Annotated in this window: 105 protein-coding genes, 1 tRNA gene and 1 pseudogene (2 of these 107 cut by a window edge); 49 read left to right on the top strand and 58 right to left on the bottom strand. The window is 57.6% G+C overall.

Going from position 1 to position 113,030, the window contains the following annotated elements; translation table 11 throughout:
* Nucleotides 1-110, bottom strand: the 5' portion of a protein-coding gene (locus QLG03_RS08640; protein ID WP_032454383.1) for a DUF3237 domain-containing protein. It extends 358 nt beyond the left edge of the window; 110 of the gene's 468 nt are visible here — the first part of the coding sequence; the start codon lies at nt 108-110; its stop codon lies off the left edge, out of view.
* A 165-nt stretch (nt 111-275) separates the two neighbouring features.
* A tRNA-Sec gene (locus QLG03_RS08635) sits at nt 276-370 on the bottom strand.
* A gap of 288 nt (nt 371-658) precedes the next feature.
* Between QLG03_RS08635 and QLG03_RS08630 the strand changes: the two genes are divergently transcribed.
* Nucleotides 659-853, top strand: coding sequence for a hypothetical protein (locus QLG03_RS08630; protein ID WP_101989326.1), 195 nt, complete (start codon nt 659-661; stop codon nt 851-853).
* Between the two features lie 31 nt (nt 854-884).
* The gene (locus QLG03_RS08625) at nt 885-1,607 is read left to right on the top strand and encodes an SIS domain-containing protein (protein WP_032454378.1); all 723 of its coding nucleotides are present in this window, start codon (nt 885-887) and stop codon (nt 1,605-1,607) included.
* A gap of 108 nt (nt 1,608-1,715) precedes the next feature.
* Here QLG03_RS08625 and QLG03_RS08620 read toward each other — a convergent pair whose 3' ends face one another.
* From QLG03_RS08620 to QLG03_RS08605, 4 genes are all read right to left on the bottom strand, one after another.
* A complete protein-coding gene (locus tag QLG03_RS08620) occupies nt 1,716-3,095 on the bottom strand; it encodes a 6-phospho-beta-glucosidase (protein ID WP_023291387.1) in 1,380 nt (459 codons plus the stop codon).
* A gap of 12 nt (nt 3,096-3,107) precedes the next feature.
* Entirely contained in the window at nt 3,108-4,667 is a 1,560-nt protein-coding gene (locus QLG03_RS08615; protein ID WP_023291386.1) for a PTS transporter subunit EIIC, read from the bottom strand.
* 247 nt (nt 4,668-4,914) lie between these two features.
* Nucleotides 4,915-6,630: an AsmA family protein gene (locus QLG03_RS08610; protein WP_072413806.1), complete on the bottom strand. Its 1,716-nt coding sequence runs from the start codon at nt 6,628-6,630 to the stop codon at nt 4,915-4,917.
* Between the two features lie 151 nt (nt 6,631-6,781).
* Nucleotides 6,782-8,173, bottom strand: coding sequence for a uracil-xanthine permease family protein (locus tag QLG03_RS08605; RefSeq protein ID WP_004150226.1), 1,392 nt, complete (start codon nt 8,171-8,173; stop codon nt 6,782-6,784).
* A gap of 283 nt (nt 8,174-8,456) precedes the next feature.
* Between QLG03_RS08605 and gltS the strand changes: the two genes are divergently transcribed.
* Nucleotides 8,457-9,659: a sodium/glutamate symporter gene (gene gltS, locus QLG03_RS08600; RefSeq protein WP_032454381.1), complete on the top strand. Its 1,203-nt coding sequence runs from the start codon at nt 8,457-8,459 to the stop codon at nt 9,657-9,659.
* A 220-nt stretch (nt 9,660-9,879) separates the two neighbouring features.
* Here gltS and glpK read toward each other — a convergent pair whose 3' ends face one another.
* A complete protein-coding gene (gene glpK / locus QLG03_RS08595) occupies nt 9,880-11,391 on the bottom strand; it encodes a glycerol kinase GlpK (RefSeq protein ID WP_004873089.1) in 1,512 nt (503 codons plus the stop codon).
* A 21-nt stretch (nt 11,392-11,412) separates the two neighbouring features.
* Nucleotides 11,413-12,264: an MIP/aquaporin family protein gene (locus QLG03_RS08590; protein ID WP_012967047.1), complete on the bottom strand. Its 852-nt coding sequence runs from the start codon at nt 12,262-12,264 to the stop codon at nt 11,413-11,415.
* A 442-nt stretch (nt 12,265-12,706) separates the two neighbouring features.
* Here QLG03_RS08590 and zapB point away from each other — a divergent pair, with 442 nt between their 5' ends.
* The 4 genes from zapB (at nt 12,707) to QLG03_RS08570 (ending at nt 16,639) form a co-directional block, all read left to right on the top strand.
* Entirely contained in the window at nt 12,707-12,952 is a 246-nt protein-coding gene (zapB, locus tag QLG03_RS08585; RefSeq protein WP_086075620.1) for a septal ring assembly protein ZapB, read from the top strand.
* A 152-nt stretch (nt 12,953-13,104) separates the two neighbouring features.
* Nucleotides 13,105-14,094 carry a sulfate ABC transporter substrate-binding protein gene (locus QLG03_RS08580; RefSeq protein ID WP_023291381.1) on the top strand — a complete coding sequence of 330 codons (990 nt, stop codon included), beginning with the start codon at nt 13,105-13,107 and terminating at the stop codon, nt 14,092-14,094.
* A 405-nt stretch (nt 14,095-14,499) separates the two neighbouring features.
* Nucleotides 14,500-15,270 carry a CDP-diacylglycerol diphosphatase gene (locus tag QLG03_RS08575; RefSeq protein WP_072199002.1) on the top strand — a complete coding sequence of 257 codons (771 nt, stop codon included), beginning with the start codon at nt 14,500-14,502 and terminating at the stop codon, nt 15,268-15,270.
* Between the two features lie 64 nt (nt 15,271-15,334).
* A complete protein-coding gene (locus QLG03_RS08570) occupies nt 15,335-16,639 on the top strand; it encodes an SLC13 family permease (protein WP_255989327.1) in 1,305 nt (434 codons plus the stop codon).
* Between the two features lie 91 nt (nt 16,640-16,730).
* On the opposite strand, the gene tpiA is transcribed toward QLG03_RS08570, so the two are convergent.
* Nucleotides 16,731-17,498, bottom strand: coding sequence for a triose-phosphate isomerase (tpiA, locus tag QLG03_RS08565; RefSeq protein ID WP_002922909.1), 768 nt, complete (start codon nt 17,496-17,498; stop codon nt 16,731-16,733).
* A gap of 109 nt (nt 17,499-17,607) precedes the next feature.
* Nucleotides 17,608-18,207 carry a YiiQ family protein gene (locus tag QLG03_RS08560; protein WP_023291378.1) on the bottom strand — a complete coding sequence of 200 codons (600 nt, stop codon included), beginning with the start codon at nt 18,205-18,207 and terminating at the stop codon, nt 17,608-17,610.
* Nucleotides 18,208-18,319: 112 nt separating this feature from the next.
* Here QLG03_RS08560 and QLG03_RS08555 point away from each other — a divergent pair, with 112 nt between their 5' ends.
* Nucleotides 18,320-18,748, top strand: a complete 429-nt coding sequence (locus QLG03_RS08555) for a DUF805 domain-containing protein (protein ID WP_004173894.1) — start codon at nt 18,320-18,322, stop codon at nt 18,746-18,748.
* On the opposite strand, the gene fpr is transcribed toward QLG03_RS08555, so the two are convergent.
* From fpr to gmk, 7 genes are all read right to left on the bottom strand, one after another.
* Nucleotides 18,749-19,495 (bottom strand): ferredoxin--NADP(+) reductase, encoded by a 747-nt coding sequence (gene fpr, locus QLG03_RS08550; RefSeq protein ID WP_023291377.1) that lies wholly within the window; start codon nt 19,493-19,495, stop codon nt 18,749-18,751.
* A gap of 150 nt (nt 19,496-19,645) precedes the next feature.
* Nucleotides 19,646-20,656 (bottom strand): class II fructose-bisphosphatase, encoded by a 1,011-nt coding sequence (glpX, locus tag QLG03_RS08545; RefSeq protein ID WP_023291376.1) that lies wholly within the window; start codon nt 20,654-20,656, stop codon nt 19,646-19,648.
* Nucleotides 20,657-20,704: 48 nt separating this feature from the next.
* Entirely contained in the window at nt 20,705-22,786 is a 2,082-nt protein-coding gene (gene recG, locus QLG03_RS08540; protein ID WP_023291375.1) for an ATP-dependent DNA helicase RecG, read from the bottom strand.
* Between the two features lie 5 nt (nt 22,787-22,791).
* Complete coding sequence (gene trmH, locus QLG03_RS08535; RefSeq protein WP_017900060.1) at nt 22,792-23,481, bottom strand: tRNA (guanosine(18)-2'-O)-methyltransferase TrmH; 690 nt, start codon at nt 23,479-23,481, stop codon at nt 22,792-22,794.
* A 163-nt stretch (nt 23,482-23,644) separates the two neighbouring features.
* Entirely contained in the window at nt 23,645-25,765 is a 2,121-nt protein-coding gene (gene spoT, locus QLG03_RS08530; RefSeq protein ID WP_004205080.1) for a bifunctional GTP diphosphokinase/guanosine-3',5'-bis pyrophosphate 3'-pyrophosphohydrolase, read from the bottom strand.
* An 18-nt stretch (nt 25,766-25,783) separates the two neighbouring features.
* The gene (gene rpoZ / locus QLG03_RS08525; RefSeq protein WP_000135058.1) at nt 25,784-26,059 is read right to left on the bottom strand and encodes a DNA-directed RNA polymerase subunit omega; all 276 of its coding nucleotides are present in this window, start codon (nt 26,057-26,059) and stop codon (nt 25,784-25,786) included.
* Between the two features lie 54 nt (nt 26,060-26,113).
* Complete coding sequence (gmk, locus tag QLG03_RS08520; RefSeq protein WP_002922664.1) at nt 26,114-26,737, bottom strand: guanylate kinase; 624 nt, start codon at nt 26,735-26,737, stop codon at nt 26,114-26,116.
* A gap of 258 nt (nt 26,738-26,995) precedes the next feature.
* On the opposite strand from gmk, the gene ligB reads away from it, so the two are divergent.
* The gene (gene ligB / locus QLG03_RS08515) at nt 26,996-28,675 is read left to right on the top strand and encodes an NAD-dependent DNA ligase LigB (RefSeq protein ID WP_255989324.1); all 1,680 of its coding nucleotides are present in this window, start codon (nt 26,996-26,998) and stop codon (nt 28,673-28,675) included.
* A gap of 5 nt (nt 28,676-28,680) precedes the next feature.
* Here ligB and QLG03_RS08510 read toward each other — a convergent pair whose 3' ends face one another.
* On the bottom strand, nt 28,681-29,298 hold the full coding sequence (locus QLG03_RS08510; RefSeq protein WP_002922654.1) for a trimeric intracellular cation channel family protein: 618 nt from the start codon (nt 29,296-29,298) through the stop codon (nt 28,681-28,683).
* A 275-nt stretch (nt 29,299-29,573) separates the two neighbouring features.
* On the opposite strand from QLG03_RS08510, the pseudogene QLG03_RS08505 reads away from it, so the two are divergent.
* Nucleotides 29,574-30,820: pseudogene (locus tag QLG03_RS08505) on the top strand (chloride channel protein).
* Between the two features lie 58 nt (nt 30,821-30,878).
* On the opposite strand, the gene QLG03_RS08500 reads toward QLG03_RS08505, so the two are convergent.
* Nucleotides 30,879-31,742, bottom strand: coding sequence for a YicC/YloC family endoribonuclease (locus QLG03_RS08500; protein WP_002922636.1), 864 nt, complete (start codon nt 31,740-31,742; stop codon nt 30,879-30,881).
* A 623-nt stretch (nt 31,743-32,365) separates the two neighbouring features.
* Here QLG03_RS08500 and QLG03_RS08495 point away from each other — a divergent pair.
* The 6 genes from QLG03_RS08495 (at nt 32,366) to pyrE (ending at nt 38,677) form a co-directional block, all read left to right on the top strand.
* A complete protein-coding gene (locus tag QLG03_RS08495; protein ID WP_110237994.1) occupies nt 32,366-34,066 on the top strand; it encodes a lysophospholipid acyltransferase family protein in 1,701 nt (566 codons plus the stop codon).
* A gap of 89 nt (nt 34,067-34,155) precedes the next feature.
* Nucleotides 34,156-35,121: an HlyD family efflux transporter periplasmic adaptor subunit gene (locus QLG03_RS08490; protein ID WP_274578640.1), complete on the top strand. Its 966-nt coding sequence runs from the start codon at nt 34,156-34,158 to the stop codon at nt 35,119-35,121.
* Complete coding sequence (locus tag QLG03_RS08485) at nt 35,114-36,031, top strand: ABC transporter ATP-binding protein (RefSeq protein ID WP_255989323.1); 918 nt, start codon at nt 35,114-35,116, stop codon at nt 36,029-36,031. The genes QLG03_RS08490 and QLG03_RS08485 overlap by 8 nt, the downstream gene beginning before the upstream one ends.
* Nucleotides 36,018-37,157 (top strand): ABC transporter permease, encoded by a 1,140-nt coding sequence (locus QLG03_RS08480; protein ID WP_338019596.1) that lies wholly within the window; start codon nt 36,018-36,020, stop codon nt 37,155-37,157. The genes QLG03_RS08485 and QLG03_RS08480 overlap by 14 nt, the downstream gene beginning before the upstream one ends.
* Before the next feature lie 96 nt (nt 37,158-37,253).
* The gene (gene rph, locus QLG03_RS08475; RefSeq protein ID WP_023319338.1) at nt 37,254-37,970 is read left to right on the top strand and encodes a ribonuclease PH; all 717 of its coding nucleotides are present in this window, start codon (nt 37,254-37,256) and stop codon (nt 37,968-37,970) included.
* 65 nt (nt 37,971-38,035) lie between these two features.
* A complete protein-coding gene (gene pyrE / locus QLG03_RS08470; protein ID WP_060589880.1) occupies nt 38,036-38,677 on the top strand; it encodes an orotate phosphoribosyltransferase in 642 nt (213 codons plus the stop codon).
* Between the two features lie 45 nt (nt 38,678-38,722).
* Here the strand turns inward: pyrE and slmA are convergent, their stop codons facing one another.
* The 3 genes from slmA to coaBC form a co-directional block, all read right to left on the bottom strand.
* Nucleotides 38,723-39,319 carry a nucleoid occlusion factor SlmA gene (gene slmA / locus QLG03_RS08465; RefSeq protein ID WP_004205072.1) on the bottom strand — a complete coding sequence of 199 codons (597 nt, stop codon included), beginning with the start codon at nt 39,317-39,319 and terminating at the stop codon, nt 38,723-38,725.
* 124 nt (nt 39,320-39,443) lie between these two features.
* Nucleotides 39,444-39,902 (bottom strand): dUTP diphosphatase, encoded by a 459-nt coding sequence (gene dut / locus QLG03_RS08460; protein ID WP_004145270.1) that lies wholly within the window; start codon nt 39,900-39,902, stop codon nt 39,444-39,446.
* Nucleotides 39,880-41,094 (bottom strand): bifunctional phosphopantothenoylcysteine decarboxylase/phosphopantothenate--cysteine ligase CoaBC, encoded by a 1,215-nt coding sequence (coaBC, locus tag QLG03_RS08455; RefSeq protein ID WP_004205070.1) that lies wholly within the window; start codon nt 41,092-41,094, stop codon nt 39,880-39,882. The genes dut and coaBC overlap by 23 nt, the downstream gene beginning before the upstream one ends.
* A gap of 172 nt (nt 41,095-41,266) precedes the next feature.
* Here coaBC and radC point away from each other — a divergent pair, with 172 nt between their 5' ends.
* From radC to mutM, 4 genes are all read left to right on the top strand, one after another.
* A complete protein-coding gene (gene radC, locus QLG03_RS08450; protein WP_017900054.1) occupies nt 41,267-41,932 on the top strand; it encodes a DNA repair protein RadC in 666 nt (221 codons plus the stop codon).
* A gap of 216 nt (nt 41,933-42,148) precedes the next feature.
* Nucleotides 42,149-42,385, top strand: a complete 237-nt coding sequence (gene rpmB, locus QLG03_RS08445) for a 50S ribosomal protein L28 (RefSeq protein ID WP_000091955.1) — start codon at nt 42,149-42,151, stop codon at nt 42,383-42,385.
* Nucleotides 42,386-42,405: 20 nt separating this feature from the next.
* Nucleotides 42,406-42,573: a 50S ribosomal protein L33 gene (gene rpmG, locus QLG03_RS08440; protein ID WP_002922510.1), complete on the top strand. Its 168-nt coding sequence runs from the start codon at nt 42,406-42,408 to the stop codon at nt 42,571-42,573.
* A 135-nt stretch (nt 42,574-42,708) separates the two neighbouring features.
* Entirely contained in the window at nt 42,709-43,518 is an 810-nt protein-coding gene (mutM, locus tag QLG03_RS08435) for a bifunctional DNA-formamidopyrimidine glycosylase/DNA-(apurinic or apyrimidinic site) lyase (protein ID WP_023291367.1), read from the top strand.
* 123 nt (nt 43,519-43,641) lie between these two features.
* Here the strand turns inward: mutM and coaD are convergent, their stop codons facing one another.
* The 7 genes from coaD to rfaQ form a co-directional block, all read right to left on the bottom strand.
* On the bottom strand, nt 43,642-44,121 hold the full coding sequence (gene coaD, locus QLG03_RS08430) for a pantetheine-phosphate adenylyltransferase (RefSeq protein ID WP_004205067.1): 480 nt from the start codon (nt 44,119-44,121) through the stop codon (nt 43,642-43,644).
* Nucleotides 44,118-44,894 (bottom strand): glycosyltransferase family 2 protein, encoded by a 777-nt coding sequence (locus QLG03_RS08425; protein ID WP_023291366.1) that lies wholly within the window; start codon nt 44,892-44,894, stop codon nt 44,118-44,120. The genes coaD and QLG03_RS08425 overlap by 4 nt, the downstream gene beginning before the upstream one ends.
* Nucleotides 44,894-46,168, bottom strand: a complete 1,275-nt coding sequence (gene waaA / locus QLG03_RS08420; RefSeq protein WP_004205065.1) for a lipid IV(A) 3-deoxy-D-manno-octulosonic acid transferase — start codon at nt 46,166-46,168, stop codon at nt 44,894-44,896. Before waaA ends, QLG03_RS08425 begins: the two co-directional genes overlap by 1 nt.
* A gap of 91 nt (nt 46,169-46,259) precedes the next feature.
* A complete protein-coding gene (locus tag QLG03_RS08415) occupies nt 46,260-47,249 on the bottom strand; it encodes a glycosyltransferase (RefSeq protein ID WP_023291365.1) in 990 nt (329 codons plus the stop codon).
* A gap of 29 nt (nt 47,250-47,278) precedes the next feature.
* A complete protein-coding gene (locus QLG03_RS08410) occupies nt 47,279-48,373 on the bottom strand; it encodes a glycosyltransferase (RefSeq protein WP_124073614.1) in 1,095 nt (364 codons plus the stop codon).
* Nucleotides 48,374-48,375: 2 nt separating this feature from the next.
* Nucleotides 48,376-49,503: a glycosyltransferase family 4 protein gene (locus QLG03_RS08405; RefSeq protein ID WP_101996000.1), complete on the bottom strand. Its 1,128-nt coding sequence runs from the start codon at nt 49,501-49,503 to the stop codon at nt 48,376-48,378.
* Entirely contained in the window at nt 49,500-50,576 is a 1,077-nt protein-coding gene (gene rfaQ, locus QLG03_RS08400) for a putative lipopolysaccharide heptosyltransferase III (protein ID WP_050533484.1), read from the bottom strand. The genes QLG03_RS08405 and rfaQ overlap by 4 nt, the downstream gene beginning before the upstream one ends.
* A gap of 111 nt (nt 50,577-50,687) precedes the next feature.
* Between rfaQ and QLG03_RS08395 the strand changes: the two genes are divergently transcribed.
* The gene (locus QLG03_RS08395; protein ID WP_023291361.1) at nt 50,688-51,650 is read left to right on the top strand and encodes a polysaccharide deacetylase family protein; all 963 of its coding nucleotides are present in this window, start codon (nt 50,688-50,690) and stop codon (nt 51,648-51,650) included.
* An 18-nt stretch (nt 51,651-51,668) separates the two neighbouring features.
* Nucleotides 51,669-52,748: a glycosyltransferase family 9 protein gene (locus QLG03_RS08390; RefSeq protein ID WP_032454363.1), complete on the top strand. Its 1,080-nt coding sequence runs from the start codon at nt 51,669-51,671 to the stop codon at nt 52,746-52,748.
* A 44-nt stretch (nt 52,749-52,792) separates the two neighbouring features.
* Here the strand turns inward: QLG03_RS08390 and QLG03_RS08385 are convergent, their stop codons facing one another.
* Genes QLG03_RS08385 through rfaD form a run of 5 tightly spaced genes read right to left on the bottom strand, consistent with a single transcriptional unit; the run spans nt 52,793 to nt 57,822 of the window.
* Nucleotides 52,793-53,962, bottom strand: coding sequence for an O-antigen ligase family protein (locus QLG03_RS08385; RefSeq protein ID WP_032429018.1), 1,170 nt, complete (start codon nt 53,960-53,962; stop codon nt 52,793-52,795).
* Nucleotides 53,940-54,848 (bottom strand): sugar glycosyltransferase, encoded by a 909-nt coding sequence (locus QLG03_RS08380; protein WP_087824950.1) that lies wholly within the window; start codon nt 54,846-54,848, stop codon nt 53,940-53,942. Before QLG03_RS08380 ends, QLG03_RS08385 begins: the two co-directional genes overlap by 23 nt.
* Nucleotides 54,848-55,819 (bottom strand): lipopolysaccharide heptosyltransferase RfaC, encoded by a 972-nt coding sequence (gene rfaC / locus QLG03_RS08375; RefSeq protein ID WP_110237997.1) that lies wholly within the window; start codon nt 55,817-55,819, stop codon nt 54,848-54,850. Before rfaC ends, QLG03_RS08380 begins: the two co-directional genes overlap by 1 nt.
* A 3-nt stretch (nt 55,820-55,822) precedes the next feature.
* The gene (gene rfaF / locus QLG03_RS08370) at nt 55,823-56,881 is read right to left on the bottom strand and encodes an ADP-heptose--LPS heptosyltransferase RfaF (RefSeq protein WP_044525043.1); all 1,059 of its coding nucleotides are present in this window, start codon (nt 56,879-56,881) and stop codon (nt 55,823-55,825) included.
* 8 nt (nt 56,882-56,889) lie between these two features.
* Nucleotides 56,890-57,822, bottom strand: coding sequence for an ADP-glyceromanno-heptose 6-epimerase (gene rfaD, locus QLG03_RS08365; RefSeq protein WP_023291355.1), 933 nt, complete (start codon nt 57,820-57,822; stop codon nt 56,890-56,892).
* A gap of 213 nt (nt 57,823-58,035) precedes the next feature.
* On the opposite strand from rfaD, the gene kbl reads away from it, so the two are divergent.
* The 3 genes from kbl to QLG03_RS08350 all read left to right on the top strand — a co-directional run bounded on the left by kbl (nt 58,036) and on the right by QLG03_RS08350 (nt 61,225).
* Entirely contained in the window at nt 58,036-59,229 is a 1,194-nt protein-coding gene (gene kbl / locus QLG03_RS08360; RefSeq protein ID WP_017900044.1) for a glycine C-acetyltransferase, read from the top strand.
* Between the two features lie 12 nt (nt 59,230-59,241).
* Nucleotides 59,242-60,267, top strand: coding sequence for an L-threonine 3-dehydrogenase (gene tdh / locus QLG03_RS08355; protein ID WP_004205051.1), 1,026 nt, complete (start codon nt 59,242-59,244; stop codon nt 60,265-60,267).
* A gap of 169 nt (nt 60,268-60,436) precedes the next feature.
* Nucleotides 60,437-61,225 carry a glycosyltransferase family 2 protein gene (locus tag QLG03_RS08350; RefSeq protein WP_023291354.1) on the top strand — a complete coding sequence of 263 codons (789 nt, stop codon included), beginning with the start codon at nt 60,437-60,439 and terminating at the stop codon, nt 61,223-61,225.
* A gap of 5 nt (nt 61,226-61,230) precedes the next feature.
* Here the strand turns inward: QLG03_RS08350 and QLG03_RS08345 are convergent, their stop codons facing one another.
* The 3 genes from QLG03_RS08345 to gpmM are packed head-to-tail and all read right to left on the bottom strand — an operon-like array spanning nt 61,231 to nt 65,016.
* On the bottom strand, nt 61,231-62,187 hold the full coding sequence (locus QLG03_RS08345) for a divergent polysaccharide deacetylase family protein (RefSeq protein ID WP_282473617.1): 957 nt from the start codon (nt 62,185-62,187) through the stop codon (nt 61,231-61,233).
* 3 nt (nt 62,188-62,190) lie between these two features.
* Complete coding sequence (gene envC, locus QLG03_RS08340) at nt 62,191-63,462, bottom strand: murein hydrolase activator EnvC (protein WP_023291352.1); 1,272 nt, start codon at nt 63,460-63,462, stop codon at nt 62,191-62,193.
* Nucleotides 63,463-63,471: 9 nt separating this feature from the next.
* Nucleotides 63,472-65,016: a 2,3-bisphosphoglycerate-independent phosphoglycerate mutase gene (gene gpmM / locus QLG03_RS08335; RefSeq protein ID WP_023291351.1), complete on the bottom strand. Its 1,545-nt coding sequence runs from the start codon at nt 65,014-65,016 to the stop codon at nt 63,472-63,474.
* 245 nt (nt 65,017-65,261) lie between these two features.
* Here gpmM and QLG03_RS08330 point away from each other — a divergent pair, with 245 nt between their 5' ends.
* The 5 genes from QLG03_RS08330 (at nt 65,262) to cysE (ending at nt 68,491) form a co-directional block, all read left to right on the top strand.
* A complete protein-coding gene (locus QLG03_RS08330) occupies nt 65,262-65,693 on the top strand; it encodes a rhodanese-like domain-containing protein (RefSeq protein WP_023291350.1) in 432 nt (143 codons plus the stop codon).
* Between the two features lie 104 nt (nt 65,694-65,797).
* Nucleotides 65,798-66,049 (top strand): glutaredoxin 3, encoded by a 252-nt coding sequence (gene grxC, locus QLG03_RS08325; RefSeq protein WP_002922429.1) that lies wholly within the window; start codon nt 65,798-65,800, stop codon nt 66,047-66,049.
* A 60-nt stretch (nt 66,050-66,109) separates the two neighbouring features.
* Complete coding sequence (secB, locus tag QLG03_RS08320; RefSeq protein ID WP_002922428.1) at nt 66,110-66,577, top strand: protein-export chaperone SecB; 468 nt, start codon at nt 66,110-66,112, stop codon at nt 66,575-66,577.
* Nucleotides 66,577-67,596, top strand: a complete 1,020-nt coding sequence (gene gpsA, locus QLG03_RS08315) for an NAD(P)H-dependent glycerol-3-phosphate dehydrogenase (RefSeq protein WP_004205045.1) — start codon at nt 66,577-66,579, stop codon at nt 67,594-67,596. Before secB ends, gpsA begins: the two co-directional genes overlap by 1 nt.
* 73 nt (nt 67,597-67,669) lie before the next feature.
* Nucleotides 67,670-68,491, top strand: coding sequence for a serine O-acetyltransferase (cysE, locus tag QLG03_RS08310; RefSeq protein WP_002922426.1), 822 nt, complete (start codon nt 67,670-67,672; stop codon nt 68,489-68,491).
* 102 nt (nt 68,492-68,593) lie between these two features.
* Here cysE and trmL read toward each other — a convergent pair whose 3' ends face one another.
* The 5 genes from trmL to QLG03_RS08285 form a co-directional block, all read right to left on the bottom strand.
* Nucleotides 68,594-69,067 carry a tRNA (uridine(34)/cytosine(34)/5-carboxymethylaminomethyluridine(34)-2'-O)-methyltransferase TrmL gene (trmL, locus tag QLG03_RS08305; RefSeq protein WP_023291348.1) on the bottom strand — a complete coding sequence of 158 codons (474 nt, stop codon included), beginning with the start codon at nt 69,065-69,067 and terminating at the stop codon, nt 68,594-68,596.
* A 104-nt stretch (nt 69,068-69,171) separates the two neighbouring features.
* Nucleotides 69,172-70,356, bottom strand: a complete 1,185-nt coding sequence (gene lldD, locus QLG03_RS08300; protein ID WP_004205042.1) for an FMN-dependent L-lactate dehydrogenase LldD — start codon at nt 70,354-70,356, stop codon at nt 69,172-69,174.
* A complete protein-coding gene (gene lldR, locus QLG03_RS08295; RefSeq protein ID WP_117136600.1) occupies nt 70,356-71,129 on the bottom strand; it encodes a transcriptional regulator LldR in 774 nt (257 codons plus the stop codon). The genes lldD and lldR overlap by 1 nt, the downstream gene beginning before the upstream one ends.
* Complete coding sequence (gene lldP / locus QLG03_RS08290; RefSeq protein WP_023291347.1) at nt 71,126-72,781, bottom strand: L-lactate permease; 1,656 nt, start codon at nt 72,779-72,781, stop codon at nt 71,126-71,128. Before lldP ends, lldR begins: the two co-directional genes overlap by 4 nt.
* A gap of 280 nt (nt 72,782-73,061) precedes the next feature.
* The gene (locus QLG03_RS08285; protein WP_002922410.1) at nt 73,062-73,424 is read right to left on the bottom strand and encodes a YibL family ribosome-associated protein; all 363 of its coding nucleotides are present in this window, start codon (nt 73,422-73,424) and stop codon (nt 73,062-73,064) included.
* Nucleotides 73,425-73,696: 272 nt separating this feature from the next.
* Between QLG03_RS08285 and QLG03_RS08280 the strand changes: the two genes are divergently transcribed.
* Nucleotides 73,697-73,921, top strand: coding sequence for a hypothetical protein (locus QLG03_RS08280; protein WP_002922402.1), 225 nt, complete (start codon nt 73,697-73,699; stop codon nt 73,919-73,921).
* Here QLG03_RS08280 and mtlR read toward each other — a convergent pair.
* From mtlR to mtlA, 3 genes are all read right to left on the bottom strand, one after another.
* On the bottom strand, nt 73,910-74,506 hold the full coding sequence (gene mtlR, locus QLG03_RS08275) for a mannitol operon repressor MtlR (RefSeq protein ID WP_002922401.1): 597 nt from the start codon (nt 74,504-74,506) through the stop codon (nt 73,910-73,912). The two genes, QLG03_RS08280 and mtlR, sit on opposite strands and share 12 nt — an antisense overlap.
* Complete coding sequence (gene mtlD, locus QLG03_RS08270) at nt 74,506-75,654, bottom strand: mannitol-1-phosphate 5-dehydrogenase (RefSeq protein ID WP_023291346.1); 1,149 nt, start codon at nt 75,652-75,654, stop codon at nt 74,506-74,508. The genes mtlR and mtlD overlap by 1 nt, the downstream gene beginning before the upstream one ends.
* Before the next feature lie 100 nt (nt 75,655-75,754).
* A complete protein-coding gene (mtlA, locus tag QLG03_RS08265) occupies nt 75,755-77,662 on the bottom strand; it encodes a PTS mannitol transporter subunit IICBA (protein WP_023291345.1) in 1,908 nt (635 codons plus the stop codon).
* A 538-nt stretch (nt 77,663-78,200) separates the two neighbouring features.
* Between mtlA and QLG03_RS08260 the strand changes: the two genes are divergently transcribed.
* From QLG03_RS08260 to selB, 5 genes are all read left to right on the top strand, one after another.
* The gene (locus QLG03_RS08260) at nt 78,201-78,569 is read left to right on the top strand and encodes a DUF3302 domain-containing protein (protein WP_023291344.1); all 369 of its coding nucleotides are present in this window, start codon (nt 78,201-78,203) and stop codon (nt 78,567-78,569) included.
* Nucleotides 78,570-78,572: 3 nt separating this feature from the next.
* On the top strand, nt 78,573-79,709 hold the full coding sequence (locus QLG03_RS08255; protein ID WP_023291343.1) for an HlyD family secretion protein: 1,137 nt from the start codon (nt 78,573-78,575) through the stop codon (nt 79,707-79,709).
* Between the two features lie 92 nt (nt 79,710-79,801).
* Nucleotides 79,802-80,410, top strand: a complete 609-nt coding sequence (locus tag QLG03_RS08250) for a glutathione S-transferase (protein WP_044525035.1) — start codon at nt 79,802-79,804, stop codon at nt 80,408-80,410.
* A gap of 105 nt (nt 80,411-80,515) precedes the next feature.
* Nucleotides 80,516-81,904, top strand: a complete 1,389-nt coding sequence (gene selA, locus QLG03_RS08245; RefSeq protein WP_023291342.1) for an L-seryl-tRNA(Sec) selenium transferase — start codon at nt 80,516-80,518, stop codon at nt 81,902-81,904.
* On the top strand, nt 81,901-83,742 hold the full coding sequence (selB, locus tag QLG03_RS08240) for a selenocysteine-specific translation elongation factor (protein WP_135719390.1): 1,842 nt from the start codon (nt 81,901-81,903) through the stop codon (nt 83,740-83,742). Before selA ends, selB begins: the two co-directional genes overlap by 4 nt.
* A 74-nt stretch (nt 83,743-83,816) precedes the next feature.
* Here the strand turns inward: selB and QLG03_RS08235 are convergent, their stop codons facing one another.
* Both QLG03_RS08235 and QLG03_RS08230 read right to left on the bottom strand, forming a co-directional pair.
* Nucleotides 83,817-85,766 (bottom strand): glycoside hydrolase family 127 protein, encoded by a 1,950-nt coding sequence (locus QLG03_RS08235; protein WP_101862255.1) that lies wholly within the window; start codon nt 85,764-85,766, stop codon nt 83,817-83,819.
* 9 nt (nt 85,767-85,775) lie between these two features.
* On the bottom strand, nt 85,776-87,176 hold the full coding sequence (locus QLG03_RS08230) for an MFS transporter (RefSeq protein WP_032454349.1): 1,401 nt from the start codon (nt 87,174-87,176) through the stop codon (nt 85,776-85,778).
* A 251-nt stretch (nt 87,177-87,427) separates the two neighbouring features.
* Here QLG03_RS08230 and QLG03_RS08225 point away from each other — a divergent pair, with 251 nt between their 5' ends.
* Nucleotides 87,428-88,243: a helix-turn-helix domain-containing protein gene (locus QLG03_RS08225; RefSeq protein ID WP_044525031.1), complete on the top strand. Its 816-nt coding sequence runs from the start codon at nt 87,428-87,430 to the stop codon at nt 88,241-88,243.
* Between the two features lie 110 nt (nt 88,244-88,353).
* Nucleotides 88,354-88,839, top strand: coding sequence for a 4Fe-4S dicluster domain-containing protein (locus QLG03_RS08220; RefSeq protein ID WP_282473616.1), 486 nt, complete (start codon nt 88,354-88,356; stop codon nt 88,837-88,839).
* Nucleotides 88,840-88,881: 42 nt separating this feature from the next.
* Here QLG03_RS08220 and avtA read toward each other — a convergent pair whose 3' ends face one another.
* The gene (gene avtA / locus QLG03_RS08215; protein ID WP_023291339.1) at nt 88,882-90,138 is read right to left on the bottom strand and encodes a valine--pyruvate transaminase; all 1,257 of its coding nucleotides are present in this window, start codon (nt 90,136-90,138) and stop codon (nt 88,882-88,884) included.
* A 167-nt stretch (nt 90,139-90,305) separates the two neighbouring features.
* On the bottom strand, nt 90,306-92,339 hold the full coding sequence (locus tag QLG03_RS08210) for an alpha-amylase (RefSeq protein ID WP_072422188.1): 2,034 nt from the start codon (nt 92,337-92,339) through the stop codon (nt 90,306-90,308).
* A gap of 313 nt (nt 92,340-92,652) precedes the next feature.
* Here QLG03_RS08210 and QLG03_RS08205 point away from each other — a divergent pair, with 313 nt between their 5' ends.
* Nucleotides 92,653-93,471, top strand: coding sequence for a protein bax (locus QLG03_RS08205; RefSeq protein ID WP_060589859.1), 819 nt, complete (start codon nt 92,653-92,655; stop codon nt 93,469-93,471).
* A gap of 61 nt (nt 93,472-93,532) precedes the next feature.
* On the opposite strand, the gene xylR is transcribed toward QLG03_RS08205, so the two are convergent.
* From xylR to xylF, 4 genes are all read right to left on the bottom strand, one after another.
* Nucleotides 93,533-94,711: a D-xylose utilization transcriptional activator XylR gene (gene xylR, locus QLG03_RS08200; RefSeq protein ID WP_023291336.1), complete on the bottom strand. Its 1,179-nt coding sequence runs from the start codon at nt 94,709-94,711 to the stop codon at nt 93,533-93,535.
* Nucleotides 94,712-94,944: 233 nt separating this feature from the next.
* On the bottom strand, nt 94,945-96,126 hold the full coding sequence (xylH, locus tag QLG03_RS08195) for a xylose ABC transporter permease XylH (RefSeq protein ID WP_017900029.1): 1,182 nt from the start codon (nt 96,124-96,126) through the stop codon (nt 94,945-94,947).
* Nucleotides 96,104-97,645, bottom strand: coding sequence for a xylose ABC transporter ATP-binding protein (locus QLG03_RS08190; RefSeq protein ID WP_255989296.1), 1,542 nt, complete (start codon nt 97,643-97,645; stop codon nt 96,104-96,106). The genes xylH and QLG03_RS08190 overlap by 23 nt, the downstream gene beginning before the upstream one ends.
* 64 nt (nt 97,646-97,709) lie before the next feature.
* Nucleotides 97,710-98,705 (bottom strand): D-xylose ABC transporter substrate-binding protein, encoded by a 996-nt coding sequence (gene xylF, locus QLG03_RS08185; protein ID WP_255989294.1) that lies wholly within the window; start codon nt 98,703-98,705, stop codon nt 97,710-97,712.
* A 496-nt stretch (nt 98,706-99,201) separates the two neighbouring features.
* Between xylF and xylA the strand changes: the two genes are divergently transcribed.
* The 4 genes from xylA to yiaA all read left to right on the top strand — a co-directional run bounded on the left by xylA (nt 99,202) and on the right by yiaA (nt 103,088).
* A complete protein-coding gene (xylA, locus tag QLG03_RS08180) occupies nt 99,202-100,524 on the top strand; it encodes a xylose isomerase (RefSeq protein WP_023291332.1) in 1,323 nt (440 codons plus the stop codon).
* Between the two features lie 92 nt (nt 100,525-100,616).
* On the top strand, nt 100,617-102,071 hold the full coding sequence (gene xylB, locus QLG03_RS08175) for a xylulokinase (protein ID WP_064158055.1): 1,455 nt from the start codon (nt 100,617-100,619) through the stop codon (nt 102,069-102,071).
* A gap of 168 nt (nt 102,072-102,239) precedes the next feature.
* Nucleotides 102,240-102,611, top strand: coding sequence for an inner membrane protein YiaB (gene yiaB / locus QLG03_RS08170; protein WP_032454341.1), 372 nt, complete (start codon nt 102,240-102,242; stop codon nt 102,609-102,611).
* 33 nt (nt 102,612-102,644) lie between these two features.
* Nucleotides 102,645-103,088, top strand: coding sequence for an inner membrane protein YiaA (gene yiaA, locus QLG03_RS08165; protein ID WP_032454340.1), 444 nt, complete (start codon nt 102,645-102,647; stop codon nt 103,086-103,088).
* Nucleotides 103,089-103,115: 27 nt separating this feature from the next.
* Here yiaA and QLG03_RS08160 read toward each other — a convergent pair whose 3' ends face one another.
* Nucleotides 103,116-104,111, bottom strand: coding sequence for an acyltransferase (locus QLG03_RS08160; RefSeq protein WP_023291328.1), 996 nt, complete (start codon nt 104,109-104,111; stop codon nt 103,116-103,118).
* A gap of 179 nt (nt 104,112-104,290) precedes the next feature.
* Here QLG03_RS08160 and QLG03_RS08155 point away from each other — a divergent pair, with 179 nt between their 5' ends.
* From QLG03_RS08155 to QLG03_RS08135, 5 genes are all read left to right on the top strand, one after another.
* Complete coding sequence (locus QLG03_RS08155) at nt 104,291-104,590, top strand: YsaB family lipoprotein (protein WP_072096573.1); 300 nt, start codon at nt 104,291-104,293, stop codon at nt 104,588-104,590.
* A 127-nt stretch (nt 104,591-104,717) separates the two neighbouring features.
* Complete coding sequence (gene glyQ, locus QLG03_RS08150) at nt 104,718-105,629, top strand: glycine--tRNA ligase subunit alpha (RefSeq protein ID WP_023291326.1); 912 nt, start codon at nt 104,718-104,720, stop codon at nt 105,627-105,629.
* 9 nt (nt 105,630-105,638) lie between these two features.
* The gene (glyS, locus tag QLG03_RS08145) at nt 105,639-107,708 is read left to right on the top strand and encodes a glycine--tRNA ligase subunit beta (RefSeq protein ID WP_023291325.1); all 2,070 of its coding nucleotides are present in this window, start codon (nt 105,639-105,641) and stop codon (nt 107,706-107,708) included.
* A gap of 341 nt (nt 107,709-108,049) precedes the next feature.
* Nucleotides 108,050-108,187: a Hok/Gef family protein gene (locus QLG03_RS08140; protein ID WP_255989355.1), complete on the top strand. Its 138-nt coding sequence runs from the start codon at nt 108,050-108,052 to the stop codon at nt 108,185-108,187.
* 301 nt (nt 108,188-108,488) lie between these two features.
* Entirely contained in the window at nt 108,489-110,108 is a 1,620-nt protein-coding gene (locus tag QLG03_RS08135) for an ATP-binding cassette domain-containing protein (protein WP_255989288.1), read from the top strand.
* A 98-nt stretch (nt 110,109-110,206) separates the two neighbouring features.
* On the opposite strand, the gene cspA is transcribed toward QLG03_RS08135, so the two are convergent.
* From cspA to QLG03_RS08115, 4 genes are all read right to left on the bottom strand, one after another.
* Entirely contained in the window at nt 110,207-110,419 is a 213-nt protein-coding gene (gene cspA, locus QLG03_RS08130; RefSeq protein WP_000014594.1) for an RNA chaperone/antiterminator CspA, read from the bottom strand.
* Nucleotides 110,420-110,671: 252 nt separating this feature from the next.
* Nucleotides 110,672-110,962: an HTH-type transcriptional regulator gene (locus tag QLG03_RS08125; protein ID WP_004205010.1), complete on the bottom strand. Its 291-nt coding sequence runs from the start codon at nt 110,960-110,962 to the stop codon at nt 110,672-110,674.
* Between the two features lie 244 nt (nt 110,963-111,206).
* Nucleotides 111,207-112,562: an MFS transporter gene (locus QLG03_RS08120; RefSeq protein WP_023291321.1), complete on the bottom strand. Its 1,356-nt coding sequence runs from the start codon at nt 112,560-112,562 to the stop codon at nt 111,207-111,209.
* Nucleotides 112,555-112,842: a hypothetical protein gene (locus QLG03_RS08115; RefSeq protein WP_255989286.1), complete on the bottom strand. Its 288-nt coding sequence runs from the start codon at nt 112,840-112,842 to the stop codon at nt 112,555-112,557. Before QLG03_RS08115 ends, QLG03_RS08120 begins: the two co-directional genes overlap by 8 nt.
* 160 nt (nt 112,843-113,002) lie before the next feature.
* Here QLG03_RS08115 and QLG03_RS08110 point away from each other — a divergent pair, with 160 nt between their 5' ends.
* A protein-coding gene (locus QLG03_RS08110; protein WP_002921929.1) for a DUF3053 domain-containing protein crosses the window boundary here: on the top strand, nt 113,003-113,030 show its 5' end (the start). It continues 683 nt past the right edge of the window; the window shows 28 of its 711 coding nt (coding positions 1-28); the start codon lies at nt 113,003-113,005; its stop codon lies off the right edge, out of view.

Below are 113,030 nucleotides of genomic sequence, written 5' to 3'. Positions count from 1 at the left end.
CCGAGAATCGGGATCAGCTGGCGCTTGCCGGTCTGCGGACTGCGGGAGACTATCACCGGTTTATCAACCTGGATGGTAATGGAAAAACAGTGTCTCAGTTCGGGGGTCATCATGGCTCTCCTGTTTCGGTTGGCAACGACACGCGGCCTTTGCGTCAGTGTAACGGGTTTGCAGGAGACAAAATAACGCAGGGTTTGAATGAAAATGATTGGCTGAGATGATGGGTTTTGCGACTCAGTTTGGTTGGGCGTGGCTGTGGGCGAGCAGAGGCAAACTGGCGGAAGATCACAGGAGTTGAACCTGCCCGGGACCGCTGGCGGCCCCAACTGGATTTGAAGTCCAGCCACCTCACCGGAGATGACGATCTTCCGCGCCTCGATTGCTACATGGAGGCGGGGCGCATTATAGCTACTTTCAGCCGTTTACCACATACCTGAACGCACTTTTTTACTGTTAAAACTGGACTTTGCAGAACAGTCTGAGACAAATCCGTTCAAAATCCAAGAGTTACACTTTTTCATACTCTTTTCAGGCTAACGCGATCGCAAAATACATGAAACATATTCTGATAATGACCTAATTCATCTTCCTGCGGCAAAGGCTGATAAAAAATGTAACCGGTACCCATCTGTGGTGCCGCCAAGGGAATTGTGCCCATATGAAAGATCCTGTTTTGTCCGTCAAAGAGAAAATTGGCTACGGCATCATGGGCGACGGCGCCACCCTCCCCATTATTCTCGCCTTGTTCACCCTCGTTCCGGCGGAGAGGGTTTTTTTATTCCATTTTTGTACAAAAAGTAACATTCATTTCAGTCTGGTGACTCAGGCCGCAGACGCTATTCCTGAACGGTGATAGCGTATGCTGCCGCTGAGAGGAGCCCGCCATGGACTTAGAAAATATCTTTCGTGACGTGAAGCTAAGCAAAACGGAAATGACCGTGCTGCGCTTTATCCAGAACGACCCGGAGCTGTGTATCCGCCAGGGGATCCGCGCCGTGGCGGAGCAGTGCTACAGTAACCCCTCCTCGCTGGTGCGGTTGGCGAAAAAGCTTAAGTTCAGCGGCTGGCTGGAGCTGGTCTATTTCATCAAGTTCAATATCACCATGCCGAAGCTCGATGTCACCAACGATATCGACTATATGAGCATTCAGCCGGCGGAGGCGCTGACGCCGCTGCTGGCAAGCCTCGCGCAGCAGCGCGTCCTGATCCACGGCAGCGGCTTTTCGCAGCTGATTGCCCAGTATATTTATAACAAGTTTCTCGTCACTGGGGTGAATGCCAGCCTGGCGCTGTGGCCGGATTACGAAATCCTTGAGCAGAAAAACGCCGCTCGCTTCGACTCCATCTGGATCATTTCTAAATCCGGGCGCAGCAGCTCGGCGCTCAACTGGGTGAAGGCCCTGGAGGGGAAGGAGATCAACCTGGTCTGCTTTACCGGTGATTATCAGAGCCCGCTGGCGCAGGCTGCGGATACGGCGTTTATCATTCACGATCCGCAGAAGTTCGACGATGATATTTACTGGAGCAACCCGTTTTTCGGCTACTGCATCCTAGGCTTTGAGCGGCTACTGAAGATGTGGTTTACCCGCGCACCTGGCAATAGGTAGCTCCGCTAAGCGCAGTGCCGCCGGGCAATATATCAGGCGCCGCGCCGCCATGTTGCCGGGTGGCGGCTGCGCCTTACCCGGCCTACGCCTCCAGGTCCGGTCAGTGATTTACCGCCAGGCGGCGAACTGCTTATCGTCGAGATAAGCTTCGACCAGGGTTTTCGCCAGCGACCAGGAACCGATCAGCGGGTGCGCCATCAGCGCCCGCACCGCCAGCGACTTATCCTGCTGCAGGATCGCCGCTACCGCCAGCCGCTCATACTCTTTCACGCAGGAAATCATGTTCTTCTGCGCCGTCGGCACCTTCGTCGGCGTGACCGGCTTGAGGCCCTCCCGGCTCAGGTCGCAGCTGATCTCAATCACGTCGTCAGGGCGCAAAAAGTCGAGCGTGCCATTATTCTGGATCGACACCACGATCCGCTTGGTGGTGGTGCTGTTCACCGCTTCCAGAATATCCAGCGCCACCCCGGCATAGCCGCCGGTGTCCGGCTCTTCGATAAACTGCCGCAGCGTCAGCGGCTCGCGGGTATGAAATTTCTCCTGCCGGGATTCGTTCTGCATATAGCTGTTTTCCCGGCGCAGGTAGTGCTGCATCCAGATATTGAAGGCGGCTTCCGGCTGCGTACTGGCATCCACGGTGCGCAGCGCCTGGCGCATCTCCTGATTGATACGGGCGATCTGCTCCCCGCGCGTTTCGCCTGCCCCCTGAATCGCCTTCAGCGCCTCGTCGCGATAGTAGTAATAATAGAGATATTCGTTGAGTAACTGGTTATCGCACAGCCGCACCAGCTCGGGTGAGAAGTACTGCATCGCGGTCTTCTGGTACAGCGCCGGGCTGGCGATCAGCCGCTCGGTCACCGCTTCCCCGCGCACGGTGAAGTGGGTAAACCAGGAGAAATGGTTCAGCCCATAGCATTCCACGCTCAGGTCGCGCTCCTCACAGCCGAGGATCGCCGGCAGTTCACGAATCAGCTCGGAAGGCGCATCGCAGATCCCATAGACCCGACGCTTAAAGCCGGACTTGACGATCGCTTCCGTCACCAGGCCTGACGGGTTGGTAAAGTTAAACAGAATGGCGTCTTCGGCGGCATGGGCTTCGATCAGCCGGCAATAGTCGAGGATCGCCGGGATCGAGCGCATGGCCATCGCGAAGCCGCCGGCGCCGGTGGTCTCCTGGCCGAGGGTGTTATGTTGCAGCGCAATGCGCTCGTCGCGAATGCGGCTTTCATCGCCGCCGACCCGCAGGGTGGTAATAATATAATTGGCGTTTTGCAGCGCCGCGACCGGGTCGGTGGTGGTCGTGAAATGAATATCCGGGCGAATGGTCGTAAATACATAGCGGGCAATTTCGCCGAATATCGCCAGATTATCCGCAGAGTTATCGAGAAAAACCACCTCCGTTAAACCAATGCGGTGAGCATTATAGGCCAGAGATTTCGCTAAAAATGCAGAGCGAACGCCGCCCCCGCCTAATACGGTTAATTTCATACAAACTCCTCATTAATTTTCTGCTAACCAGTTATCAACCCGGGAACGTACCTGTCCCACTTTTACGCCATAAATAACCTGAACTTCATTACGATTGCGCACCACGCCGTTGGCACCGGTATTTTTTAATTGCGCGTCATCAACTTGCGCCATATCGCGCACGGCTACGCGCAGACGTGTAAAACAATTATCGACGGAGAGAATATTCTCCTTGCCCCCGAGGCCGCGGATAATGTCATCGGTAATCGACTGCGGCTGCGCGACTTTCTGGCGGTACTCCGCTTTGCTGTAGAGCTTCACGTTCTCGTCATCTTCCCGGCCCGGCGTTTTCAGATTCAGCTTCACCACCAGGGTGCGGAAAATCACGTAGTAGACGGCGAACTGGCCGATCCCGATAAGGACATATCCCGGCCAGCGCGTTAAGGAGACCGGCAGCGGCAGGTTATAGATCAGAAATTCGATCAGGCCCGATGCGCCCCAGGGGCGTACGGTGAAGAGGTCGCAAATGGCCTGCGAGGCGGCGGTTAACGTCGCATGGATCACCCACAGCAGCGGCGAGACAAACAAAAAGGTGAACTCAATCGGCTCGGTGATGCCGGTCAGCATGGAGGTGATAATCGCCGGCAGCAGAATCGCCTTAGCCATTACTTTTTTCTCCGGCTTCGCGGTGTGGTAGAACGCCAGCGAGGCGCCGGCGAGGCCGAAGATGGTGGTCATCCCTTGCTGTGAGAAGCGTAGGGCCTCATTCATCACCGGGGTCAGATCCGGGTGGCGCATATAGGCGAGGAAAATGGCCTGGGTACCCGAGACCACCTGGCCGTCCACGTTCAGGGTGCCGCCAATCTGGGTGAGCTGGAAGGGGGACCAGACAAAATGGTGCAGGCCGGTCGGGATAAGAAATTTTTCAAAGAAACCATAGACGAAGACCCCGGCGACCCCGGCATTTTTCATAAAGCCGGTGAGGGCGGAGATGCCGTGGGTCATAAACGGCCAAATCCAGGTAAAGGCGATGGCGTAGAAGATAACCACCGGCGTCATCGCCACCAGCGTCAGCTTGGCGCCGCCGTACATCGACAGCGCGCCGGGCAGGTCAATGGTAGAGACTTTATTGTGCACCCACGCGATGGTGCAGCCGAGAATAATGCCAAGGAAAACGCCCATATCCACCACCACAAAGCCCAGCAGCTGGGTTTGCCCGGTGCCATAATATTCACCGTTAATTTTTTCGGCGAGTCCGTGAGTGTGTTCCAGCCAGGAGTGGTTGGCGCCAAGAAACATAATGAAGCACATCACCGCAACCAGCGCGACTTCGGTTTTTTTATCTTTTGCCAGACCATAGCTAATGCCGACGCAAAATAATAAGCCGAGGTTGCCAAATAAAGGCCAAAAGGTGTCGCCGAGCATCTGCCCAAGCTGGTGCAGGAAACTGGTTTCAGCAATTAATGTCGGATTAGTTAATACTGAACTGAGGGCCAGAATTAAGCCAATGACCGGCAAGAACAATACGGCGCCGATCATGGCCCGGGAGAATTTTTGCATATTCTCCAGAATACGCTGACGTATTTCAGGCATGATTGATCCTTTTATATTTTTGTAGGGACAGGGAGCGGTTTTTTATCGACTTCCAGTATTTTGGTTATAGCAACTCTGATATTTGAAGGGAACCAGTAGCGGTAAATAGGCACAGATAGCCGCTTATTGCACACAGGTTTCAGAATGCCTGCAAACCCTCTCCCTGACAGGGAGAGGGCGTAGCCAGAGCGGCGTTTTTGCTGAGAAGCCTTCCCTCTCCCGTGGGGGAGAGGATGATGGGATATCGCTATGGCGTGACGGGAGCGGGCGCTGGCGCGGCGGGGGCGGTATTGACCTCGCCGTTGCGCATCGTTTGCGCCACCTGCTGTTTCTCCATGTTCACGGCGCTAAGCTGTGCGTTGACCGTCGGCTTGAGCGGGGCATCGGCCTGCACGCTGCCGCTGGCGGTCAGCTGGAGATTGCCATCCCCGCTGATGGGGAGCGAAGGCCAGCCCCAGGCCTGCAGAATATTCAGCGGCACGCCGCGGCCGTTCAAGCTCAGATTGACCTGGCGCTGCGGCAGCTGGGATACCGCGGCGGTGGCCTGCAGGATACCGCGCTCGGTGAACGCGCTGAGCTCAGTGATATTGAGCGTCGACGCCGTGGCGCTCAGCTTGAGTGAAGGGCGGCGCACGTCAATTCGGTTAAAAGTCGCCGCCGCGGCGTTCAGCGTCGCACTACCGTTCCACACCCCCCAGCTGCCGTTTTTCACCAGCTGAAGCTCGCCGCCATAGCCATCGAGAGCGGTAATTTGCCATGGGAAGGCAGGGTCCACATCGATGATCAGGTTGCGGCTGGCGCTGAATTTTTTCAGCGTCAGGCTTTGCAGCCAGGCCGGCAGCGGCGTCATCCACAGCGGCTTCCAGTTCGCCGGCAGCGTGTACTCCAGCCCGGCGAAGGCGGTGTCGTCGAGCACCAGCGCGTTACCGGCGCGCAGCCAGTTGCCGGAGGTTCGCACCATGCCGCCCTCCCAGCGCGAGGAGAACTGGCGCAGGGCAATACCCTGGGGTGAAAATTCGGCATTCACGATCGGGTCGAAAAAGTGCAGCGAGCCGTAGATAAATTCGCTGGCATTCATCGACAGCGTGCCGTCCTGGCTCTGCCAGTCGCCGTGACTGAGCGTCAGGTTGCGCAGGTTCAGGTCGAGGTCGGTTACCGCCCAGTCCGGCCCCTGCAGGCGGGCGTCGGTGATATCCAGGCGGCCAATCTGCAGAGAGGGGACCGTGGTTAACGGCGCGAAAAAGTCGGCCAGCGAGGCGGCGCTCTGCAGTCGGATCTCATTTAGCTGAAGGTTATCCACCAGCCAGCTGCCGTCGGCGCTGCGTTTCGCATTGCCGGTTAAGGTGCCGCGGGCGACATCGGCGCCGAGGGTGGAGAGGGTGACCTCGCCCTGATCAATTTTGCCCTGAATCAGGACGTTGCTGGCTTCGACGCCGTTGAGCGTCATTGAACCCGCGCTCATCTGGATCTGCGCCGTTTTCCCCAGCACATTGCCTGCCTCCGGCGCCCATGGGCTGACGCCGCCGGTGACGCGCTGCGCGCTGAGCGCCCAGCCGGTTTCCGGACTATTGAAAGCCATATTGCGCAACATCAGCCGGTCGGCAGCGAACGGCAGGTCGGCTGAGTGGGGGGACAGATTCAGGGTGCCGTCGTTAAGGACAATCTCATCCGCATGCAGCGGGTCGCTAAACTGGCGGGTGCTGAAACCAATATCGACCGTTTTCGCCACCAGGGTTGCCGGCTTGCCTTCCCGGCCAAAGGTGACGTTTTGCAACTGCACATGCAGAGGGGAGGAGAAATCATGATCCATCGCATCGAAGGAGACCTGCCAGCCGGTACCATTGCTGAGCCAGGCGCTGGCCTGGCGGGCGCCCCAGTGGGTTTGCAGCAGGAACCACGCGCCAACCATGACGAGCAGCAGAGCGACTAGCAGCCAGAGAATCAGCTTTCCAAGAAATTTCATGGTCTTCCATTCTGTGAGATGCACATAACCGTGTTATGCCCGATTTAGGCGCACTTCTCAAGGCAGGCGTGGTTTATTTCCGTGACGGAGCAGGCGGTGGAGGACAACAGGGGTGCGTCCCGGCCGATGGCACGACCGGGGGCGCGTTAAATCAGGCTTTTTCTGGCGGGAAAATTAAATTCAGAACAATCGCCGTGATACCGCCGGCGGCGATGCCGGAGGAGAGCAGATTCTTCAGCCAGTCCGGCGCGAACTGCAGGATCAACGGCTGTTGCGATACGCCGAGGCCCACCGCCAGCGACAGGGCGATAATCAGGATCGCCCGGCGATTCAGCGGCTCGCGGGAGACGATGCGCACGCCGGACGCGGCGATGGTGCCGAACATCACCAGCGTGGCGCCGCCGAGCACCGGCTCAGGGATATGCTGTACGAAACCGCTCACCGCCGGGAACAGCCCGAGGACGATCAGCATCAGCGCTACCACAAAGCCGACGTAGCGGCTGGCGACACCGGTCAGCTGGATCACGCCGTTGTTCTGGCCGAAGCAGGAGTTCGGGAAGGTGTTGAAGACCGCGGAAACAAAGGAATTGAGGCCGTTAGCCAACACGCCGCCTTTCAGGCGTTTCATATACAGCGGACCGGAGACCGGCTGCTCGGAGACATCGGAGGTGGCGGTGATATCGCCGATGGTTTCCAGGGAGGTGATCATAAACACCAGCATCAGCGGCAGCAGCAGGCTCCAGTCGATGCCGAGGCCATAGTACAGCGGCGTCGGAACAGTGATGAGGCTGCTGTTGGTCGGGGCGGTGTTGGCCGGCAGCATATCGAGGAACCACGCCGCCAGATAGCCCGCCGCCATGGCAATCACCAGCGAAGCGATGCGCAAATAGGGATTACGCTGGCGGTTGAGAATGATGATCAGCGCCAGCACGATGCCCGCCAGCAGCAGGTTCTTCGGCGCGCCGAAGGTGTGGTCGGCCATCGCCGCGTAGCCGCCGCCGATGGAGGTCAATCCGACCTGAATCAGCGACAGGCCGATAATCATCACCACCACGCCGGAGACCAGCGGGGTAATGATGCGGCGCGCCAGATGCAGGACGCGGGAGAGAACCATTTCCGTGCAGCTGGCCAGCATCAGGGTGCCGAACAGGGCGGCCATCATTGTCGGGACGTCGGCGCCGCCGGTTTTCAGCGCGGTGCCGCCCATGATGAGCGGGGCGACAAAGTTGAAGCTGGTGCCCTGGATGGAGAGCAGTCCGGAACCGACCGGGCCCCAGGCTTTGATCTGAATAATGGAGGCCACGCCCGAGGCGAACAGCGACATGCTGATGATATGTTGAGTATCTTGCGCCGGGAGACCGAGAGCCTGGCAGATTAACAGCGCCGGGGTGATCACCGCGACAAACATCGCCAGCAGGTGCTGGAAGGCGGCGAACAGGGTTTGCGGTAGCGGTGGGCGATCTTCGAGGCGGTAGATTAATTCGCTGGCTGGTTTATGCGCAACCGGTTGCGCATTTTCTGACTCTGCGGTGTTAACGGACATCACAAGCAATCCCAAGGTGGCAAAGCGGGAATTTTATCGGACTGTAGACCAAAAGCAAACGTTTGCCAGCGTTTGCCCATAAAAATTTATGCCGTGAATATGCGCAACGAGATAATTAACATTTTGTATGCTAAATCGCATCATTCAGGATACAAAATATGTTTTTCTGTCATTTTTTCCGTCGTTCTGCGTAAAATCCCCCTCTGACTCCTCATGATGAGAAGCTAAAGACACCAGGAATATCGTCGCGTGTGAATGGATCATGCGCCATAAGGAGCTTTTTATGTTTCATCTCGATACCTTATCGACGCTCGTTGCCGCAACGCTTGTGCTGTTACTCGGCAGAAAACTCGTCCAAACCGTTCCCCTCCTCAAGCAATACACCATTCCTGAACCTGTTGCCGGCGGTCTGCTGGTGGCGCTGGCGCTGCTGGTGCTGAAAAAAAGTATGGATATCGAAATTGATTTCGATATGAGCCTCAAAGATCCGCTGATGCTGGCGTTCTTCGCCACCATCGGGCTTAACGCCAACCTCGCCAGCCTGCGGGCGGGCGGCAAGGTGCTGGGTACCTTTCTGATTGTGGTGGTTGGTCTGCTGCTGCTGCAGAACGCCCTCGGTATCGGTATGGCGAAGCTGCTGGGGCTGGATCCGCTGATGGGTCTGCTGGCCGGCACTATCACCCTTTCCGGCGGCCACGGCACCGGCGCGGCGTGGAGCAAGCTGTTCATTGAGCGCTATGGTTTTGCCAATGCCACGGAGGTGGCGATGGCCTGCGCGACCTTCGGCCTGGTGCTCGGCGGTCTGATCGGCGGCCCGGTGGCGCGTTACCTGGTGAAGCACTCTTCCTCTCCTGACGGGACGCCGGACGATCAGGTGGCGCCGACCGCCTTTGAAAAGCCGGACGTGGGGCGTGTCATCACGTCGCTGGTGCTGATCGAGAGTATCGCCCTGATCGCCATCTGTCTGACGCTGGGCAAGGTGGTTGCGCAACTGCTGGCGGGCAGCGTCTTTGAGCTGCCGACCTTCGTCTGCGTGCTGTTTATCGGCGTGATCCTTAGCAACAGCCTGGCGCTGGCGGGGTTGTATCGGGTGTTCGATCGCGCGGTGTCGGTGCTGGGCAACGTCAGCCTGTCGCTGTTCCTCGCCATGGCGCTGATGAGCCTCAAACTGTGGGAGTTGGCCTCCCTGGCGCTGCCGATGATTATTATCCTGGCGGTCCAGGCGTTGGCGATGGCGCTGTATGCGGTGTTCGTCACCTACCGGATGATGGGCAAAAACTACGATGCCGCGGTGCTGGCGGCGGGCCACTGTGGGTTTGGTCTGGGGGCAACGCCGACGGCGATTGCCAATATGCAGGCGATTACCGACCGTTTTGGCCCGTCGCACATGGCCTTCCTGGTGGTGCCGATGGTGGGGGCGTTCTTTATCGATATCGTCAACGCGCTGGTGATTAAGCTGTTTCTGCTGCTGCCGGTGTTTGGCTGATAAAAACCCGGAGGCGGTGCGCTACCTGATTATGCGGTCTGCGGGCTGTGTAGCCCGGGTAAGGCGTTTACGCCGCAACCCGGGGATACCCCGGGATTTATGCGTTGGCGCGGCTTCTCCCCGGCTCGCGCTGCGCTTAGCCGGGCTACGGGGTGTGCGGCCTGCTGGTTGTATCCCGGCCAAGGCGTTTACGCCGCCAGCCGGGAATACCTCAACAATCTTACGCTTCGTCGTGCTCTTCCCACGCCAGGGCGCGTTTCACCGCTTTCTTCCAGCCGCTGTAGCGATAGTTGCGCTCGGTGGTTTCAATGCCCGGGCGGAATTCGCGCTCAATCACCGCTTTCTCCTGCAGCTCATCAAGGTTCTGCCAGAAGCCGACCGCCAGCCCGGCCAGATAGGCGGCGCCCAGGGCTGTGACTTCGCGCACTTCCGGACGCTCCACACGGGTGCCGAGGATATCGGACTGGAACTGCATCAGGAAGTTGTTGGCCACCGCGCCGCCGTCCACGCGCAGGGCATGCAGACGGATACCGGAGTCAGCCTGCATTGCTTCCAGCACGTCGCGGGTCTGATAGGCGATGGACTCCAGCGTCGCACGGATAATGTGGTTCGAGTTCACGCCGCGGGTGAGGCCGAAAATCGCGCCGCGGGCATACGGGTCCCAGTAGGGCGCGCCAAGACCGGTGAACGCGGGCACGACATACACGCCGTTGGTGTCCTTCACTTTGGTGGCGAAGTACTCGGAGTCGAACGCATCGCTGATGAGCTTCATCTCGTCGCGCAGCCACTGAATGGAGGCGCCAGCCATAAACACCGCCCCTTCCAGAGCGTAGTTCACCTCGCCGCGCGGACCGCAGGCGATGGTGGTCAGCAAACCGTGAGTGGAGGTCACCGCTTTTTCGCCGGTGTTCATCAGCATAAAGCAGCCGGTGCCATAGGTATTTTTCGCCATCCCTTCCTTGACGCACAGCTGGCCGAACAGGGCCGCCTGCTGGTCACCGGCGATCCCGGCGATAGGAATACGGGTCCCGCCTTTACCACCGATGTTGGTCTGGCCGTACACTTCAGACGACTTGCGCACTTCCGGCAGCATGGCGCGCGGAATATCCAGCGCGTCGAGCATCTTGTCGTCCCAGTCCAGGTCGTGGATGTTGAACAGCATGGTGCGCGAGGCGTTGGTGTAGTCGGTGACGTGCACGCGACCCTGGGTCATCTTCCAGATAAGCCAGGTGTCCACGGTGCCAAACAGCAGCTCACCGCGCTTCGCACGCTCACGGGAACCTTCGACATGGTCGAGGATCCATTTCACCTTGGTGCCGGAGAAGTAGGGGTCCACCACCAGGCCAGTAGCCTTGCGGATATACTCCTCCATCCCGTCACGCTTGAGCTGCTCGCAGATCTCTGCGGTGCGGCGGCACTGCCAGACGATGGCGTTATAGATCGGTTTGCCGGTCTCACGCTCCCACACCACCACGGTCTCACGCTGGTTGGTGATACCGATGGCCGCGATCTGATCGGAGTTGATATCCGCTTTGGCCAGCGCTTCGACCAGCGTCGAGCTTTGGGACGCCCAGATTTCCATCGGGTCGTGTTCGACCCAGCCTGGCTTAGGATAAATTTGTTCGAATTCTCGCTGGGAGACGCTGACGATATTGGCATCATGATCCATCACAACGGCCCGGGAGCTGGTAGTGCCCTGGTCAAGCGCAACGATATATTTTTTGTCGGTCATAGTCGGTGTCCCGTAGTCAGATTACAGCGAAGCTTTATGTTGAGTGGTGGAAGAGGAGGGGCTCTGTTGCTCTTCGTCCACGCAGGTGTCGCAAGGCAGGTGGCGGCCAATCAGCTTACGATAGCTGAACGCGCCCAGCGCCGCGCCGACCACCGGTGCGCACAGCGGCACCAGGAAATAAGGTATATCTTTGCCGCCGGTGAAGGCGACATCACCCCAGCCGGCCAGCCAGGCGAAGGCTTTCGGGCCGATATCACGCGCCGGGTTCATGGCGAAGCCGGTCAGCGGGCCCATGGAGGCGCCAATCACCGCGATGAGCAGGCCGATCAGCAGCGGCGCCAGCGGACCGCGCGGCACGCCGTTGCCATCGTCGGTCAGCGCCAGGATGACGCCCATCAGGATAGCGGTAATCACCATCTCTACCGCGAAGGCCTGCACAAAATTGATATGCGGGTTCGGGTAAGTGGAGAAGATGCCAGCCAGATCAAGGCTCTCCACGCTGCCGCGTACCATATGGTGGGTGGTTTCATAATCGAGGAAAAGATTGTAATAAAGCCCGTAAACTAATGCCGCAGCGCAAAAGGCGCCAGCGAATTGCGAAATAATAAAAGGAACCACTTTGCGGCCATCGAAGCAGGCGAACAGCCAGAGCGCGATGGTCACCGCAGGGTTAAGGTGCGCACCGGATACCCCGGCGGTCAGGTAGATCGCCATGGCGACGCCCAGACCCCAGATGATGCTGATTTCCCATTGTCCGAAGCTGGCTCCCGCGACCTTGAGCGCAGCCACGCACCCAACGCCGAAAAAGATCAACAACCCGGTACCGAGGAACTCTGCGATGCACTGGCCTTTTAAGGTTGATGTTTGGCTCATAATCGAATCCTGAAGCGTGGTGATGATTATTGTATGTAGGGTGGTCACAGACGACCATATTGCCATGTAGGCATAGTGTTAATTTATCGTTAACGAACAAAAACGAGAAATATCGAACTTCAAATGTGTGTACCACGTCAAGAAAATGAGCGTTTTCGCGCCATTCGCGCGCATTGAGCGCGCTGCCGGAGCGTTTCACCTCGCATTTTGTTAACCATAAAATTAACAATGGCTCATGAAGTACGAGCGAACTGCGCTGAAAGTACCAGGTAAAGACTGAAAAGTGTTGCAAACCGCAATCTGCGCGGCTTGCCGCTGGACAGGGGAGGCGGGGATTCATACAATCGACGATAACACCGCTATGTGCGCTAATTTTCGTTAAGGCGGGACCGCGTATACGAAACACCAGTTTCTATCAACGCCTTGCAAGTTCAGGAGAGGTATGACGATGTCATTAGAAGTGTTTGAGAAATTAGAATCTAAGGTTCAGCAGGCGATTGATACCATCACTCTGTTGCAGATGGAAATCGAAGAGCTGAAAGAAAAGAACAACACCCTGGCGCAGGAAGTTCAGAGCGCACAGCATGGTCGTGAAGAGCTGGAGCGCGAAAACAGCCAGCTGAAAGAGCAGCAGCAGGGCTGGCAGGAGCGTCTGCAGGCGCTGCTGGGCCGCATGGAAGAAGTCTAATCGCTTCGCGCCCTCTCCCGCCAGGGAGGGGGTGATCCTTATCACTCCCTTTATTCTCGCAAGTTATAGCCAATCTTTTTTTATTCTTTAATCATTGAATCGCTTTCTGGCACGCTTAGCCCATCACAACACGACATAAAGAGAGCGGTGCGATGAATAAGTGGGGCGTAGGGTTAACTCTGTTGCTGGCATCCGCCAGCGTTCTGGCAAAAGACATTCAGCTATTAAACGTATCTTATGATCCAACGCGCGAGCTGTACGAACAGTACAACAAAGCGTTCAGCGCGCACTGGAAGCAGGAGACCGGCGACAACGTGGTGATCCGCCAGTCGCACGGCGGCTCCGGCAAGCAGGCGACCTCGGTGATTAACGGTATTGAAGCGGATGTGGTTACGCTGGCGCTGGCCTACGACGTCGACGCGATCGCCGAGCGCGGCCGTATCGATAAAAACTGGCTGAAGCGCCTGCCGGATAACTCCGCGCCCTATACTTCCACCATCGTGTTCCTCGTCCGTAAGGGCAACCCGAAACAGATCCATGACTGGAACGACCTGATCAAACCGGGCGTGTCGGTCATTACCCCGAACCCGAAAAGCTCCGGCGGCGCTCGCTGGAACTACCTGGCGGCCTGGGGCTATGCCCTGCATCAGAACCATGGCGACCAGGCGAAAGCCCAGGAGTTCGTCAAGGCGCTGTATAAAAACGTGGAAGTGCTGGACTCCGGCGCGCGCGGTTCGACCAATACCTTCGTAGAACGCGGGATCGGCGATGTGCTGATCGCCTGGGAAAACGAAGCGCTGCTGGCGACCAACGAACTGGGCAAAGACAAGTTTGAAATCGTGACTCCGAGTGAGTCGATTCTGGCTGAGCCGACCGTTTCGGTGGTCGATAAAGTCGTGGATAAGAAAGGCACCCGCCAGGTGGCGGAAGCGTACCTGAAGTATCTCTACTCGCCGGAAGGCCAGGAGATTGCGGCGAAGAACTTCTACCGTCCGCGCGATCCGAACGTGGCGAAGAAATATGCTAATGAATTCCCGAAACTGAAGCTGTTCACCATCGATCAGGAGTTCGGCGGCTGGACGAAAGCGCAGAAAGCGCACTTCTCCAACGGCGGCACCTTCGACCAGATTAGCCAGCGTTAATCCTCTTGTCCCTGCTTGCGCTACGCTTAGCAGGGCTACAGTTTTGCGCCGTACGTAGCCCGGGTAAGGCGCCAGCCGCCACCCGGGAATCCCTGCTTGCGCTACGCTTAGCAGGGCTACAGTTTTGTGCGGTGCGTAGCCCGGGTAAGGCGTCAGCCGCCACCCGGGAATCCCTGCTTGCGCTACGCTTAGCAGGGCTACAGTTCTGCGCGGTGCGTAGCCCGGGTAAGGCGCCAGCCGCTACCCGGGAATCCCTGCTTGCGCTACGCTTAGCAGGGCTACAGTTTTGCGCCGTACGTAGCCCGGGTACGGCGTCAGCCGCCATCCGGAAAAGCGCCCCGCCCGTCATCTGTTTTCATTTAGTCATCAAATTACGTTACTCTTCCGCTTCAGGCTTAACAGGGAATGAAAATGAGAAGAGTAAGATACTTTTTGCTGGCGCTGCTGGTGGCGATCCTCGCGGCGCTGGCCGGCGGCTACTACTGGCTGCACTCTGGCAACCCGGACGCGTTGCGCAAGATTGTTCTGCAGCAGTGCGTTCCCCATCAGCAACAGCAGCAAAACCCGTCGCCGTGCGCCGAAGTGAACCTCAAGGGCGGCTATGTGCTGTTTAAAGACCGTAACGGCCCGCTGCAGTATTTGCTGATGCCGACCTACCGCATTAACGGCACCGAAAGCCCGCTGCTGTTGGATCCGCTGACGCCCAACTTCTTCTGGCAGGCCTGGCAGGGGCGTGAAATCATGAGCCAGCGCCACGGCGCGCCGGTTCCGGATAACGCGGTATCGCTGGCAATCAACTCGCGCAGCGGACGCACGCAAAACCATTTCCATATTCATATCTCTTGCCTGCGCCCCGATGTGCGCGCGCAGTTAGATAAGGATGCGGCGGCGATCAGCAGCCGCTGGCTGCCGCTACCGGGTGGGCTTGAGGGCCATGAATACCTGGCGCGCCGGGTGACGGAGGCGGAGCTGGCCCAGCGCAGCCCATTCCTGATGCTGGCGGAAGAGGTGCCGGAGGCGCGTCAGCATATGGGACGCTTCGCGCTGGCGATGGCCCAGCAGAGCGACGGCTCGCTGGTGCTGCTGGCGACGGAGCGTAACCTGCTCTCCCTGAACCGGGCCTCGGCGGAAGAGATACAGGATCATCGCTGCGCCATCCTTAACGCAAACCACTAGTTCTGGCGTTTACCTGTCTTACCTGTCGTCGTATTCTTGCTGAAAAAAACGACAGGAGACAGGCATGTCGCTCTGGCTTACCCACCCGCTGTTCCTCCCTTCACTGATTGTCGGCGTCACCATTGTGCTCTGGGCGACGTCGCTGCTGTCGGAGTTTATCACCGCGCTGCTGTTTTTCGCTGCGGCGATGATGGCGAAAATCGCCCCGCCGGAGGTGATCTTTGGCGGCTTTGCCTCCTCGGCCTTCTGGCTGGTGTTCAGCGGCTTTGTGCTCGGCATCGCGATCCGTAAAACCGGGCTGGCGGACCGGGCGGCGCAGGCGTTGTCTGCGCGGCTAACCGACTCCTGGCCGCGGATGGTCGCCAGCGTGGTACTCCTCAGCTATGCCCTGGCGTTCGTGATGCCTTCCAACATGGGGCGCATCGCGCTGCTGATGCCGATCGTGGCGGCGATGGCCCGCCGGGCGGCCATTGCCGACGGTAGCCGCGGCTGGTTCGGCCTGGCGCTGGCGGTGGGATTCGGCACCTTTCAGCTGTCGGCGACCATTCTGCCCGCCAACGTGCCGAATCTGGTGATGAGCGGCGCGGCGGAAGGCTCGTACGGTATCCACCTGAATTATGTCCCCTATTTACTGCTGCATACGCCGGTGCTTGGCTGGCTGAAAGGGGCGGCGCTGGTGGCGCTAATCTGCTGGCTGTTTCCTGGTAAGCCGCATCCGCCGCGCGACCTGGCGCCGCTGCCGGCGATGAGCCGCGACGAGAAGCGTCTGGCGTGGCTGCTGGCGGTGGTCCTCACGCTGTGGGTGACCGAGAGCTGGCACGGCGTCGGCCCGGCGTGGACCGGCCTGGCGGCGGCGGTGGTAACGCTGCTGCCGCGGGTGGGCTTTATCAGCGGCGAGGAGTTTGCCAGCGGCGTGAATATGCGCACCTGCATCTACGTCGCCGGGATTCTGGGGCTGGCGATCACCGTCACCCAAACCGGGATTGGCGGCGTGGTGGGCAATGCGCTGCTGGAAGTGATGCCCCTGGATAAAGACAATCCTTTCACCAGCTTTCTCGCTCTGACCGGGATAACCAGCGCGCTGAACTTTATTATGACCGCCAACGGCGTGCCGGCGCTCTACACCACCTTTGCCCAGAGCTTTGCCGACGCCACCGGCTTCCCGTTGCTGAGCGTAATTATGATTCAGGTGCTGGGCTATTCCACGCCGCTGCTGCCGTATCAAGCGTCGCCGATCGTGGTCGCGATGGGGTTAGGCAAGGTCCCGGCGAGGGCGGGGATGCTGCTGTGTCTGGCGCTGGCGGCGGTGAGCTATTTGATTTTGCTGCCGCTGGACTACGCCTGGTATCAGCTGTTGGGGAAACTGTAGCGGCAAAAAAAGCCCGGCTTGCGCTGTGCGAAGCCGGGCTTCAGAGATTTATCAGTCATCCCGGTCGCGTGTCGCCGCCGGGAAAAGCGGATTAGGCTTTTTTCGCCGCTTCTGCAGCTTTCACGATCACCGCGAAAGCGTCTGCTTTCAGGGAAGCGCCGCCAACCAGCGCGCCGTCGATGTCCGGCTGGGTGAACAGCTCTGCTGCGTTGCCAGCGTTAACGGAACCGCCGTACTGGATGATCACTTGCTCAGCGATTTTGGCGTCAGCTTTAGCAATGTGGTCACGGATGAATTTGTGCACCGCCTGAGCCTGAGCCGGGGTCGCGGATTTGCCGGTACCGATAGCCCATACGGGTTCGTAAGCGATAACCACGCCTTCGAAAGCGGCAGCGCCCTGCGTTTTCAGTACCGCGTCGATCTGACGCGCGCAAACTTCTTCCGTTTTGCCCGCTTCGTTTTCCGCTTCGGTTTCACCGATGCACAGTACCGGAGTCAGACCCTGCTCTTTCAGCACGGCGAATTTCTTCGCGATCAGCTCGTCGGATTCTTTGTGGTAGGTACGACGCTCGGAGTGGCCGATGATGATGTACTGCGCGCCGATATCTTTCAGCATTTCGGCGGAGGTTTCACCGGTGAAAGCGCCGGACAGGTTCACGTCAACGTTCTGCGCGCCCAGGTGGATGTGGCTGCCTTCTGCCGCACGCTTAGCCAGGTCCAGATACATTTCCGGCGGGGCGATGGCAACTGCACAGCCGCTTACGCCAGCCAGCTCGGTACGCAGGTTCGCAACCAGTTCGTTTACCATGTGGCGGCTGCCGTTCAGTTTCCAGTTACCCATCACTAAAGGATGTCGCATTTTAATTCTCCACGCTACTTAAGCGAATTAAGGAATATAGCCGCCCCAGAGGGCAGCATGGTCTGTGAAACAGTATAGAGACTCGTCACTGGAAAGGCTTTGCTTTTTGTCATTTATTGTTACCTTCCAGCGTTTCAGATAGCGCCAGCTTAATCGGTTCAATAGCGAAGGTCAGACCTTTTTCGCCATGATCTGCCACCACATAGCGCACGGCGCCCTCGGTGTCGGCGAAGTAGCGTTTGCCTTTGCCGGCGGTCAGGAGTTTCTGCAGTTTTTGCTGGCTCTGCGCCGGGCTAAGGGTGGGCACGAAGGCGCGGATCATGGCGCTCATATACTCCAGCGCTTTGGCCTTCGCCGCTTTTTGCTCCGGCCCCTGGATCGGTAGCCAGGTGATCTGCATGGATTTGATCTTCAGCGTGCCGCGCTCCAGCGCGGTGGAGGCATAGAGATTTTCGTTTATCTTGCTGGCGGCGCGGGTCAGGTTAGCCCGATCGCGGCTGGTTGATATGGAACGGAATTCATTCAGAGGCAGCTTCGGGTTATCGGCGTTAAATTTTTCCCGGAACTGGCTGATCGACAGGTCAAAGCTCGGCGCGCCGGCGAGCAGGTAGGGGGCAGCGGTCGTCGATTCGCTTTCTGCGGACAACGCGTGCGGGCCGACGGCAAGGCCCATCAGCCCACTGAAACACAAGATTGTCCACTTCTTCATGCCCGTCGTTCCTTTTTTTGCCTGCTGACGATTAAATCGGGAAGCGCGGCGCTTGTCAAAAAGTCACGACGCCAGGGTAAACTACGCAGACGATGATGATAAGGAAAAACGCATGACCCTACAGCAGTGGTTATTCTCAATTAAAGGGCGCATTGGCCGCCGCGATTTCTGGATCTGGATTGCCATCTGGCTGGTGACCATGAGCGCTCTGTTCACCCTGGCAGGCAGCAATCTGCTTAATCTGCAGACGGCAGCGTTTATTATCGTCTGCCTGCTGTGGCCGACGGCGGCGGTGGTGGTGAAGCGACTGCACGATCGCGGCAAATCCGGACTGTGGGCGCTGCTGATGATTTTGGCGTGGATGCTGCTGGCGGGGAACTGGGCGATGCTGCCGCAGGTCTGGCAGTGGGGCGTCGGGCGCTTTGTGCCGACGCTGATTATCGTCATGATGCTGATCGACCTGGGGGCGTTTGTCGGCACCCAGGGCGAGAATAAGTTCGGCAAGGAGACCCAGGACGTGCGCTGGAAAGCGGACGCCTGATTACCAGTAATGCTCCGCCGTCATGTGGCCCGGCCGGCGACGCAGATGTTTGGTCATCTGCCGGGTCTCTTTTAACAGCTGTTGGGTATCGCGCACCATCTGCGGGTTGCCGCACAGCATCACATGGCTGGTGTCGTTGGTCATCGGCAGGCCGACCGCCTCCTCCAGCGCCCCGGTTTCAATCAGGAACGGCACCCGGCCGGTCAGCGAGCCTGCCACGGTTTCGCGACTGACCACCGTCTGGATGCGTAATTTGCCGGCGTAGCGCTGCTCAAGCTCGCGCATCAGCGGCAGATAGCTCAGGTCCGCGGCGTAGCGCACGGCATGGACCAGCACCAGATGGTTAAAGCGCTCAAGATCTTTGCCTTCCTGGAGAATCGACAGGTAAGGCCCAAGCGCGGTGCCGGTCGCCAGCATCCACAGGGTATCGCAATTCGGTACTTCCTCGAGGACAAAGAAGCCAGCCGCTTCGCTCACCACCTGGACCTCATCGCCCGGCTTCAGCGCCGCCAGACGCGGGCTCAGTTTGCCTTCCGGGACGGTGACCAGATAGAACTCGAGATCGGGATTGCCGGGAGCGTTGACGTAGGAGTAGGCGCGCTGCACGCGTTCGCCGTCGATTTCCAGCCCGAGCTTGGTAAATTGCCCGGCGGTAAACGGCTGAACCGGCGCCCGCACGTATAAACTGAACAAGGCGTCCGTCCAGTACTCCACTTTTGTCACTTTGCCGCTAACCCAGTCCGCCATCGTCTTCTCCTGTTGCCAAGCGATGCTTTATCTTCGGCCCAGACGGGCAAGATTTCCACCCCACAGGCGCAAGAAAGCTCTATTGATCAAATATAAACGAAGAACAGGACAACCGCCCGCGGACGGTTGCCTGGAGGAGAGAAAGCGGTATTACAGGATGTGCTGCTGGACGTCCGGATCTTTACGGTCGAGGTAATGAATCGACTGGATCCGACGGATGGTGCGCGACTTGCCGCGGATCAGCAGCGTCTCGGTGGTGGCCATATTGCCCTTACGGGTGATGCCGTCCAGCAGATCGCCTTTGGTGATGCCGGTGGCGGAGAAGACGACGTTATCGCTGCGCGCCATTTCATCAAGGCGCAGCACTTTACCCGCTTCGATGCCCATGGTTTTGCAGCGCGCCAGCTCGTTTTCACCGATGCGACGATTCTCTTCGCTGTCGCCCTTCACGTGGTGACGAGCCAGCAGGCGGCCCTGCATATCGCCGTCGAGCGCGCGGATCACCGCGGCGGAAACCACCCCTTCCGGCGCGCCGCCGATGCCGTACAGCACGTCGACTTCGCTATCCGGCATGCAGGTGAGAATGGAGGCCGCGACGTCGCCATCGGGAATGGCGAACACGCGCACGCCCAGCTGCTGCAGCTGAGCAATCACCGCGTCGTGGCGCGGTTTCGCCAGCACGGTGACGGTCAGCTCGCCCAGCGGCTTGTTCAGCGCGCGGGCGATATTGCGCAGGTTCTCTTCCAGCGGCAGACTGAGGTCGATAGCGCCTTTAGCGCCCGGGCCGACAATCAGCTTTTCCATATACATATCCGGCGCGTTGAGGAAGCAGCCTTTATCGCCGACCGCCATCACCGCCAGGGCGTTAGCCTGGCCCATCGCCGTCATCCGGGTGCCTTCGATGGGATCGACGGCGATATCCACCGCATCGCCCTTGCCAGTGCCCACTTTTTCGCCGATATAGAGCATCGGCGCTTCATCGATTTCGCCCTCGCCGATGACGATGGTGCCGTCGATATTGACGAGGTTAAGCATAATGCGCATGGCGTTCACCGCGGCGCCGTCGGCGGAGTTTTTATCGCCGCGGCCCAGCCATTTATAGCCCGCCAGCGCGGCGGCTTCGGTGACACGCGAAAATTCGATGGCCAGTTCTCGTTTCATAATCCACTCATTGTGTAGAAAAATTGCCCGCAGTGCGGCAAAAGCGCGCTACGCGTTGGAATAGCGTTCGGTTTCCGGCATCCAGCGCTCGATCAGCGCCTGGGCCTGCAGCGGATAGCGTTCATGAATGTGGCGCGCAATGCGCTGAACGTCGGGGATCATCGCCTGATCGCGCAGTAAATCCGCCACTTTAAACTCGGCGTTGCCGGTCTGGCGGGTGCCGAGCAGCTCGCCGGGACCGCGAATTTCAAGGTCTTTCTGGGCGATGACGAAACCGTCGTTGCTGTCGCGTAGCACCTGCAGACGCTTCTGCGCCGTTTTAGAGAGCGGCGATTTATAGAGTAGCACGCAGTGGGAAGCGACCGCGCCGCGCCCGACGCGCCCTCTGAGCTGGTGCAGCTGCGCCAGACCCAGACGTTCCGGGTTTTCGATAATCATCAGGCTCGAGTTCGGCACGTCGACACCGACTTCAATGACCGTCGTGGCTACCAGCAGGTGCATTTCGCCCTGCTTGAAAGCCTGCATCACCGCCTGCTTTTCCGCCGGTTTCATCCGCCCGTGCACCAGACCGATATTCAGCTCCGGCAGCGCCAGCTTGAGCTCCTCCCAGGTGGCTTCCGCCGCCTGGGCCTCCAGCAGATCGGACTCTTCGATGAGGGTACAGACCCAATAGGCCTGGCGGCCTTCGTGGGTGCAGGCGTTGCGCACGCGGTCGATAATATCGCTGCGCCGGGTGTCCGGGATAGCGACGGTGGTCACCGGGGTTCGGCCCGGCGGCAGCTCGTCGATAACCGAGGTATCGAGGTCGGCGTAGGCGGTCATCGCCAGGGTGCGCGGGATCGGCGTGGCGGTCATGATCAGCTGATGCGGATGGAAACCCTGCTGCTGACCTTTCTCCCACAGCGCCAGCCGCTGGTGTACGCCGAAGCGGTGCTGTTCGTCGATAATCACCAGCGCCAGGCCATTAAACTGCACCTGTTCCTGGAAGATGGCGTGGGTGCCGACAATCATCTGCACCTCGCCGCTGGCGATCGCGTCCTGCTGCGCCTGGCGGGCTTTGCCTTTCTGTTTGCCCGCCAGCCAGCCGACTTCAATGCCCAGCGGTGCAAACCAGCTGCGGAAGTTATTAGCGTGCTGCTCGGCGAGCAGTTCGGTGGGCGCCATCAGCGCCACCTGTTTGCCGTGGGCGATAGCGCGCAACGCGGCCAGGGCGGCGACCAGTGTTTTACCGGAGCCGACGTCGCCCTGCACCAGGCGCATCATTGGCACGTCCAGCGCCATATCGCGCTCGATCTCGGCGGTGACCCGCGCCTGCGCGCCGGTGGGCTTAAAGGGCAGGGAGGCCAGCAGCTGATTTTTCAGGGTATCGTTGGCGCCGAGCGGCAGGGCGTGATAGCGCTGGGCGCCTGCCCGCAGCGCCAGCATGCTGAGGTTGTGCGCCAGCAGCTCTTCCAGAATCAGGCGCTGCTGCGCCGGGTGCTTGCCGCTTTCCAGCTCGCTAAGCAATAACGATGGCGGCGGACGATGCAGAGTGCGCAGCGCCTCCGGCAGGCTCATCATCCCCTGCGCCAGCTCCGGCGGCAGGAGTTCGCCGATAGCGCAGGTCTCCAGCAGTTCGAGCGCCTGATCGGTGAGCTTGCGCAGGGTCGCCTGCTTAATGCCCTCGGTAGTCGGATAGACCGGCGTTAGGGTCTCCTGCAGCTCCGGGGTGCTCATATCGCCCTGGACGCGATATTCCGGGTGGATCATTTCGGCGCCGTACTTCCCGCGTTTGGCTTCACCGTAGGCCAGCACGCGTCGACCGGTCGCGAGGCTGTTTTTCATCGCCGCGTTGAAGTTGAAAAAGCGCATGGTGAGGATGCCGGTGCCGTCGCTGATCTGGCAGGTCATCATTCGGCGGCCGCCGAAGGTGATATTGCTGTTGAGCACTTCGCCTTCCACGGTGGCATAAACGCCGGGAAGCAGATCGGCTATCGGATAAAGATGGGTGCGATCTTCGTAGCGCAAAGGCAGGTGCAGCAGCAGATCCTGTACCGTATGCAGGCCGATCTTCGCCAGCTTGCTGCTCTGCGCAGCCCCGACGCCGGTGAGTGAACTGAGCGGAACGGCATCTAACAGGCGGCCTGACATCGGGTTTACCTCGCAGCCTGCATGGTGGCCCACCACGCGGCATCGGCTTCCACTTCGCCCTGCTCGTTAACGTGGGGGTAAGGCAGCCCTTTTTGTCTCGCGACGCGGGCCAGCACCGGATAGCCGCCTTCAAACAGCAGGCGCTGTTGCTCTTCCGGCGGCAGCATGCTGTTGGCGCGTTGGTACATCCCGGCATTCTGTCGCTGCCGCTGGGCTTCATACAGGATCAGCGCCGAGGCGACGGAGACGTTCAGCGACTGCACCATGCCGATCATCGGGATAATAATGTCCTGATCCGCCAGGGCCAGCGCTTCCTGAGTGATGCCGGTTTTCTCCTGACCCATCAGGATGCAGGTTGGGCGCGTATAGTCGATTTCACGGAAATCGATGGCTTTGTCGGAAAGATGGGTGGCGAGGATTTGCATACCCTGGCCTTTGAGGTGGCCGACGGCATCTGCGATGGTACGGTGGGTTTTCACCTGCACCCAGCTGTTGCTGCCCGCGGCGGCGGAGGCCATGGTGCGCATCCGGCTGCTCGGCCAGACCGCGTGCACCTCGTGTACGCCAACGGCGTCTGCGGTCCGGATGACCGCAGAGACGTTATGGGGCTTATGGACCTGCTCCATGCAGACCGTCAGGTCAGGCTGACGCCTGGCGAGCATCTCGCAGATACGCGCATAACGCTGTGAATTCATTACTCTTAATCCTTCGAATTACCTCTTTAGCCGCTGCGGATCACGCGGCCCATCCCTGGGCCTCGCCCCTGACGGGGGCGCTGCAGGCAGCGTTCAAATCTGCTCCCGGCAGATTTGTCATTCGCTTGCCGCCTTGATGCAATTCGAATGTTTTGTCTAAAAGCTAATTTCGGTTACGGGTGACTTTAATCACGTCCGGCATGACGCGTATTTTGCGCATGATATTCGCCAGATGCACGCGGTCGCGGGCGGTCAGGCGGATAAAGGCGCTGTATACGCGGCCATCTTTCTCTTCCGTATTCAGGCTCTGGATATTGGAAGAGGCGGTGTTGATCGCCGCCGTCAGGTTAGCCAGTGCGCCCTGGTGGTTAAACATATCCACCTTGATCTCTGTAATGAACTCCTGAGCGGTCTCTTTATCCCACTCAACCGCCATAAATTTCTCCGGCTCTTTCTGGTAGCCGCGGATGTTACGACAGGATTCATGATGGATAACCAGCCCTTTGCCGGGACTGACGTGGGCGATAATCGGGTCACCGGGGATCGGGCGACAGCACTTGGCGAAAGTGATCAGCACGCCATCGGCGCCTTTGATCGGCAGATGGCCGTGGTTTGAGGCATTGGCCGGCACCGGCGCCGCAGCGGCTTCGCCCTGCTGCAGGTTTTTTGCCACCACCACGCTCATGGCGTTGCCCAGACCGATCTCCGCCAGCAGATCGTCAAGCGAGGCCAGCTTCATCCGGTCGAGCTCGCGCTGGATATTCTCCGGCGGGATCTCGGCGAGTTTGCGGCTACCGCCCAGCGCGTGGTTGAGCAGGCGACGGCCAAGGCTGACCGAGTCATCGCGCTTGAGGTTTTTCAGCAGCTGACGGATTTTGGCGCGCGCCTTCGAGCTGACGACAAAGTTCAGCCAGGCGGCATTCGGACGTGCGCCCGGCGCGGTAATAATTTCGACAGTCTGACCGCTGGAGAGCGGCTGCGACAGCGGATAGGGCTGGCGGTCGACGCGCGCGCCGACGCAGGCATGGCCGATATCGGTATGCACCGCATAGGCGAAGTCCACCGGCGTGGCGCCAGCGGGCAGTTCGACAATGCGCCCTTCCGGGGTGAAAACGTAAATCTCATCGGGGAACAGATCGGATTTAACGCTCTCGATAAATTCAAACGAGCTGCCGGCGCTCTGCTGCAGCTCCAGCAGGCTTTGCATCCAGCGCTGGGCGCGGATTTGCGCGGTGGTGCTGCTTTCGCCGCCGTGCTCTTTATAAGCCCAGTGCGCCGCGACCCCCATCTCCGCCATCTGGTCCATGTCTTCGGTACGAATTTGTACCTCGACCGGGACGCCGTGGGGGCCGATCATCGAGGTGTGCAAAGACTGATAGCCGTTCGCTTTCGGAATAGCGATGTAATCTTTGAAACGACCTGGACGCGGTTTATAGAGGCTGTGCATCTGGCCAAGCACGCGGTAGCAGACATCGGCATCATGGACGATAACGCGGAAGGCGTAGATATCCATGATCGAGTGAAAACGCTGCTCCTTAAGCACCATTTTGCAGTAGATCGAGTACAGATGCTTTTCGCGACCGCTGACGCGGCAGGGGATTCCCGCTTCCTGCAAACGCCCTTCGATTTCCGAGAGAATCTTTTGGATCATCTCTTTACGGTTGCCGCGCGCCGCTTTGACCACCTCTTTAATGACGCGGTAGCGGTTCGGGTACAGCGCCTCAAAGCCCAGCTCTTCGAGCTCGGTTTTGATGTGATGGATACCTAAACGGTGCGCCAGCGGGCTGTAGATTTCCAGCGTTTCGCGGGCGATGCGGCGGCGTTTATCCGGGCGTAGCGAGCCCAGGGTACGCATGTTGTGGGTGCGGTCGGCAAGCTTGATGAGGATGACGCGGATGTCCTGCACCATCGCCATGATCATTTTGCGAAAGTTTTCGGCCTGTGCCTCTTTCTTATCGCGGAACTTGAGCTTATCAAGTTTCGATACCCCCTCTACCAGTTCGGCGACGCTTTTACCAAAAAGCTGTTCCATGTCCTGGTAGGTGGCGGGAGTATCTTCAATCACATCATGCAGCAGCGCGGCCATCAGCGTTTCGTAGTCGAGCTTCATCTCGGCCAGAATACAGGCTACCGCGACCGGGTGCGTGATATAAGGTTCACCGCTTGAACGTGTCTGACCCTCGTGAGCGTCACGTGCAACGAGATACGCCTGCCGCAGACGTTTGATCTGGTCTTCCGGCAGGTAGTTTTGAATCAGCTGATTCAGGCTTTCAAACAGATACAAGGGCGACCCGCTGTGTGATTAACGACGACCTTCAGCAATCGCGGTAACGGCTTGTAATTCAGCGGCTTCCTGCTCTTGCTGTTCCTGGCGCTCACGTACGTCGAGGATCTGGTTGTTGATCAGACCTTCTTCGATTTCGCGCAGTGCGATTACGGTGGTTTTATCGTTTTCTTCCGGTACCAGCGGATCCTTTCCGCCTACCTGCATCTGACGAGCGCGACGCGCGGCGACCAGTACCAGGTCAAAACGGTTACCAATTTTCTCTACAGCGTCCTGAACAGTTACGCGTGCCATACTTAAAATGCTCCACAGGTGAAGAAATGACTGGGCATGATACTGAATGTGGGTTCAGTCTGCCAATAGTTTGGTGATTAAAGCGCCATGTCGCTGCTTTTGGCGGCTCATGCGCAGACGTTCAGCGCGGATGATATTTTTCAGGTCGCTCAGGGCGGTGTCAAAATCATCGTTCACAATCAGGTAATCATATTCGGCGTAATGGCTCATTTCCGCAACGGCCTGGGCCATTCGCTTCGCGATCACCTCTTCGCTGTCCTGGCCGCGGCCGCGCAGGCGACGGTCCAGTTCATCTTTTGACGGCGGCAGAATAAAAATGCTGCGTGCGCCAGGCATGCTTTTACGGATCTGCTGCGCGCCCTGCCAGTCGATATCGAGGAAGACATCAACGCCGGTCGCCAGCACCTGCTCGATCGCTTTACGCGACGTGCCGTAATAGTTGCCAAAGACCTCTGCATGTTCCAGAAACGCGTTTTCGCCAATCATCGAGCGGAATTCGTCGTGATTCACGAAGAAATAATGTTCGCCGTGCACTTCACCCGGACGCGGCGCCCGCGTGGTATGGGAAACCGATACCTGGGTGTCATACAACGGTTGGGTTTTTAATAAAGCCTGAATCAGGCTGGATTTACCCGCGCCGCTAGGGGCGGAAACAATATAAAGCGTGCCTTGAGCCATGAGTGTCTTTTGTATGTGGTTATCGAAAGAGGTCCTACATACGAGCCTATTATACACGTCGCCGCGGCGTGACGCAGTCCTTGTCACACTTTTTGCCGCTGTTTCTTTCATTTTGCCTGCCGTTTTCCTGAATTCGCCAGCCGTTGCTGCAACGAGGTGTAAATCCTGGAAGGCGCTTCGCAGGGTGAAAAAGCGCCCGTCGCGGTTTCCGGCATTCTGCCGCAGACTCTCCGCCAGGTGATGAAGGAGGGGACAGCAATGCGTAAAGGAGGAGGGTGGCTGGCGATAGGGATGTTCTCCGCCAGCGCGCTGGCGACGTGTCCGGACTGGCCGCCGGCCAAAGGCAGACAGGAGATCGCACGTCTACATCAGCAGATTGACGCCTGGAACGAGGCTTACTGGCGACAGGGCGCCAGCGAGGTGAGCGATGACATTTACGACCAGCTCACCCTGCGCCTGGCGCAGTGGCGGCAATGCTTTCCGGGCGCGACGCCGAAGGATGACGATCTGCCTCCGCCGACCGGCGATACGCGTCATCCGGTCGCCCATACTGGCGTGCGCAAGCTGGCGGATGGGGCCAGTGTGGCCCGCTGGATGAAAAGTAAAGCCGACCTGTGGGTACAGCCTAAAGTGGACGGCGTGGCGGTCACCCTGGTCTATCGCCAGGGGCATCTGGTTCAGGCTATTAGCCGCGGGGATGGCCTGCGCGGTGAGTTGTGGACCGCCCGAGCGCGGCAGATCCCGGCGCTGGCGAAGCTGACGACCGGCGAACTGGCCAACAGCGTGCTGCAGGGGGAGCTATTTCTGCGTCGGGAGGGGCATATTCAGCAGCAGGCTGGCGGAATGAACGCGCGGGCGAAAGTCGCCGGGTTGATGATGCGGGCTGACGCGGCGGCGGCGCCGCTCAGCCAGCTGGACGTTTTTATCTGGGCCTGGCCAGACGGTCCCTCGGATATGCGCCGTCGACAGCAGCTGCTGGCGCAGGCGGGGTTCGGCTACAGCGGACAATACACCCATTCGGTAACGCGCGTTGAGCAGGTGGCGGAGTGGCGCCAGCGCTGGTATCGCTCGCCGCTCCCCTTCGTCAGCGATGGCGTGATTGTGCGTGAAGGACGCGAACCGTCGGGGCGCGTCTGGTCACCGGGAAGGGGCGAGTGGCTGGCAGCCTGGAAATATCCTCCGGCATCACGGGTGATGGAGGTACGGGCGATCCATTTCAGTACTGGCCGCAGCGGCAGACTCAACGTAGTGGCTGAGCTTGAGCCCCAGCGGCTGGATGACAAACGCGTGCAGCGGGTTAACGTTGGCTCTGTGAGCCGCTGGCAGGCGCTGGATATCGGGGTTGGCGATCAGCTGCAGATCAGTCTGGCAGGCCAGGGTATTCCAAGGATCGACGCTGTTGTCTGGCGGACGGTCGAGCGCCATAAACCGACGCCGCCGGCGGCGAAATTCAATGCGCTAACCTGCTATTTCGCCACCCCCGAGTGCAGCGAACAGTTTCTTTCCCGGCTGGTCTGGTTGTCATCAAAGTCGGCGCTGGATATCGATGGCGTAGGGGAAAGCGTATGGCGCGTTATTCAGCAGCAGCACTCGATGGAGCATCTTTTTTCCTGGCTGGCGCTCACGCCGGAGCAGCTGCAGGCGATGCCGGGGATCTCGGCTGCCCGCGGGCAGCACCTCTGGCATCAGTTTGATCTTATTCGTAAACGGCCTTTTATACGCTGGGTGCTGGCGATGGGGATCCCGGTGCCCCAGGGGGCGCTGGCGCAGCCTGGCAGTGAAAACTGGCGCCTCCTCACGGCAAAGAGTGAAGCGCAATGGCGCACGCTGCCGGGCGTGGGGGCGATCAGAGCCCGACAGTTAGTGGCTTTCCTGCATGACCCTGACGTGGCGGCGCTGGCGCAATGGCTTAGCAGGCAGCGCATCCCCGGGTTTTGAGGCGGTTAGTGGGCGTCGTGGGTGTAGTGGAAGACCGGTAGCCCGAGCTTCCAGCGCAGCGCCAGCATGCGGGCGGTAAAGCCGAACAGCAGCGTGGCCAGGACCACCACATCGTGGCTGCTGACGTAGTGTTGCAGCGCTATATAGAGTACCGCTGCGGCAAACGAGATCCCGGCATACAGCTCTTTCTGGAAGACCAGCGGAATGCGCTTGCAGAACATATCGCGCAGTACGCCGCCGAAAACGCCGGTGATGACCGCAGCAATAGAGGCGATAACCGGGCCTTCGCCCATATCCAGGGCGATCTGCGCGCCGATGATGGAAAACACGATCAGCCCCAGCGCATCCAGCACCAGGAAAAGCCGGCGAAGGTGCGGCATTACCGGGGCGGCAATTGTGGTAAGGACGGCGGCGACGGCGACAATGATGACGTATTCCGGATGCTTCACCCAGCCGAGAGGATAGTGTCCCAGCAGGATATCGCGAACAGAACCCCCGCCCAGCGCGGTCGCGGTGGCGATAATAATGACGCCAAACGTGTCCATCCGCCGACGACCGGCAGCCAGCGCTCCGGTCATGGCTTCCGCGGTGATACCGATTAAATACAGAACATGAAGCAGCATAGATCCCCCCAGACAGTGGCCGGCAGGTTAACGATTTGTGCGCAGGATCACGATTGATATTTTCTAAAGTGAAGTCGTTAGGCTAGGAAAAAGTAATGACAACATGGCTTAAATTGGCTTTATTTGGTGGTTAAGTATTATTTTTTGAATTTTTACAGATTAGAAAAAGTAATGTCTTATTCCCGATCGGTTATCTATATTGAAAACGCTATGAATACCTAATGTTTAAGTCCCGACCTTTATCCTTTTATTTTCTTTCTCGAGGAGATGAGAAAATGCGTGTCGCCGCCGGGAACAAACATTATCTGACTCGCCTGATGGCCGTGGCATTAACCGGGATTCTGGCCGGTCTCTCCGGTATGGCGCTGGCGCTGATTTTACATGCCATTCAGCACCTGGCTTTTGGCTACAGTCCAGCGCATATCGTCGGTTCGGTATCATTTTTACAGGGCGTCACGGCGTCGCCCTGGCCACGTCGCATCGCGGCAATCGTGGCCGGCGGCATCGTCGCCGGATTTGGCTGGTGGCTGCTTGGTCGCTATGGGCAGAAGCGGGTTTCCATTGCCGCGGCGGTGGCTAACCCTTCCGTCCCCATGCCCGCAGGCACCACGACGATCCACGCTCTGCTGCAGATCGTCACCGTCGCGCTGGGGTCCCCGCTTGGCCGCGAAGTGGCTCCTCGGGAAATGGGCGCGCTGGGAGCGGGGATGGTGGCGCGTAAGCTGCGCCTGCTGGAGGATGAAACCCGTACGCTGATTGCCTGTGGGGCGGGCGCGGGCCTGGCGGCGGTGTATAACGTCCCGCTGGCAGGGGCGTTGTTCACCCTCGAGGTCATGCTGCTGTCGTTTAGCTGGGAAAAAACGCTGGCGGCGATAATGACCTCGGCGATTGCCGCCTGGACGGCCACCCTCGGGTTAGGGGATGAATCGCAATACCATTTTGTTTCCAGCGCGCTTCCGCACACCTTTCTCTGGTGGGCGATTCTGGCGGGCCCGATTCTTGGCGCCGGCGCCTGGCTCTTTCGCAAAGCGACCAGCGCAGCGCGTTCACGCGTGCGAAGTAACTGGCAGATGCCGGTGTTCTGTCTGCTGGCGTTTTCGCTTCTTGCCGTCCTTAGCCTCTGGTTCCCTGCGCTACCGGGCAATGGCAAGGGGCCGATGCAGTTGGCGCTCAGCGACGGGCTGCCTCACTCCATGGTCGCGATCCTGTTAGGGCTGAAGCTGGTGGTGATCCTGGCGGTGTTGCGCGGCGGCGCGGAAGGCGGGTTGTTAACCCCGGGGCTGGCGGTGGGCTGGCCAGCCTGCTGCTCTGCGCGCTCTGGCAATCAGGGTTCCCTGGCGGAGATGAAAGCAGTTTCGCCCTGGTGGGGGCAGCCGCTTTTCTCGCCGCCTCCATGCAGATGCCGCTGACGGCGGTGGTGCTGGTGATGGAGTTCACCCACATGGATCACAGCTATCTGGCCCCGACGCTGCTGTGCGCGGCAGGGGCGTTTTTGACCTGCCGGGTACTGGATAAAAAATAGTGCTTTTGAAATGAATGAAAAAAGGCCGGTAAACCGGCCTTCAGAAAGGTATCTGAGATTACTCGATATTCTGGATCTGCTCGCGCATTTGCTCGATCAGCACTTTCAGCTCAATCGCAGAGTTGGTGACCTCGGCATTGATCGATTTTGACGCCAGGGTGTTCGACTCACGGTTGAACTCCTGCATCATAAAGTCGAGACGGCGACCCACAGCCTCTTTCTTTTTCAGAATGTTGTAGGTCTCTTTTACGTGGGCTTCGAGGCGGTCCAGCTCTTCGGCAACGTCGATACGCTGCGCCATCAGCACCAGCTCTTGCTCGAGACGGTTATTCTCCAGCTGCACTTCCGCATCTTCCAGCTTGGCGACCAGACGCTCGCGCTGCCACTGGAGAATTTCCGGCATATGGGCGCGAACTTTCGCCACTTCGCCGCTCACGCCTTCAAGACGCTGCTCGATAAGCGCTTTCAGCGCCTGGCCTTCCGTTTCGCGAGCGACGATGAAGTCATCCAGCGCGCCGTCAAGGGCTGCCAGAATGTCGGCGGCGATGGCGTCAAGATCCTGTTCTTTGGCGGCCATCACGCCCGGCCAGCGCAGGATATCAACCGGATTGATTTCCCCTTCATCGCTCTGCATTTTTACCCAGTTGGCGGCGTTAACCAGCTGTTTAGCCAGCTTTTCGTTGAGAATCAGTTCGCCCTGAGCGCTGGGGTCTTGTTCAAAACGCAGGGTGCATTCGACTTTACCGCGAGTCAGGCGGGCGCGAATGCGCTCGCGTACCACGGGCTCCAGGCTACGGAACTGCTCCGGCAGGCGGAAGTACGTTTCCAGATAGCGCTGGTTTACCGAGCGCAGCTCCCATGCGGCGCTACCCCAGTCACCCTTGATTTCACGGCGGGCATAGGCGGTCATACTGCGGATCATAGACGTTCCTGTTTTCGTAATAATGAATGCAAGGATTATAGCTATGCCGGCGGTGACTTAACAGGAATAGTGATGAAATACTTCAATACTGATTTTTTAAGGGACATAGCTTCGCTGTATTTAATGCGATTACTTTGCTTAATGAAATGTATCCTTTTATAGCGGATAGGAAATAAGCTTTGATTCTTTCGCGGCTTAAGCATCATTATGCTGTTAATTTTTATCAAATGAATTCTGTCTATTCGCAGTAAAGCTATCTCTCCCTGCTTTCAGGCAGAATAAAAAAGAGTGAAAAACCGTAGGCCTATTTTTATTATTGAATGTGAGTATGATTATCCACATTTTTTTGTATCGTCTTAAAGCTATATCGTGGTATTTTTTACAAAGTATAACCGCCAAAAATGTTATGGGGTATTACCTTTAACTATTATATATGCTTTTTCTGAATTCAATATGACAAAAGTATTAATATCTCTGTTGGGTGCATTCTCTTCATGAATATAATCACTTTAATTATATTTATTTGTTTTGTAATGGCAATGATTTAACTTTATGCAGTATTGTCCGGCTGCAAGATCGCGAGTATAGTCATTTTAGATGAGTTCTATAAAAAGGATTTTAATATGGACACTATCTTTGATAAAGTCATTAGAGAATTTTTCCCAAATACAAATATACCCTTTTGGAAAAAATGGCTTTTCAGGTCCGCTTTCGGCAATAAGAAATTTACTCGTATAATATATAACGATCGGTTAGTTAATCAAAGTGGAGTCGAATGGGTTAATTCGGTCGTCGATCTCCTTGAATTGCAATGTGCAACCGAACAACATCAATTTAATAACATACCCGAAAATGGGGCAGCGGTTGTTATTTCAAATCATCCAACTGTCATCGATGGTCTTGCTTTAATACATACGGTCTCCCGGGTGAGGAAAGATATAAAAATAATTGCCAACCACATTTTGCCAATTATATTTCCACAGGTGGCAGAACTGACCATTGGTATTGAAAATATGGCCGGTAAGATGAGCCATAAAAAATTTAGAGAGATGAACAATCATCTGCGAGAGGGAGGCGTATTAATTATATGTCCAGCGGGTAAACTGGCTAACTGGTCTCTTTCAGGTTTACAGGAGCATAAGTGGAACCCCGGTTTTTTACAGCTGGCGATGAGAAATAATGCGGCGCTGGTGCCTATTCATATTACGGGTAAAAACAGTAACGTTTATTATCTTACTGCAACGATCTGGCGGCAACTGTCAAATATAATGGTTATTCGTGAAGCTCTCCGCCATCGTGGAAAGACCATGGGAATCAATATCGGACAGCAAATAACCTTATCTTCATTGCAAAAATACAATGAAGATCTTTCTGCAGCAGCTAATGTATGTTTGATGCACCTCCAGAGCATAGGGAAGAATGGAGCAGCTCTTGTCGATACGATTTCGCCACAAGGACTAAAAGAAGATAGAGAGGATTTAATAAGTGCGATAGATGAGTGCGAAATATTAAGACAGTTTGATGATGGAAGAAAATTATTGATTTATCGCTGTAATACTGGCCGTTTCTCACCAATTATTGATGAGTTAGGACGCTTACGCGAACGCTGTTATCGCGATATTGGTTCAGGGTCCGGTAAAGATAGAGATAATGATATTTTTGATGAAAGTTATTATCACATTATATTGTGGGATCCTGCTGAAACAGAAATTCTGGGGGCGTACCGTCTCGTTCCTGTTGGCGAGCAACTCGCCCGCCATGGAATAGCTGGCCTCTATAGTAATAGCTTATTTAAATATCATGATAGCGCCTATTTGTGCTTAGAGCAGTGTGTAGAAATAGGTCGTGGCTTTATCCAGAAACCTTATCAAAAAGGTAATGTTCTTGATTATTTATGGCAAGGTATATTCGATTTTATAAAAAGATACCCCAACTATAAATATTTATTAGGTGTGTTGACTATCCCAGGATCTTTTCCTGAAGAGGTACAGAAACTGATTGTGAGTTTTTATAATATGTACTTTCCCACCACGACTGATTTTTGTACACCAATAGCCCTGTTCACGGTAGAAACTACACAAAGCGATAGTCCTTTTAGCGGAAACGATTTTAGCGAAGACTGGAGTATGTTAAATCATCTTCTGAGAGAAAAAGGTTATAAGCTGCCCTGGCCTTTTAAACAGACTGCTAAATGGTTCTCACCAGGTGGATCGTCGATTATTTCATTTACTAAAGATGAGGCTTTTAACTCGATAGCTGGGTTAAATCTGAGCGCTATTGATAAATTGAATGAAGTATACGTTAAACATTATTTAAAAGACTGAGTTGACGATGACTAACGGGTACTGGAGTAATAATGCTTTAATCCAGCCGTCAGTAATAAGGGAAATGATATGCGTATGGATACGTTTTAATGCAAAAGTCAGTAACTAAATGCTTTGTCATGATTTCGATGCTAGTACTCTCGGGATGTGATAACAAACCGGATAACATGCTATCCGGTTATTCACATGGTGAATTTGTATACCTTTCTTATTCTGGTAATGAAAAAATAGAACGAATCTTCATTAATAAGGGCGATAATGTCATTCCAGGACAGGAGTTAGTGAAGATTGACTCCTTCGATGCACAAAATATTTTCCTGCGTGCTGAAGAAAAACTTTCAGCTGAGAGCGCAGTGTTACGAAATCTGAAATCGGGAGAGCGGCCAGAAGAGCTGGATATTATACGGTCACAGCTAAAAAAAGCCCAATCGGCAGAATCACAGGTAAAGCGGCAGCTTGGGCGATATCGTCATCTTTATGCCAACCATGCCATATCGCGGGCGGAATGGGAGGATATCAGGGATGAGTTAACGCAAAAAGGCGCACAGGTTGAAGAGTTAATTAATCAACTCAAGGCACGGCAACTACCGGCCCGTCAGGATGAGATTAGCCAACAGCTCTCGATGGTGGCCGCGGCAAAACTCGAACGTGATAAAGCGCTTCGGGATGTTCAGCAAACGACGATTGTATCTCCAATAAATGCCAAAGTTTTTGATATTATATATCGTGTTGGGGAGCGTCCTTCAGCTGGCAGACCAATAATCAGTCTGTTACCACCTGAGAATATAAAAGTACGTTTGTTTATACCCGAGGCGATGCTCGGTAAATTTAATATCGGGACGAAGGTAAGACTTTTATGCGACGGTTGTGCCGAACCTATTCCTGGCGTTATTAATTATATCAGTCCTGAAGCAGAGTTTACGCCCCCGGTTATTTACAGTACGAAACGCCGTGAAAAACTTATTTTTATGGCCGAGGCGATCCCTATCCTGGAGCAGGCTGAACGGATGAAAATCGGCCAGCCGTTTGATGTGGAGATTATTGGCAATGAATAATCTTTGTATTGATGTGAAAAATCTCAATAAACATTTTGGCGAACATCATGTCGTAAAGGATTTCTCATTACAGGTGGCAAAAGGCGAGATTTATGGTTTTCTTGGTCCGAACGGTAGCGGAAAAACGACATCGATACGGATGATGTGCGGTTTGATTACGCCCGATTCAGGTGAAGGTTTTTGTCTGGGTATGGACATCTTCACTCAGCGGGAAAAAATAAAACAAAAGATAGGCTACATGACTCAGTATTTCTCGATGTGGGGAAATTTAACTATTCGGGAAAACTTATTTTTTATTGCACGATTATATGGCCTCGACCAGCGTAAGGCCCGGGTTGAGGATGCGCTTACAGAATTAGGTCTTACTTCCCGACAGCACCAGCTGGCTAAGGAACTTTCTGGCGGCTGGAAGCAAAGAATGGCCCTCGCCGCCTGCATGTTGCATGAACCTGTTTTGCTGTTTCTGGATGAACCGACCGCTGGCGTGGATCCAAAAGCGCGACGGGAGTTCTGGCAAATGCTGCATCAGCTCTCTGACAAAGGGATCTCAATGCTGGTGAGTACGCATTATATGGACGAGGCTGAGCGCTGCCATAAAGTTGCTTACCTCTCTTATGGCCGGCTACTGGCGAATGGCACTATTGCATCGATTATCGCTTCGCAGAATCTTATTACCGTGAGAACCAGCGGCGCTGGGCTGACGGTGCTTGAAAGGCAGCTCCAGCGCTTGCCGGATATTGAACAAACGGTCATTTTTGGCAATCAGCTTTATGTTACTTCCAGAGATGAAGCGAAGTTAGCATCCGCGCTATTTGCTTTTAAACAACAGGGTTATGAGTTCTGCCAGGTCGATACCAATCTGGAAGACGCATTTACCTATCTGATGAAAAACAATTGTGAAAAAAATTAATTTAAACTTCTCTCTAACCCGCTGGTTCGGTGTGGTTATTAAGGAGATCCACGAATTACGTCGTGATAAAGTCAGTATCAGCATGGTACTCCTTACCCCTATTTTTCAGCTGATCATTCTTGGCTATGCGATAAATATGGACCCGCATCATCTTCCTACCGCATTACTGAATTACGATAGCGAACGCATGAGTCAGGTTTTTGTGACAGGAGCGCAAAATACCGGATATTTTTCGATGATACCTGTCGATTCTGAAGAGGCAGCTCAGAAAGCATTTGTTCGAGGTGATGTCACTTTTATCGTAACGATCCCCGAGGGGTTTACGCGCAAGATGCTGCGTGGAGAAAAACCTCAGCTGCTCATTCAGGGGGATGCTATCGATCCGATGACCACGGGAAATGCGTTAAGTGCTCTGGTGCAGGTTGCGAAATCGATGTTTCAGCAAGACTTGCCGGGTGAAATGCGTGTAGAGCAAAAAGAGGATGATTTTGAGCTTATTATCCATCGCATGTTTAACCCGGAGGGGATCACCCAGTTTAATACGATTCCCGGTATTATGGGGTCGATACTCAGTACAACCTTGATCCTGATGACCGCTCTGTCGATTACTCGTGAGAGAGAAAACGGTGCGTTAGAAAATTTACTGGTTTCTCCTTTGACCGGGCTTGAGGTCATTGTTGGTAAGATAACACCTTTTGTTATCATTGGCCTGTTTCAGGCGACGTTAATTCTGATTGCCGCCGTTCTGTTATTTGATATTCCTCTTCATGGCAGCGTTTTCCTGCTTTTTTTAGTGTTGTTGATTTATGTCTTCCTCTGCCTGTCAATCGGCATTGGTATTTCTGGCATAGCGCAAAACCAACTGCAGGCGCTGCAAATGTCGTCATTTTATTTTATCCCTTCCATTATGCTGTCTGGCTTTATCAGTCCTTTTATTAGTATGCCCGACTGGGCGAAAGCCATTGGCTCCTGTTTGCCGCTGACCTACTTCATCCGGTTGGTAAAGGGCATTATGCTGAAAGGGTATTCTGCGACGGCATTATTACCCGATCTGTTGCCGCTGATTGGCCTGGCGGTGATAGTGATCGGCGTAGGGTTGAATTCTTATCGGAAAACGCTGGACTGACATTATGTGCGCGCCCGGCAGGTGTTGGCATAGGCTTTTCGCCATGAAATTCGTATAATGCGGCCTTACATTCGTTTCAAGCCGGAGATTTCTATCATGCGTCCAGCAGGTCGTAGCGCCAACCAGGTGCGCCCCGTTACCCTGACCCGTAATTACACAAAACACGCTGAAGGCTCTGTGCTGGTTGAATTCGGTGATACCAAAGTGCTGTGCACCGCCTCCATTGACGAAGGCGTACCGCGTTTCCTGAAAGGACAGGGACAGGGGTGGATCACCGCTGAATATGGCATGCTGCCGCGTTCAACGCACACGCGTAACGCGCGTGAAGCGGCAAAAGGCAAACAGGGCGGCCGGACGATGGAAATTCAGCGCCTGATCGCCCGTGCGCTGCGCGCGGCGGTTGATCTGAAAGCGCTGGGCGAGTTTACCATCACCCTCGACTGCGATGTGCTGCAGGCCGACGGCGGCACCCGCACCGCGTCTATTACCGGTGCCTGCGTGGCGCTGGCCGACGCGCTGAATAAGCTGGTGGCGGCCGGCAAGCTGAAAACTAACCCGATGAAAGGGATGGTGGCGGCGGTCTCTGTTGGGATCGTTAATGGAGAAGCCATCTGCGATCTGGAGTACATCGAAGACTCTGCCGCGGAAACCGATATGAACGTGGTGATGACCGAAGATGGTCGCATCATCGAGGTGCAGGGTACGGCAGAAGGCGAGCCGTTCACCCATGAAGAGCTCCTCACTCTCCTGGCGTTAGCCCGAGGGGGGATCGAATCCATTATTACGACGCAGAAGGCGGCGTTAGCAGATTAGTTTTTAAGGCGACTGAGAAGTCGCCTTTTTTTTGACCGTAAAAAAGTAAGATGAGGAGCGAATCCATGAAGCCGTATCAGCGCCAGTTTATTGAGTTTGCGCTTAGCAAGCAGGTTCTTAAGTTTGGCGAGTTCACGCTGAAATCCGGGCGTAAGAGCCCCTATTTCTTTAACGCCGGCCTGTTTAACACCGGGCGCGATCTGGCTCTGCTGGGCCGTTTTTATGCCGAGGCGCTGGTGGATTCCGGGATTGAGTTCGACCTGCTGTTTGGCCCGGCCTACAAAGGGATCCCGATTGCCACCACCACCGCGGTGGCGTTAGCCGAACACCATGACCGCGACCTGCCTTACTGCTTTAACCGTAAAGAGGCGAAGACTCACGGCGAAGGCGGCAATCTGGTCGGTAGCCCACTGCAGGGCCGGGTCATGCTGGTGGATGATGTGATCACCGCCGGTACGGCGATTCGCGAATCCATGGAGATCATCCAGGCCAACGGCGCGCAGCTGGCGGGTGTGCTGATCTCCCTGGATCGTCAGGAGCGCGGCCGCGGAGATATCTCCGCCATTCAGGAAGTGGAGCGGGATTACGGCTGCCAGGTTATCTCGATCGTCACCCTGAAAGAGCTGATCGCTTACCTGGAAGAGAAACCGGAGATGGCGGAACACCTGGCGGCAGTTCGCGCTTATCGCGAAGCCTACGGCGTGTAACGAAAAAGCCCGGTAAGCAGAGCGCTACCGGGCAATGCAAAAAAACTACTGCAGCTGTGCGGCGACCAGCGGCCAGCGGGCGTCGAAATCATCCGTCGGACGGTATTTGAACTCGCTGCGCACAAAGCGCGACAGCATGCCCTCGCAGAAGGCCAGCAGCTGGCTGGCCAGCAGCGTTTCGTCGAGAGTATAGCCTTCGCCTTCGCGCATTTTTTTCTCGCGCATCACCTGACGCAGCTGCACTTCGATGCGTTCAAAAAGCTGGTTGATACGGCCCTGCAGCCGATCCTGTTCGAACATCAGCGCGTGTCCGGTGAGGATGCGCGTAAGCCCAGGATTACGCTCGCCAAACCCAAGAATCAACAGAACAATCAGGCGCAGGCGCGCTGATGTGTCCTTCTCATCTTTCAGAATCAAATTGATGCGCGTAATCAGACTGTCTTCAATGAACTCGATCAGGCTGTCAAACATGCGGGTTTTGCTGGGAAAATGGCGATACAGCGCGGCTTCAGAAACGCCGACGGAAGCCGCCAGTTTCGCGGTGGTAATACGTTGGCTACCATCGCTGGATTCCAGCATTAGCGCCAGAGATTGAAGTATTTCTTCGCGACGATTCCGTTTCGCAGTTTGCTTTTCTGCCATGTTTTAAAATACCCCTGAAAATAAGCACTTGTCAGGCAGACATCCACAATGCGACCGCAAACCAGAGTTTGCGGTGATGTTATTGCATTATGCGCGTTGGGATGCAGATTCCGTGTTGCTGGGCTTATTTACGCCCTGAGTGACCGAAGCCGCCTTCGCCGCGGTCGGTGGCATCGAAAGATTCCACCAGGTTAAATTCCGCCTGCACGACCGGCACAAAGACCATCTGCGCGATACGTTCGCCCGGCTCGATAATAAAGCTCTGCTGACCGCGGTTCCAGACGGACACCATCAGCTGCCCCTGGTAATCGGAGTCGATAAGGCCCACCAGGTTGCCCAGCACCACGCCGTGCTTATGACCCAGGCCCGAGCGCGGCAGGATCACCGCCGCCAGAGAGGGATCGGCGATATGAATCGCAAGGCCGGTCGGCAACAGCGTGGTTGCGCCCGGCGCCAGCTCTACGGCGTCGTCGAGACAGGCTCGCAGGTCAAGTCCGGCGGAGCCGGAGGTGGCATAGGTCGGCAGCGGAAATTGCTGGCCGACACGCGGGTCCAGAATCTTAACGTCGATTTTTTTCATCATAACGGGTCACGATCTCGTCGAGTAATAATTGGCCCAGGAGTTCCTTGCGCTCAAGTGGTAAGCGCTTTTCCCCATCCTGCCAGAAAAGGTGTAATGCGTTGCTATCGCTGTTAAATCCCTGATTAGGCTGGGAAACATCGTTGGCGCAAATCAGGTCGAGGTTTTTGCGGGCACGTTTTTGCCGCGCATATTCTTCCACATTATTCGTTTCGGCGGCAAACCCAACGACGTAGGGGCGATGCGATTTTAGCGCTGCAACCCCGGCGACGATATCCGGGTTTTTAACCATTTTTATTGTTAATTCATCACCTTGTTTTTTTATTTTATCTTCGGCGATGGCGGCGGCGCGGTAATCCGCCACCGCGGCGCAGCCAATAAAAATGTGCTGCTGCTGAGCGCTGGCCTGGACGGCCGCTTCCATTTCCAGCGCGGTAGTGACATCAATGCGCTGCACAAAGGGCGGTGTCGGTAGCGATACCGGTCCGCTGACCAGGGTCACGTTCGCGCCGCGCTGTGCGGCGGCGGCGGCAATCGCGAAGCCCATCTTACCGGAGCTGTGGTTTGAGATGTAACGCACCGGATCCAACGGCTCACGGGTCGGGCCCGCGGTAATCATGAGGTTGAGATGTTGCAAATCTTTGACAGGGGAGGCGAAATGCTGTGCAACCATCTCCACGATGGTTAACGGATCGAGCATTCGCCCCGGGCCGACGTCGCCGCAGGCCTGGCTACCGCTGTCCGGTCCCCACAGCAGCAGGCCGCGGGATGCGAGCGTCTGCAGATTATGCTGGGTGGCCTGCGCGCGATACATCTGCTGGTTCATGGCGGGCAAGACGGCAACCGGGGAAGGGGTGGCGAGACAGATCGTCGACACCAAATCATTGGCCATGCCTGCCGCCACGCGGGCGATCAAATCGGCGGTCGCCGGGGCGAGGATCACCAGGTCGGCCCATTTTCCGAGCTCAATATGGCCCATGGCCGCTTCCGCCGCCGGATCGAGCAGGCTGTCGGAAACCGGATAGCCGGATACCGCCTGCAGGCTGAGTGGGGTGATGAACGCTTTTGCCGCCTCCGTCATTGCGACACGCACTTCCGCGCCGCGTTCACGTAGTCGCCGTACCAGTTCCGGGGTTTTATACGCCGCGATACCGCCGCTGACGCCCAGGACGATTTTTTTACCCGCCAGAGTCATCATGATGTATTCCTGTTGCCGTAGACCAGAATCCGCGCATCTTATCACAATCCTGCCGCCGTCGTGCCTCTGACGGGCATTCACTTTGCGAGCGGCTACGCAGGGTGAAAAGCGGCGGGTCGGCAGCGTCGTCAGGTTGTGCCAGGATAGGCTGATTCACGCAGGAGGGCGCATGGACGGAACGGAAAATCTGATGCCACGGGAGAAGATGCTGCAATTCGGCATCGAGGCGCTGACGGACGTTGAGCTACTGGCGCTGTTTCTGCGCATTGGCACACGCCGTCAGGATGTGCTGAGCTACGCCCAGGCGTTATTGCAGCGTTTTGGTTCGCTCTACGCTCTGCTTTCCGCTGATAAAGCGCAACTGGTTGCCGTTGACGGGCTGGGGCTGGCGAAATATGCGCAACTGAAGGGGATTGCCGAGCTGGCGCGGCGCTATTTTAGCTCGCAGCTGGTTGAGGAGGCCGCGCTGGTCACCCCCTCGATGACGCGGGAATTTTTGCAAAGCCAGCTAACGGAAGAGGAGCGCGAGATCTTTATGGTGATCTTTTTAGATAATCAGAACCGCGTGTTGAAACATAGCCGCCTTTTTTCTGGTACTCTTAGCCACGTTGAGGTGCATCCGCGAGAAATTGTACGCGAAGCCATCAAAGTGAACGCTGCCGCCGTGATCCTTGCGCATAATCATCCCTCCGGTAGTCCGGAGCCGAGTCAGGCTGACAGGCTGATTACCGAAAGGGTGGTAAAGTGTTGTCGATTCATGGAGATACGCGTGCTTGACCATCTGGTTATCGGCCGCGGTGCGTATGTATCTTTTGCCGAACGTGGCTGGATTTAGCCCCGAACTGGCGATCCTTCGGGATCTTTGTCTGTTCGGGACTTGAGCACATCGCCGAGTCAGCGTATACTACGCCACCTTTGAGAATCTCGGGTTTGGCATTTGGGCCTGGCAGTCGAGAGTTCACATTGAACTGCGATGACCAGGCTGTAAAGCCTGACGAGGCGCCAATACCCCATACGAAGCTCGAGCTAATTTGATTTTTGGAGAATAGACATGTCCCGAGTCTGCCAAGTTACTGGCAAGCGTCCGGTGACCGGTAACAACCGTTCCCACGCACTGAACGCGACTAAACGCCGTTTCCTGCCGAACCTGCACTCTCACCGTTTCTGGGTTGAGAGCGAGAAGCGTTTTGTCACCCTGCGCGTATCTGCTAAAGGTATGCGTGTAATCGATAAGAAAGGCATCGATACAGTTCTGGCTGAACTGCGTGCCCGTGGCGAAAAGTACTAAGTACTTAGAGGAAATAAATCATGGCTAAAGGTATTCGTGAGAAAATCAAGCTGGTTTCTTCCGCTGGTACTGGTCACTTCTACACCACCACGAAGAACAAACGTACCAAACCGGAAAAAATGGAACTGAAAAAGTACGATCCGGTTGTACGTCAGCACGTTATCTACAAAGAAGCTAAAATCAAATAATTTTAGCCTCCTTGTATAAAAACCCCGCTCCGGCGGGGTTTTTTGTTTTTAAAACTCCCCCATATAGCTTTCACACACTCCCTTTTCAGCCACCTGTCCGTGAAGCACAATACGCCGGGTTAATGGAGGAAAATCATGCCTGAATTACCAGAGGTTGAAACCAGCCGCCGCGGCATTGAGCCGCACCTGGTTGGCGCAACCATTCTGCACGCCGTCGTGCGCAACGGACGGCTGCGCTGGCCGGTTTCTGAAGAGATTTATCGCCTGAGCGACGTTCCGGTGCTCAGCGTGCATCGTCGCGCCAAATACCTGCTTCTGGAACTCCCGAACGGCTGGATCATCGTCCATCTAGGGATGTCGGGAAGCCTACGCATCCTGAGCGAAGAGCTGCCTGCGGAAAAACACGATCACGTTGATCTGGTTATGAGTAACGGTAAAGTCCTGCGCTATACCGATCCGCGCCGCTTTGGCGCCTGGCTGTGGACCAAAGAGCTGGAAGGCCACCCGGTGCTGGCGCATCTGGGGCCGGAGCCGCTGAGCGACGCCTTCAACGCCGATTATCTCCAGCAGAAATGCGCGAAGAAGAAAACCGCGATCAAACCCTGGCTGATGGATAACAAGCTGGTGGTGGGCGTCGGCAATATCTACGCCAGTGAATCGCTGTTCTCCGCCGGGATCCACCCTGACAGGCTGGCGTCCTCACTGTCGCGGGACGAGTGCGAGCAGCTGGTGAAGGTGATTAAGCTGGTCCTGCTGCGTTCGATAGAGCAGGGCGGCACCACGCTGAAGGACTTCCTGCAAAGCGATGGCAAGCCCGGCTATTTTGCCCAGGAGCTACAGGTCTATGGCCGCAAGGGCGAACCCTGCCGGATCTGCGGCACGCCGGTTGTCGGGACCAAGCATGCCCAGCGGGCGACCTTTTATTGCCGCCAGTGTCAGAAATAGTCACCGGAACAGGAATGATTGTCGGCCAGGTCAGCGGACCTGCGGGGGCGCATCTGGTGGGCCGGGGACGTTTGTAGGCCAGGTGAGCGCAGCGCCAGCCTGGCTCATGCCCCAGCAGATGCGTTACTTCAGCTTATTCAACAGCGCCTGGTGGACGTTGGCTGGCAGGAAGTGAGAGACATCGCCCTGGTGGCGCGCGACTTCTTTGACCAGCGAAGAGGAGATAAACGACCACTCTTTGCACGGCATCAGGAACACGCTCTCAAGGGTGGGCATCAAATGGCGGTTCATATGGGCCAGCTGCATCTCATATTCGAAATCCGCCACCGCCCGCAGGCCGCGGATCAGGATATTGGCCTGCTGCGCGCGCGCGAAGCTGGCCATCAGGTCGCTGAAGCCGACCACCTGAACATTCACCAGGTGGGCCGTCGCCTGCTCCGCCAGCGCAATACGTTCATCAAGGCTGAACATCGGCTTTTTACTCGGGCTGGCGGCGATAGCCAGCACCACTTTATCGAACATACTCGCCGCGCGGGTGACGATATCGATATGGCCATTGGTGATGGGATCGAAGGTACCCGGATAGATCGCTTTTGTGCTCATGATGACTCTTTCTCCGAGTAGCCGTGGCTCAGCGCCCACAGCTCGGTATATTTCGTAAACGTATACTGCGCGTTGACCATCGCCAGTAACCAGCCCTGCTTACCGTCCAGCACCCCACCGCGCAGCAGCAGCGTTTTCAGGAACGCGCCCAGCGTGTGGCTGAATATCCCCGCCATCGAGGTCTTCTTGCCCTTCCGGTGGCGTTCTAGCGCCCATGCGGCGGCGTAAGCCAGCTGTTTTTGCTGAAAGCCAGCGAAGTCGCGGCACGTCAGATGCAGGAGATCGCCGGTCAACGGAATGACCTCGGCGCCCAGGCTATCCAGCGATTCATGGACCAGATTATCGTTATAGCGGTAACGGGCGCGTTCGTACAGGCGCAGGACGCGATCGGGGTACCAACCGCTGTGGCGCATAAAGCGTCCGAGAAAATAGTTACGGCGGGCGATGCTGTAGATGGCGCCGCGCTGCGGGGCTGCCAGTACCGTAAGAATAGCCTGCCTGAGTTCCGGCGTGACGCGCTCATCGGTATCGATCATCAACACCCAGTCGCCGGTGGCGTAGTCCTGCGCGCGCTGGCGCTGAATGCCATAGCCTCGCCAGTCGGTATGGGTATAGACCTGCGCCCCGAGGCGGCGAGCCAGCTCGACGGTGCCGTCGGTACTGCCGGAGTCGAGGACGATAATTTCATCCGCCCAGCTAACGGAGTCCAGACAATCCGGCAGCAGGTCCGCTGCGTTTTTGGCGATCATCACCACGGAAAGCCGGTTCGACATTAATGACTCCGCTGCGGCAGGTAAGGTTGCAGTAACTGTAGCAGACGCGACAGCGCGCCCTGGTTCTGGTGCAGCACTTCCACCGCGTGACGGCCATACCACAGGCGGTAGTCTTCATCGGTCAGCAGCGTGGAAACCTCTTTGACCAGCGAGTTAGCGTCGGTGACGGTGATCAGGCCATCGTCCTGCTGCAGCTTGGCGCAGATATCTTTGAAATTGAAGGTATGCGGCCCCATCAGCACCGGAATGGCGTGTGCCGCCGGCTCGAGCGGGTTATGGCCGCCGCGCTCCACCAGGCTGCCGCCGACGAAAGCGAGGTCGGCAATGCCGTAGAGCAGCATCAGTTCGCCCATGGTATCGCCAATGACCACCTGGGTACTGGAGGAGGGGATCTCGCCGGTGCTGCGCAGAGTGAAGCTCATTCCGGCTTTTTGCACCATGTCGCGGGCGTCAGGGAAGCGCTCCGGATGGCGAGGAACAAGGATCAGCAGCAGGTTCGGAAAGGTCTCCAGCAGCTTTTTATGCGCCTGGAGGATAATTTGCTCTTCGCCATCGTGGGTGCTGGTGGCAATCCAGACTTTGCGGTGCGGCGCCCATTGCCGGCGCAGCGTCACCGCGCGGGCCGCCAGCTCTGGCGTGACGGAGATATCGAATTTCAGGCTGCCGGTGACCGCCAGCTGGTTGCGCTTCAGTCCCAGCGCGAGGAAGCGGTTGCCATCTTCTTCATTCTGCGCGGCGATAAGCGTAATACGGCTCAACAGGCGGCGCATAAAGCCGCCCAGCTTGGCATAGCCTTTGGCGGAACGTTCGGACAGGCGGGCGTTGGCAATCACCAGCGGGATCTTACGCTTATGCAGCGCGGCTACCATATTCGGCCACAGTTCGGTCTCCATGACGATCACCAGCTTCGGCTGAACGGTGTCCAGGAAGCGGTTCATGGCGCCGGGCAGATCGTAGGGCAGATAGACGTGATGGACATCTTTGCCGAAGGCCGACATGGCGCGCTCGGAGCCGGTCGGCGTCATGGTGGTGACGGTGATCGGCAGAGAAGGGTAGCGGTGGCGCAGGGCGCGAACCAGCGGGATGGCGGCTAAGGTCTCGCCGACGGAAACGGAGTGCAGCAGAATGCCATCCGGCTCTACCTTGTTCTGACAGAAGCCATAGCGTTCCGCCCAGCGTTTACGGTAGGCAGGAGCCTTACGACTGCGCAGCAGCAGCCGCAGCCACACCAGCGGCTGAATAAGGTAAAGTAGGGTGGTATAAAGCAATTCCAAACTATTTATCCGTTCTCTGTTTTGGCGGGCAAATTCTAAGCATTTAGCCCGCGTAAAGCTATCTCTTTGGCGGAAACAGCGGGTTTTTGGTCTATCCCGCGTGGCGATAACGCTTAATACGCAGATAACGGCGTCCCAGGCGCCAGCGTAAACGGAAAGTACAGGCGTTTTTCCAGATTAACCGCCAGATACCGCGGTCGAAGAATTCTTTAATGATAACATGCTTTTTCGACTCATCTTTCATACTGTCGAAGGTGTGGATGATCCCCAGGCCTTCTTTGGCGATCTGCCAGCGACAGGCGGCGATATGGCGCACTTTGTCCGGGTAACGCTGGTTGATCGCCTCCAGCATCTCCAGAATTTTCATGTAATGGCGCGCCGAACGCATCAGCGTGTCGTCGTTGTCCGGCTTATGCGACACCGACTCAGAGTGGATGTAGTAATCATAGAATTGCTGACTGGTGTACTGCACGCGCTCCGCGGCCAGCAGCGCCTCTGTGGTCCACGGGATATCCTGATGGCGCAGGCCGGGTTCGAAATGGAAGTGATGCTGGCGGATAAAATCGTGGCGATAGATATTGAGCCAGGTGACGTGCAGAAATTTCCGCGAGTCCAGGGCCTGCTTGAGCCAGACATGGCCCGGCAGCACACCGGTCGAGGGCAAGCGATCCAGCGGAAAGATCGGGTGGCTCTCGCGGCGCTTTTCGTACACGTAGGTGCCGTTGCAGGTGGCGACATCGAGATGTGCTTTCTCCGCCATCTCCAGCAGCGTGCGATACATGCCCGGATAGAGTTTATCGTCGATGTCCGGAAACGCGAGATACTTGCCGCTGGCAACCGCCAGGCCGGTATTGCGCGCGACCGAGACGCCCTGGTTTTCCTGCTCCAGCACCTGGACGTTCTGCAGCCGATCCCGCCATTCGGCGATCACCGCCAGGCTGTTGTCCGTCGACCCATCGTTCACCAGGATCAGTTCATAGCTGTCCAGCTGCTGCTGTTCAATGCACTCAAAGAATTGCGCAAGAAATTTCTCACCGTTGTAGACGGCAGCCACGATGCTCAGTAAAGGCGTTTGACTCATAAATCTTCGATCCTGGTTAACTAACGGCGTCAGATGCGCTGCAGCTGACGGTACTGCTGACAAATGGACACGACGCTGAATTTTTCCAGCGCGGCATCGTCGATGGCCGGCGGGTTATGGTAAATGCTTTGCATCGTCTGAGCCAGCGCCGGACTGGTGAGATCCGCCAGACCGCGGGCAAGTTCGCCGGTGAGGATCTCGGTGACGCCGCCGGGGCAGCGGGTGCTGGCGACCGGGGTATGCAACAGCAGCGCCTCCACCACCACATTGCCGAATCCTTCGCTATCCGAGCTCAAAACCAGCATCCGCGCGCCTTTGATCCACGGTAAGGGGTTTTCCTGAAAACCTTTGAACCACACCCGGTCGTCAATCTGCAGCGTTTTGGCCAGCTGGCGCAGGCGCTGCTCTTGCTCCGGTTTCCCCTGGCCTAACAGCACCAGCGGCGCGTCGATGCCGCTTTGCGCGTAGGCTTCGAGCAGGCGGTCGTGGCGTTTGCCGGGATGGAAGCGGCCGACGTGAATCAGGTAGTCGCCGTCCGGGCGCTCGCTGTCGGCTTCCGCCCCGGCGCGCAGGGCGGCGATATCGAAGGGGTTATAGATGGTTTTCAGCTGCGCCGGGCGCAGGGCGAAGGCTTCCACCAGATCGCGCCCCACGGCGTCGGAAACCGCCACCACGTTGCGCCCCTGGTAAATCCGCTTAATTTTCTGCTGCTTCATCCAGCGGTCAAAGCCGGTACGGTGACCAAGATAAGAGGCCGAGAAGACGCCGTGCAGGCAGAACCAGACGTTGCGCTCGCGCAGCGCCCGGCTGCGGGCGACGATGCGGTCGGTTTTGTGCAGGTTGGAGAGCACAAGGTCAAATTGTCCCTGCTGCTCGGCCCGGATGACCGCGGCGTCCAGCTGGCGGGCGCGGCGGGACAGCTCGGTCAGCTTGCGCCACGGTTTGCGGCAGCGATCGGCCACCACCTGGTAGTCGAGCCCCTCGGGCAATGGGTACTCGCAGACGTCGCGTAGCGAAATGAGCGAGACCCGATCGCCGTCGCGCAGGAACTGCGCCGCCAGGGTGAGAACCACTTTCTCCGCGCCGCCGCCGGGCAATCCGTCAATCACAAATAAGATGCGCATCGTTATTTCACCAGATCCTGATAAAGGGAAAGCAGCTGGGTTGAGAGGCGCTCGCTGGTGCAGGCCATGATGCGCTCGCGGGCGCGGTCGCCTTCCGCGGAGCCCAGCGCGCGGGCAGGCAGGGCCATCACCGCCTGCTGCAGCGCCGGGATATCCAGGGCGTCGCAGACGTAACCGTTGTGGCCGTTGACGATAAACTCCGCCCCGCCGCAGCCGGTGGTGGTGATCACCGGCAGACCGCAGGCCATTGCCTCAAGGATGACGTTGGGGAACGGATCGTAGAGGGTCGGCAGCAGCAGGCCATCAGCCATCTGATAGAACGGCAGCGTCTCCGACTGCATGCCGAAGAAGCGCACCCGCGCTTCGCAGCCGAGACTCTTCGCCAGCGCCTGATAGCGCGGCTGATCTTTATCTTTGCCAACCACCAGCAGATAGCGATCGGTCGGGGCGATGGCGCGGATCGCCGCCGCCAGCCCTTTACGCTCAAAGCCGGAGCCGACGTAAATCAGGCAGGTCGCCTGCAGCGGCAACTGCCATTTGGCGCGTAAGGCGGCAAAGGTTTCTTCGCCCGGCGGCAGGAAACGCTGGTTATCAATGGCGTTATAGATAACGTGGATCTTGTCCGCCGGCAGGCCAAAGTCTTCGATGATCTCGCGTTTGATCATCTCGGCGTTGCAGATCACCCCGCGCAGATGCGGGTCTTCGTACATCGCCCGTTCCGCTTGCATCACATAACGGTGGTAGCGGTCGGCGAACAGCAGGCGGCTTTTCCAGGCCGGTAAAATGCGCGAGCGCTGTTGCAGCCAGCGGCGATGAACGCCGTCGCCGGCGCGGTAGAGATCGCAGCCGGGAATACGCTCATGGCTCTGCACCAGGTCGAAGGATTCGCGCTGCCAGAGCGCCCGCGCGGCGTTGGCAAACCCGCGCTCGCGGCTGATGCGCCCCCATTTGCGCGGATTACAGATATGGATCTGCCAGTCCGGTTTCACCGGCCCCTGCCATTCGCGGGTGATGACGTTCAGCTGCAGATGACTGCTGTCGAGGGCTTCCAGCGCGCGGGAGACAAAGCGTTCTGCGCCGCCGTCCGGGCGGTACTTCTGCCGCACCAGAGCCAGCCTGAATTTACTCATGCCAGTACCTTTTTCGCCGCCGCGATCACGGCGTCGGTAGGAATTAAATCGAGATAACGTTCGTCGGTGTTGGTGTTGATGGCGTCCGGGTCGGGCAGCGGACCGAAGTCACCTGCCCAGATCACCTCGCCTTTCGCCTGCCATGGACGCCAGAAGGTCAGCTTCGAGGGGCCGAACAGGGCGACCAGCGGGGTGCCGAGAGCCGCAGCCATATGCATTGGCACCGAGTCGACGCCGATAAACAGCCGGGCGTGATCGATCACCGCCGCCAGCTGGCGCAGCGTTAACTGGCCGGCTAAAGAGTGCAGCCGCGCCTGCGGGCAGCCGGCGATGATGGTCTCCACCATCTTCTTCTCTCTATCGTCGGGGCCGGAGGTGAGTACCACCGCGTACCCTTCGGCGGACAGCGCGTTGATCAGCGCGCTCATCCGATCTTCGCGCCAGCATTTAAAGAACCAACGCGACGTTGGCTGGATGACGATGTAGTTATCCCGGAAGTCCTCCGGCAGCAGGGCGCGGCTGGTGGCCCAGTCTGCTTCGCTGTAGCCCATCCGCGCCGGGGCGTCGTTCAACTGGATACCGAGCGGAGCGAGGATAGAGAGATTCTGCTGTACCGTATGCAGCTGATTATGCTGTTGGGTGGCGGCCAGCGCGGTGTGGCAATAGCGCCAGAACGGGTGGCGACGCTTCGGAAAATCAAAGCCGATCCGCGTCGCGGCGCCGGTCAGTTTGCTGATAATCGCGCTCGGCCACTGGTCGGCAAGGTTGAGCACCATATCGTATCGCTGCTGGCGCAGCGTCTGAATGAGCTGCCATTGCATCTTCAGCTGATGCTTTTTCCCCTGCTTTTTCCAGCGGCGGTCGAGACCATAAATTTGGTGGATATCGGGGTTGGCGGCGAGCATATCCCGGGTCTCTTCATACAGCAGGACATCCACGCTGGCGGCGGGATACTGCTGTTTCAGCGCGTGAATAAGCGGGGTGATCAGCAGCATGTCGCCATGATGGCGCAGCTTAATGACCAGGATCCGCGCCGGGTTCAAGGGGCTGCGGGAGAGGGTTTCAGGCGTCATACTCTGTTCTTCATCCAGGATAAGGGTTCCGATTCTAGGGGATCAGACAGATTGAGAGAAGCGTTGTATTGCTCTACCATGACCCGATACGTATGGCCTGAGGACGTTTTCGTGCACAATCCCGCATTTCTCATCACGATTGATACAGAGGGCGATAACCTCTGGCAAAAACATGACAGCATCACCACCGAGAATGCGCGTTATCTCCCGCGTTTTCAGCAGCTTTGCGAAAAGTATGGCTTTAAACCGGTCTATTTGACCAATTATGAAATGGCCATCGATCCCTTTTATATCGAATTCGCCAGAGACGTGATTGCCCGCGGCACCGCGGAAGTCGGTATGCATCTGCATGCCTGGAACAGCCCGCCGACCGAGCCGCTGACCGCCGATGACTGGCGGCATAAGCCTTATCTCATTGAATATAGCGATGCCATGATGCGTGAGAAGGTCGACTATATGACGCGTCTGCTGGAGGACACCTTCCAGACCAAAATGGTTAGTCATCGCGCCGGGCGCTGGGCCTTTGACGAGCGCTATGCGCGTCTGCTGGTGGAGTACGGGTATCAGGTGGATTGCTCGGTGACCCCGCGGGTGAACTGGAAGACCGCAAAGGGGGCGCCGCAGGGCGATGGCGGGACCGATTATCGTCGCTTCCCGCAGCATGCCTATTTCCTCGATGAAAATGACATCAGCCGCGAGGGCCGCTCGCCGCTGCTGGAAGTGCCGATGAGCATTCAGTACAAGCACTCCGCGTGGATGAACAGCGTGAAGCAGGGCTACGACCGCCTGCGCGGCAAAGTGCGTTCCCCCTCCGTGCACTGGCTGCGTCCGATGGGCGGCAACGTGGAGACGATGAAAAAAGTCGTCGAACAAACGTTGACGCAGGGCAATGACTACGTGGAATATATGCTCCACTCTTCAGAATATATGCCCGGCGGCAGCCCCACGTTCCAGAATGAACGGGATATTGAGCGTTTATACGCTGACCTTGAAGCCTTTTTTAGCTGGCTGGCGCCGCAGGTGAAGGGCATGACGTTGGCAGAATATTACCAGCGGAAAATCACACAGCGCTAACACAGCTCAAGGTACCGTATGCGTATCCTTAAACAATTGACGCGGAAAAAGAACGCTTTTTTCCGCGGTATTAAATTTAATTTAATTAACTATCGATACAGAAATAAGCCGGCGCGCAAACCCTTCGACCCGGCCCCCGTGCGCCGCGTGCTGCTATTGCGCCTGGACGATAAAGTCGGCGATATGGTGGTGACCACCGGCTGCGCCAGAATACTGGCCGAAAGGGGATATCAGGTTTCGGTGTTAACCGGACCAATATGCTGCGAAATATTAGCCGGCTCAGAATTCATTGAGCAAGTATATTTATATCGACCACGCATGTCCTTAAATACGTTACGGGCGGCGGGTTTTGATGCGGTTATCGATTTTGATGACGTGACCAGCTATGAACGCTTTAAATTACTCGCCGATTTACGGGCGACCAGCGTGATTGGCTTTAATAAAGAGCCCTATAAACTTTACGATCATTCGATCGCTTTTTTTGACAGCAACAGCCATATTTCCCTGCGCTATCAACAGGTGGTGAAGCTTTTTGGCGTCGTTGACGACCAGCCATACGACTATCATCTCCCCGGCTGTCGCCATGAGCGGGAGAAAGTGGCGCGCTTGCTTTCCCAGGCCGGAGAGGTCGCACTGCGCATCGCCATTAACCCTTTTACCGCCTCTGAGGATAAAGACTTCTGTCGTCATCAGGTGGCGACCCTGGTCGAGCGGCTACATGCTCTGCCTTACCGGGTCTGTATCGTGATGGTGGGTCGCAGCGAGAAAATTCAGCAGCTGGGGCTGGATATGGCGCTGTACGTCGCCGACAGCACCATCAACTCCGCCGTGGAGGTGATTCGCAGCTGTGATTTAGTCATTACGCCGGACACCTCGATCGTGCATATCGCCCGCGCTTTCGATAAACCGATGGTGGCGGTCTATAACAAACGCAAACTCAAGGATACCGGGCTGCCCGGCTATCATATCTGGGCGCCGGGCTATGACAAAGCGAGGCAGATCGTTTGTGAAGAAGCGAATGTCGCCGATGTGGCGATTGAGTCGGTATGGCCGGTGATTAAAGAGCAGGCCGACCGGCTGGTCGCCGCCCGCAGTTAATAGAAAAGTGAATATAAAAAAGGGCCGTCAGCGGCCCTTTCTTGTTAACGCTTTTCCGCCAGCCCTTTGCTGAGCGCAATGCCCAGCGGCAGCCAGAACAGCACCCAGGTTTCCCGGGGGTTGCTGATGATAAACATCCCCTGCGAGGCCATAAATACCAGCGCGTAAAACAGGATCGCCAGACTGTAGCGGCTGTCGGAGCGGCGCTTGCGCCACGCCTGCCACAGTCCGCAGGCAATGACCGCCAGCAACAGCAGTAAACCCACGATGCCGCCTTTCAGCAGGGCGCCCATATATACACTGTGGGTGGTGGTGATGTGTTCGCCGCTGTAGTTGATGAAATCCAGTTCATAGCTGAAACCGCGTCCCAGCCAGGGCTGGCTGGCCATCTCCGACAGTGTATGGTGCCAGATGCTCAGGCGCAGTCCGCTTTGGGTGCCCAACTCTTCGAAACGGGCGAGCAGCATGTCGCCCACCGGCGTCATGACCAAAAGCAGAGCCACCAGCACGGCCAGCGCCGCGGCGATCAGCAGGTTGCGGCGGGTGAAGACGTGCAGGTGCAGCGTACAGCCGACCGCCAGCACCAGGGCGATGATCGGCCCGCGGCTTTGGGTCAGCAGCATCATCACCAGCATGATGGCCACTGGCAGATAGAGCCAGTGGCTGGCTTTTTCTTTCAGCAGCATACCGCAGATTAAGATGCCGATGCCGCAGTATCCGGCAAGGTCGATAACGTTTGTTGGCCCGGGGTTCTCGGGGGAGACCGCCCGCTCGGTGAGGACCAGGGTGTGGTCGAACATCAGCGTCCACAGCGAGAGCACGGTGATCCCGCCAACCACCGCCAGCATGGCCAGGCGGCGGGTTCGTTCGTCGCTGAGCAGCATCGCCATCAGCAACAGATAGCCCGTCAGGTACACGCCGTGGGTGATCGGCGAGTCGATATGCTGCGGCGTATGGCCCCACAGGTTACTGAGGGCGTAATAGATAAAGAAGACCGCCAGCAGCGCCCAGGTCTGCCACTGCTCGCGTAACACGCCGGCCAGCGCCTGGCGGTTTTCCGGGCGTACCAGCGAGAGCAAGAGCAGCAGGATCGATAAATGCAGCAGGTTATTGGTCCGGGTGGACATGCAAAAAATCGCGCTGAAAAATAAAAACAAAGGAAAAACAATCGAGTAACCCTGTCTGGCGTAGTTACTCATTTTTAAAGTACTCATTAAACGCAACCTTTTCGAAAATAGTGTCCGGCACAGCGCTTTCTGGTGAAAAATTAATGACCCGGATCTGGCGTTGCTGCAGTACCTGCGCGGCATGCGCAAAGGAGGGCATGACGAGGGTATCCACTTTTGTTGCCAGGTACGAAGGCAATTTTTCTTGTTGTGTTTCGTAGAATCGCGGCTGGTTGAAGTTAGTCATATCCAGACCGCTGACCAGGATAGTGTTGAAGCCCAGCCAGGCGAGGATCTGCAGCGCCCAGTAGACCACCGTGCCGGCATCAAAGACGCCCTGGCGAATATCGGTGCTAAAACAGATATCCGGGCGCTGGGGATGAAAGCACATCGCCGGATTCTGCTGGTAAGTGCGCTTTATCGCTTCGCTGGCGACTTTCGGCTGGTAAATCTTATAGCAACCGTCCTCAATCAACGCCAAACGGCAGCGCAGCGCGTCCGCATGGCGATCGACGATTTTGGCGATCCCATGCATGGTGGTGAACAGCAGAATGTCCGGCTGACTGACGATGGCGCGGATAATGTCCGGCTTCTTATCGAAAAACTCCATGTCGACGATGGTATAGAGCGAAAAGTGCAGTTGGTCGGCAAGATGCCAGGCGCCATTGACGCCCATCACCGGGATCGTTTTCGACAACAGGGAAAAATCGATATTGCGGGTCGAAGGGCCAGTGGCGGTCAGCAGGACTTCGCCTTGCATGCTGTTTTTCAGCGCGCTCAGGCTGACCAGCGGCACCGTTTTCCCTTTATAACGCAACGCGCTGATTTCGCCGCTCGGCGCGCGGGTGATGCGGGTAAAAGGCCACAGATTTTCATTGTGACGATAAGCGCGAGGGCGGGTGTAGCGATAGATCTGCTTAAACAGGGATCCCATCAGAGCAGCCCCTGATTTTGCAGAAGAAGATGAACCCGGCTGGCGGTAATATCGCCGGTGTTGGCGCTGTTTTCCGGCCGCACGATGTGCTGGTTTTTACCGTATCCGCCAATCAGCCCCGGATCGGTCGGGCCGTAGAGCGTGAAGTTCGGTTTATCCAGCGCGGCGGTCAGATGACTCAGGCCGGTATCGACCGAGACGACGGCCCGGGCGCTGGCCAGAACCTGCGCCACCTGCTCAAGGCTCAGGCGCGGCAGCACTTCAACATACTCCCGGCCTTCCGCCAGCCGCTTCGCCCGCGCCTCTTCGTGCGGGGCGCCCCACGGCAGCTTAATGCGGACGCCGCTGTCGGCCAGCAGATCGAGCAGTTCCTGCCAGCGGTTTTCCGGCCAGTGCTTATCGTCGCGGGTGGTGGCGTGCAGAAACACCAGATAGGGGGCGGCAGCGCTAGCCTCGTGCTGCAGGAAATGGCGCGCAATGGCGTAATCCCCCTGGGTTTGGGGTTTCGCGTAGCCGAGGCTTTTGGCGAACAGCTCGCGGGTACGCTCCACCGCGTGCTGCTGTTTCGCAATGTGGTGGCGGCGGTTGTAAAACAGGCTGGCCAGCGGCTCGCGGGCCGTTTGCCAGTCCATACCATGCTTGACGCCGTGCGCCAGACGGGTGACCAGCGCAGCGCTTTTCACCAGCCCCTGGGCGTCGATAATGGCGTCATACTTGACCGCCTGGACGGCCTCGCGAAAGGCTTTACGCTCCGCTTTGATCGGCGCGGAGAACCAGGCTTTACGCCAGCGGCGGATCGCCACCGGGATCACCCGCTCGACGCTGTCATGCCAGGAGGGGATCTGCGCGAAGCCTTCTTCCACAACCCAGTCGAAGCGGATGCCGGGGATGGCCTGCGCGGCGTCGGTCAGCGCGGGCAGCGTGTGCAGCACGTCGCCCATCGATGAGGTTTTTACAATCAATACCCGCATCCGCTACGCTTCCTCGTGCCCGGTTTTTTCCGTCAGCAATTCGTTCAGCTCTTGCAGGACGCGCTCTGGCGTAATGTCGATCAGGCTCTGATGATAACCTTCCGCGGCATCGCCTTTGCGCACCTTGTGGTAGCCGGTAATCAGGCGGATCACGCGCGCTTTATGCGACAGCGGCGGGGTAAAGTCCGGACTGCTCGGGCCATACAGCGCCACCAGCGGGCGGTCCAGCGCCGCGGCGACGTGCATCAGCCCCGAATCGTTAGTCACCACCGCTTTACAGGCGGCAATCAGGATCACCGCCTGCTCCAGCTGGGTTTCACCCGCCAGATTCCGGCACCAGGCCTGCTGCTCGCTGCTGAGGGCGGCGATGATCTCTTTGCCGGCCTCGTTATCTTTTGCCGAGCCAAATAGCGCAATCTGATAACCATCGTCGATGAGCTTTTTCGCCAGCGCAGCATAGTGATAGTGCGGCCAGCGTTTTGCCGGGCCGAACTCCGCGCCGGGGCAAAAGCCGATGATCGGCCGATCGTTGGACAGGTTAAAGGCGCTGCAGGCCTGCGACTTTTCCCCTTCGTTGACCTGCAGCTGCGGCCATAGCAGCGGCTGCGGCAGATCTTTGGCGCAGCGCATCACGCCGTTGTCGTAGGCCAGCGCCACGTAGCGTTCCACCATCAGCGGCCAGGCGTCTTTGTCCAGCACCCGGGCGTCGTTGAGCAGGCCGTAGCGCATCTCGCCGCGCCAGCCGGTGCGCAGCGGGATGTTGGCGAAGAAGGGGACTAATGCCGATTTAAACGAGTTTGGCAGCACGTAAGCGCGATCGTAGCGACGCTCGCGCAGGCTGTGGCCGAGCTTGCGGCGTTCGCCGATAGCCAGCGCGCCGTGGCCCAGCGGCATCGGGATCGCTTCGTTCACTTCCGGCATGCGCGATAACAACGGACGACACCAGGCTGGCGCCATCACGTCGATAATCGCCTGGGGATAGCGCGCCCTGAGCGTACGATAAAGACTTTGCGACATCATCATGTCGCCCACCCAAGACGGGCCTACCACCAGAATTTTCATGTTATCTCTTACGCATCCCGATTCAGCCAGGCCATATACTCCGTTACGCCTTCGGCAACGGTTTTGAACGGTTTGTCATAGCCCGCTTTACGCAGGTTAGTCAGATCCGCCTGGGTGAACGCCTGGTAGCGGCCTTTCAGTTTGTCCGGGAATGGGATGTACTCGATGCTGCCTTTTTTGTGGTACGCCAGGGTCGCGTCGGCGACGGCCTGGAAGGATTCCGCGCGGCCAGTGCCGAGGTTGAAGATGCCGGAAACGCCGTTTTCCCAGAACCACAGGTTGACGTCAGCCACGTCGCCGACGTAGACGAAGTCGCGCTTGAAGCCGTCGCTGCCTTCGAACAGTTTCGGACTTTCGCCATTATTCAGCTGGGTGTTGAGGTGGAAAGCGACGCTCGCCATGCTGCCTTTGTGGCCTTCGCGCGGCCCGTAGACGTTGAAGTAGCGGAAGCCGACGATCTGCGAATTGGCTTCCGGCAGGATCTGACGAACGTATTCATCGAACAGGAATTTGGAGTAGCCGTAGACGTTTAGCGGCTGCTCATACTCGCGAGACTCGATGAAATCGCTGGTGCGCCCACCGTAGGTGGCCGCCGAAGAGGCGTACAGGAACGGAATTTCGCGCTCCAGGCAGTAGTGCAGCAGCTCTTTGGAGTACTGATAGTTGTTGTCCATCATGTACTTGCCGTCCCACTCCGTGGTGGAAGAGCACGCGCCTTCGTGGAAGATTGCGTCAATGTCGCCGAACTCTTCGCCTGCCATAATCTGGATCAGAAAGTCTTCTTTATCCATGTAGTCAGCGATGTTCAGGTCAACCAGGTTCACAAACTTGGTGCCGTCTTTCAGATTGTCGACAACCAGAATGTCGGTAATGCCCTTGTCATTCAGCGCTTTAACGATGTTGCTGCCGATAAAGCCTGCGCCGCCGGTTACGATGATCATAACTGTACCTTTGAAGTTGAGAGCCCGGAGACAATCCGGACATGAATGCTCATATCATATCACCACATGAGCAAGCCTACAGCCATTCGCAGAATAAGGTGCTGGGCTGACGTGATTTATGCTGCAAATAATTCATTCAGGCATGCATCATCTCGTATCAGCGTATAGCTTTGGGTAATATGTGCCAAATTTTGCCGAATCTGGAGAGTTGCAATGCGTGGTGATTTCTACAAACAGTTAACTAGCAATCTGGAGACCGCTCGGGCCGAAGGCTTGTTTAAAGAAGAGCGCATCATCACCTCGGCGCAGCAGGCGGACATTACCGTCGGCGACAGCCACGTGATTAACTTCTGCGCCAATAACTATCTGGGTCTGGCCAACCACCCGGCGCTGATCGACGCGGCGAAATCCGGTATGGACAGCCACGGCTTCGGGATGGCCTCGGTACGCTTCATCTGCGGCACCCAGGATACGCACAAGCAGCTGGAGAAGAAGCTGGCGGATTTCCTCGGTATGGAAGACGCAATCCTCTACTCCTCCTGCTTCGACGCCAACGGCGGCCTGTTTGAAACGCTGCTCGGCCCGGAAGACGCCATTATCTCCGACGCCCTGAACCATGCCTCGATCATCGACGGCGTGCGCCTGTGTAAAGCGAAGCGCTTCCGCTATGCCAACAACGATATGCAGGAACTGGAAGCGCGTCTGAAAGAAGCCCGCGACGCTGGCGCGCGTCACGTGCTGATCGCCACCGACGGCGTCTTCTCGATGGACGGCGTGATCGCCAACCTGAAAGGCGTTTGCGACCTGGCGGATAAATACGATGCGCTGGTGATGGTCGATGACTCCCACGCCGTCGGCTTCGTCGGCGAAAACGGTCGCGGCTCCCACGAATACTGCGATGTGATGGGGCGCGTCGACATCATCACCGGCACGCTGGGTAAAGCGCTGGGCGGCGCCTCCGGCGGCTACACCGCCGCACGCAAAGAGGTGGTCGAGTGGCTGCGCCAGCGTTCCCGTCCGTATCTGTTCTCCAACTCTCTGGCGCCGGCCATCGTGGCCGCCTCCATCAAAGTGCTGGAGATGGTCGAAGAGGGCGCAGACCTGCGCGATCGCCTGTGGGCCAACGCGCGTCTGTTCCGTGAAAAAATGACTGCGGCAGGCTTCACCCTGGCGGGCGCCGACCACGCCATCATTCCGGTGATGCTGGGTGAAGCGGTGGTGGCGCAGAACTTTGCCCGCGAACTGCAGAAAGAAGGGATCTATGTCACCGGCTTCTTCTATCCGGTGGTACCGAAAGGCCAGGCGCGTATTCGCACCCAGATGTCGGCGGCGCATACCCCTGAACAAATTGAGCGTGCGGTGGAAGCCTTTACCCGCATCGGCAAACAACTGGGCGTCATCGCCTAATAAGGGTGTGAGATGAAAGCGTTATCCAAACTGAAAGCGGAAGAAGGCATCTGGATGACCGACGTACCGGAACCGGAAGTCGGCCATAACGATCTGCTGATTAAAATCCGCAAGACCGCCATTTGCGGGACCGACGTGCACATCTACAACTGGGATGAGTGGTCGCAGAAGACCATTCCGGTACCGATGGTGGTCGGGCACGAATATGTCGGCGAAGTGGTGGGGATTGGCCAGGAAGTGCGCGGCTTTAAGATTGGCGACCGCGTCTCCGGCGAAGGGCATATCACCTGCGGCCACTGCCGTAACTGCCGCGCAGGCCGTACCCACCTGTGCCGCAACACCATCGGCGTGGGCGTCAACCGCCCGGGCTGCTTTGCCGAGTATCTGGTGATCCCGGCCTTTAACGCCTTTAAAATTCCCGACAATATCTCTGATGACCTGGCGTCCATCTTCGACCCATTCGGCAACGCCGTGCACACCGCGCTCTCCTTCGATCTGGTGGGGGAAGACGTGCTGGTCTCCGGCGCCGGTCCGATCGGCGTGATGGCGGCGGCGGTGGCGAAACACGTCGGCGCGCGTAACGTGGTGATCACTGACGTTAACGAGTACCGTCTCGAGCTGGCGCGCAAAATGGGCGTCACCCGCGCGGTGAACGTGGCGAAAGAGAACCTCAACGACGTGATGGCCGAGCTGGGGATGACCGAAGGTTTCGACGTGGGTCTGGAGATGTCCGGCGCGCCGCCGGCGTTCCGCAGCATGCTGGATACCATGAACCACGGCGGCCGTATCGCGATGCTGGGTATCCCGCCGTCGGATATGTCCATCGACTGGACCAAGGTCATCTTCAAGGGGCTGTTTATCAAAGGGATCTATGGTCGCGAAATGTTCGAAACCTGGTACAAGATGGCGGCGCTGATCCAGTCTGGCCTGGATCTTTCGCCGATCATCACCCACCGCTTCGGCATTGACGACTTCCAGAAGGGCTTTGACGCCATGCGCTCCGGTCAGTCCGGTAAAGTGGTTCTGAGCTGGGAATAACGCCTCCGGTCTGTTGTAAACATCAGCAAAAAAGGCGCCTGCGGGCGCCTTAATTTAGATTTGGATAACATTTTTAGCCTGCTTAATATCAAGCGCACAATTTCTACATCGATTTTACGGTTATTCGCTTATACAGTGTGTTTAGTCGCGGTTTAACTTTGAAACGATCATGCTTAAACTCTCCGTATGCTTACTGACCTGTAACTCTGCACGTCTGCTCATGGAGGTGCTGCCCCCGCTGCTGAAGGTGGCTGATGAGTGTATTGTCGTCGACTCCGGTAGCACCGACGAAACGGTCTCTATTTGTCAGCAGTTTGGTCTCACCGTCCATCACCATGCCTATAAAGCCCACGGCGCGCAGATGAACTATGCCATCGGGCTGGCCAGCCATGACTGGGTGCTGTGCATGGACAGCGATGAAATTCTTGATAACGACGTCGTGGCGGCCATTCAGGCGTTAAAAGCGGGGGAGGAGCCTGACCCAGCCTGCGCCTGGCGTTTGCCGCGCTACTGGTTTGTCCTCGGCACGCAGGTGCGGACGATCTACCCCATTTCCTCGCCGGATTACCCGGTGCGCCTCTTTAACCGCCAGCAGGCGCGGTTTAACGACCGGCCGGTGGATGACCAGGTGGTCGGACACGCGCGCTCCGTCAGGCTGCCGGGCTTTGTACGCCATGACACCTTTTATTCGCTGCATGAAGTGTTTAATAAGCTGAACAGCTATACCACCCGGCTGGTGAAGCACCAGCAGATCACACCTTCGCTGACGCGGGGGATCGTCAGCGCCATTGGCGCTTTCTTTAAGTGGTATCTGTTCAGCGGGGCGTGGCGCTATGGCAAAGTCGGCGTGGTCACCGGCCTGTACGCCACGTTTTACAGCTTTCTCAAATATTTTAAGGCGTGGTACGCCCACGAAGATAACCAGGCGCCCGTCGCGCAAAAGCGAACGGACCCCTGAGTGGTCTAGCTGCCGGGATTGTCCCAGCCCTGCCATTTGAGGCGATAGTACTGGACCAGCGCGCTCTGGCTGATGCTGTCGCTGAGGATAGTGAAGAAGCGGCTGGCGTTCACGGGCTCCAGCGGGCGCTTCGGCTTGCAATACTTCACGCCGTGGAACGGATTACGCGGCTTCTGCTGCTGCGGCGGCGTTTGTTGCGCGGGCGGCTGAGCGTAGTTTGGCGTCGAGTTGTCGACCTGCGGCTCGTTGAGCAGGCTGCTCGGGCGCACCAGCGTGATATCCGGCGGCAGGTTATAGACCATCTGCTGCAGCACCCGCACCGTCGTCGGATGCGGATGGCCAATGGCTATCGCCGAACCGTTACGCCGCGCCAGGGCAATGGCGCGGTTGAACTGAGTGCGGATATCGGCTTCATTCTGCGTATCGTCCAGAAACACCTTACGCTTAATCACCTTCACCCCGGTGCCCTGCGCGGCGCGCATGGCCTGGGTATTGCCGATGGTCACGCTGTCGAGAAAATAGATATTGTAGCGCTCCAGGGCCTGCATCACCTTCTGCATGCCAAACAGGTTGGAGGTCATCGCGCTGCCCATATGGTTATTCAGCCCGACGGCGTAGGGGACTTTGCCATAGGCCTCGCGGATGATGCGCTCGATCTCCTCGCTGCTCATTTCGGGACGCAGGGTGTCTTTTTCCAGCGGCTGTTTGCTGAGCGGCGCCATCGGCAGGTGGATGAGCACTTCATGGCCCAGATTATGCGCTTTCGTGGCCATTTCCCGGGCGTGCGGCGCGTTCGGCAGCACGGCGACGGAGATAGTGGACGGCAGCGCCAGCACCTGATTTTCGGTCTGCGGGCGGTAGCCAAAATCGTCAATAACGATGGAGAGTTTGCCAGCGAACGCTGGCGCCGCCAGAGCCAGCGAACCGGCTACGGCAAGAGCAATTGCGCGAAATTGAAGCAAAACTTATCTTCCCAACCACGGCTGTGGATTGACCGCCTGACCCTGGCGGCGAATTTCGAAATAGAGCGACGGACGGCCCTGACCGCCGCTGCTGCCTACGAGCGCGATAGGCTGACCGGCACGCACCTGCGTACCGACGCTGACCAGCGCGCTTTGGTTATAGCCATACAGGCTCATGTCGCCTTTGCCATGCTCGACCACCACCACCAGACCATAGCCCTGCAGCCAGTCGGCCAGAATGACCCGACCATCGGCAATCGCTCTGACTTCGGTGCCTTCAGACGCGGCGATAACCATCCCTTTCCAACGTAGTTCACCTTGCAGCTGTTCGCCATATCGATGAAGGAGCGGACCGCGAACCGGCCAGAACGCCTGACCGCGCGGCGAGCCCAGCCCACCGGTGCGTGACATCAGCGAACGCTCGCTTTCCGTTGGTTTATAGGTGGTGCCTTTGCGCGATGCTTCCTGCTGGCGGTCGCGCACCGCCTGCGCATCGCGAGCTTCCCGATCGGCACGGGCTTTGGCGGCAGCCTCCGCCTGGGCGATACGACCGCGTAGGCGCGATTCGTTAGCCCGCAATTCACTTAACTGTTGCTGACCCCGCTGAATGGAGGACTCCAGGCCGGAAAGGGTCTTTTTCCGTTCGTTACGCGCCTGCTCCAGCTTCGCCTGCTGGGCTTTTTGCTCGTAGACCAGCGTCTGCTGCTGGCTCTGCTTCTCTTCGAGCATCGACTTTTGCACCGCCATCTCTTCGCGCGTTTTCTTCAGTTCCGCGATGGTTTCCTGGCGGGCCTGGTTGAAATAGCTGAAATAGACCTGCATCCGCTGATTGCGCTGACCCTCTTCACCGCTCAGCACCATCTGGATGCCGGTATGCGGCCCCTGGCGGAACGCCGCGTCAAGCTGCGCGGCGAGGTTACGCTCCTGAGACGCGCGCTGGCGCTCCAGCTTCGCGAGAGAAGCGTTCATCTCGTCAATCTGCTTATTGAGCTGGTTCAGGCTGTCCTGGGTTTCGCGCAGTTTGCGGGCCGCGGCGGCGATCGCCTCTTCCTGCGCTTTGAGCTGAGCGAGCAGGCTTGCGCGCTGCTGCTGCTGTTGCTTAATCGCCCGCTGCCTGGCGGCGATGTCGGCCTGGATGGACTTTAGCTGATCGCGATCGTCGGCGTGCGCAGATGACGCGCACAGTAATACGCCAGCGCTGAGCGCGCTGGCGTAAAGGACGGATCGAACTGCCGTTGCGATCCATGTAGTTGAATACGTCGCCTTTCCCCTCATGGGGAAGGATTATTCCACGATGAACAGCGGCTTGCCAGTCATCTCTTGCGGGATTTCCATTCCCATCAGCGACAGCATGGTCGGGGCGATGTCTGAAAGTTTGCCGCCATTGACCGCTTTGACCGCTTTGTTACCGACGTAGATCAGCGGAACCGGCAGGTTAGTGTGGGCGGTGTGCGCCTGACCGGTGGCCGGGTCGCGCATCTGTTCGGCGTTACCGTGGTCGGCGGTGATCAGCAGCTGGCCGCCAACGGATTCCACCGCCTGCGCCACCTGATCGATACAGTGATCCAGCGCTTCAACGGCTTTCACTGCCGCTTCCATCACGCCGGTATGGCCAACCATATCGCCGTTCGGGTAGTTACAGATGATAGTGTCGTACTGGCCGCCTTTGATGGCCGCGACCAGTTTTTCGGTCAGCTCGGCGGAGCTCATTTCCGGCTGCAGATCGTAGGTCGCCACTTTCGGCGAGTTAATCAGAATCCGCTCTTCGCCTTTGAACGGCTCTTCTACGCCGCCGTTGAAGAAGAAGGTGACGTGGGCGTATTTCTCGGTTTCGGAGATGCGCAGCTGGGTTTTATCGTGCTTCGCCATCCACTCGCCGAAGGTATTGGCCAGCGAGGCGGGCGGGTAGGCGCAGGCCACTTTGATGTCGGCGGCATATTCGGTGAGCATCACGAAGTCGAGGTTAACCACTTTCTTACGCGCAAAGCCGTCGAAGTCGGCGTTGACGAAGGCGCGGGTGATTTCGCGTGCGCGGTCAGCACGGAAGTTCATGAAGATCAGCGCATCGCCATCTTCCATCGCGGCGTCGGCCTGGCCGGCGGCGCGGATCACGGTCGCTTTCACGAACTCGTCGTTTTCGTCACGGGCGTAGGCAGCCTGCAGGCCGGCGACGGCGGTATCGGCCTGGAATTCGCCTTTCGCCAGCGTCATCAGATCGTAAGCCTGCTCAACGCGATCCCAGCGGTTATCGCGGTCCATGGCGTAGTAGCGGCCAATGAGCGACGCGATGCGGCCCTTGCCCAGCGCGGCAAATTTGGCTTCGAATTTTGCCAGCGTTTTTTCCGCGCTGCGCGGTGGGGTGTCACGACCGTCGAGGAAAGCGTGCAGGTAGATCTTCTCAGCGCCGCGCTCTGCCGCCAGCTCCACCATCGCCATGATGTGATCCTCATGGCTGTGAACGCCGCCCGGAGACATCAGACCCATGATATGTACCGCTTTACCCGCGGCAACCGCTTTATCGACCGCGGCGGTCAGTACCGGGTTGGCGAAGAAGGTGCGTTCTTTAATTTCCACATCGAGACGGGTCAGGTCCTGATAGACGATACGACCGGCGCCCAGGTTGACGTGGCCCACTTCGGAGTTCCCCATCTGACGGTCCGGCAGGCCAACTTCCAGGCCGGATGCATCGATCAGGGTATGCGGACGTTTGGCCCACAGGGCGTCCATTACCGGCGTTTTAGCGCTGTAAATGGCGTTATCCTGTTGGTCTTCGCGATAGCCGTAGCCATCCAGAATCACCAGTACCATAGGTTTTTTAGTAACCGACATTGCGACAACCTCATGCTCAAAGACAGAAATTTTGCGTAATTTTACTACAGCTGAATCGTTTAAATCCCCGTGAAAGATCAAAGAAAGGGAGCGGCCGGGCCGCGGCGCGTCAGCGAGAACGGCTTTTTTTCGCCGCCGCCCGCAGAAAATACATTACATCGCGCTCACTGGCTGTAATTGCCGCAAGGCACAGGTATACTCCTTTCCTGGTTTTTTTCTCACTTAGTCGGGAGTTGTAACCCCCCATGCAAGAAATTATGCAATTCATCGGCCGTCACCCTGTTCTGAGCATCGCGTGGATCGCGCTGCTGGGGGCGGTGCTGTTCACCACCTTCAAGGGCCTGATGTCGAAAGTTAAAGTCATCACCCGTGGTGAAGCGACGCGTCTTATCAATAAAGAAGACGCGGTGGTGGTCGACCTGCGTCAGCGTGACGATTTCCGTAAAGGCCATATTGCCGGCGCCATCAACCTGCTGCCCAGCGATATCAAAGCGAATAACGTCGGCGAGTTGGAAAAACACAAATCGCAACCCATTATTGTGGTAGACGGTTCCGGCATGCAGGCGCAAGAGCCAGCCAGCGCGCTGAACAAAGCCGGGTTTGAAAAAGTCTTTGTACTGAAAGAGGGCATTGCTGGCTGGAGCGGCGAAAACCTCCCTCTGGTACGCGGCAAATAACTTACCTCGCGTGGTGATGCCGCCGCGTTTTCCCCTCCGCGCCTGACGTGAGGGGAACACAGGCTGCGGCGTAAAACCCTCAGGGTAATAACAGGAGTGAAGTCATGGCCAATATTGAGATCTACACCAAAGCGACCTGCCCGTTCTGCATCCGCGCGAAAGCGCTGCTGAACAGCAAAGGCGTAACGTTCCATGAGTTGCCGATCGATGGCGATGCCGCGAAGCGTGAGGAGATGATCCAGCGCAGCGGACGGACGACGGTTCCGCAGATTTTTATTGATGCGCAGCACATTGGCGGCTGTGACGACTTGTATGCGCTTGATTCACGTGGTGGACTTGATCCCCTCTTGCGCTAATTTTTGCGCGCTTTCCCTGCCGGAAGCGCGTATTTAAGGACAACACGAAAGGGTTTTACTATGTCAGAACAAAACAGCACCGAAATGACCTTCCAGATCCAGCGTATCTATACCAAAGATATCTCTTTTGAAGCGCCGAACGCGCCGCAAGTTTTCCAGAAAGACTGGCAGCCGGAAGTTAAACTTGATCTGGATACCGCCTCCACCCAGCTGGCTGAAGGCGTTTATGAAGTGGTGCTGCGTGTAACCGTGACCGCCGCGCTGGGCGAAGAGACCGCGTTCCTCTGCGAAGTACAGCAGGGCGGTATTTTCTCCATCGACGGCATTGAAGGCACCCAGATGGCGCACTGCCTTGGCGCATACTGCCCGAACATTCTGTTCCCGTACGCGCGCGAGTGCATCACCAGCCTGGTTTCCCGCGGTACCTTCCCGCAACTTAACCTTGCGCCAGTGAACTTCGATGCGCTGTTTATGAACTATCTGCAGCAGCAGGCTGGCGAAGGTGCAGAACAACATCAGGATGCCTGATGAACGCACTTAATGCTGCAATGACTGTGATCGGTGCCGGCTCTTACGGCACCGCTCTTGCCATCACCCTGGCAAGAAATGGCCACCACGTTGTGCTCTGGGGCCATGACCCGAAACATATCGCGACGCTGCAACACGATCGCTGCAACGCCGCGTTCCTTCCCGATGTGCCTTTCCCGGATACGCTGCATCTTGAAAGCGACCTGGCCACCGCCCTGGCCGCCAGCCGCGATATTTTGGTGGTGGTGCCAAGCCATGTGTTTGGTCAGGTGTTACGCCAGATTAAACCGCTGATGCGTCCTGACGCGCGTCTGGTATGGGCGACCAAAGGTCTCGAGGCCGAAACTGGTCGTCTGCTGCAGGATGTGGCGCGTGAAGCGCTGGGCGATGATATCCCGCTGGCGGTGATCTCCGGGCCAACCTTCGCCAAAGAGCTGGCCGCCGGCCTACCGACGGCGATTTCGCTGGCGGCGACGGATCCGCAGTTTGCCGAGGATCTGCAGCACCTGCTGCACTGCGGCAAGAGCTTCCGCGTCTACATCAACCCGGACTTTATTGGCGTCCAGCTCGGCGGCGCGGTGAAAAACGTCATCGCCATCGGAGCGGGGATGTCGGACGGCATCGGCTTCGGCGCCAATGCGCGGACGGCGCTGATTACCCGTGGCCTGGTGGAAATGTCTCGCCTTGGCGCGGCGCTGGGCGCCGACCCGGAAACCTTTATGGGCATGGCCGGTCTCGGTGACCTGGTGCTCACCTGCACCGACAACCAGTCCCGTAACCGTCGCTTCGGCATGATGCTCGGCCAGGGGATGGACGTGCAAAGCGCCCAGGAAAAGATTGGCCAGGTGGTTGAAGGCTACCGCAATACCAAGGAAGTTCGCGTTCTGGCACAGCGTTTAGGTGTCGAAATGCCAATAACCGAGGAAATTTATCAGGTATTGTATTGCGGAAAAATTGCGCGCGAGGCAGCATTGACCTTATTGGGTCGCGCCCGCAAGGACGAGCGCAGCAGCAATTAGCTTTCCTTTGTCACCTGAATGACCCTGCCAGCGCAGAACTGGCAGGTCATTACCATATCGCCTGGAGTATGCAATGCCGTGTGAAGAACTGGATATCGTCTGGAATAATATTAAAGCCGAAGCCCGGGCTCTGGCGGACTGTGAGCCAATGCTCGCCAGTTTTTACCACGCAACGCTACTCAAGCATGAAAATCTGGGCAGCGCGCTGAGCTATATGCTGGCCAACAAGCTGGCTTCCCCGATTATGCCGGCTATCGCCATTCGCGAAGTGGTGGAAGAAGCCTACGCCGCCGACCCGGAAATGATCGCCTCGGCGGCCTGCGATATTCAGGCGGTGCGCACGCGTGACCCGGCGGTGGATAAATACTCGACGCCGTTGCTCTATCTGAAGGGTTTCCATGCCCTGCAGGCCTATCGTATCGGCCACTGGCTGTGGACTCAGGGCCGGCGTGCGCTGGCGATTTTCCTGCAAAACCAGGTGTCCGTCTCTTTCCAGGTGGATATCCACCCGGCGGCGAAAATCGGCCGCGGGATTATGCTCGACCACGCCACCGGTATTGTGGTTGGCGAAACGGCGGTGATTGAGGATGACGTCTCTATTCTGCAGTCGGTCACCCTTGGCGGTACTGGTAAAACCAGCGGCGACCGTCACCCGAAAATTCGCGAAGGCGTGATGATTGGCGCCGGGGCGAAAATCCTCGGCAATATCGAAGTCGGGCGTGGGGCGAAGATTGGCGCCGGTTCGGTGGTATTGCAGCCGGTTCCGCCGCACACCACCGCCGCAGGCGTGCCGGCGCGTATCGTCGGCAAGCCGGAGAGCGACAAGCCGGCGATGGATATGGATCAGCATTTCAACGGCATCCACCACACTTTCGAGTACGGCGACGGGATTTAACGTCTTGCCCGGTGGCGCTGCGCTTACCGGGCCTACGATCTCTCCCCGCCCAGCATGTCGCCCGGATAAGGCGCGGTGCGCCGCCATCCGGGAAGGGGTCAGTTAGCTGCGCAGCACGGCGCCTGGATACCCCAGCTGCCGCCAGGCCTCGTACACCACCACCGACACCGCGTTTGACAGGTTCATGCTGCGGCTGTCCGGCATCATCGGAATCCGAATTTTCTGCTCCGGCGGCAGGGCATCAAGGATGCTGGCCGGCAGACCGCGGGTTTCCGGACCAAACATCAAGAAATCGCCATCCTGATAGCTCACCGCGCTGTGCGCCGGCGTACCTTTGGTGGTCAGGGCGAACAGACGCTGCGGCTGCGCGCTGGCGATAAACGCCGCGTAATCGGCGTGGCGCTGCACGGCGGTGAACTCGTGATAGTCCAGTCCGGCGCGTCTCAGGCGCTTATCGTCCCAGGTGAAGCCCATGGGCTCAATGATATGCAGACTGAAGCCCGTGTTGGCGCACAGGCGGATAATATTCCCGGTGTTCGGCGGGATCTCTGGTTCGAATAACACGATGTTCAGCATACTGCCCCCTTAATTGCGGGGGGCAGAATAGCAGATATTTGGTCAACCCTCACCCCGCCCCTCTCCCTGAGGGGGAGGGCCGGGGGAGAGCAAAACGGCGCAGCTTATGCCGCGTTATGCTGCTTCAGCGCATCGAAGGTCTGCAGCGCCTCCGCGTTCTGCACCAGCGAATCACGGCTAATGTCCGCGATGGTTTTTGCGCCGGTCAGGGTCATCGCCACTTTCATTTCTTTTTCGATCAGGTTCAGCAGATTCGCCACGCCCTGCTTACCGTGGGTCGCCAGGGCGTACAGGTAAGCGCGGCCCAGCAGTACGCTGTCGGCGCCCAGGGCGATCATGCGCACGACGTCGAGACCGTTGCGGATGCCGCTGTCGGCGAGAATGGTAATGTCGCCTTTCACCGCGTCGGCAATCGCCGGCAGGGCGCGGGCGGAGGAGAGCACGCCGTCAAGCTGGCGGCCGCCGTGGTTGGAGACCACAATGCCGTCGGCGCCGAAGCGCACCGCGTCGCGGGCGTCCTCCGGGTCGAGGATCCCTTTGATCACCATCGGTCCGTCCCAGAAATCACGGATCCACTCGAGGTCTTTCCATGAAATCGACGGATCGAAGTTATTCGCCAGCCAGCCGATGTAATCCTCCAGGCCGGTCGGTTGGCCGAGATAGGCGGAGATATTCCCCAGATCGTGCGGACGGCCGTTGAGGCCAACGTCCCATGCCCACTGCGGATGGGTGACCGCCTGCCAGTAGCGGCGCAGGGCGGCGTTCGGGCCGCTCATGCCGGAATGGGCGTCGCGGTAGCGGGCGCCGGGAGTCGGCATATCGACGGTAAAGACCAGCGTTGAACAACCCGCCGCCTTCGCGCGCTCCAGCGCATTGCGCATAAAGCCGCGGTCGCGCAGAACATACAGCTGGAACCACATCGGCCGCTTGATGGTCGGGGCGACCTCTTCGATCGGACAGACGGAAACGGTGGAGAGGGTAAACGGAATGCCTTTGTCATCCGCTGCGCCGGCGGCCTGCACTTCGCCGCGGCGGGCGTACATTCCGCACAACCCCACCGGCGCCAGCGCCGTCGGCATCGCCAGCTTCTCGTTGAAGAGGGTGGTCTCGAGGCTCAGATCCGACATATTGCGCAGAATACGCTGGCGCAGCGCCACGTCGGAAAGGTCCTCGACGTTGCGGCGCAGGGTATGTTCGGCGTAAGCCCCGCCGTCGATATAGTGGAACAGGAACGGCGGCAGGATACGCTGGGCGGCGGCGCGATAGTCGCTGGCGGCGGAAATAATCATCACGAATTCTCCCTGGAATTATCAATAGCATCGCCGGGCAGGCGGGTAATTCGCGCCTGGCGGGCCTGGTCTTCATCAAAACGTTTAATGGTGGCGTGGACAAAACCTAAGTGGGCCATCATCGCCTGGCGCGCCGCCTCGGCGTCGCCGGCGACAATCGCCTCCATGACGGCCTGGTGCTGTTCGGTCAGGCGGGCAAAAACCGGCGGCACCAGATACATCCGCTGACGGCTCTGCTTGACGGAGGAGTGCAGCAGGTCGAAAAAGCCGCGCATGGTTTGCAGGAGCACCACGTTATGCGAGGCTTCGGCGATGGCCAGATGAAAGCGGACGTCCGCCTGCGAGGCGATATCCGGGTCTTCGCTCTGGGTCGCTTCAAAGCACAGGCGTATTTTTTCTTTATCGGCGTCGGTGGCCCGCATCGCCGCGTGCCACGCGGTGCTGGCTTCGATGGCGTGGCGGGCCTCGAGGATGTCGAAGCTGTAGTCAGGGTCATCGGCCAGCAGCGTCTTCAGCGGCTGGATGATGTTTTGCTCCGACCACGGCTCATGCTGAAAGCGGACGAAAGTGCCGCCGCCGCGACGGCTCAGCAGCACCCCTTCATTGACCAGCATCGCCAGCGCTTCGCGCAGGGAATTGCGCGAGACGCCGAGCTGAGCGGCGAGCTGGCGCTCGGCGGGCAGTCGCATGCCCGCCTCCAGCTGTTGTTCTTCAATCAGCGCCCGGACGCGACGCGCCACGTCGTCGGCCAGGCGTTTAGGCATCACTATCACGGTATCATCCAGGTTAAAACGTAGGCCTGCAGCGTAGTGATCAGACCCACCATGCAGGTGAAGATCAGGCTGTGTTTGACGGTAAAGCGGAACAGATCCGACTCTTTACCCACCAGGCCTACCGCGGCGCAGGCGATGGCGATCGACTGCGGGGAAATCATCTTGCCGGTGACGCCGCCGGTGGTATTGGCTGCGACCAGCAGGATATCGGAGACGCCAATCTGCTGCGCCGCCGTTGCCTGCAGCGCGGCGAACAGGGCGTTAGACGAGGTGTCCGAACCGGTCAGGAATACCCCCAGCCAGCCCAGGAACGGCGAGAAGAAGGTAAACGCGTGGCCGGTATGGGCCAGCGCCAGGGCCAGGGTCGACGACAGCCCGGAGTAGTTGGAGATAAAGGCGAACGCCAGCACCATGCCGATAGAGTAGATCGGCAGCGCCAGGTCCTTCAGCGTTCCGGCGAAGGTGGTCAGCGCGTCTTTCGGCTTCATGCGCAGCCAGACGATGGACAGCAGGGCGGCGAACAGAATGGCGGTGCCGGTTGCCGACAGCCAGTCAAACTTATAGATGGCGGCGTAAGGCGTCGCGGCGCTGACCACCGGCGGCATGCGGGCGACCATTTTGTCGAGGAACGGCACCGAAATATTGATGACGAAGTCATACATCGCGCCGCCCGGTGCGAACAGCGCTTTGAACGGCGGCACGCTCCACAGGGTCACGGTGGCGGTCAGGAACAGGAACGGCGACCAGGCGCGGATCACTTGTCCCGCGGTGTAGCGCGTGCGGGCCAGCGTCATATCCACCTGCGAGGCGCCGATATCGCCAAAGCGGAAGATGCGCGCCGGCTGCCATCGTTTGAGGAACAGGGTCAGGCAGACCAGGGAGACCAGCGATGAGATGATGTCCGGCAGCTCCGGGCCAAGGAAGTTAGAGCTGAGGTACTGGGCGATAGCGAACGAGCCGCCTGCGACCATCACCGCCGGCCAGGTCTCTTTGATGCCCCGCCAGCCGTCCATAATCGCCATGATCCAGAACAGCACGATAATGGTCAGGAACGGCAGCTGGCGACCCACCATCTGGCCGATGGCGAAGCTGTCGATACCGGTCACCTGACCGGCCACCAGGATCGGGATGCCCATCGCGCCGAAGGCCACCGGCGCGGTGTTGACGATCAGGCACAGGCCTGCGGCATACAGCGGGTTAAACCCGAGGCCGACCAGCAGCGCCGCGGTAATCGCCACCGGCGCGCCAAATCCCGCCGCCCCTTCGAGAAAGGCGCCGAACGAGAAGCCGACGATCAGCATCTGCAGGCGCTGGTCAGGCGTAATCGACAGGATCGACGAGCGGATAATGTCGAACTGTCCGGTCTTCACCGAGATTTTATAGACGAAGACTGCGGCAATAATAATCCAGGCGATGGGCCACAGCCCGTAGAAGAAGCCATACACCACCGAGGCCAGGGCGCGGTCCACCGGCATTTTATAGAACAACAATGCGACGGCCAGGGCGATCGCAACGGTCCAGGTAGCGGCGAGATAGCCTTTCAGTTTGAGCTTTATCAGCGCAAAAAAGAAAAACAGAATCGGTAGCGATGCGATAAGACTGGATAACCAGATATTACCGGCGGGATCGTAGTTTTGTTGCCAGAGATTCATGCAGGGTCTCCATCGGGCCGCCAGGACGGGTGGGCTGAGTCTGCGCTCTTTGCCGACCCGTCGTAGGTAAAATTGGCCCGGCCAATTAGGGATAGCAGGGTTGATGACAACGAATGGTTAACCAGATGTTATTCTTAGGCAACGGGTTTGTGATGTATTTTGATGGATTTGTGAACTGCCGGGGGGTAGATAAAATTATTGGTTGGACCAATCGGCCGGGCAGGGAACGAAAAAGGGGGGTAGGACAGAATAACCCTCTCCGAACGGAGAGGGCTGGGGATCAGAATTCGCTGCGGGCGAAACCGGTCATCTCTTTCAGGCCCATTTCCCGGCCCAGGGCGGTCATCGGATGGACGACCACCAGGCCGCGGACGCTTTTCTTCAGCTTGCCCATATCGGCCTGCTCTTTTTTGGTAATCGCGCGGCGGAACGGCAGGCTCATCAGCTTCTGCGCCTCTTTGCTCAGCTTCTGGCTCTGGACGGAACGCAGACGTTCAATCTCCGTTTCCAGAGTGGCTTTTTCTTTCTCCAGCTCCGCGTATTTATCGGCGGCTTCCACCAGCGACAGCTCGGCCTGCTGGTGGCGGATGGCGTCGAGACGATCGCTCAGACGTTTGATTTCATTCTTTTCGACTTCTTTCATGGTGATTTGATCTGTTAATAAAGGGGCTTCATTCGCCTATAGTATGTGCCGTGACCGCTATTGTTGATAGCTATTTATCAAAAATACGCCGTTTATCGCCGTCAGAATACGATACCTTAATCTGCTAATAATTTGAATTTTATAATTATTCCTTCCGATACCCGCGCTAATTTCATTTCTGTGAAGCCTGTCGGCAGATAAGCACGTTTTCCTTAACCCACATCGGTGAATTGGCTAATGCTTAATCAGATTATTCCCAAAAGGAGGACGTGATGGCAAAGATCGGCGACGGCGTACCACGTTTAATCGACAAAGCGGTTGATTTTATGGCTTCCAGTCAGGCGTTTATGGAGTATTTGAAAAAGTCTCCGCGGCTGCAGCATGTACCGCGAGATATCCCTCAGGATAAGGAAGCGTTGTTTCTGCAGCGTCTGGAATATTATCGTCAGCTTTACCGGCCGACCTGCGACCAGACGGAGCCGGAATCAGAGCGTTGATTTCTGGAAGGCTTTTTTTAAGCTGATTCGTGAAATCAGCTCAGTCAGGGACAACACCATCGTTGAACGCACCATCTGCTGGTAACGCAGTTTCTGCATTGCCAGCAGTTCGGCGTCGCTGTCATCAAACTGCGGCGTTGGCGGCAGGGCGGCGACGCAGTGCAGTTCGCCGAACGGACCGATAATTTCGTCGTCGGTAAAGCTGTACTCATTGCCGTCGTGATTAAGCTCTTCGCGCAGGGCCATCAGCAGCTCGGCGTCTTCATATTCGGCACGACTTATCACCCCAAGGCCATAAATCAGCTTCAGGCGTACTGAGAGATCGCCGAGCGGCCCGCTGCCCTCCAGCAAGGGCTCGACGGCGTATTTCACCGCGTAGTCGTCTTTACGGAACACCTGAAGCACCAGAATATTGACCGCTTCCGTTAATAGCTCGACGGTGGCGATCAGGAAGCTTCGTACGGTTTTGCCAGCATTCAGACGCTCAAGCACACGGTTTTCAAATGCTTGTGTTTCTTCCATCATTGCCTGCATATCTGACAGGAGTCGTAATGGGCGCGACGTCGGCCGCGCCAGGTTGTGCATCATTTTACCGCGTTGTAGTCGTTAACGGCCTCCGCGACGACATCGCTTGCCGCGTCAAGGCCGGAAATCTGCGCCAGCGCGGCCTGCGGCCCTTTGTCGGCGATCAGTGTCGCCAGCTCCTGCGCCTGCGGATCGTCTTCGCTACGGAAATGCATCGCCGCCGCAATCCCTTTCACCAGATTGCGGTGCGGCAGGCCGTATTCCAGCGTACCCAGCAGCGGCTTAATTAAACGGTCGCCGGCGCTCAGTTTGCGCAGCGGCTGACGGCCTACGCGCTCGACATCGTCTTTCAGGTACGGGTTCTCGAAACGGCCAAGAATTTTCTGGATATAAGCCGCGTGCTTCTGCGGGTCAAAGGCGTAGCGTTTGATCAGCACCGCGCCGCTCTCCTCCATCGCGCCCTGCACGACGGCCCGAATTTTCTCGTCGAGTATCGCGTCGCGAATCGTCTGGTGGCCCGCCAGTTTTCCGAGGTAGGCGGTTATAGCATGCCCGGTGTTCAAGGTGAAGAGCTTGCGTTCGACAAATGCCATCAGGTTATCAGTTAATTCCATTCCCGGGATGGTCGGCAGTTCGCCCTTGAACTGGGTTTTATCGACGATCCATTCGCTGAAGGTTTCCACGGTGACTTCCAGCGGGTCATGGGTAGCGGACGCCGAGGGCGGCACAATACGGTCAACGGCGGAGTCGACGAAGCCGATATGGGTTTCCACCCAGGCCTTATCTTCCTCCGCCAGGGCGTTAAATACGTGGCCTTTTAACTGCGTGGTGCCGCGCACCATGTTTTCGCAGGCGATAATGTTCAGCGGGCGTTCAGTGCCCTGCGCCTTGCGCTTCGCCAGCCCTTTGGCGATGGCCGGGGCGATGCGCTCAAGAACGACGGGACCGACGGCGGTGGTCACCAGGTCGACGCTGGCGATCAACTCCACTACCTCGTCGCCAATGCTGCTGACGGCATTCACGCCGGAGACGGTATCCACCTGCTCATTTTCGCCAACGACGTGAACCTGGTAGCTATGACGGGCATTCAGGGCATCAAGTACGGTCTGATTGACATCGGCAAACGTCAGGTCGATGCCCGCGTCGGCCAGCAGTTTACCGATAAAGCCACGTCCGATATTACCTGCGCCAAAATGTAATGCTTTCATAGTATTAACCTTCAATTAATGTTTTTACCTGAGAGGGCTGGGGTGAGGCTTTTTCCCTCACCCCAACCCTCTCCCAAAGGAGAGGGTTGGATAGCGCTGATTATTTATTCAGCAGCGCCAGTACGTCGTCGACGCTGGTGGTTTTCGCCAGGCGCTCAATCACCGTTTCGTCATCCAGCGCATTGGTCAGGCTGGTAATCACCTGAATGTGCTCGTTGTTGCGGGCGGCGATGCCGATCACCAGGCGGGCAACATCGTCTTCATCTTCCCCAAAGCGCACTCCTTCCGGGTACTGGCAGAAGACGACGCCGGTTTTCAGCACGCGGTCTTTCGCTTCGATGGTGCCGTGCGGCACCGCGATGGACTCGCCGAGATAGGTCGAGGTCAGTTTTTCGCGGTCCAGCATCGCCTGCACATATTCCGGCTCGACGTAGCCGCCTTTCACCAGCTGCTCGCCGGCGAAGCGAATGGCTTCTTCTTTGGTGGCCGCTTTGCGACCGAGGAAGATGTTATCCGCACCCAGCTTGAACAGGTTTTTGTCCGTATCATCAAAGCTGTCTTTCAGGCTATCGGTGACTTTAACTTCGTTGTCGATGTGGCGCTGGGCCGCCACCAGACGCTCGGTCAGGCTGGTGTACAGACCGCTGTCGAGGAAGTTGGTCAGCGAAATATGCTGCGCCTGCGGTACCTGGCGCATGGCGCGCTCGGTCAGGTCGCGGTGGGTGATCACCAGGTCAACATCCGGCGGCAGGTTATTGATGGCGCTGTTGGTGACCGAGATGTTGCTCAGGCCGGCATCCTGCACTTTCTTGCGCAGTACCCCGGCGCCCATGGCGCTGGAGCCCATCCCGGCGTCGCAGGCGACGATGATTTTACGCACATGGCTCAGGTCGTTGGTGACATTGCCAGCCGCCAGCGGGTTGGCGCCTTTGGATTCCGCTTTCATGTCATGCATACGACGGGTTGCGGCTTCGATATCGTCTTCTTCTTTGACTTTGCTGGTCTTGAGCAGAACCGCAGAGACGACGAAGGAGACCGCCATCGCGGCGATAATGGCTGCGATGTTCGCGAAGTAGGCCCCTTTCGGCGTCATCGCCAGCACCGCCAGGATAGAGCCCGGGGAAGCCGGAGAGACCAGACCGCCGTTGAGGATGGTCAGGGTGAAGACACCGGTCATCCCGCCGAGGATAACGGCCAGGATCAGACGTGGGTTCATCAGCACGTACGGGAAGTAGATTTCATGGATACCCCCCAGGAAGTGGATGATAGCCGCCCCGCCTGCAGACTGTTTAGCACTGCCGCGGCCAAAGAACATGTACGCCAGCAGAACGCCCATCCCCGGACCCGGGTTAGCTTCAATCAGGAAGAAGATGGATTTACCCAGCTCGTGGGACTGCTGAATACCCAGCGGCGAGAAGATACCGTGGTTGATGGCGTTATTGAGGAACAGGATTTTTGCCGGTTCTACGAAGATAGACGCCAGCGGCAGCATGTCGTGCGCCACCATGAAGTTAACGCCAGCCGCCAGAATTTTCGACAGAACTTCTACCGCCGGGCCGATGCCGAGGAAGGCGAGAATGGCGAGGATCATCCCGATGATGCCGGCGGAGAAGTTATTCACCAGCATTTCAAAACCGGATTTGATCTTACCGTCTACCCAGTTATCGAATTTCTTGATGCAGTAGCCGCCCAGCGGGCCGGCGATCATGGAGCCGAGGAACATCGGCATATCCGCGCCGACGATAACGCCCATGGTGGTGATCGCCCCGACCACGCCGCCACGTTCGCCGCCGACTAATTTACCGCCGGTGTAACCGATCAGCAGCGGCAGCAGGTAGGTGATCATCGGACCGACCAGCTTCGCCAGCGTTTCGTTTGGCAACCACCCTGTCGGAATGAAAAGCGCGGTGATGATACCCCACGCGATAAACGCGCCGATATTCGGCATCACCATATTGCTGAGAAAACGACCAAAGCTTTGCACTTTGATCTTGATATCGGATGACATAAAACACCCCTTCTTCTGTTTTGCGTATCGCGCAGGCTAAAAGCCCGAGGTTTGTTGTTAATGTGGCGGCAGAGGTAGCCGGGCCCTGATTGATAGTGCGAAATCTGGCACTGAATCGTTTAGCTGTCCAGCCAGCGCCCTTAAGTGTGAGTTAGATCACATGAATATAGGGGGCGGAGCGGGTTTTGTAGTGATTGCGATCACATAATAGCTGTGTAAAAAAACAACAGGCCGCCGTTTTTGCCGCTAATCTGCGTTTTTGTGTGATATTTGTCACAATTTTGTTTCGTGTTTTTGTTGTTTGTTTGTGATTTTGATCACAAAGAATTTCACGGTGGATTTTTACCGCTGTGATCTCGGCCCGGTTTTGCGGCCAGGGCGAGGCGGCGCTGTAACTAAGCAACCATGTTTGTTAAATAACTTTTTTCCGCCGGATGGCAAAAATGAAAGGGGTGAATTATGCTCAAATCAGCGGTCCGGATATCAGTGGGCCGTGATTAAAATTCATATAAATTATTAGCGTAAAGCCGAGGGAATTATGTTTCTCAATTATTTTGCGCTGGGCGTTCTGATCTTCGTTTTTCTGGTCATTTTTTATGGAATTATCATTATTCACGATATTCCTTATTTGATTGCCAAAAAACGCAACCACCCCCATTCCGATGCTATTCATGTCGCCGGATGGGTCAGTCTTTTTACTCTCCACGTCATCTGGCCGTTTTTATGGATATGGGCCACGCTGTACCGGCCTGAGCGCGGTTGGGGCATGCAGCATAAGGCGAATACGGACCCCGACGAACCTGAAAAAGAGACGGATATACAACAGCTTCGCCAACGACTGAGCGACCTTGAACATCAGGTGGCGGCCATCCAGCGGCCACAGTCCACCGCTGCGGCGGAGAAATAAACTATGGATCTGTTGATCATTTTGACCTACGTGGCCATCGCCTGGTCGATATTTAAAATCTTCAAAATACCGGTTAATAAATGGACGGTTCCCACCGCGGCGCTGGGGGGCGTATTTATTGTTAGCGCGCTTATTTTATTAATGAACTATAACCACCCTTACACCTTTCTGGCGCAAAAGGCGGTAATATCTATTCCTATTACGCCGCAGGTGACCGGGGTCGTCAGCAGCGTCACCGACAAAGCGAATCAGCGCGTCGAAAAGGGCGAGGTGTTATTTACCATTGACCCGGCGCGCTACCAGGCGCGGGTCGATCGCCTGCAGGCCGACCTGGTGACAGCGCTGCACAGTATTAACACCCTCAAGGCGCAGCTCTCTGAAGCCCAGGCCAACACCACCCGCGTGTCGGCGGAACGCGATCGCTTATACAAGGACTATCAGCGCTACCTGAAAGGGAGCCAGGCGCGGGTGAATCCGTTCTCGGAAAGCGACATCGATAACGCCAGGCAGAATTATCTGGCCCAGGACGCGCTGGTCAAGGCGTCGGTGGCGGAGCAGGCGCAGATCCAGAGCCAGCTGGATAGCATGATCAACGGCGAACAGTCGCAAGTGGCCAGCCTGCGCGCCCAGCTGGCGGAGGCGAAATATAATCTCGATCAGACCACCGTGCGGGCGCCCAGCGATGGGTATATCACTCAGGTGTTGATCCGTCCGGGGACCTACGCCGCCTCGCTGCCGCTGCGGCCGGTGATGGTGTTTATCCCTGAGCAAAAACGGCTGATCGTCGCCCAATTCAGGCAAAATTCGCTGTTAAGGCTGGAGAAGGGCGACGACGCGGAAGCGGTGTTTAATGCCCTGCCCGGACAGGTGTTCCACGGTAAACTGGTGAGCATTTTACCGGTGGTGCCCGGGGGGACCTATCAGGCGCAGGGGGCGTTGCAGTCGCTGACCGTGACGCCGGGCAGCGATGGCGTGCTGGCGACCATCGAGCTCGATCCGAATGCCGAAATTGATGCGCTACCCGATGGCATCTACGCTCAGGTGGCGGTCTACTCCGACCATTTCGCCCACGTTTCGGTGATGCGTAAAGTGCTGCTGCGCATGACCAGCTGGATGCACTACCTCTATCTCGATCATTAATGCGATCGGCGGCAGGTTGAGCGGGATGCTCACCTGCCTTTTACCTCGCCCTGAGCCATACTCATATCTTTGTTGGCGATAAGGAGCAGGCTATGAAACTGATCGGCAGCTACACCAGTCCCTTTGTGCGCAAAATATCAGTGATCCTGCTGGAAAAGCGCATCCCTTTTGAGTTTGTCAACGAATCCCCCTACAGCGAAAGCAACGGCGTGGCGCGCTATAACCCGCTGGGCAAGGTGCCGGCGCTGGTGACGGATGACGGCGAATGCTGGTTTGACTCCCCGGTTATCGCCCAGTATCTCGAGCTGCTGGGCGTGGCGCCGCCGATGATCCCCGCCGATCCCAGAGCCGCTCTCAGGATGCGCCAGCTAGAGGCGCTGGCGGATGGGGTGATGGAGGCCGCCCAGGCGCTGGTGCGCGAAAAGGCTCGCCCCGCGGCCCAACAGTCAGAGCAAGAGCTGCTCCGCCAGCGGGAGAAAGTGGCGCGCGGCCTCGACAGGCTGGAAGCCTGCGCGGCGGACGGGACGCTGCGCGGCGACGAGGTCAATCTGGCGACCATCGCCACGGCCTGCGCCATCGCCTACCTGAACTTTCGCCGGGTGGCGCCGGGCTGGTGCGCCACCCGGCCGCAGCTGGTGAAGCTGGTGGATGCGCTGTTCCAGCGCGCCAGCTTTGCGCGCACCGAACCGCCGCGGACTTGACCCAGACAGGTAACAGTTTGCGCAAGGAGGCGTTACAATCGCCGCTGATTGTTGACTCCCTCTCCCGTCGGGAGGGGGGAAAATAACTTACCGCCAGGCCCATTGATGACTACCGAAATTCGTGCGCTTTATACCCGGCTTCCGGCCATTGACCGCTTACTCCGCGACCCCGCTTTTTCCTCCCTGCTGACGCAGCACGGCCATTCGCAGGTGGTGACGCAGCTGCGCCAGATGCTGGACGAGGCGCGGGAACAGATCCGCCAGTGTCAGACACTGCCTGACTGGAGCCATGACTGGCTGAGCGCCTGCGCGCAGCGGCTGACCGCCAGAAGGCAGAGCGCCCTGCGTCCGGTGTTTAATCTCACCGGTACGGTGCTGCACACCAATCTCGGGCGCGCCATCCAGGCTGAGGCGGCGGTGGAGGCGGTCGCCAGCGCGATGCGCGCGCCGGTGACGCTCGAATATGATCTCGACGACGCCGGGCGTGGCCATCGCGATCGCGCCATTGCCGATCTGCTGTGCCAGATCACCGGCGCGGAAGATGCCTGTATCGTGAACAACAACGCGGCGGCCGTTCTGCTGATGCTGGCGGCTACCGCCAGCGGCAGGGAGGTGGTGGTCTCCCGCGGCGAGCTGGTGGAGATCGGCGGGGCGTTCCGCATCCCCGACGTGATGCGCCAGGCGGGTTGTCAGCTGCACGAAGTGGGCACCACCAACCGCACCCATGCCAAAGACTATCGCCAGGCGGTGAATGACAATACCGCCCTGCTGATGAAGGTCCACACCAGCAACTACAGCATTGAAGGCTTTACCAAAGCCGTCGACGAAGCGGAGCTGGCGGTCATCGGCCGCGAGCTGGACGTCCCGGTGGTGGCCGACCTGGGGAGCGGGTCGCTGGTGGATCTCAGTCAGTATGGCCTGCCCAAGGAGCCGATGCCGCAGGAGATGATCGCCGCCGGGGTGAGCCTGGTCAGTTTCTCCGGCGACAAACTGCTCGGCGGCCCGCAGGCCGGAATTATCGTCGGCAAACGCGCGCTGATTGCCCGCCTGCAAAGCCATCCGCTGAAGCGGGCCCTGCGCGCGGATAAAATGACCCTCGCGGCGCTGGAAGCCACGCTGCGCCTCTATCAGCATCCGGAAGCGCTGCGGGACACCTTACCGACGCTGCGCTTGCTCACCCGCCCGGCGGACGAAATCCGCCGGCAGGCCGAACGTCTGCAGCCTGCCCTGGCGGCACACTATGCTGATTTTGCCGTCAACGTGGCAGCCTGCCAGTCGCAGATTGGCAGCGGCTCGTTACCTGTCGACCGTCTGCCTGGCGCGGCGTTGACCTTTACCCCGCATGACGGCCGCGGCAGCCGGCTGGAGGCGCTGGCGGCCCGCTGGCGCGCGCTGCCGTGCCCGGTGATTGGCCGCATTTATGACGGTCGGCTCTGGCTGGACCTGCGCTGTCTGGAAGATGAAACCCGGTTTATGGAGATGTTGTTACGATGATTATTGCCACCGCTGGACATGTTGACCACGGCAAAACGACGCTGCTGCAGGCGATAACCGGCGTGAATGCCGATCGTCTGCCGGAAGAGAAAGCGCGGGGAATGACGATCGATCTCGGCTATGCCTACTGGCCGCAGCCGGACGGGCGGGTGCTGGGATTTATTGACGTGCCCGGGCACGAAAAGTTTTTGTCCAACATGCTGGCGGGGGTGGGAGGGATCGACCATGCGCTGCTGGTGGTGGCCTGCGATGACGGCGTGATGGCGCAAACCCGCGAACACCTGGCGATCCTGCAGCTGACCGGAAAGCCGACGCTGACGGTAGCGCTCACCAAGACGGACCGCGTGGCGGCCGCCAGGGTGGCGGAGGTTCAGGCGGAGGTCGAGCAGACCCTGCGCGAACTGGGCTTTGACGCCGCCGCTTTCTTCCCCACCGCGGCGGTGGATAACATCGGTATTGCCGAACTGCGCAGCCATCTGCTGCAGCTTGCGGAGCGCCCCCATCCACAGCAGCGGCGTTTTCGCCTGGCGCTGGATCGCGCCTTTACCGTCAAAGGGGCGGGGCTGGTGGTCACCGGGACGGCGCTCTCCGGCGAAGTTCGGGTCGGGGATACTTTGTGGCTCACCGGCGTCAACACGCCGATGCGCGTCCGCGGCCTGCATGCCCAGAATCAAGCGGTTGAGCAGGCGCACGCCGGGCAGCGCATTGCGCTGAATATTGTCGGCGATGCGCAGAAAGAGGCATTGCACCGCGGCGACTGGCTGCTCTCCTCACCGCCGCCGGAGCCTGCAGAGCGGGTGATTGTCGAACTGCAGTGCCATACGCCGCTCAGCCAGTGGCAGCCGCTGCATATTCACCACGCTGCCAGCCACATCACCGGCCGGGTGTCGCTCCTGGAGGGCGGCCTGGCGGAGCTGGTGCTGGATACTCCGCTGTGGCTGGCGGATAACGACCGGCTGGTGCTCCGCGATATCTCCGCTCGCTTGACGCTGGCCGGCGCACGGGTGGTGACGCTGGATCCCCCGCGCCGCGGCAAGCGTAAACCGGAGTATCTGCAGTGGCTGCACGCCCTGGCGGCGGTCGGCGCTGACGATGTACAGGCCCTGGAGCTGCATCTGCAGCGGGACGCCGTCCGGCTTGAGCGCTTCGCCTGGGCGCGGCAGCTGAGTGAAGCCGGAATGGCGGCCTTGATCCAGCGACCGGACTATCTGCAGGCCGGACAGCGCCTGCTTAGTGCGCCGCTTGCCGCCCGCTGGCAGCGAAAATTGCTGGATGCCCTGGCGCGCTACCATGAGCAGCATCGCGACGAGCCGGGCCCTGGCCGGGAGCGCCTGCGCCGCATTGCGCTGCCGATGGAAGAGGAAGCGCTGGTGCTGCTGCTGATTGAGCAGATGCGCGAGAGCGGATTAGTCCACAGCCATCACGGCTGGCTGCATCTGCCCGAGCATAAAGCCGGGTTTACCGACGAGCAGCAGGCGGTCTGGCGGAAGGTGGAGACCCTGTTCGGCGATGATCCCTGGTGGGTGCGCGATCTCGCGCGCGAGGTCCATGTTGAAGAGTCCCTGATGCGCGCGGTGCTGCGCCAGGCGGCGCAGCAGGGGATGATTACCGCGATCGTCAAAGATCGTTACTACCGCAACGATCGCATTGTGCAGTTCGCCCAGCGGGTGCGCGAGCTGGATCAGCTGCGCGGCTCAACCTGCGCGGCGGATTTTCGCGATACCTTAAACGTAGGGCGGAAGCTGGCGATCCAGATCCTCGAGTATTTCGATCGGATTGGCTACACCCGCCGTCGCGGCAACGATCATATCCTGCGCGATAAAGCATTGTTTCTTTAATCGTTAACGCCTGCTCCCCGGCGGACAGCGAACGGTGTGTTGCCGGGGAAGAGGGGGTCGCGTTGTGCCTGGCCTTATTCGGCTTCCCGAACCCAGATACGCATTTCGCCTTCTCCGCGGTTTGCCCAGCTAAACCAGGGAATAAAGGTCAACGTCTGTGAATGGGGGGTGGCCAGAGGGTGATCGTAGCTCCACAGCTTCTGCGCATCGGCGTTTTCTGCATGTTTTCTATAGCCTGGGGCCTGAATCAACATTTTGTGAGCAAACAGCCCCTTTCCTTCAAACACCGTGAACCTGGCATCGCGTGGCAGCAGTAGGTTATGCAGCGCCTCACCGTTATCAGCTTGTTCAAGACAATAAACCAATGGACCGCGTTGCAGCGCCACCTGGCCTGCCTGGTGGCGAACCAGCGGATTACCATATACCCGGCGAACCGGCATCGGCAACGTTAGCATCAGAGTGTCGCCTTCCTGCCAGAGATGTTGGATATGCAGATAGCCCTGGCGTATATCCTGCGTGACCGGCGCGCCGTTCAGGGTGAGCTGTGCCCCCTCGCACCAGTCCGGGAGACGCAGCGCCAGCGTATGGTTCAATGCTGACGGAGACTCGATGACAATTTTGACCTGTTCCTGCCAGGGATAGTCACCGCTGATACGCAGACGTAACGTCTTTTCTCCTACCGGGATCTCAGCCTGATTACCGACGTAGAGATTGATATACAACGCCTCTTCGCGTGGCGTATAGATATAATGTCCCAGCGAGGTCAGGAGACGAGCGATATTCGGTGGGCAACAGGCACAGCCGAACCAGCGCTGACGAACAGGCTTAACATGGTCATAAATATGATTGAATTTTAAAGCCTTGGGCTGCACTTCCAGTGGGTTGACGTAGAAGAAATGTTTACCGTCCAGCGCCATACCGCCCAGAACGGTATTGTAAAGCGCGCGCTCCATCACATCAGCATATTGGCTGTCGGCTTCCAGTTCCAGCATGCGGCGCGCGAACATCATCAGCCCGATAGAGGCGCAGCTTTCCGCATAAACGGTATCATTCGGCAGATCGTAATCGCTGCTGAAGGCTTCCCCGCTGCTCTGTGAGCCAATGCCGCCCGTAATATACAACTGACGCTGGACCAAGTTTTTCCATAACCGCAGGCAGTCCTGGCGTTTGCCTTCGTTCTTGCTCAGGCGTGCAAGGTGCGCTACGCCAGCCATTAAATAAACAAAGCGAACCGCGTGACCCACAGCGGTGGTCTGTTCGGCAAGCGGCAAATGCGCCTGGCTGTAGGGTTTATCCATCACCATCCACGCCGGCCCATAGGTATTCCAGAAAGAAGTTTTGCCGCGTTTTTCATATTCGATGTCATAGAAATGCGGCTGTGTCCCACGCTGTTCAACGAAGTAATTAGCCAGCGCCATATAGCGTGGTTCCTGAGTCACATCGTACAAACGCATTAACGCCAGCTCTATTTCAGGGTGTCCTGGGTAGCCGTGCAGCTGATTGCCGTCCGGACCAAAGACGCTGTCGATATGATCGGCGAGGCGACATACCACCTCCAGCAGGCGGCGTTTACTGGTTGCCTGGAAGAATGCCACCCCAGCCTCAATCAAGTGACCGGCACAGTACAATTCATGGCATTCGGCGAGATTGGTCCAGCGTTCCCCGGGCGCTTTCACCGTAAAATAGGTGTTCAGATAACCATCTTCACATTGCGCGGCGGCAATCAGCTCAATCACCTCGTCGGCGGTTTTTTCCAGTTCCGCATCTGGCTTCTGACACAATGACCAGGCGACTGCCTCCAGCCATTTCGCCACATCGCTGTCCTGGAACACCATTCCGTAGAATTCCCCTGCCTGCTGACCTGCGGCGATACGGAAGTTTTCTATCGCATGGCTGGGTTCAGCCTCGGCGATCCGGTCATTGAGGGCATCCCACTGATAGGGAATGACGACATCACGCACCAGTTGCTGATACTGACCCAGAAACGGATCGTTAACTTTCAGTTTGTGCAGATCGACTTCCATGATTTCTCCTTAAGACTGAATGTGACGTGCGCGCAGATCGGTTGCAATGCGCGACATCATGGGATTGTTGAGCTTACAGGCGCGGATAGCGAAGGCCAGCAACAGATGGAACAGCGCGGGCAGCAGGGTTTCCATCGCCGTGATCCCCGATAGTGAGGATGGAGTCTGGTTGCTGGCGCCGGGTTGATAAGCAACGTAGATAAACACCAGGCTGATAATGCCCGCACTGGAGGCCCATGCCAGCTTGATAAAGAACAGGTTGAAAGCAAAGTTCATCCCTGACGAACGGACACCCGTCTTCCATTCACCATAATCATCAGAGAAGGCCATCAACGAAAAATGCAGCGGTAGGGTAAAGCCCAGGATGATGCCATTGCCGAGAATGACCGCCAGCCATAGCGTTTGCCAGGACGGACCGGTTGGCAGGAACCACATCCCCACCGCCAGTAAGGCCAATACCAGATTGGTGTAGTAATAGAGCTTGACGGTATCAACGTGGCGCGACAGCCAATTGACGATCGCGGCGCCCAGAATCGAGGAAAAGGTGACCATGGTGAAAAACAGCGATGTATAGCCAGTAGAGCCGCCCAGTACATAGGTAATAAAGTACATGTAGCCGCCACCGCGAATGTTAAACACGTTGATCAACAGGAATGACATCGCCAGCATGAGTAACAACTGATCGTTTTTACGCAGACCGGCGATATGTTCGCGCAGGGTGAATTTGCCGAGCATCTCCAGGGAAACACGCTCACGTACCCAGAAAAAGCAGCACAAAAACATCACCGCCGCGATGGCGCAGAGTACGCCGACACCATACTGATAACCCTGGGCGGTATTCCCCTGACCGAGCGCTTTAACCAACCACGGCAGGCCCACGGAGACCAAGAATCCTGCCACGCCGCACAGTACAAAGCGCCATGCCTGGCAGGATATCACCTCGCTATGGCGAGTGGTCATCGTATTAATGAGCGCGCAGTAGGGGACGTTAATCGCGGTATAGCTGACTGAAAGCAGCAGGTAAGTGCCGAAGGCCCAGGCGATTTTTACCCCCATGCCGGCATCCGGCACGGTAAAGGTCAGCACCCCGATCGCTGCAATAGGAACCGCAATCCATAGCTGCCAGGGGCGAAAACGTCCCCATCGGCTTTGGGTCCGATCGGCGAGGACGCCCATGATCGGATCGGAAATAGCATCAAACACGCGCAGCGCAAGGAACAGAGTACCGACCAGCGCCGGGGTGAGCCCAAAGACGTCAGTATAGAAAAAAGTGAGAAAGTTCATGATCAGGCAGGTGATGACCGTTCCACCGGCGTCGCCCAGACCATAGCCTATTTTTTCACGGAGAGATAATTTGGCGTCCTGCACGTGCTTCGTGAGGTCGCTTGTCGTAATCGGAGCCGTAGTCATAAATAACTCCCGAAGATGATGTTCAGAATTATTCCGCTGTCTGACCGGCGGACATTTTTTGTCTTTTGCAAATACATTAATTATTTTGCACCGAATAAACGAGGCAACAAGGGAAGGGAAAAGTATAAAAAGAGGACGATTCCGACTTCGTCATAAAAGTGTGATTCCGATCCGGAAAGGCGTTAATTTATGATTAATAATCAGTTGGAAAGAGATTTTTTATCGTTTCGTTAGCGGAAAATTAAATATATATGCTTGAATTATCCATGCCTCTCCCGATTCGCGTACAAAATGGCGGCTTATTTATTTCCCGTGGCGTCGGCAGTCATCCGGCGCGTAAACTGCAGTCCTGGGAAATTATTTTTGTCGAAAAGGGGACGTTAACGATTTGCGAGGAGGGTGAAATATTTAACGTTAATGCAGGGGAGAGTTTACTGCTGTGGCCAGAACGTTCTCATGTTGGGGTGGGGGAATTTCCCGCCGACCTGAAATTTTATTGGCTGCATTTTGAAGTACTGACGGAGAGTGTCCGGTCTCTGCCGCCTGCGCTGCTTAACGTTCCGCAACATACCCGCGTCAGCGATCCACAATACATTATTTCGCTGTTTCGCCAGTTTCTTCGTGAACAGGAGAATATTCACCGCAGCCTGGCGCTGGAGCTCCTGTTATTGCTGATACTGCAGCAGATTGCCGCGGCGGCAAGCGAAAAACCGGACGACAGTCCCGGCGCTGCGCTGGCCTGGAAAGCGCAGCAGATCATCCATACCCGTTACCACTTGCCTGTTTCAGCATCGACGCTGGCGAAAGAGCTGCACTGTAATGCGGACTATTTAGGACGCGTCTATCGTCACGTTTTTCGCGTGACGTTGACCGAAGCGCTGCATCGTCAGCGGGTCAGAGCGGCGGAAAAGCTATTGATCAGTGATTCACTGTCGTTGACCGAAGTCGCGAGCCAGTGCGGCTTTAATGACGTCGGTTATTTTCGCAAGATCTTTCGCAAGCACACCAGCCTCACGCCTGCAGCCTGGAAGCGCCGCTACTGTAAGGAGCACATTAATTCAGCGTAATGAAAAATCACTTGTGCTAGTGACTAAAAACAGCGCTGATTCCATTCAGGATCAAAGCGCGGGCAGGGATTATTCTGGCACCCTGCGGTTTTATCCCCAGGGAGCAGAGGATGAACCGGTTTCTTATTGCCAATGCCCAGCAGTGTATTGGCTGTCGTACCTGTGAAGTGGCCTGCGCGGTGGCGCACCAGCAGGCGCAGGATGTCTCCATGCTGTCGACAGGCCATTTCACGCCGCGTATCCGGGTGGTGAAAAGCGGCGAGATATCAACGGCGACGGCCTGTCGGCAGTGCGAGGATGCGCCTTGCGCCAGCGTCTGCCCGCAGGGGGCGATTAGTCGGGAGGAGGACGTCTGGTGGGTCGATCAGCGCCGCTGCATCGGCTGTAAAAGCTGCATGGTGGCCTGCCCGTACGGCGCAATGACCGTCACGGTGGTGAACCAGCAGGCGCAGGCGCTGAAATGCGATTTATGCCACCACCGCGCCGAGGGGCCGGCCTGCGTAGCCGCCTGCCCGACGCAGGCGCTGCGGGTGATGGCTCCCGCGGAGCTGGAGGCGCTATGCGCGCAAAAACGCCAGCGGCTGGCGCTGGCGTGAGCGGGTCCGCTAACGGGCGTTAGCCGTCAGCGGCGTCAGGGATTAGGCTTCCTGTTCGCGCCAGGCGAATTCAACCTCTTCGGCGAGAATTTTCACCCCGGCCTCGATTTTTTGCGGGTCCGGCACATAGTTCATGCGCATGCACTGGTGAGTATGCGGCCACGGTTTATCGAGTCCCGGGAAGAAGAAATCCCCCGGCACCATCAGCACGCCGCGCTTTTTCAGCCGCTGATACAGCAGCTCGGTGGAGATCGGCAGATCCTTAAACCACAGCCAGAGGAAGATCGCCCCCTCCGGTTTGTGAATAAGGCAGCGCTCCTCCGGCAAATAGCGGCGAATAATGGCGATGGTCTCCTGCACCCGCTGGTAATAGAAGGGTTTGATCACTGTCTCTGACAGGCGCAGCAGATCCTGACGTTTAATCATTTCACACATCATTGCCGGCCCGATACCGCCGGGCGCGAGGCTGATAATGCCGTTCATGTTGCTGATGGCGGTGATGATTTTCTCGTTGGCGATGATAATCCCGCAGCGGCTGCCCGGCAGGCCCAGCTTGGACAGGCTCATACACAGCACGATGTTCGGATTCCACAGCGGTCGGGCGTCGCTGAAAATAATGCCCGGGAACGGCACGCCGTAGGCGTTATCAATCACCAGCGGGACCCCATGCTGATTCGCCAGCGCATCCAGTTTGATCAGCTCTTCATCAGTGATGACGTTGCCGGTCGGGTTGGTGGGACGCGAGACGCAGATCATCCCGGTCTCTTCCGTCACCTGCAGATGCTCAAAATCAACGTGGTACTTGAACTGGCCTTCCGGCAGCAGTTCGATATTCGGCCGGGTGGCAACGAACAGATCCTCTTCCAGGCCGGCATCGGCATAGCCGATATATTCCGGCGTCAGCGGGAACAGCACCTTACGGGTGGTGCCATCTGCCCGACGGCCTGCGAACAGATTAAACAAGTAGAAAAATGCGCTCTGACTGCCGTTTGTTAGCGCAATATTCTGTGGTTCGATCTCCCAGCCCAGCTCGTCGCGCAGCATCTTCGCCAGCAGGCTCAGCAGCTCGCTTTTGCCCTGCGGACCATCATAATTACAAAGCGCATCAAGGGCTTTGCCATTATCCAGCATGTCGGAGAGCAGCTGCTGGAAGTAGTCATTCATCTCCGGGATCTGAGCGGGGTTGCCGCCGCCCAGCATAATAGCGCCCGGCGTGCGCAGACCGTCATTAAGGTCTTCCATCAGGCGGGTAATGCCTGAATGACGGGTGAATTTGTCGCCGAAAAGGGAAAATGTCATCGCGAATCGTCTGTCGGTGGTTCTGGAAAGTGGCTAACCATAACGCCAGCGCCAGCGTGGTGCAAATCGAAGGGAAGGGGGGTGTTTTTGTTTTTATCCTGTGAATCGATTTTTTATCAGCGTATTGTGCTGACTGGCTCCCCGCCGGGCAGGGAGCCACTCCTGCTTTACTGCTGTTGTCCGGCCCAGATGACCATCACTTTGTCTTCACCGCTCTCGCGCACGAATCCGTAACCCCGCTGCATCGACAGCGTTGTCTGTTTGCCCATGCCGATCGCCGGATGGCGCGCGCGGAACTGGCCGATCTTCTGCCAGTGGGTAACGCTGCGGGCCGCTTTACCGTTGACATCCTGCCAGTTCATCTCTGAACGGGTGCCCTGTAGCGGGTCCGAGCCGGTGGGGCCGAACGGGCGCGACGACTCGTCACCATAGAAGATCTGCACGGCGCCAGGGGCCAGCAGCAACAGCTCTGCCGCCGTGGTGCCGCCTTCGCGGAACAGGCGCGTATCGTGCGAGGAGAGGTAGCTCAGGACGTTAAAGCTCTGCAGCTTGTCCGCCATTTGCTGCCAGGTGAGGTCAATGTTGGCCATGCAGTTAGCCGCTTTCGCCGCCTGGTCCTGGTAGTCGAAATTGATCATCGCATCAAAACCGTGGCGATAGTAATCGCTCTCCATCACCCCGTGTCCCCAGGCTTCGCCGGTCATCCAGAACGGCGCCGCATCCAGCGCTTTATCCGGATTGGCTTTCTTCCACTCCGCCAGCGCGGCGGTGGCCTGGGTTTTTAACTGCTGCCAGGCGTCCATCTCCACATGTTTAGCGGTATCGACGCGGAAGCCGTCGATGCCGTAGTCGCGCACCCACTGGCTCAGCCAGTGCGTCAGGTAGTCGCGCGGCGTATAGCCCGGGATCGCTTTCGCCGCAGTGTCCGGTTTATGGCTGTAGAAGTTCGGCAGGCCCGACGCCTCCTTCGATTCGGTTTTCAGATCCGGCAGGAAGGCCAGCGACATGGTGAGATCGTCATAGCCCGGGTTGTCGTAATCGCCGATATCGGTGCGGATCCACTTCTTGCCCCACCATTTCTCCCACCCGGCTTTATCGCTGAAGTTGATATAGTCGTTAAAGCTGTGCCAGGTCTGGCCCGCGCCGGGCTTCCAGTCCGTCCAGCGCTCGCCGAGGGTTTTTTTCAGCTCATCCCCTTGCAGATACAGAGAGCCGAACTGGAACTCCTGCATGTCGGCCAGGGTGGCGTAACCGGTATGGTTCATCACCACGTCGAACAGAATACGTATTCCGCGCTTATGCGCTTCATCCACCAGCCGACGGAGATCGGCTTCGGTCCCCATATTGGCGTCCAGTTTCGACCAGTCCTGGGTGTAATAGCCGTGGTAGGCGTAGTGTGGAAAATCGCCTTTCGTCCCGCCGCCGACCCAGCCGTGGATCTGCTCGAGCGGGGAGCTGATCCACAGGGCATTGACCCCCATCTGCTGCAGATAATCCAGCTTGCTGGTTAATCCCTGCAGGTCGCCGCCGTGGAAGGTGCCGATCTCCTGCATGCCGTCTTTATGTCGGCCATAGCTATTGTCGTTGGCCGGATTACCGTTCACGAAGCGGTCGGTCAGGACGAAGTAGACGGTGGCGTTGTGCCAGTCGAACGGCGCCGGCGCGGCCGTCTCGGCGCGCTCGAGCAGCAGCAGACCATTGCTGCCGAAGGCGGGCTGCAGCGTGATTTTGCCGCCGCTGACGGTCGCGACATTGCCGCTGTAGAAATCGCGAACTTTGCTGCCCTCGGGGAAGGTTTTACTGACGTCGAGGGTGAGAGGTTTTCCATCCCACTTCGGACACTGGCGGATCTGCGGCGCCGCGGCGCTGGCCTCTTTTTCTTCCAGCGAAATCATCATCGTCGGCGTGCCGGAGCGGGTATCCACTTCCAGGGTATACAGACCCTGGCGGAAGATGCGCCATTGCGGCGGCGTGCCGCGACAGGGTTCCATGGAGAGCATCTGGTTGAGCTTAATGCCGCCGGAAGGCTGCCAGCACTGTTGGTCAAAATTTAGCTGCAGGGGACGTGTACCCTTCTCAACCACTTTCTGGCTGATGAAGCGACCCGTCCCTTCTTCGGTAAAAGCAGGGAAGTCGGCGGTAGTCCAGGCGGCAAAGGCCATCCCAGGCACGAATAACGTGGCAAGCGCAGCGAGTTTCATTGCGGGATCCTTGAGCGGTTTTTAGCTAGTGTGCCTTGTTGCCGCGAGAGTGAACTCCTCCCGGCGAACGTTTTACCAGGAGGATGAAAAGGGGTGAGTGACACCGCTCAAAAAATAGGCTAAAAATGAGACGAAGCTAGCATTTTCGCGCTAGCGATGCGGCGCAGAAACCGATTTCAGATGACAGCAATTCGGAATTGGACTATTTCTGTTGATGCTCTCAGTGCGTATTTTTGATACTATTAGCGATTCAGCTATCGTTTTTTTGTGAAAAACAAGGTGTTGGAATGCATATATCCGACCAGGAGACCTGATGATATCGAATCCCATACGACGATATGGGGCCGCCATACTTATGTTACTAACCTGCGTCTTTTCAGGTAGTGTGTTGGCAACAACGCACACAGCAACAAAGAGTCATAAAGCCCCAACGGTTAAGAAGATAAGTAGTACTAAGGTAAGCAGTAAACAAGAGTATTCTCGCAATAGTGTAAAGAGCAGTTCACTTCCTGACTTGCGAAAATACCCTTCCGGAACACCAAGGAAAAAAGCGTTTCTCCGGACGGTCATGCCTTATATTACCAAGCAGAATCAGGCGATTACTGCGGATCGTAACTGGCTTGTATCCAAGCAGTACGATGCTCGCTGGTCGCCGAGCGAAAAGGCGCGCCTGAAAGACATCGCGACACGTTATAAGGTGAAGTGGTCAGGCAATACGCGTCATGTGCCCTGGAACACGCTACTTGAGCGTGTCGACATTATTCCGAACAGCATGGTCGCGACCATGGCGGCGGCGGAAAGTGGCTGGGGTACTTCCAAGCTGGCGCGTGAGAACAACAATCTGTTCGGCATGAAGTGCGGCGCTGGTCGCTGCCGCGGCGCGATGAAAGGCTATTCGCAGTTTGAGTCGGTGGAGCAGTCGGTGCAGGCTTACGTCACAAACCTGAACACCCACCCGGCCTATTCCTCTTTCCGCAAATCGCGCCTGCAGCTGCGCAAGGCGGATCAGGAAGTAACGGCTAGTACCATGATTCATAAGCTGAAGGGCTATTCGACCAGAGGGTCGAGCTACAACAACTATCTCTTCGCGATGTATCAGGATAACCAGCGGTTAATTGCCGCGCACATGTAATGTGCTTATCTACGTGATTATTCATGCCCGGCGCGCAAGCCCGGGCATTTTTCTTTGCTCTCTACATCATGACTTCGCTGTGCCGGTCACGGTACTCCTTCGGCGTCACGTCGTACTCTTTCTTAAACACCGAATAGAAATATTGCAGCGACGGGTAGCCGCACATCTGTGAAATTTCATTGATCGACAGGCTGGTGGACACCAGCAGGCTGCGCGCCTTTTCCAGTTTCTCGCTGTGGATCACCGTGTGGATGGTCTCTCCGACCTCCTCTTTAAAGCGTTTCTCCAGGTTGGAGCGTGAAATGCCGACGGCGTCGAGCACCTGCTCCACCTTGATGCCTTTGCAGGCATTGTTGCGAATGTAATGCATCGCCTGAATCACGGAAGGATCGTTTAACGACCGGTAGTCGGTGGAACGTCGTTCAACGACGCGCATCGGCGGGATCAGCTGGCGCTGCAGCGGGAGCGCCTCGTTATTCAGCAGCCGGTGGAGCAATTTTGCCGCCTGATAACCCATCTGGCGGGTGCCCTGGGCGACGGAGGAGAGGGCGACGCGCGAGAGGTAGCGGGTCAGCTCCTCATTATCGATGCCAATAACGCACAGTTTCTCGGGCACCGGGATATGCAGCAGCTCGCAGGCCTGCAGGACGTGGCGGGCGCGCGCGTCGGTGACGGCGATAATGCCGGTTTGCGGCGGCAGCGTTTGCAGCCAGTCGGCGAGCCGGTTTTGCGCGTGCTGCCAGTTTTCCGGCGCCGTCTCCAGCCCCTGGTAGACCACGCCGCGGTACTTCTCCTTCGCCACCAGCTGGCAGAAGGCATACTCGCGCTCTACCGCCCAGCGTTTACCGCTGGAGGTGGGCAGTCCGTAAAACGCGAAGCGGTGTACTCCTTTTTCCTTCAGATGAAGAAAGGCGCTTTCCACCAGCGCGGTGTTGTCCGTGGCGATATAGTGGACCGGCGGGTACTGCTCTGGCTGATGATAAGAGCCGCCGACGCCGACGATGGGGACGTTGACATCGGCCAGTAGCTTTTCGATTTCGGGATCGTCATAGTCGGCGATAACGCCATCGCCTAGCCACTCTTTGATGTTTTCGATTCGTGCCCGAAAATCCTCTTCAATAAAGATATCCCACTCCAGCTGAGAGGCCTGCAGATACTCGCCGACACCCTCAACCACCTGGCGGTCATAAGCTTTGTTGGCGTTAAATAACAGCGTAATACGGTGACGCTTTTCAAACATAGATGATGTTCCTGCTCTAACCCCGGTCATACCCCTTCATTCATGATGTTGCCGATGGCCTGGCTTTCTCATTCACCCCAGCCACGTACGCGATACGCGGCTGGGATGCGCCGTCTGCAACCCGAATGCTGTTGGGTATACACTACCGGCTAATGCCCGAGATATTTCAAGCGCCTTATGGCGAAGTTTGGTGGTAGCGCAAAGAATTCAGACATTCTTCAGAGAGCGCTTCCTTACGCGCGCCGCTTGGTGGCGGAGTCCATCCACACCGCCAGCAGCAAAATGGCGCCTTTGACGATATATTGCCAGAAGGTGGCAACGTCCATCATGCTCATGCCGTTATCCAGGGCCGACATAATAAACGCCCCCATTACTGCCCCGGCGACACTGCCGATACCGCCCGCCAGGCTGGTACCGCCGATGACGCAGGCGGCGATGGCGTCCAGTTCGGCGATGTTGCCCGCCGAGGGGGAGCCCGCGCCAAGGCGCGAGCTGAGGATCAGTCCGGCAATGGCGACCATCAGGCCGTTAATGGCAAACACCGCCAGCTTGGTACGCTCGACGTTAATCCCGGACAGGCGTGCCGCCTCCAGGTTGCCGCCGATGGCGTAGATGCGGCGGCCAAAGGCGGTGCGAGTGGCCATGAACAGGCCTGCCAGCAGCAGGGCGGCGAGGATCAGTACCGGCGTCGGCACGCCGCGATAGTCATTGAGCAGCCAGATTGCGCCCAGCACAATCACCGCGGTAATGGCCTGGCGGCCAACGGCCGCGGTGGAGGACGCGGTCGCCAGACCTAACGCCTGACGGCGCATTCGTCCGCGCCACTGCCAGATAATGAACGCCGCCATGCCGACAACGCCGATGCCAAAGCCAATGCCATCTGGCAGGTAGCTTTGGCCGATCTGCGCCATCGCCGGGCTGGTGGGCGAGACGGTGGTCCCGTTGGTGATGCCGATCAGAATGCCGCGAAACGCCAGCATCCCGGCGAGGGTGACGATAAACGAGGGGACCTTGCGATAGGCCACCCACCATCCGTTCCACGCGCCGAGCAGCAGCCCCATCACCAGCGTCACCAGAATGGTGAGCGGCAGCGGCCAGCCGAGCCAGACGTCAAAGATCGCCGCGGCGCCGCCCAACAGCCCCATCATCGAGCCGACGGAGAGGTCGATTTCTGCCGAAATAATCACAAACACCATGCCGACGGCGAGGATGCCGGTGATGGCCGTCTGGCGCAGCAGGTTGGAGATATTGCGCGCGCTCAGGTAGGCGCCATCGGTAACCCAGGTGAAAAACAGCATAATGACGACGATCGCGGCGATCATCACGAAGACCTGGAGGTTCAGCCCCTTCAGCGCCGGCAGGGCGGTGGGGGCGGTTGGGGTAAGTTTGATTTCAGACGACGTGTTCTTCGACATGGCGTTCGCTCCTCAGCGCGGCTTCCATCACCTGTTCCTGGGTCAGATGTTGATTAACCAAATTGGCTTTTAGCCTGCCTTCGTGCATGACCAGCACCCGATCGCTAAGACCAAGCACCTCGGGCAGTTCGGATGAAATGACAATGACCGCGATGCCCTGCTGCACCAGCTGGTTAATCAGTTTATAAATTTCATACTTCGCCCCGATATCGATGCCGCGGGTGGGTTCGTCGAGGATCAGAATGCGTGGATTCAGCAGCAGACAGCGGGCCAGAATCGCCTTTTGCTGGTTGCCGCCGCTCAGGCGGCCAATCGCCAGCTCCGGCGAGGAGGTTTTAATTTTCAATCGCTGAATGGACTGCTCAATACAGTGCTGCTCGGCGGCGTCGTCCAGGCTGCTCATCGCGCCGGTGAACTGGCTGAGCGCCGCCAGGGTAATGTTCTTACCCACCGCCATCACCGGCACGATGCCGTCTTTTTTGCGGTCTTCCGGCACCATGGCGATGCCGTGGCCAATGGCCTGCTGACAGTTAGTGATGCTGACCGGCTGGCTATCAATGAAGATCTCCCCCTGCCAGCGCCCCGGCCAGACGCCGAACAGGCACTGCACCGCCTCGGTCCGTCCGGCGCCGACCAGCCCTGCGATGCCGAGGATCTCCCCGCGATGCAGGGAAAACGAGACGTCATTGACCCGTTTAATATGACGGTTTACCGGGTGCCAGGCGGTTAAATGTTCGACCCGCAGGATCTCCTCGCCGTGGGCGTGCGGTTCGCTGGGATAGAGCGCGGTGAGCTCCCGCCCAACCATCATGGTGATGATGTCGTCTTCGCTCATGCCGCTGGCGTCGCGGGTGCCGATATGCTGGCCATCGCGGATCACGCAGATCGTATCGGAGATCGCTTTGACCTCATTGAGCTTGTGCGAAATATAGATGCAGGCGATATCGTGGTTTTGCAGATCGCGAACGATCGCCAGCAGCGTCGCGGTCTCTTGTTCGGTTAAGGAGGCGGTTGGTTCGTCGAGGATCAGCAGGCGCACCTGTTTATTCAGCGCCTTGGCGATCTCCACCAGCTGCTGCTGACCGAGGCCGAGGTCGCCGACGCGGGTGTCGGGCGAAATGGGCAGATTGACCTGCGCCAGCAGCTTCTGGCAGCGCAGCGTCATGGTTTCATAATCCAGCAGGCCGTGGCGGGATATTTCGGCGCCGAGGAAAATGTTCTCCAGCACGGTGAGATGTTTCACCAGCGCCAGCTCCTGATGAATAATGGCGATGCCTTTGCGTTCGGTATCGCGAATATGGTTTGCCTGCAGCGTTTCGCCGGCAAAAATAATCTCGCCCTCATAGCTTCCGTGCGGATAGATACCGCACAGCACCTTCATCAGCGTCGATTTTCCCGAACCATTTTCACCGCATAACGAGACCACCTCGCCAGCGTTCAGGCGCAGGCTGACATTATCCACGGCCTTAACGGCGCCGAAGGTTTTGGTGATGTTCTTCATTTCGAGTAGCCAGGCCATAAAGACTCCGCAAAAGTGATATCCGGCGGGATGAAAATGACGCCCCGTAGCGGGGCGTCAGCCATTACAGTTCACTCTTTTTATGGAAACCGTCTTTAATCACCGTGGCGTCGATATTCTCTTTATTCACTTCAATTGGCGTTAACAGGCGCGAAGGGACATCTTTTAAGCCGTTATTTAGCGTGGTGTCAGACTTCGGCTGCTTATCGTTGCCCAGCTCAACGGCGATTTCGGCGGCGTTGGTGGCCAGGGTGGTAATCGGTTTATAGACGGTCATCGTCTGGGTACCGGAAATAATGCGCTTCACGCCCGCCAGGTCAGCATCCTGACCGGAGATCGCCACTTTGCCTGCCAGCCCCTGGGCGGTTAAGGCCTGGATGGCGCCGCCGGCGGTTGCGTCATTGGAGGCCACCACGGCATCGATTTTGTTATTATTCGCCGTCAGCGCGTTTTCCATTATTTTCAGCGCGTTTTCCGGCAGCCAACCGTCAACCCACTGATCGCCGACAATCTTAATTTTGCCCTCATCGACATACGGCTTGAGGATCTTCATCTGGCCGGCGCGGAACAGCTTGGCGTTATTATCCACCGGCGAGCCGCCCATCAGAAAATAATTACCCTGCGGCACTTTGTCGACCAGGGTTTGCGCCTGCATTTCGCCGACTTTTTCATTGTCGAAAGAAATATAGAAATCAATATCGGCATTATTAATCATGCGATCATAGGCCAGCACTTTAATACCTTCCTGCTTAGCCTCTTTAATAACGTTACTGAGCACCTGACCGTTATAAGGAATAATGACTAAGACATCGACGCCGCGGTTGATCATGTTTTCAATTTGCGACATCTGCGTTTCTTCATTGCCATTGGCGGACTGGACAAAAACTTTGGCGCCTAAGGATTCCGCTTTATTGACGAAAATATCGCGGTCTTTCTGCCAGCGTTCCAGACGCAGATCGTCGATGGCCATGCCAATCTTCACTTCTTTCGCCATCCCCGCCATGCTGGCGAGCAGGAGGGAGCTGGCGCAAAGCGTAAGGCAAAGGTTCTTTATCTTCATAATAACGATACCTTTTTTGTAAGGGTAGGTAAGACGAACGGAAAAATAATGTTTGACACATGAGGTTGCGGATACGTTACAGATTCTTAACGCGGAAAGCAGGGCTGGCAATTACCGGTTCTTATTTTGCAGTTATGAAATTTCGTTTAATGCGCAAATTATGACGGCGATCGTATTTTATTCATGCACACTCTTATTATTGCACTGGACCTCTCTGACAGGACTGCAGAAGAACGCGCCGATATTATTTTTTGCGAGCTGGCGCACGTTTGTGGATTCTCTCAATGGCGGTGTGAAATAACGTAATTGAGGAAAATGAAAGCGAAATTCTATATTGGCTTAAACCCGTCATACTTCAAGTTGTAGGTGTGTTGGTGACATTCGTTGCTTCGCCCCCTGGTTATCGGGGACTCGCGCTCCTGCCGCCTTCCTGCAACTCGAATTATTTAGGGTACCTGATTGGTTATTCGCCGCATCTCTGAATATGGAGTTCTCTATGCAGACCTATTTCGATCAACTCGATCGCGTTCGTTACGAAGGCCCGAAATCCGCTAACCCGCTGGCTTTCCGTCATTACAACCCGGATGAACTGGTGCTGGGCAAACGGATGGAAGATCATCTGCGTTTTGCGGCCTGTTACTGGCACACCTTCTGCTGGAATGGCGCCGATATGTTTGGCGTGGGCTCCTTCGACCGCCCATGGCAGCAGCCTGGCGACGCCCTGGAGATGGCCAAACGCAAAGCCGATGTGGCGTTCGAATTTTTCCATAAACTCAACGTGCCTTACTACTGCTTCCACGACGTTGACGTCTCGCCGGAAGGGAGTTCGCTCAAGGAGTACAGCAATAACTTCGCCCGGATGGTCGAGGTGCTGGCGGAGAAGCAGCAGCAGAGCGGCGTCAAGCTCCTGTGGGGGACCGCAAACTGCTTCACCAACCCGCGCTACGGCGCCGGCGCGGCCACCAACCCGGACCCGGAAGTGTTTAGCTGGGCGGCCACCCAGGTGGTTACCGCCATGAATGCCACCCATCAGCTGGGCGGCGAAAACTATGTCCTGTGGGGCGGTCGCGAGGGCTATGAAACCCTGCTGAATACCGACCTGCGCCAGGAGCGTGAACAGATAGGCCGCTTTATGCAGCTGGTGGTGGAGCATAAGCATAAAATCGGCTTTAAAGGCACGCTGCTGATTGAGCCCAAACCGCAGGAGCCTACCAAGCATCAGTATGATTATGATGCCTCTACCGTTTACGGCTTCCTCAAGCAGTTTGGTCTGGAAAAAGAGATTAAACTGAACATTGAAGCCAACCATGCGACCCTTGCCGGCCACTCGTTCCATCATGAGATCGCGACGGCCATCGCGCTGGGGCTGTTCGGTTCCGTCGACGCCAACCGCGGCGATCCGCAGCTGGGCTGGGATACCGACCAGTTCCCGAACAGCGTCGAAGAGAACGCGCTGGTGATGTATGAAATTCTCAAAGCCGGCGGCTTCACCACCGGCGGCCTCAATTTTGATGCGAAAGTGCGCCGTCAGAGCACCGACAAATACGATCTGTTCTACGGCCATATCGGCGCGATGGATACCATGGCGCTGTCGCTGAAGGTCGCGGCGCGGATGATCGAAGACGGTGAGCTGGATAAACGCGTGGCCAAACGCTACGCCGGCTGGAACGGCGAGCTGGGGCAGCAGATCCTTAACGGGCAGATGACCCTCAGCGACATTGCCCAGTACGCCGCTCAGCATCAGCTGGCGCCGCAGCATCGCAGCGGCCAGCAGGAACAACTGGAAAACCTGGTCAACCATTATCTGTTTGACAAGTAATCATGCGGCGGCGCCCGGCGTGACCGGGACCGCCACCAGGATGCTCTGTTCGCGCCACGCTCAGCCGTGGCGCGCGTTTAAGGAGAGGTAGTATGTATATCGGCATCGATCTGGGGACATCGGGCGTCAAAGCCATTCTGCTCAATGAGCAGGGTGATGTGGTGGCATCGCATACCGAAAAACTCACCGTCTCGCGTCCGCATCCGCTGTGGTCGGAACAAGATCCCGAGCAGTGGTGGCAGGCTACGGACACGGCGATGAAAGCCCTGGGCGCGCAGCATAGTCTGCGCGACGTGAAGGCGCTGGGGATCGCCGGGCAGATGCACGGCGCCACCCTGCTGGATAAATCGCTACGGGTGCTGCGTCCTGCCATTTTATGGAATGACGGTCGCTGCGGCGAAGAGTGCCAGCTGCTGGAGGAAAAAGTCAGCGCTTCCCGGCAGATCACCGGCAACCTGATGATGCCGGGCTTTACGGCGCCGAAGCTCTTGTGGGTGCAGCGCCACGAGGCGGCGGTGTTCAGCCAGGTCGATAAAGTGCTGTTGCCGAAGGATTATCTGCGTCTGCGGATGACCGGCGAGCTTGCCAGCGATATGTCTGACGCCGCCGGTACCCTGTGGATGGATGTCGCCCGACGCGACTGGAGCGATGAGATGCTCGCCGCCTGCGATCTCAGCCGGGACGCGATGCCGGCGCTGTTTGAAGGCAGCGACGTCACCGGGCAGCTGCGTCCGGAGGTGGCGCAGGCGTGGAATATGCCACAGGCGCTGGTGGTGGGGGGCGGCGGCGACAACGCCGCCGGCGCGGTCGGGGTCGGCATGGCCGATGCCGGTCAGGCGATGCTGTCGCTGGGCACTTCAGGTGTGTATTTCGCGGTCAGCGAAGGGTTCCTCAGCAAGCCTGAAAGCGCAGTGCATAGCTTTTGCCATGCGCTGCCGGGCCGCTGGCATCTGATGTCGGTGATGCTCAGCGCGGCTTCCTGTCTGGACTGGGCGGCGAAATTAACCGGTCTCGCCAGCGTGCCGGCGCTGATTGCGGCGGCGCAGTCAGCCGACGAGAGCGCTGGTCCGGTGTGGTTCCTGCCCTATCTGTCGGGCGAACGCACGCCGCACAACAACCCGCAGGCCAAGGGCGTCTTCTTCGGCCTGACGCATCAGCATGGGCCGGCAGAGCTGGCGCGGGCGGTGCTGGAGGGGGTGGGCTATGCGCTGGCGGACGGCATGGACGTGGTTCACGCCTGCGGCATCAAGCCGCAGAGCATCACCCTTATCGGCGGCGGGGCGCGTAGCGCTTACTGGCGACAAATGCTGGCGGATATCAGCGGCCAGCAGCTCGATTACCGTACCGGGGGCGACGTCGGCCCGGCGCTGGGGGCGGCCAGGCTGGCGCAGCTAGCGGTGCACGGCGAAGCCGACCGCGCCGGGCTGTTGTCGCCGCTGCCGCTTGAGCAAGCGCATCGCCCGGACGATCGCCGAGTGGCCCACTATGCGCCACAGCGAGAAACCTTCCGCCAGATTTATCAGCAGCTGAAACCGCTGATGTCATAGCCTCAGTCCGTCCGGCAGCGCCGGGCGGATTACTTCCCTGAATGTCCCGGCTACATCCATCCAAAAAAGCGTATTTGTTTATTCCGAAATCTCCGTTTGGCCGTGCGTAACCTGAGGCATCGCCGGGGGAGTCGGTCATAATCAGCCCCTGTCGACCAGGGAGGTGAGATGAACACAAAACGCAATATTGCCAGGGTGATGATGGCAGCAGGATCGCTGGTTTATCTGCTCGGTATCTGGCGAACCTGCCCGTTGTTTAGCGGTAAAGGTTATTTTCTCGGCGTACTGGTGATGGGGATGTTTGCCGTCCTCGCCCATCAGCGCGCCAGACGGTGGCAGGAACAGGACGACGGTTTTATTGCCTTATGCCGGTTGGTGCTGCTGCTATCGGTCGGCCTGCTGCTGGTGGGCGCCTGGTATGTGCCGGCAGGCTGGCATGAAAAAGCCGTCTATATCGCGGCATGGTTTGTCTGCTTATATGGCGCATCGGCAACCCCCGAACGGATCCGCGTCGCCTGCGCGATGCAAAAAACGGAATAAGCGCCATCCGTGGGCGCGTAAGAGGTAAAAGTAATGGAAAACAAGCACGCGACGTATTCTCCGGCCTTTCATTTAATCTCCTGGATTGCCCTGATCGGCGGCATCGCCACCTATCTGGTAGGCCTGTGGAATGCGGATATGCAGTTGAATGAAAAAGGCTATTATTTTGCTGTCCTGGTGCTGGGGCTGTTTGCCGCAGCGTCTTATCAGAAGACGGTGCGCGATAAATATGAAGCCATTCCGACCACCGCGCTGTACTACACCACCTGTCTGGTGGCCTTCGTCATCGCCGTTGGCCTGCTGGTTATCGGGTTGTGGAACGCCAGTCTGCTGCTCAGCGAGAAAGGGTTCTATGGACTGGCGTACTTTTTGAGCCTGTTTGGCGCCGTTGCGGTGCAGAAAAACGTGCGTGATGCCTGGGACCCGACCCGTGTAAGAGAGCCTCTCAGCGTGCCGGAAGAGGGGCCTGAACTGTGAGTCAGGCCCGCTCTCGGCGGCAGGTCGTTAACTGACCAGCCGCCGGCTATCAACCCGCTGCACCAGGCCGGACAGCAGCAGGCTGCCGAGCAGGGCGGCGCTGAAAATCCACACAATATCCAGCAGCGGCCAGCGGCTCAGTTCCAGATGGCTGGCGCGCAGCGCATGCACAATCAGGGCATGGAAGCCGTAAATTCCCAGAGAATGACGTGCAATACATTCGATACCGGGCAGGGGACGCGCGTTCAGCCAGTTTTTGGCGAGCGTCAGCAGGGCGACTGCGCAAACGAACACCGCCGGCCCGCAGTAGAGATACCAGGTGTCGCCGAAGTCCCCGCGCCAGCGTAGCTCATGCAGCGTGCCGCGGGAGATGACCCACACGGCGGCGAGGAACAGCGCGGCGCAGAGCGGGGTCAGCCATTTTTTATCGGTATCCAGGGTGCCAATGGCCCTGCCCAACACGCCGTAGAGCACGTAATAAAAGGTGTCGCCATTGATATAGAGGTTGACCGGCAGCCACTCAATCCCGGCGGCTTTGACGCCAACCATGTTGGGGTTGGCCAGAATGCCGAGGATCGCCATCAGCGCCAGCAGCATTTTGCCGTTGACGGATTTAACCTGAATAAGCGGCGAGAGCAGATAGATAACGGCGATAGCAAAGAAAAACCACAGGTGGTAGAAGACGGGCTTCTGCAGCAAATTCTTTAACGACAGCTCGACGTTAATATGGGTAAACAGCGCGATATATAGCAGAGACAGCGCGCTATAGAACGCAATGCACAGGCCAATCCGCCAGAAATGGCGCGGCTGGGCGCTGCGTTCCCCAAAAAACAGATACCCCGAGATCATAAAAAACAGCGGCACGCTGACGCGGGAGGCGGAATTGAGCAGATTGGCGATATCCCATTGCAGCAGGGTAATCGTATGCGGATGAGTGATATACCAGCTGGTACTGTGGATCATCACCACCATCATGCAGGCAATGCCGCGCAGGTTGGTGATCCAGTGTATCTTTTCTTGCATCAGTCCCTCAAAGTCTACTGGCGATATAAGGTCTGACCCGCCTTATGCCCCGGTGTCGCACGAGATTAGTCTGAGTTTTTGATCACAGACTTGTCGCTGTTTCATGATATTCGCAAAATACCTGTAATACTGGATCTTTGCGATAACAACTTGCTGACAAGGCGGTGGAGGAGAACGTGGTGAAAGGTGTCGTTTCCATAATGCTGGCGCTGCTCCTTGCGGGCTGCAGCGAGACCGTTTCCCCGCCGGCGCAAAAGGCGCAGCGCGCGCATATTACACCGCAAACTACGCTCAATATGGCGCAGCTTTGCAAGGATCAGGCCGCTATCCGCTATAACACGCAAACGCAGTTAGTTGACGTGAACCATCTTGAACAATTCCAGGCGAGCTATGAGCTGTCGGGTCGTACCGGCAAGAATGAACGTTTCATCTGTTCCTTTGACCCCGACGGCCAGTTTATGCATCTTTCGATGCGCTGAATCGACCCCGCCTGGCGTAAATTTCGTCCGTTTTCCTGAAACTACGCCGTTTCGTACTGTATATCTCGCAGCCAGCGGGTATACTGACTCCTTCCTTTAAATCCACACGTATCCAGCACGAAATCATATGCAAAAGTTTGATACCAGGACCTTCCAGGGCCTGATCCTGACCTTACAGGATTACTGGGCTCGTCAGGGCTGCACCATTGTTCAACCACTGGACATGGAAGTCGGCGCCGGCACCTCTCACCCGATGACCTGCCTGCGCGCGTTAGGGCCGGAGCCGATGGCGACCGCCTACGTACAGCCTTCCCGTCGTCCAACCGATGGCCGCTATGGCGAAAACCCGAACCGTTTACAGCATTACTATCAGTTCCAGGTGGTGATTAAGCCTTCTCCGGACAACATCCAGGAGCTGTACCTCGGGTCGCTGAAAGAGCTGGGTATGGACCCGACCATTCACGACATTCGCTTCGTCGAAGACAACTGGGAAAACCCGACGCTGGGGGCCTGGGGTCTGGGTTGGGAAGTGTGGCTCAACGGCATGGAAGTGACGCAGTTCACTTACTTCCAGCAGGTGGGCGGCCTGGAGTGTAAGCCGGTGACCGGCGAGATCACCTACGGCCTGGAGCGTCTGGCGATGTATATCCAGGGCGTCGACAGCGTCTACGACCTGGTCTGGAGCGATGGCCCGCTGGGTAAAACCACTTACGGCGACGTGTTCCACCAGAACGAAGTGGAGCAGTCCACCTATAACTTCGAATACGCCGACGTCGATTTCCTCTTCTCCTGCTTCGAGCAGTATGAGAAAGAGGCCCAGCATCTGCTGGCGCTGGAGACCCCGCTGCCGCTGCCGGCCTACGAGCGTATTCTGAAAGCGGCTCACAGCTTCAACCTGCTGGATGCGCGTAAAGCCATCTCCGTCACCGAGCGTCAGCGCTATATCCTGCGCATTCGCACCCTGACGAAAGCAGTGGCGGAAGCGTACTACGCTTCCCGTGAAGCGCTCGGCTTCCCGATGTGCAACAAGAATAAATAAGAGGCGGCCATGTCTGAGAATACTTTTCTGGTGGAAATCGGCACTGAAGAGCTGCCACCAAAAGCGCTGCGCAGCCTGGCGGAATCTTTTGCTGCGAACGTGACCGCGGAGCTGGATAACGCCGGCCTCGCGCACGGTAAAGTGGAATGGTTTGCCGCCCCGCGTCGTCTGGCGCTGAAGGTGGCCAACCTGGCGGCGGCGCAAGCCGATCGCGAAGTGGAAAAACGCGGCCCGGCCGTTGCCCAGGCGTTCGATGCCGAAGGCAAGCCAAGCAAAGCGGCCGAAGGCTGGGCGCGCGGCTGCGGTATTACCGTCGATCAGGCCGAACGTCTGACTACGGACAAAGGCGAGTGGCTGCTGTATCGCGCCCATGTGAAGGGCGAAAGCACCGAAGCGCTGCTGCCGAACATGATTGCCAGCTCGCTGGCGAAGCTGCCGATCCCGAAACTGATGCGCTGGGGCGCGTCTGACGTCCACTTCGTGCGCCCGGTTCACACCGTCACGCTGCTGCTGGGCGACAAGGTGATCCCGGCTACTATCCTCGGTATCCCGTCCGATCGCGTGATCCGCGGCCATCGCTTTATGGGCGAGCCGGAATTCACCATCGACCATGCCGACCAGTACCCGCAGATCCTGCTGGAGCGCGGTAAAGTCATCGCCGATTACGAACAGCGTAAAGCCAAAATCAAAGCCGATGCGGAAGAGGCGGCGCGTAAGATTGGCGGTCAAGCCGATCTGAGCGAAAGCCTGCTGGAAGAAGTCACCTCGCTGGTGGAATGGCCGGTGGTGCTGACGGCGAAGTTCGAAGAAAAATTCCTCGCGGTGCCGTCTGAAGCGCTGGTTTACACCATGAAGGGCGACCAGAAGTACTTCCCGGTTTACGACAACGCCGGTAAGCTGCTGCCGAACTTTATCTTCGTCGCCAACATCGAGTCGAAAGATCCGCAGCAGATCATCTCCGGTAACGAGAAGGTGGTCCGTCCGCGTCTGGCCGACGCCGAGTTCTTCTTCAACACCGACCGTAAAAAACGTCTGGAAGACAACCTGCCGCGTCTGGAAACCGTGCTGTTCCAGCAGCAGCTGGGTACGCTGCGCGACAAGACCGATCGCATTCAGGCGCTGGCGGGCTGGATTGCCGAGCAGATTGGCGCTGACGTGAACCACGCGACCCGCGCGGGCCTGCTGTCCAAGTGCGACCTGATGACCAACATGGTCTTCGAGTTCACCGACACCCAGGGCGTGATGGGGATGCACTACGCGCGCCACGATGGCGAAGCGGAAGATGTGGCCGTGGCGCTGAACGAACAGTATCAGCCGCGCTTTGCCGGCGACGCGCTGCCGTCTAACCCGGTGGCCTGCGCGGTGGCGATTGCCGATAAGATGGACACCCTCGCGGGTATCTTCGGTATCGGCCAGCACCCGAAAGGCGATAAAGACCCGTTTGCGCTGCGCCGCGCCGCGCTGGGCGTCCTGCGTATCATCGTCGAGAAGAACCTGAACCTCGATCTGCAAACGCTGACCGAAGAAGCGGTGCGTCTGTACGGTGAGAAGCTGACCAACGCCAACGTGGTTGATGACGTGATCGACTTTATGCTGGGCCGCTTCCGCGCCTGGTATCAGGACGAAGGCTACGGCGTCGACACTATCCAGGCGGTACTGGCGCGTCGTCCAACCCGCCCGGCGGATTTCGATGCGCGCATGAAAGCCGTATCGCACTTCCGTACCCTGGAAGAGTCCTCCGCGCTGGCGGCGGCGAACAAACGTGTCTCCAACATCCTCGCGAAATCCGACGAGACGCTGAACGACATCGTTCACGCTTCCGTGCTGAAAGAAGCGGCGGAAATTAAGCTGGCGGGCAATCTGGTGGTGCTGCGCGACAAGCTGCAGCCATACTTCGCCGCAGGCCGCTATCAGGATGCGCTGATTGAGCTGGCCGCCCTGCGCGAGCCGGTGGATGAGTTCTTCGAAAACGTGATGGTCAACGCCGAAGACAAAGATGTCCGCATCAACCGTCTGACGCTGCTGTCCAAACTGCGTGAACTGTTCCTGCAGGTGGCGGATATTTCTCTGCTGCAGTAAGCGTATCGGTAATAAAAAAACCTGCCTCAGGGCAGGTTTTTTTTATACCTGAAATATAAATAGTCGAACCGCTAATAATTCAGGCATTGATGTTTTCATTATTTGCATTGATCAATAAAAAATATTTTAAGAATATATAAACATAATTCCGCAAGTTATTTACGCTAGAATGGCGGCGGGTGCTTGAGACTGTGTGTCTCAGGTATTCAGCGGGAGACAGACAGAGAAAAGCCCCACCTGATAGTCATCAAAGTGAGGCTCCCCTAATGCATGAACACCATAAGCGTAGCCTCTTACTTGTTTAAAATCAACATGGTAGTCGAGGAGTCCCGCGAAACTATCTGTTGTTTGGTTTAATAGTGATTTGCTTCACTGTTTTATTATTGACCTGGATGGTTCGTGATTCGCTATGTGAATTACAGCTCAGGCAGGGAAATAGTGAGCTGGTGGCATTCTTAGCCTGTGATTGTAAACAGTAAGAGCATCTGGCGGGGATCTATCCCCACTATGCTTGCAGTGTCAGGCATTCTCAATGCACCCTTTCATTGTTCACCAAATAAATCATTTGCCTCCTGATATCAGGAGGCCTTTTTATTTTTAAACGATTGTTGAATTAAACGGGCTTGAAATTCATAGCGGAGTGTGGCTATCCTATGCCCCGACGAATCCCTCGTCTCACTGGAGCGCGCCCTACAAATGAACAAACACGACTGATGAACTTCACGCCTTACCTCGCAGACGTTGCGGGTAGGGGAGTATTGATTTCATTCAGGAGTGCTTATGGCTCATTGCGCCCACATCCCCGCTTTTGTTTTACATCAGGTCACCTGTCAGTTTGCGACGGGGCAGACCCTGTTTGGTCCTCTCAGCGTCTCGCTGGAACCGTCCCTTTGCGGTCTGGTCGGCCGGAACGGCGTCGGTAAGTCGCGTCTGTTGCGCCTGCTGGCGGGCCTGGATTCTCCTGCCGGTGGCCATATCGAGCGCGCGGCTTCCATTGCCTGGGTGGCGCAGCAGCCGACGCTTACGCCGGAGACCACCCTCGCTACGCTGCTGGGCTATGCGCCGGTCTTTGACGCCTTGTACCGCCTTGAACAGGGTCATGGACTGGCCGACGATTTCGAGCTATTGGATGGCCACTGGGATCTCCCCGATCGGCTGAGTTTAGCTTTCCGTGATGCCGGTCTCCCGCCGTTCTCTGCCGATCGTCCCGCTTTTTCACTCAGCGGCGGCGAGCGGATGAAGGCCCTGCTGTGCGGCGCCTTCGTCTCGGGCGCCGATTATCTGCTGCTGGATGAGCCCACCAACCATCTGGACAGTGAGGGGCGAGAGTGGCTCTATCAGCAACTGGAAAACTGGCACGGCGGAGCTTTGATCGCCAGCCACGATCGTCAACTGCTGGCGCGGATGCCGAGGATCATCGAGCTGACGCCGACGGCGCTGCGCAGCTACGGCGGCAACTATGACGAATATCAGCGGCAGCGCGAGGCGGAGCAGCAGGCGGCGCGCGCGGCGCTGGACCATGCGACGACCGAGCGGCGACGCACCCGCGCGCGAATGCAAAAAGAGCATGATGCTGCCCAGCGGCGCTCGGCGCAGACACTGCGTACCGTTGATACCCTGAATATCGCCTCTTTCGAACGCGTGAAGTACAAAGGCGCGGCAAAAGAGCGTCCGGGAACGCTGCGCCGTCAGCATCGTGAACAGAACAGCAGTCTGAATGGCGCTGTGCAGCAGGCGCGAGAGCGGGTGGAAGAGGATACGCCGGTGATGTTCACCCTGCCAGGCAGCGAAGTGGCGGCGGGCAAGCAGGTGCTGGTCGTGGAAGCATTGCAACTCGCCCATTCCCCCGCTGCGCCGCTGGACTGGCGCGTGGATGGTCCGATGCGCGTCGCGCTGCGAGGGCCGAATGGCTGCGGCAAAACTACCTTGCTGAAAACGCTGCTGGGGCTGGAGCAGGCCGCCTCAGGCGATGTCCGGCTGTCGGTGAGCGCCGCTTATCTGGATCAACATCTGACGCAGCTGGATCTGTCGTTATCGGTGATAACGCATCTGAGCCTGGACGATACTCCGCTGGATGAGGGGCTGCTGCGGACCCGTCTGGCGCAGCTGCAGCTGGGCGCCGATAAGGTCAACCTGCCGCTGGCGGCGCTCAGCGGCGGCGAACGCCTGAAAGCGGCCCTGGCCTGCGTGCTCTGGCGACGCGATCCTGCCCAGCTGCTGTTGCTCGATGAGCCGACCAACCATCTCGATTTAGCGTCGACACAGGCCATTGAGTGTGCGCTGGCGACGTTTCCCGGCGCGTTGGTGGTGGTGTCGCATGACGAGGCGTTTCTGCAGGGGTTGAAACTCACCCACAGCCTGACGTGGGGGGAAACGGGCTGGCGCTTTGCCCAGCGCTGAATGCCCGGCAGCCGCCATCGTATGCTGGCGGCGGCTGGCGACAGATAAAAAAAATCCCCGCCATCAGGCAGGGATTTTCGATTCTTAGCGGCTTGAACTTACAGAGAAGTTACGTTGCCAGCTGCCGGGCCTTTAGCGCCGCTTTCGATGGTGAAGGAGACTTTCTGACCTTCGTCCAGGGATTTGTAGCCATCGTTCTGGATAGCAGAGAAGTGTACGAACACGTCTTTAGAGCCATCGTCAGGAGTGATGAAGCCGAAGCCTTTGTCAGCGTTGAACCATTTTACGATACCAGTCATTTTACCGGACATAGTGAATTACCTTTAAAAAAATAAGTGAGCCTTGCGGCGTAGCGGTCTGGACTACAGATTTAAAGCGATAAAGGGAAAGTTCACTACGGGGGTATCTTTGGATAACCTTAGAAGGACTGCTCTATTCGACTGCTCTGTGGTCTGTACATCAAACCTGCGAGCATTAACGCACGTTCAGCACCTGATAGCAAACTTTTTTTTACGGCGCAGCGGCAAAAGCTCCCTTACTGGCCCTTGCCGCTGCGCGCTGGATTAATCGAGTAACTGTCTTGAAAGCTGCGGATTGGCCTGAATCAGGCGCATTAATTTCAGCTCTGTGGGGGACGGTCTTACCCGTCTCGACTCCCACTCTCTTACCATGGCGACGCTCACGCCCATGGCGTTGGCGAAGTCGTCAATCTTAAGTCCAGTGCCTTTACGCAGCTGTTCAAATTCACTAAACACAGTGGACTTACGGTTTGAGGTAAGTGTCTGATTATCGTCCTTAAAAACGATGTGTTCCAGGCTGCTCAGCAGTTCAAACACGGGATCTTTATATTCCATTGAGAACTCCTTTTATCACACAGCGGAAGAGATTTTTCTAAAGCTCTTTAAGAATAGTCAGAAAAAGGCGTAAAGGATGGTAACGTCCGTGATTATTTGCCAGCAGGTTATCGAATCGGCCCCGTCAGCCAAACGGCAACGGGGCCTAAGAGAATGATTACTAACGCGATGGCGTGGCTTCGAAAATTTTTGTAAACGGATAAGAAAAAAGCGGCAAAGCCGGCGCGGGCCGCCGGCTTATCGATCAGGCTTTCTGCAGACCTCTCGCGTCCTCTGTCGCCACGGGCGCTGATTTACTGACCCGGTATTTAATCAGCAGCGCGATGGCTGACAGGAACGCCGGGATGGCCAGCAGAGTGAAAATGGTCTCAAAAGAGAGCTGGGCCTGCATCAGGAAGGCGCCGCTGAACGCACCGAGGATCCCGCCGAAGCGGCCGATACCCAGCATCCAGGCGACGCCGGTGGCGCGCCCTTGCGTCGGGTAGAAGCCTGCCGCCAGCGCCGGCATCGACGACTGCGCGCCGTTCATAATACTGCCGGCGATAAACACCATCACTCCCATCAGCGCCAGGCTGCTGGTGGAGAAGCCGACCAGACAGACGAAAACGCCGGTCAGCAGCCAGCCGACGGCCACTACCTTATTGGGGTTGATCTTGTCCATCAGGGCGCCGAGGATCAGCACGCCAATTCCGCCGCCGAGCGGGAACAGAGCGGTGATAATTGAGGCCTGACTCATCGATGCGCCGGTTTCACGGATCAGCAGCGGCAGCCAGCTGGTCAGGAGATAGAAGATCAGCAGACCCATGAAGTAGGTCAGGCACAGCATCACGGTACCCACTGCGTAGCGCGGGGAGAAAATGACGCCGATAGCCGACTTCTCTTTCACCTGGCCTGCTTCGCGCAGCTCAAATTCCACCGCCTCCGGCAGCGGCGCGATACGCCGCAGGATGGCGGCAATGCGCTGCGCCGGCTGACGCTTCACCACCAGATAGCGGGCGGACTCCGGCAGCAGGAAAATTAAAGCCACCGCCAGCAGGAGAGGCATCACGCCGCCCAGCACCAGCACGCTCTGCCAGCCATAGTGCGGGATCATCCAGGCGGATAAAAAGCCGCCCAACGACGATCCCATCGGAAAGCCGACAAACATCAGGTTCACCAGCAGCGCCCGACGGCGCTCCGGCGCATATTCGCTCATTAACGTGGCGGCATTGGGCATCGCTGCGCCAAGGCCCAGGCCGGTCAGAAAGCGCAGCAGCGTCAGTTGGTTAAGGCTGGTGGCAAAGGCGGTGAGCAGGCTGAATCCGCCGAACACCACGATCGACATAATCAGCACTTTCTTGCGGCCGATACGATCAGCCAGCGGTCCCGCGGTTAACGCGCCGACGGCCAGGCCCACCAGCGCGGCGCTCATCACCGGGCCGAGGGCGGATTTTTCCACGCCCCACTCCTGGACCAGGTCGGAGGCGATGAATCCGATGATCGCGGTGTCGAACCCGTCCATCGCGACGGTGATGAAGCAGAGCGCGAGGATCATCCACTGGTAGCGGGTGAAGGGGTGCTCGTTGATAAAGGCCTGAATGTCGATGGTTGTCTTAGTCATACGGCTTTCCTGGCAGACTGAGCGAGGGACAGAGGTTTGTTATTATCGTCGCCTTCGCGTCATTGAGTTTGATTTGTGCGATAATCGAACGCATCGCCGTTAATCGCTCATTCATCAAATCATTGAAGCGCTGACCAGGCAATCCGGGCGCGCGCCAAAGCGTGCGATTATCGTCCGCTTCCGGGCGAGGCGCCGGTTGATGGATTTTTTGTTTAAAGAATATCAATAAGTTATGTGATATGCGTCGGCCTGATTTAAAGCGCATATTTGTGATGCGCATAACAGACGCGCCAGGCGGCGATAGCGGCGTATGGAATGGCGTTTTTCCTGCGTAAGATTAGCAGTAAAGGGTATCCTGCGAGGCCGAGCTGGACTATCCTTGTCAGCGTCTGGCACGTGTGTGTCTTTGTGCGCTTTTTTTGGCTGAAAGGAGTAAAAAAATGGCGACAGGAAAGTCCTGCTCTCGCT

Origin of the sequence: Klebsiella sp. V115_8 (genome assembly GCF_029967715.1) — a bacterium.
Taxonomy (GTDB): domain Bacteria; phylum Pseudomonadota; class Gammaproteobacteria; order Enterobacterales; family Enterobacteriaceae; genus Klebsiella; species Klebsiella quasipneumoniae.
Note: the sequence above shows the minus strand (reverse complement) of the source record. Positions and strands in the feature narration are given on the sequence as shown.

What these genes read in the sequence shown, in the direction of transcription:
- QLG03_RS08630 (WP_101989326.1), top strand. Translation starts at nt 659, where the DNA reads ATGAAAGATCCTGTTTTGTCCGTCAAAGAGAAAATTGGCTACGGCATC.
- QLG03_RS08625 (WP_032454378.1), top strand. Translation starts at nt 885, where the DNA reads ATGGACTTAGAAAATATCTTTCGTGACGTGAAGCTAAGCAAAACGGAA.
- QLG03_RS08620 (WP_023291387.1), bottom strand. Translation starts at nt 3,095, where the DNA reads ATGAAATTAACCGTATTAGGCGGGGGCGGCGTTCGCTCTGCATTTTTA.
- QLG03_RS08615 (WP_023291386.1), bottom strand. Translation starts at nt 4,667, where the DNA reads ATGCCTGAAATACGTCAGCGTATTCTGGAGAATATGCAAAAATTCTCC.
- QLG03_RS08610 (WP_072413806.1), bottom strand. Translation starts at nt 6,630, where the DNA reads ATGAAATTTCTTGGAAAGCTGATTCTCTGGCTGCTAGTCGCTCTGCTG.
- QLG03_RS08605 (WP_004150226.1), bottom strand. Translation starts at nt 8,173, where the DNA reads ATGTCCGTTAACACCGCAGAGTCAGAAAATGCGCAACCGGTTGCGCAT.
- gltS (WP_032454381.1), top strand. Translation starts at nt 8,457, where the DNA reads ATGTTTCATCTCGATACCTTATCGACGCTCGTTGCCGCAACGCTTGTG.
- glpK (WP_004873089.1), bottom strand. Translation starts at nt 11,391, where the DNA reads ATGACCGACAAAAAATATATCGTTGCGCTTGACCAGGGCACTACCAGC.
- QLG03_RS08590 (WP_012967047.1), bottom strand. Translation starts at nt 12,264, where the DNA reads ATGAGCCAAACATCAACCTTAAAAGGCCAGTGCATCGCAGAGTTCCTC.
- zapB (WP_086075620.1), top strand. Translation starts at nt 12,707, where the DNA reads ATGACGATGTCATTAGAAGTGTTTGAGAAATTAGAATCTAAGGTTCAG.
- QLG03_RS08580 (WP_023291381.1), top strand. Translation starts at nt 13,105, where the DNA reads ATGAATAAGTGGGGCGTAGGGTTAACTCTGTTGCTGGCATCCGCCAGC.
- QLG03_RS08575 (WP_072199002.1), top strand. Translation starts at nt 14,500, where the DNA reads ATGAAAATGAGAAGAGTAAGATACTTTTTGCTGGCGCTGCTGGTGGCG.
- QLG03_RS08570 (WP_255989327.1), top strand. Translation starts at nt 15,335, where the DNA reads ATGTCGCTCTGGCTTACCCACCCGCTGTTCCTCCCTTCACTGATTGTC.
- tpiA (WP_002922909.1), bottom strand. Translation starts at nt 17,498, where the DNA reads ATGCGACATCCTTTAGTGATGGGTAACTGGAAACTGAACGGCAGCCGC.
- QLG03_RS08560 (WP_023291378.1), bottom strand. Translation starts at nt 18,207, where the DNA reads ATGAAGAAGTGGACAATCTTGTGTTTCAGTGGGCTGATGGGCCTTGCC.
- QLG03_RS08555 (WP_004173894.1), top strand. Translation starts at nt 18,320, where the DNA reads ATGACCCTACAGCAGTGGTTATTCTCAATTAAAGGGCGCATTGGCCGC.
- fpr (WP_023291377.1), bottom strand. Translation starts at nt 19,495, where the DNA reads ATGGCGGACTGGGTTAGCGGCAAAGTGACAAAAGTGGAGTACTGGACG.
- glpX (WP_023291376.1), bottom strand. Translation starts at nt 20,656, where the DNA reads ATGAAACGAGAACTGGCCATCGAATTTTCGCGTGTCACCGAAGCCGCC.
- recG (WP_023291375.1), bottom strand. Translation starts at nt 22,786, where the DNA reads ATGTCAGGCCGCCTGTTAGATGCCGTTCCGCTCAGTTCACTCACCGGC.
- trmH (WP_017900060.1), bottom strand. Translation starts at nt 23,481, where the DNA reads ATGAATTCACAGCGTTATGCGCGTATCTGCGAGATGCTCGCCAGGCGT.
- rpoZ (WP_000135058.1), bottom strand. Translation starts at nt 26,059, where the DNA reads ATGGCACGCGTAACTGTTCAGGACGCTGTAGAGAAAATTGGTAACCGT.
- gmk (WP_002922664.1), bottom strand. Translation starts at nt 26,737, where the DNA reads ATGGCTCAAGGCACGCTTTATATTGTTTCCGCCCCTAGCGGCGCGGGT.
- ligB (WP_255989324.1), top strand. Translation starts at nt 26,996, where the DNA reads ATGCGTAAAGGAGGAGGGTGGCTGGCGATAGGGATGTTCTCCGCCAGC.
- QLG03_RS08510 (WP_002922654.1), bottom strand. Translation starts at nt 29,298, where the DNA reads ATGCTGCTTCATGTTCTGTATTTAATCGGTATCACCGCGGAAGCCATG.
- QLG03_RS08500 (WP_002922636.1), bottom strand. Translation starts at nt 31,742, where the DNA reads ATGATCCGCAGTATGACCGCCTATGCCCGCCGTGAAATCAAGGGTGAC.
- QLG03_RS08495 (WP_110237994.1), top strand. Translation starts at nt 32,366, where the DNA reads ATGGACACTATCTTTGATAAAGTCATTAGAGAATTTTTCCCAAATACA.
- QLG03_RS08490 (WP_274578640.1), top strand. Translation starts at nt 34,156, where the DNA reads ATGCAAAAGTCAGTAACTAAATGCTTTGTCATGATTTCGATGCTAGTA.
- QLG03_RS08485 (WP_255989323.1), top strand. Translation starts at nt 35,114, where the DNA reads ATGAATAATCTTTGTATTGATGTGAAAAATCTCAATAAACATTTTGGC.
- rph (WP_023319338.1), top strand. Translation starts at nt 37,254, where the DNA reads ATGCGTCCAGCAGGTCGTAGCGCCAACCAGGTGCGCCCCGTTACCCTG.
- pyrE (WP_060589880.1), top strand. Translation starts at nt 38,036, where the DNA reads ATGAAGCCGTATCAGCGCCAGTTTATTGAGTTTGCGCTTAGCAAGCAG.
- slmA (WP_004205072.1), bottom strand. Translation starts at nt 39,319, where the DNA reads ATGGCAGAAAAGCAAACTGCGAAACGGAATCGTCGCGAAGAAATACTT.
- dut (WP_004145270.1), bottom strand. Translation starts at nt 39,902, where the DNA reads ATGATGAAAAAAATCGACGTTAAGATTCTGGACCCGCGTGTCGGCCAG.
- coaBC (WP_004205070.1), bottom strand. Translation starts at nt 41,094, where the DNA reads ATGACTCTGGCGGGTAAAAAAATCGTCCTGGGCGTCAGCGGCGGTATC.
- radC (WP_017900054.1), top strand. Translation starts at nt 41,267, where the DNA reads ATGGACGGAACGGAAAATCTGATGCCACGGGAGAAGATGCTGCAATTC.
- rpmB (WP_000091955.1), top strand. Translation starts at nt 42,149, where the DNA reads ATGTCCCGAGTCTGCCAAGTTACTGGCAAGCGTCCGGTGACCGGTAAC.
- rpmG (WP_002922510.1), top strand. Translation starts at nt 42,406, where the DNA reads ATGGCTAAAGGTATTCGTGAGAAAATCAAGCTGGTTTCTTCCGCTGGT.
- mutM (WP_023291367.1), top strand. Translation starts at nt 42,709, where the DNA reads ATGCCTGAATTACCAGAGGTTGAAACCAGCCGCCGCGGCATTGAGCCG.
- coaD (WP_004205067.1), bottom strand. Translation starts at nt 44,121, where the DNA reads ATGAGCACAAAAGCGATCTATCCGGGTACCTTCGATCCCATCACCAAT.
- QLG03_RS08425 (WP_023291366.1), bottom strand. Translation starts at nt 44,894, where the DNA reads ATGTCGAACCGGCTTTCCGTGGTGATGATCGCCAAAAACGCAGCGGAC.
- QLG03_RS08415 (WP_023291365.1), bottom strand. Translation starts at nt 47,249, where the DNA reads ATGAGTCAAACGCCTTTACTGAGCATCGTGGCTGCCGTCTACAACGGT.
- QLG03_RS08410 (WP_124073614.1), bottom strand. Translation starts at nt 48,373, where the DNA reads ATGCGCATCTTATTTGTGATTGACGGATTGCCCGGCGGCGGCGCGGAG.
- QLG03_RS08405 (WP_101996000.1), bottom strand. Translation starts at nt 49,503, where the DNA reads ATGAGTAAATTCAGGCTGGCTCTGGTGCGGCAGAAGTACCGCCCGGAC.
- rfaQ (WP_050533484.1), bottom strand. Translation starts at nt 50,576, where the DNA reads ATGACGCCTGAAACCCTCTCCCGCAGCCCCTTGAACCCGGCGCGGATC.
- QLG03_RS08390 (WP_032454363.1), top strand. Translation starts at nt 51,669, where the DNA reads ATGCGTATCCTTAAACAATTGACGCGGAAAAAGAACGCTTTTTTCCGC.
- QLG03_RS08385 (WP_032429018.1), bottom strand. Translation starts at nt 53,962, where the DNA reads ATGAGTACTTTAAAAATGAGTAACTACGCCAGACAGGGTTACTCGATT.
- QLG03_RS08380 (WP_087824950.1), bottom strand. Translation starts at nt 54,848, where the DNA reads ATGGGATCCCTGTTTAAGCAGATCTATCGCTACACCCGCCCTCGCGCT.
- rfaC (WP_110237997.1), bottom strand. Translation starts at nt 55,819, where the DNA reads ATGCGGGTATTGATTGTAAAAACCTCATCGATGGGCGACGTGCTGCAC.
- rfaF (WP_044525043.1), bottom strand. Translation starts at nt 56,881, where the DNA reads ATGAAAATTCTGGTGGTAGGCCCGTCTTGGGTGGGCGACATGATGATG.
- rfaD (WP_023291355.1), bottom strand. Translation starts at nt 57,822, where the DNA reads ATGATCATCGTAACCGGCGGCGCAGGCTTTATCGGCAGCAACATCGTT.
- kbl (WP_017900044.1), top strand. Translation starts at nt 58,036, where the DNA reads ATGCGTGGTGATTTCTACAAACAGTTAACTAGCAATCTGGAGACCGCT.
- tdh (WP_004205051.1), top strand. Translation starts at nt 59,242, where the DNA reads ATGAAAGCGTTATCCAAACTGAAAGCGGAAGAAGGCATCTGGATGACC.
- QLG03_RS08350 (WP_023291354.1), top strand. Translation starts at nt 60,437, where the DNA reads ATGCTTAAACTCTCCGTATGCTTACTGACCTGTAACTCTGCACGTCTG.
- envC (WP_023291352.1), bottom strand. Translation starts at nt 63,462, where the DNA reads ATGAGGGGAAAGGCGACGTATTCAACTACATGGATCGCAACGGCAGTT.
- gpmM (WP_023291351.1), bottom strand. Translation starts at nt 65,016, where the DNA reads ATGTCGGTTACTAAAAAACCTATGGTACTGGTGATTCTGGATGGCTAC.
- QLG03_RS08330 (WP_023291350.1), top strand. Translation starts at nt 65,262, where the DNA reads ATGCAAGAAATTATGCAATTCATCGGCCGTCACCCTGTTCTGAGCATC.
- grxC (WP_002922429.1), top strand. Translation starts at nt 65,798, where the DNA reads ATGGCCAATATTGAGATCTACACCAAAGCGACCTGCCCGTTCTGCATC.
- secB (WP_002922428.1), top strand. Translation starts at nt 66,110, where the DNA reads ATGTCAGAACAAAACAGCACCGAAATGACCTTCCAGATCCAGCGTATC.
- gpsA (WP_004205045.1), top strand. Translation starts at nt 66,577, where the DNA reads ATGAACGCACTTAATGCTGCAATGACTGTGATCGGTGCCGGCTCTTAC.
- cysE (WP_002922426.1), top strand. Translation starts at nt 67,670, where the DNA reads ATGCCGTGTGAAGAACTGGATATCGTCTGGAATAATATTAAAGCCGAA.
- trmL (WP_023291348.1), bottom strand. Translation starts at nt 69,067, where the DNA reads ATGCTGAACATCGTGTTATTCGAACCAGAGATCCCGCCGAACACCGGG.
- lldD (WP_004205042.1), bottom strand. Translation starts at nt 70,356, where the DNA reads ATGATTATTTCCGCCGCCAGCGACTATCGCGCCGCCGCCCAGCGTATC.
- lldP (WP_023291347.1), bottom strand. Translation starts at nt 72,781, where the DNA reads ATGAATCTCTGGCAACAAAACTACGATCCCGCCGGTAATATCTGGTTA.
- QLG03_RS08285 (WP_002922410.1), bottom strand. Translation starts at nt 73,424, where the DNA reads ATGAAAGAAGTCGAAAAGAATGAAATCAAACGTCTGAGCGATCGTCTC.
- QLG03_RS08280 (WP_002922402.1), top strand. Translation starts at nt 73,697, where the DNA reads ATGGCAAAGATCGGCGACGGCGTACCACGTTTAATCGACAAAGCGGTT.
- mtlR (WP_002922401.1), bottom strand. Translation starts at nt 74,506, where the DNA reads ATGCACAACCTGGCGCGGCCGACGTCGCGCCCATTACGACTCCTGTCA.
- mtlD (WP_023291346.1), bottom strand. Translation starts at nt 75,654, where the DNA reads ATGAAAGCATTACATTTTGGCGCAGGTAATATCGGACGTGGCTTTATC.
- mtlA (WP_023291345.1), bottom strand. Translation starts at nt 77,662, where the DNA reads ATGTCATCCGATATCAAGATCAAAGTGCAAAGCTTTGGTCGTTTTCTC.
- QLG03_RS08260 (WP_023291344.1), top strand. Translation starts at nt 78,201, where the DNA reads ATGTTTCTCAATTATTTTGCGCTGGGCGTTCTGATCTTCGTTTTTCTG.
- QLG03_RS08255 (WP_023291343.1), top strand. Translation starts at nt 78,573, where the DNA reads ATGGATCTGTTGATCATTTTGACCTACGTGGCCATCGCCTGGTCGATA.
- QLG03_RS08250 (WP_044525035.1), top strand. Translation starts at nt 79,802, where the DNA reads ATGAAACTGATCGGCAGCTACACCAGTCCCTTTGTGCGCAAAATATCA.
- selA (WP_023291342.1), top strand. Translation starts at nt 80,516, where the DNA reads ATGACTACCGAAATTCGTGCGCTTTATACCCGGCTTCCGGCCATTGAC.
- selB (WP_135719390.1), top strand. Translation starts at nt 81,901, where the DNA reads ATGATTATTGCCACCGCTGGACATGTTGACCACGGCAAAACGACGCTG.
- QLG03_RS08235 (WP_101862255.1), bottom strand. Translation starts at nt 85,766, where the DNA reads ATGGAAGTCGATCTGCACAAACTGAAAGTTAACGATCCGTTTCTGGGT.
- QLG03_RS08230 (WP_032454349.1), bottom strand. Translation starts at nt 87,176, where the DNA reads ATGACTACGGCTCCGATTACGACAAGCGACCTCACGAAGCACGTGCAG.
- QLG03_RS08225 (WP_044525031.1), top strand. Translation starts at nt 87,428, where the DNA reads ATGCTTGAATTATCCATGCCTCTCCCGATTCGCGTACAAAATGGCGGC.
- QLG03_RS08220 (WP_282473616.1), top strand. Translation starts at nt 88,354, where the DNA reads ATGAACCGGTTTCTTATTGCCAATGCCCAGCAGTGTATTGGCTGTCGT.
- avtA (WP_023291339.1), bottom strand. Translation starts at nt 90,138, where the DNA reads ATGACATTTTCCCTTTTCGGCGACAAATTCACCCGTCATTCAGGCATT.
- QLG03_RS08210 (WP_072422188.1), bottom strand. Translation starts at nt 92,339, where the DNA reads ATGAAACTCGCTGCGCTTGCCACGTTATTCGTGCCTGGGATGGCCTTT.
- QLG03_RS08205 (WP_060589859.1), top strand. Translation starts at nt 92,653, where the DNA reads ATGATATCGAATCCCATACGACGATATGGGGCCGCCATACTTATGTTA.
- xylR (WP_023291336.1), bottom strand. Translation starts at nt 94,711, where the DNA reads ATGTTTGAAAAGCGTCACCGTATTACGCTGTTATTTAACGCCAACAAA.
- xylH (WP_017900029.1), bottom strand. Translation starts at nt 96,126, where the DNA reads ATGTCGAAGAACACGTCGTCTGAAATCAAACTTACCCCAACCGCCCCC.
- QLG03_RS08190 (WP_255989296.1), bottom strand. Translation starts at nt 97,645, where the DNA reads ATGGCCTGGCTACTCGAAATGAAGAACATCACCAAAACCTTCGGCGCC.
- xylF (WP_255989294.1), bottom strand. Translation starts at nt 98,705, where the DNA reads ATGAAGATAAAGAACCTTTGCCTTACGCTTTGCGCCAGCTCCCTCCTG.
- xylA (WP_023291332.1), top strand. Translation starts at nt 99,202, where the DNA reads ATGCAGACCTATTTCGATCAACTCGATCGCGTTCGTTACGAAGGCCCG.
- xylB (WP_064158055.1), top strand. Translation starts at nt 100,617, where the DNA reads ATGTATATCGGCATCGATCTGGGGACATCGGGCGTCAAAGCCATTCTG.
- yiaB (WP_032454341.1), top strand. Translation starts at nt 102,240, where the DNA reads ATGAACACAAAACGCAATATTGCCAGGGTGATGATGGCAGCAGGATCG.
- yiaA (WP_032454340.1), top strand. Translation starts at nt 102,645, where the DNA reads ATGGAAAACAAGCACGCGACGTATTCTCCGGCCTTTCATTTAATCTCC.
- QLG03_RS08160 (WP_023291328.1), bottom strand. Translation starts at nt 104,111, where the DNA reads ATGCAAGAAAAGATACACTGGATCACCAACCTGCGCGGCATTGCCTGC.
- glyQ (WP_023291326.1), top strand. Translation starts at nt 104,718, where the DNA reads ATGCAAAAGTTTGATACCAGGACCTTCCAGGGCCTGATCCTGACCTTA.
- glyS (WP_023291325.1), top strand. Translation starts at nt 105,639, where the DNA reads ATGTCTGAGAATACTTTTCTGGTGGAAATCGGCACTGAAGAGCTGCCA.
- QLG03_RS08135 (WP_255989288.1), top strand. Translation starts at nt 108,489, where the DNA reads ATGGCTCATTGCGCCCACATCCCCGCTTTTGTTTTACATCAGGTCACC.
- cspA (WP_000014594.1), bottom strand. Translation starts at nt 110,419, where the DNA reads ATGTCCGGTAAAATGACTGGTATCGTAAAATGGTTCAACGCTGACAAA.
- QLG03_RS08125 (WP_004205010.1), bottom strand. Translation starts at nt 110,962, where the DNA reads ATGGAATATAAAGATCCCGTGTTTGAACTGCTGAGCAGCCTGGAACAC.
- QLG03_RS08120 (WP_023291321.1), bottom strand. Translation starts at nt 112,562, where the DNA reads ATGACTAAGACAACCATCGACATTCAGGCCTTTATCAACGAGCACCCC.
- QLG03_RS08115 (WP_255989286.1), bottom strand. Translation starts at nt 112,842, where the DNA reads ATGCGCATCACAAATATGCGCTTTAAATCAGGCCGACGCATATCACAT.